Source organism: Mesorhizobium sp. M2D.F.Ca.ET.226.01.1.1, assembly GCF_004022705.2.
Lineage (GTDB): Bacteria > Pseudomonadota > Alphaproteobacteria > Rhizobiales > Rhizobiaceae > Mesorhizobium.
Genome location: NZ_RZOY02000018.1, coordinates 1 through 86,587, shown reverse-complemented (window position 1 = coordinate 86,587; position 86,587 = coordinate 1). Strand labels below are relative to the sequence as shown.

Annotated in this window: 79 protein-coding genes, 1 tRNA gene, 1 pseudogene and 1 riboswitch; of the genes and pseudogenes, 38 read left to right on the top strand and 43 right to left on the bottom strand. The window is 63.9% G+C overall.

Annotated elements, in window-relative coordinates:
• Window positions 1-155: 155 nt before the first annotated feature.
• A complete protein-coding gene (apaG, locus tag EN869_RS30605) occupies window positions 156-548 on the bottom strand; it encodes a Co2+/Mg2+ efflux protein ApaG (protein ID WP_127230191.1) in 393 nt (130 codons plus the stop codon).
• Window positions 549-768: 220 nt separating this feature from the next.
• On the opposite strand from apaG, the gene EN869_RS30600 reads away from it, so the two are divergent.
• A complete protein-coding gene (locus tag EN869_RS30600) occupies window positions 769-1,914 on the top strand; it encodes a ceramide glucosyltransferase (RefSeq protein WP_127230192.1) in 1,146 nt (381 codons plus the stop codon).
• Window positions 1,915-2,052: 138 nt separating this feature from the next.
• Here the strand turns inward: EN869_RS30600 and EN869_RS30595 are convergent, their stop codons facing one another.
• Window positions 2,053-3,243, bottom strand: coding sequence for an O-succinylhomoserine sulfhydrylase (locus EN869_RS30595; RefSeq protein ID WP_127230193.1), 1,191 nt, complete (start codon window positions 3,241-3,243; stop codon window positions 2,053-2,055).
• Window positions 3,244-3,299: 56 nt separating this feature from the next.
• A riboswitch (SAM riboswitch) is annotated at window positions 3,300-3,377 on the bottom strand.
• A gap of 116 nt (window positions 3,378-3,493) precedes the next feature.
• On the opposite strand from EN869_RS30595, the gene EN869_RS30590 reads away from it, so the two are divergent.
• On the top strand, window positions 3,494-4,588 hold the full coding sequence (locus EN869_RS30590; protein ID WP_127230194.1) for a 2'-deoxycytidine 5'-triphosphate deaminase: 1,095 nt from the start codon (window positions 3,494-3,496) through the stop codon (window positions 4,586-4,588).
• A 27-nt stretch (window positions 4,589-4,615) separates the two neighbouring features.
• Here EN869_RS30590 and EN869_RS30585 read toward each other — a convergent pair whose 3' ends face one another.
• From EN869_RS30585 to chvE, 5 genes are all read right to left on the bottom strand, one after another.
• Entirely contained in the window at window positions 4,616-4,945 is a 330-nt protein-coding gene (locus EN869_RS30585) for a hypothetical protein (RefSeq protein ID WP_127230195.1), read from the bottom strand.
• A 149-nt stretch (window positions 4,946-5,094) separates the two neighbouring features.
• Window positions 5,095-6,090 carry an AraD1 family protein gene (araD1, locus tag EN869_RS30580; RefSeq protein WP_127230196.1) on the bottom strand — a complete coding sequence of 332 codons (996 nt, stop codon included), beginning with the start codon at window positions 6,088-6,090 and terminating at the stop codon, window positions 5,095-5,097.
• A 203-nt stretch (window positions 6,091-6,293) separates the two neighbouring features.
• The gene (gene mmsB, locus EN869_RS30575) at window positions 6,294-7,586 is read right to left on the bottom strand and encodes a multiple monosaccharide ABC transporter permease (protein ID WP_127230197.1); all 1,293 of its coding nucleotides are present in this window, start codon (window positions 7,584-7,586) and stop codon (window positions 6,294-6,296) included.
• Entirely contained in the window at window positions 7,583-9,118 is a 1,536-nt protein-coding gene (gene mmsA / locus EN869_RS30570) for a multiple monosaccharide ABC transporter ATP-binding protein (RefSeq protein ID WP_127230198.1), read from the bottom strand. Before mmsA ends, mmsB begins: the two co-directional genes overlap by 4 nt.
• Before the next feature lie 188 nt (window positions 9,119-9,306).
• Entirely contained in the window at window positions 9,307-10,377 is a 1,071-nt protein-coding gene (gene chvE / locus EN869_RS30565) for a multiple monosaccharide ABC transporter substrate-binding protein (RefSeq protein ID WP_040985857.1), read from the bottom strand.
• 291 nt (window positions 10,378-10,668) lie between these two features.
• Between chvE and EN869_RS30560 the strand changes: the two genes are divergently transcribed.
• Together EN869_RS30560 and EN869_RS30555 are read left to right on the top strand one after the other, a co-directional pair.
• Complete coding sequence (locus EN869_RS30560) at window positions 10,669-11,658, top strand: LysR family transcriptional regulator (RefSeq protein WP_127230199.1); 990 nt, start codon at window positions 10,669-10,671, stop codon at window positions 11,656-11,658.
• Window positions 11,659-11,763: 105 nt separating this feature from the next.
• Window positions 11,764-12,102, top strand: coding sequence for a protamine-2 (modular protein) (locus EN869_RS30555; RefSeq protein ID WP_127230200.1), 339 nt, complete (start codon window positions 11,764-11,766; stop codon window positions 12,100-12,102).
• A 91-nt stretch (window positions 12,103-12,193) separates the two neighbouring features.
• Here the strand turns inward: EN869_RS30555 and EN869_RS30550 are convergent, their stop codons facing one another.
• Both EN869_RS30550 and EN869_RS30545 read right to left on the bottom strand, forming a co-directional pair.
• A complete protein-coding gene (locus EN869_RS30550) occupies window positions 12,194-12,673 on the bottom strand; it encodes a CatB-related O-acetyltransferase (RefSeq protein ID WP_167498531.1) in 480 nt (159 codons plus the stop codon).
• 153 nt (window positions 12,674-12,826) lie between these two features.
• Window positions 12,827-13,711 (bottom strand): hypothetical protein, encoded by an 885-nt coding sequence (locus tag EN869_RS30545; RefSeq protein WP_127230202.1) that lies wholly within the window; start codon window positions 13,709-13,711, stop codon window positions 12,827-12,829.
• 773 nt (window positions 13,712-14,484) lie between these two features.
• On the opposite strand from EN869_RS30545, the gene EN869_RS30535 reads away from it, so the two are divergent.
• Complete coding sequence (locus tag EN869_RS30535; RefSeq protein WP_127230203.1) at window positions 14,485-14,940, top strand: hypothetical protein; 456 nt, start codon at window positions 14,485-14,487, stop codon at window positions 14,938-14,940.
• A gap of 13 nt (window positions 14,941-14,953) precedes the next feature.
• On the opposite strand, the gene EN869_RS30530 is transcribed toward EN869_RS30535, so the two are convergent.
• Window positions 14,954-15,027: transfer RNA gene (locus tag EN869_RS30530), tRNA-Gly, on the bottom strand.
• 183 nt (window positions 15,028-15,210) lie between these two features.
• Between EN869_RS30530 and EN869_RS30525 the strand changes: the two genes are divergently transcribed.
• From EN869_RS30525 to EN869_RS30515, 3 genes are all read left to right on the top strand, one after another.
• Complete coding sequence (locus tag EN869_RS30525; RefSeq protein WP_127230204.1) at window positions 15,211-16,209, top strand: hypothetical protein; 999 nt, start codon at window positions 15,211-15,213, stop codon at window positions 16,207-16,209.
• Window positions 16,206-17,048 (top strand): galactosyltransferase Lgt5, encoded by an 843-nt coding sequence (locus EN869_RS30520; RefSeq protein ID WP_127230205.1) that lies wholly within the window; start codon window positions 16,206-16,208, stop codon window positions 17,046-17,048. Before EN869_RS30525 ends, EN869_RS30520 begins: the two co-directional genes overlap by 4 nt.
• A gap of 64 nt (window positions 17,049-17,112) precedes the next feature.
• Complete coding sequence (locus EN869_RS30515) at window positions 17,113-17,382, top strand: DUF6460 domain-containing protein (protein ID WP_245489649.1); 270 nt, start codon at window positions 17,113-17,115, stop codon at window positions 17,380-17,382.
• 56 nt (window positions 17,383-17,438) lie between these two features.
• On the opposite strand, the gene EN869_RS30510 is transcribed toward EN869_RS30515, so the two are convergent.
• Entirely contained in the window at window positions 17,439-18,350 is a 912-nt protein-coding gene (locus EN869_RS30510) for a histone deacetylase (RefSeq protein WP_127230206.1), read from the bottom strand.
• 139 nt (window positions 18,351-18,489) lie between these two features.
• On the opposite strand from EN869_RS30510, the gene EN869_RS30505 reads away from it, so the two are divergent.
• Window positions 18,490-19,824, top strand: coding sequence for an MATE family efflux transporter (locus tag EN869_RS30505; RefSeq protein WP_245489648.1), 1,335 nt, complete (start codon window positions 18,490-18,492; stop codon window positions 19,822-19,824).
• On the opposite strand, the gene EN869_RS30500 is transcribed toward EN869_RS30505, so the two are convergent.
• Both EN869_RS30500 and EN869_RS30495 read right to left on the bottom strand, forming a co-directional pair.
• The gene (locus tag EN869_RS30500) at window positions 19,817-20,896 is read right to left on the bottom strand and encodes a quinone-dependent dihydroorotate dehydrogenase (protein ID WP_127230208.1); all 1,080 of its coding nucleotides are present in this window, start codon (window positions 20,894-20,896) and stop codon (window positions 19,817-19,819) included. The genes EN869_RS30505 and EN869_RS30500 overlap by 8 nt on opposite strands.
• Window positions 20,893-21,240 (bottom strand): DUF952 domain-containing protein, encoded by a 348-nt coding sequence (locus EN869_RS30495; protein ID WP_127230209.1) that lies wholly within the window; start codon window positions 21,238-21,240, stop codon window positions 20,893-20,895. Before EN869_RS30495 ends, EN869_RS30500 begins: the two co-directional genes overlap by 4 nt.
• A gap of 111 nt (window positions 21,241-21,351) precedes the next feature.
• Between EN869_RS30495 and EN869_RS30490 the strand changes: the two genes are divergently transcribed.
• Both EN869_RS30490 and EN869_RS30485 read left to right on the top strand, forming a co-directional pair.
• Entirely contained in the window at window positions 21,352-21,777 is a 426-nt protein-coding gene (locus EN869_RS30490) for a hypothetical protein (protein ID WP_127230210.1), read from the top strand.
• A 186-nt stretch (window positions 21,778-21,963) separates the two neighbouring features.
• Window positions 21,964-22,623, top strand: a complete 660-nt coding sequence (locus EN869_RS30485; protein ID WP_127230261.1) for a response regulator transcription factor — start codon at window positions 21,964-21,966, stop codon at window positions 22,621-22,623.
• 47 nt (window positions 22,624-22,670) lie between these two features.
• Here the strand turns inward: EN869_RS30485 and EN869_RS30480 are convergent, their stop codons facing one another.
• Together EN869_RS30480 and EN869_RS30475 are read right to left on the bottom strand one after the other, a co-directional pair.
• Window positions 22,671-23,930 (bottom strand): MFS transporter, encoded by a 1,260-nt coding sequence (locus EN869_RS30480; RefSeq protein ID WP_127230211.1) that lies wholly within the window; start codon window positions 23,928-23,930, stop codon window positions 22,671-22,673.
• Between the two features lie 121 nt (window positions 23,931-24,051).
• Entirely contained in the window at window positions 24,052-24,708 is a 657-nt protein-coding gene (locus EN869_RS30475) for an O-methyltransferase (protein WP_127230212.1), read from the bottom strand.
• An 84-nt stretch (window positions 24,709-24,792) separates the two neighbouring features.
• On the opposite strand from EN869_RS30475, the gene EN869_RS30470 reads away from it, so the two are divergent.
• Window positions 24,793-25,428, top strand: coding sequence for a TetR family transcriptional regulator (locus tag EN869_RS30470; RefSeq protein ID WP_127230213.1), 636 nt, complete (start codon window positions 24,793-24,795; stop codon window positions 25,426-25,428).
• Between the two features lie 15 nt (window positions 25,429-25,443).
• On the opposite strand, the gene EN869_RS30465 is transcribed toward EN869_RS30470, so the two are convergent.
• Entirely contained in the window at window positions 25,444-28,929 is a 3,486-nt protein-coding gene (locus tag EN869_RS30465) for a PAS domain-containing hybrid sensor histidine kinase/response regulator (protein ID WP_127230262.1), read from the bottom strand.
• Between the two features lie 241 nt (window positions 28,930-29,170).
• Here EN869_RS30465 and mscL point away from each other — a divergent pair, with 241 nt between their 5' ends.
• Both mscL and EN869_RS30455 read left to right on the top strand, forming a co-directional pair.
• A complete protein-coding gene (gene mscL / locus EN869_RS30460; RefSeq protein ID WP_127230214.1) occupies window positions 29,171-29,590 on the top strand; it encodes a large conductance mechanosensitive channel protein MscL in 420 nt (139 codons plus the stop codon).
• A 110-nt stretch (window positions 29,591-29,700) separates the two neighbouring features.
• Window positions 29,701-30,867 carry a pyridoxal phosphate-dependent aminotransferase gene (locus EN869_RS30455; protein ID WP_127230215.1) on the top strand — a complete coding sequence of 389 codons (1,167 nt, stop codon included), beginning with the start codon at window positions 29,701-29,703 and terminating at the stop codon, window positions 30,865-30,867.
• A gap of 157 nt (window positions 30,868-31,024) precedes the next feature.
• Here the strand turns inward: EN869_RS30455 and hemA are convergent, their stop codons facing one another.
• Entirely contained in the window at window positions 31,025-32,302 is a 1,278-nt protein-coding gene (gene hemA / locus EN869_RS30450) for a 5-aminolevulinate synthase (protein WP_127230216.1), read from the bottom strand.
• A 337-nt stretch (window positions 32,303-32,639) separates the two neighbouring features.
• Between hemA and galE the strand changes: the two genes are divergently transcribed.
• The gene (gene galE, locus EN869_RS30445) at window positions 32,640-33,635 is read left to right on the top strand and encodes a UDP-glucose 4-epimerase GalE (protein WP_127230217.1); all 996 of its coding nucleotides are present in this window, start codon (window positions 32,640-32,642) and stop codon (window positions 33,633-33,635) included.
• 102 nt (window positions 33,636-33,737) lie between these two features.
• Window positions 33,738-34,994: a D-amino acid dehydrogenase gene (locus tag EN869_RS30440; protein ID WP_127230218.1), complete on the top strand. Its 1,257-nt coding sequence runs from the start codon at window positions 33,738-33,740 to the stop codon at window positions 34,992-34,994.
• Window positions 34,995-35,004: 10 nt separating this feature from the next.
• On the opposite strand, the gene EN869_RS30435 is transcribed toward EN869_RS30440, so the two are convergent.
• From EN869_RS30435 to EN869_RS30405, 7 genes are all read right to left on the bottom strand, one after another.
• A complete protein-coding gene (locus tag EN869_RS30435) occupies window positions 35,005-36,369 on the bottom strand; it encodes an FGGY-family carbohydrate kinase (RefSeq protein ID WP_127230219.1) in 1,365 nt (454 codons plus the stop codon).
• A complete protein-coding gene (gene rhaM / locus EN869_RS30430; protein ID WP_189341279.1) occupies window positions 36,366-36,680 on the bottom strand; it encodes an L-rhamnose mutarotase in 315 nt (104 codons plus the stop codon). Before rhaM ends, EN869_RS30435 begins: the two co-directional genes overlap by 4 nt.
• Window positions 36,680-37,681 carry an ABC transporter permease gene (locus EN869_RS30425; RefSeq protein ID WP_127230221.1) on the bottom strand — a complete coding sequence of 334 codons (1,002 nt, stop codon included), beginning with the start codon at window positions 37,679-37,681 and terminating at the stop codon, window positions 36,680-36,682. The genes rhaM and EN869_RS30425 overlap by 1 nt, the downstream gene beginning before the upstream one ends.
• Window positions 37,678-38,655, bottom strand: a complete 978-nt coding sequence (locus EN869_RS30420) for an ABC transporter permease (RefSeq protein WP_127230222.1) — start codon at window positions 38,653-38,655, stop codon at window positions 37,678-37,680. The genes EN869_RS30425 and EN869_RS30420 overlap by 4 nt, the downstream gene beginning before the upstream one ends.
• Window positions 38,652-40,193 carry a sugar ABC transporter ATP-binding protein gene (locus EN869_RS30415; protein WP_127230223.1) on the bottom strand — a complete coding sequence of 514 codons (1,542 nt, stop codon included), beginning with the start codon at window positions 40,191-40,193 and terminating at the stop codon, window positions 38,652-38,654. The genes EN869_RS30420 and EN869_RS30415 overlap by 4 nt, the downstream gene beginning before the upstream one ends.
• Window positions 40,194-40,377: 184 nt before the next feature.
• On the bottom strand, window positions 40,378-41,373 hold the full coding sequence (gene rhaS / locus EN869_RS30410; protein WP_124996133.1) for a rhamnose ABC transporter substrate-binding protein: 996 nt from the start codon (window positions 41,371-41,373) through the stop codon (window positions 40,378-40,380).
• 55 nt (window positions 41,374-41,428) lie between these two features.
• Window positions 41,429-42,238 carry a DeoR/GlpR family DNA-binding transcription regulator gene (locus tag EN869_RS30405; protein ID WP_127230224.1) on the bottom strand — a complete coding sequence of 270 codons (810 nt, stop codon included), beginning with the start codon at window positions 42,236-42,238 and terminating at the stop codon, window positions 41,429-41,431.
• 189 nt (window positions 42,239-42,427) lie between these two features.
• On the opposite strand from EN869_RS30405, the gene EN869_RS30400 reads away from it, so the two are divergent.
• The 3 genes from EN869_RS30400 to ggt all read left to right on the top strand — a co-directional run bounded on the left by EN869_RS30400 (window position 42,428) and on the right by ggt (window position 47,754).
• A complete protein-coding gene (locus EN869_RS30400; RefSeq protein WP_127230225.1) occupies window positions 42,428-44,530 on the top strand; it encodes a bifunctional rhamnulose-1-phosphate aldolase/short-chain dehydrogenase in 2,103 nt (700 codons plus the stop codon).
• A gap of 93 nt (window positions 44,531-44,623) precedes the next feature.
• Window positions 44,624-45,916 carry an L-rhamnose catabolism isomerase gene (gene rhaI, locus EN869_RS30395; protein WP_127230226.1) on the top strand — a complete coding sequence of 431 codons (1,293 nt, stop codon included), beginning with the start codon at window positions 44,624-44,626 and terminating at the stop codon, window positions 45,914-45,916.
• Between the two features lie 98 nt (window positions 45,917-46,014).
• On the top strand, window positions 46,015-47,754 hold the full coding sequence (ggt, locus tag EN869_RS30390) for a gamma-glutamyltransferase (protein WP_127230227.1): 1,740 nt from the start codon (window positions 46,015-46,017) through the stop codon (window positions 47,752-47,754).
• Here ggt and EN869_RS30385 read toward each other — a convergent pair.
• From EN869_RS30385 to EN869_RS30375, 3 genes are all read right to left on the bottom strand, one after another.
• Window positions 47,751-48,098, bottom strand: a complete 348-nt coding sequence (locus EN869_RS30385) for a hypothetical protein (RefSeq protein ID WP_167498532.1) — start codon at window positions 48,096-48,098, stop codon at window positions 47,751-47,753. The two genes, ggt and EN869_RS30385, sit on opposite strands and share 4 nt — an antisense overlap.
• A gap of 158 nt (window positions 48,099-48,256) precedes the next feature.
• A complete protein-coding gene (locus EN869_RS30380) occupies window positions 48,257-49,612 on the bottom strand; it encodes a sigma-54 dependent transcriptional regulator (RefSeq protein ID WP_127230228.1) in 1,356 nt (451 codons plus the stop codon).
• Window positions 49,609-51,474, bottom strand: coding sequence for an ATP-binding protein (locus EN869_RS30375; RefSeq protein WP_127230229.1), 1,866 nt, complete (start codon window positions 51,472-51,474; stop codon window positions 49,609-49,611). Before EN869_RS30375 ends, EN869_RS30380 begins: the two co-directional genes overlap by 4 nt.
• Window positions 51,475-51,713: 239 nt before the next feature.
• Here EN869_RS30375 and EN869_RS30370 point away from each other — a divergent pair, with 239 nt between their 5' ends.
• Both EN869_RS30370 and EN869_RS30365 read left to right on the top strand, forming a co-directional pair.
• Window positions 51,714-53,051, top strand: a complete 1,338-nt coding sequence (locus tag EN869_RS30370) for a dicarboxylate/amino acid:cation symporter (RefSeq protein ID WP_127230230.1) — start codon at window positions 51,714-51,716, stop codon at window positions 53,049-53,051.
• A 135-nt stretch (window positions 53,052-53,186) separates the two neighbouring features.
• The gene (locus EN869_RS30365) at window positions 53,187-53,768 is read left to right on the top strand and encodes a histidine phosphatase family protein (RefSeq protein ID WP_127230231.1); all 582 of its coding nucleotides are present in this window, start codon (window positions 53,187-53,189) and stop codon (window positions 53,766-53,768) included.
• Between the two features lie 169 nt (window positions 53,769-53,937).
• On the opposite strand, the gene EN869_RS30360 is transcribed toward EN869_RS30365, so the two are convergent.
• The 3 genes from EN869_RS30360 to EN869_RS30350 all read right to left on the bottom strand — a co-directional run bounded on the left by EN869_RS30360 (window position 53,938) and on the right by EN869_RS30350 (window position 57,068).
• Window positions 53,938-54,702 carry a pseudouridine synthase gene (locus tag EN869_RS30360; RefSeq protein ID WP_127230232.1) on the bottom strand — a complete coding sequence of 255 codons (765 nt, stop codon included), beginning with the start codon at window positions 54,700-54,702 and terminating at the stop codon, window positions 53,938-53,940.
• Between the two features lie 88 nt (window positions 54,703-54,790).
• Complete coding sequence (locus EN869_RS30355; RefSeq protein ID WP_245489647.1) at window positions 54,791-55,333, bottom strand: hypothetical protein; 543 nt, start codon at window positions 55,331-55,333, stop codon at window positions 54,791-54,793.
• 31 nt (window positions 55,334-55,364) lie between these two features.
• Complete coding sequence (locus EN869_RS30350) at window positions 55,365-57,068, bottom strand: BTAD domain-containing putative transcriptional regulator (RefSeq protein WP_127230233.1); 1,704 nt, start codon at window positions 57,066-57,068, stop codon at window positions 55,365-55,367.
• Window positions 57,069-57,184: 116 nt separating this feature from the next.
• On the opposite strand from EN869_RS30350, the gene EN869_RS30345 reads away from it, so the two are divergent.
• Both EN869_RS30345 and EN869_RS30340 read left to right on the top strand, forming a co-directional pair.
• Entirely contained in the window at window positions 57,185-57,850 is a 666-nt protein-coding gene (locus tag EN869_RS30345; RefSeq protein ID WP_127230234.1) for a peroxiredoxin, read from the top strand.
• A gap of 137 nt (window positions 57,851-57,987) precedes the next feature.
• Window positions 57,988-59,130: an FAD/NAD(P)-binding oxidoreductase gene (locus EN869_RS30340; RefSeq protein ID WP_127230235.1), complete on the top strand. Its 1,143-nt coding sequence runs from the start codon at window positions 57,988-57,990 to the stop codon at window positions 59,128-59,130.
• Between the two features lie 7 nt (window positions 59,131-59,137).
• Here the strand turns inward: EN869_RS30340 and EN869_RS30335 are convergent, their stop codons facing one another.
• Window positions 59,138-59,578, bottom strand: coding sequence for a hypothetical protein (locus tag EN869_RS30335; RefSeq protein WP_127230265.1), 441 nt, complete (start codon window positions 59,576-59,578; stop codon window positions 59,138-59,140).
• Between the two features lie 401 nt (window positions 59,579-59,979).
• On the opposite strand from EN869_RS30335, the gene EN869_RS30330 reads away from it, so the two are divergent.
• Entirely contained in the window at window positions 59,980-60,999 is a 1,020-nt protein-coding gene (locus EN869_RS30330; RefSeq protein WP_127230236.1) for an NAD-dependent epimerase, read from the top strand.
• A 27-nt stretch (window positions 61,000-61,026) separates the two neighbouring features.
• On the opposite strand, the gene EN869_RS30325 is transcribed toward EN869_RS30330, so the two are convergent.
• Window positions 61,027-62,334, bottom strand: coding sequence for an MFS transporter (locus tag EN869_RS30325; protein WP_127230237.1), 1,308 nt, complete (start codon window positions 62,332-62,334; stop codon window positions 61,027-61,029).
• Window positions 62,335-62,618: 284 nt separating this feature from the next.
• Between EN869_RS30325 and cyoA the strand changes: the two genes are divergently transcribed.
• The 7 genes from cyoA to EN869_RS30290 are packed head-to-tail and all read left to right on the top strand — an operon-like array spanning window position 62,619 to window position 69,490.
• Window positions 62,619-63,800 (top strand): ubiquinol oxidase subunit II, encoded by a 1,182-nt coding sequence (cyoA, locus tag EN869_RS30320; RefSeq protein WP_127230238.1) that lies wholly within the window; start codon window positions 62,619-62,621, stop codon window positions 63,798-63,800.
• A 10-nt stretch (window positions 63,801-63,810) separates the two neighbouring features.
• Complete coding sequence (cyoB, locus tag EN869_RS30315) at window positions 63,811-65,808, top strand: cytochrome o ubiquinol oxidase subunit I (protein WP_127230239.1); 1,998 nt, start codon at window positions 63,811-63,813, stop codon at window positions 65,806-65,808.
• A 9-nt stretch (window positions 65,809-65,817) separates the two neighbouring features.
• Window positions 65,818-66,444: a cytochrome o ubiquinol oxidase subunit III gene (gene cyoC / locus EN869_RS30310; protein ID WP_167498534.1), complete on the top strand. Its 627-nt coding sequence runs from the start codon at window positions 65,818-65,820 to the stop codon at window positions 66,442-66,444.
• A complete protein-coding gene (cyoD, locus tag EN869_RS30305) occupies window positions 66,441-66,815 on the top strand; it encodes a cytochrome o ubiquinol oxidase subunit IV (RefSeq protein WP_127230240.1) in 375 nt (124 codons plus the stop codon). Before cyoC ends, cyoD begins: the two co-directional genes overlap by 4 nt.
• Before the next feature lie 44 nt (window positions 66,816-66,859).
• The gene (locus EN869_RS30300) at window positions 66,860-67,618 is read left to right on the top strand and encodes an SURF1 family protein (protein ID WP_245489651.1); all 759 of its coding nucleotides are present in this window, start codon (window positions 66,860-66,862) and stop codon (window positions 67,616-67,618) included.
• Entirely contained in the window at window positions 67,615-68,967 is a 1,353-nt protein-coding gene (locus tag EN869_RS30295) for an ATP-binding protein (protein WP_127230242.1), read from the top strand. Before EN869_RS30300 ends, EN869_RS30295 begins: the two co-directional genes overlap by 4 nt.
• Complete coding sequence (locus tag EN869_RS30290) at window positions 68,957-69,490, top strand: response regulator transcription factor (RefSeq protein ID WP_167498535.1); 534 nt, start codon at window positions 68,957-68,959, stop codon at window positions 69,488-69,490. Before EN869_RS30295 ends, EN869_RS30290 begins: the two co-directional genes overlap by 11 nt.
• 11 nt (window positions 69,491-69,501) lie before the next feature.
• On the opposite strand, the gene doeB is transcribed toward EN869_RS30290, so the two are convergent.
• The 10 genes from doeB to EN869_RS30240 all read right to left on the bottom strand — a co-directional run bounded on the left by doeB (window position 69,502) and on the right by EN869_RS30240 (window position 79,389).
• The gene (gene doeB, locus EN869_RS30285; protein ID WP_127230244.1) at window positions 69,502-70,503 is read right to left on the bottom strand and encodes a N(2)-acetyl-L-2,4-diaminobutanoate deacetylase DoeB; all 1,002 of its coding nucleotides are present in this window, start codon (window positions 70,501-70,503) and stop codon (window positions 69,502-69,504) included.
• Between the two features lie 5 nt (window positions 70,504-70,508).
• Window positions 70,509-71,687 (bottom strand): ectoine hydrolase DoeA, encoded by a 1,179-nt coding sequence (gene doeA, locus EN869_RS30280; RefSeq protein WP_127230245.1) that lies wholly within the window; start codon window positions 71,685-71,687, stop codon window positions 70,509-70,511.
• 94 nt (window positions 71,688-71,781) lie between these two features.
• A complete protein-coding gene (locus tag EN869_RS30275) occupies window positions 71,782-72,774 on the bottom strand; it encodes a cyclodeaminase (RefSeq protein ID WP_127230246.1) in 993 nt (330 codons plus the stop codon).
• Complete coding sequence (gene eutB / locus EN869_RS30270) at window positions 72,771-73,760, bottom strand: hydroxyectoine utilization dehydratase EutB (RefSeq protein ID WP_167507121.1); 990 nt, start codon at window positions 73,758-73,760, stop codon at window positions 72,771-72,773. Before eutB ends, EN869_RS30275 begins: the two co-directional genes overlap by 4 nt.
• 5 nt (window positions 73,761-73,765) lie before the next feature.
• Window positions 73,766-74,542 carry an ectoine utilization protein EutA gene (gene eutA / locus EN869_RS30265; RefSeq protein ID WP_127230266.1) on the bottom strand — a complete coding sequence of 259 codons (777 nt, stop codon included), beginning with the start codon at window positions 74,540-74,542 and terminating at the stop codon, window positions 73,766-73,768.
• A gap of 5 nt (window positions 74,543-74,547) precedes the next feature.
• Complete coding sequence (gene ehuD / locus EN869_RS30260) at window positions 74,548-75,207, bottom strand: ectoine/hydroxyectoine ABC transporter permease subunit EhuD (protein WP_127230248.1); 660 nt, start codon at window positions 75,205-75,207, stop codon at window positions 74,548-74,550.
• On the bottom strand, window positions 75,207-75,866 hold the full coding sequence (gene ehuC, locus EN869_RS30255; protein WP_127230249.1) for an ectoine/hydroxyectoine ABC transporter permease subunit EhuC: 660 nt from the start codon (window positions 75,864-75,866) through the stop codon (window positions 75,207-75,209). The genes ehuD and ehuC overlap by 1 nt, the downstream gene beginning before the upstream one ends.
• A gap of 289 nt (window positions 75,867-76,155) precedes the next feature.
• Complete coding sequence (gene ehuB, locus EN869_RS30250; protein WP_127230250.1) at window positions 76,156-77,007, bottom strand: ectoine/hydroxyectoine ABC transporter substrate-binding protein EhuB; 852 nt, start codon at window positions 77,005-77,007, stop codon at window positions 76,156-76,158.
• A gap of 74 nt (window positions 77,008-77,081) precedes the next feature.
• Window positions 77,082-77,867 carry an ectoine/hydroxyectoine ABC transporter ATP-binding protein EhuA gene (gene ehuA, locus EN869_RS30245; RefSeq protein ID WP_127230251.1) on the bottom strand — a complete coding sequence of 262 codons (786 nt, stop codon included), beginning with the start codon at window positions 77,865-77,867 and terminating at the stop codon, window positions 77,082-77,084.
• Between the two features lie 136 nt (window positions 77,868-78,003).
• Window positions 78,004-79,389, bottom strand: a complete 1,386-nt coding sequence (locus EN869_RS30240) for a PLP-dependent aminotransferase family protein (RefSeq protein WP_127230252.1) — start codon at window positions 79,387-79,389, stop codon at window positions 78,004-78,006.
• Between the two features lie 82 nt (window positions 79,390-79,471).
• Here EN869_RS30240 and EN869_RS30235 point away from each other — a divergent pair, with 82 nt between their 5' ends.
• The 5 genes from EN869_RS30235 to EN869_RS30215 all read left to right on the top strand — a co-directional run bounded on the left by EN869_RS30235 (window position 79,472) and on the right by EN869_RS30215 (window position 84,875).
• On the top strand, window positions 79,472-79,963 hold the full coding sequence (locus EN869_RS30235; RefSeq protein ID WP_127230253.1) for an Lrp/AsnC family transcriptional regulator: 492 nt from the start codon (window positions 79,472-79,474) through the stop codon (window positions 79,961-79,963).
• Between the two features lie 306 nt (window positions 79,964-80,269).
• Complete coding sequence (locus tag EN869_RS30230) at window positions 80,270-81,763, top strand: NAD-dependent succinate-semialdehyde dehydrogenase (protein WP_127230254.1); 1,494 nt, start codon at window positions 80,270-80,272, stop codon at window positions 81,761-81,763.
• Window positions 81,764-81,797: 34 nt separating this feature from the next.
• Window positions 81,798-83,177: an aspartate aminotransferase family protein gene (locus EN869_RS30225; RefSeq protein WP_127230255.1), complete on the top strand. Its 1,380-nt coding sequence runs from the start codon at window positions 81,798-81,800 to the stop codon at window positions 83,175-83,177.
• A 22-nt stretch (window positions 83,178-83,199) separates the two neighbouring features.
• Window positions 83,200-84,300 carry an alcohol dehydrogenase family protein gene (locus EN869_RS30220; protein WP_127230256.1) on the top strand — a complete coding sequence of 367 codons (1,101 nt, stop codon included), beginning with the start codon at window positions 83,200-83,202 and terminating at the stop codon, window positions 84,298-84,300.
• Between the two features lie 203 nt (window positions 84,301-84,503).
• Entirely contained in the window at window positions 84,504-84,875 is a 372-nt protein-coding gene (locus tag EN869_RS30215; RefSeq protein ID WP_127230257.1) for a hypothetical protein, read from the top strand.
• Window positions 84,876-84,947: 72 nt separating this feature from the next.
• Here EN869_RS30215 and EN869_RS30210 read toward each other — a convergent pair whose 3' ends face one another.
• Window positions 84,948-85,754, bottom strand: a complete 807-nt coding sequence (locus tag EN869_RS30210; RefSeq protein ID WP_127230258.1) for a hypothetical protein — start codon at window positions 85,752-85,754, stop codon at window positions 84,948-84,950.
• Between EN869_RS30210 and EN869_RS30205 the strand changes: the two genes are divergently transcribed.
• Together EN869_RS30205 and EN869_RS30200 are read left to right on the top strand one after the other, a co-directional pair.
• Window positions 85,753-86,010 carry a hypothetical protein gene (locus EN869_RS30205; RefSeq protein ID WP_127230259.1) on the top strand — a complete coding sequence of 86 codons (258 nt, stop codon included), beginning with the start codon at window positions 85,753-85,755 and terminating at the stop codon, window positions 86,008-86,010. The two genes, EN869_RS30210 and EN869_RS30205, sit on opposite strands and share 2 nt — an antisense overlap.
• 204 nt (window positions 86,011-86,214) lie before the next feature.
• A pseudogene (locus tag EN869_RS30200) lies at window positions 86,215-86,587 on the top strand (glutamine--fructose-6-phosphate aminotransferase); the annotation flags it as partial.

Sequence of the window (86,587 nt, the reverse complement as noted above, 5' to 3'; positions counted from 1 at the left end):
CCCGCATCGCCAGAAACATCCTTCAGGCCGCAGATGCTGACAAAGTTCCAATCAGCCACCGCATCAAGAAATGCGCCTGGAATGACGACTATCTCATCCAGGCCCTAACCCATATGCGATAGCCCTGGTAAAACGGGGGAGAAAGAGCCAATCGCCTAATTCACCGTCCTCTTCGTCCCCGGCATATCCAGCGAGAAAGCCGGAATGGCGATATCGAACGTCTCGCCGCGCCCATTCCGCATCGTGTAATGCCCGACCATGATGCCCGACGGCGTCGAGAGCGGGCAGCCTGATGTGTATTGATAGCTGTCGCCGGGATTGAGTTCGGGCTGGTCGCCGACGACGCCCGCCCCGCGCACCTCCTCGACCCGGCCCCGGCCGTCGGTGATGTGCCAATAGCGCGACAAAAGCTGCACGAATTCGTCGGAGCGGTTGTCGATCGTTACCTGATAGCCCCAGACAAAGCGGTTCTCCGACGGATCGGATCGGTCCTCCAGATAGAAGGGCCTGACCAGCACTTCGATGTTACGCGTCACGGCGCGATACATGAGCCACTCCGGTTGCCACCGCGGGACACTTGCCACGCTTCACTCTTAGTAGGCGAAGCGCCAGCCATCCTGCCAGACTTTAAGCGCAGGTGCCGAAAAACAATGTCATTTAAGTGACACATGACAATGTTGGTGTGCGCAAACCGTGCCGGGCGACTCGGGGCGCTCTGTCGACTGATGAAACGGCCGCATGCGGCCTTTCCGGAGTGATCGGATATCGATGGAACTGACTATCGCAGCCGCGCTCACTTCGTCAGCCCTTCTCCTTTCCAATCTCGCCAGCATCCTGCTGGCCGCATCGCGGCTGAAACGGCGGCGTGTCATTGCGCCGCCCGCCGGCGCGCCGTCGCCGGTCACGATCATCGTGCCGTCGCGCGGCGTCGAGCCGTTCACGCAAGAGACCTTGCAGCGCGCTTTCTTGCTCGACTGGCCGCGCTATGAGCTGATCTTCTGCGTCGCGCAAGCCGAGGATCCGGTGGTCAAGCTGATCAGCGCGGCGATCGCGCGCCATCCGAAGGTTGCGGCGCGGCTGCTGGTCGGCGAGGATCGCGTCAGCGCCAATCCCAAGCTCAACAACTGCGTCAAGGGCTGGCAGGCGGCGCGGCACGATTGGGTCATCCTCGCCGATTCCAACGTGCTGATGCCGCGGGATTATGTCCAGCAGCTGATGGCGGCATGGCGCCCGGACACCGGCCTTGTCTGCTCGACGCCGATCGGCTCGCGGCCGGACGGCTTTTGGGCCGAGGTCGAATGCGGCTTCCTCAACTCGCTGCAGGCGCGCTGGCAATATGCCGGCGAGGCGCTCGGCCTCGGCTTTGCCCAGGGCAAGAGCATGCTGTGGAACAAGCCGATGCTGGACGCCAATGGCGGCATTGAGGCGCTTGGCGCCGAGAGTGCCGAGGACGCGGCCGCCACCAAGCTGGTCAACAGCCTGGGCTTGCGCGTCAATCTCGTCGCCTCGCCCTTCGAGCAGCCGCTCGGCCAGCGCACATTCGCCGAGATCTGGGCGCGCCAGACGCGCTGGGCGCGGCTGCGCCGGGTCACCTTCCCGCTGTTCTTCGCGCCGGAGATCCTGACCGGCGCCGCCGTGCCGCTGCTGCTGGCGCTGCTTGCCGCAGCAAGCGTCGGTGCCAGCCTGCCCAGCACGGCCTTGTGCGTGCTGGCGATCGCCTATCTACCGGAATGCCTGCTGGCCTGGGCCAAGGGCTGGTACTTGTCGCCGCGCAGTATCACCGCCATGATCGTGCGCGACGCGATGCTGCCCGCCATCTGGGCGCGCGGCTGGTTCGGCGGCGCCGTCGACTGGCGCGGCAATGCCATGACCATCCGCGCCAAGGCGATGACCGAACTGGAAGAACCTGCCTAATGCATGTCGCCCAGAAATGCGCAGCGGTTCTGGGACAACGACTTGCATCAAGCAAAGACTTAAAGCGCCTCGCCCTGAATTCGTTTCAGCGCCACGCGCTGTAAGGCCCCTCCCGGCGCGGTGGCGCCGCGACAGGTCCTATGTGGCTGCCTTCAGCGCCTGCTCGATATCCTCCAGCAGATCGTCGGTGTCCTCCAGGCCGACAGAGAGCCTCAGCGTGCCGGGGCCGATCCCGAGCTCGGCCCGCGCCTCTTCGCTCAGGTTCTTGTGCGTCGTCGTCGCCGGATGGGTGATCAGGCTCTTGGCGTCACCGAGATTGTTGGAGATCAGCACGATGTCGAGCGCGTTCTGGAAGGCGAAAGCCGCTTGCTTGCCGCCCTTGACGTCGAGGCAGATCAATGTCGAGCCGCCCGACATCTGCTTCTTGACGACATCGGCCTGCGGATGGTCGGAGCGGCCCGGATAGATGAGACGCGCGATCTCCGGCCGTCCGGCGAGGAAGTCGGCGATCTTGCCGGCGCTCTCGGTCTGCTGGCGCACGCGCAGCGGCAGCGTTTCCAGGCCTTTCAGCAGCGTCCAGGCGTTGAAGGGCGACAGGCTGGGACCGGTGTGGCGGAAATAGTCGTGCAGGTTCTCGTCGATCCATTTCTTGTCGGACAGGATGACGCCGCCCAGGCAACGGCCCTGGCCGTCAATGTGCTTGGTCGCCGAATAGACGACGATATGCGCACCGAGCTGCAGCGGCTTCTGCTGCAGCGGTGTGGCAAAGACATTGTCGACGATCAGCCTGGCGCCGATTGAATTGGCGAGCTTGGCGACCGCGGCGATATCGACCACTTCCAGCGTCGGATTGGTCGGGCTCTCCAGGAAGAACAGCTTGGTGTTCGGCCTGACCGCCTTTTCCCAGTTGGCGATGTCGGTGCCGTCCACCAGCGTCGCCTGGATGCCATAGCGCGGCGCCAGCGTCTCGACCACCCAGCGGCAGGAGCCGAACAAGGCGCGTGCCGCAACGATATGGTCGCCTGCCTTGACGCTGCACAGCAATGCCGCGGAGACAGCCGCCATGCCCGAGGCGGTGGCGCGGGCATCCTCGGCGCCTTCCAGCGCGCACATGCGCTTTTCGAACATGTCGACGGTCGGGTTTGCGTAGCGCGAATAGATGAAGCCCGGCTCCTCGCCCTTGAAGCGGGCCTCGGCGGCCTGCGCCGTCTCGTAGACATAGCCCTGCGTGAGATACATCGCCTCGGCGGTCTCGCCGAAGCCGGAACGCAATGTCCCGCCATGCACGAGTGCCGTCTGAGGTTTCCAGTTGCGCTTCTTGGTGCTCATAGCCCTGCTTCCAGACACAAAAAAACCGGCCGCGAAGTCGCAACCGGTCCATATAGCCTTGCGGCTCGACGGTCCTTTAGCGACTTGTTTAACGTGGCTGCAAGCCGACCGGCCAAATCACCACGGGATAACGACCCTTTAAATGAGCGCCGCGCTTGCGTCAATTGCCGGCTTCATTAAGACGTTTGTACCAGCCGGGCGGCAAGAGCCTGCTTAGATATTCGCCCGGCCTTGCGAACGGAGCCAGCCTTTGCGGCAGACAGGCATTCTTCCGGATCAGGACATCGCGGCGCTGTTTGCGGCCAACGCGCTGAAGTCGCCGCGCGCGCTCGACGCCGACCAGATCCAGCCGGCCAGCCTCGATCTCAGGCTCGGCGACAAGGCCTATCGCGTGCGCGCCTCCTTCCTGCCGGGGCCCGATCATCTGGTCGCCGACAAGCTCGACCGGCTGAAGCTGCACGAGGTCAATCTCGCCGAGGGCGCGGTCCTGGAGACGGGCTGCGTCTACATCGTGCCGCTGCTCGAAAGCCTGGCGCTGCCGTCGAACGTATCCGCTTCCGCCAATCCGAAGAGCTCGACCGGTCGCCTGGACATCTTCACCCGCGTCATGACCGATCGCGGCCACGAGTTCGACAAGATCGCCGCCGGCTATCGGGGACCGCTCTATCTCGAAGTCAGCCCGCGCACCTTCCCGATCGTCGTGCGCGCCGGCTCGCGGCTGTCGCAGATCCGTTTCCGCACCGGCAATGCGGTGCTGTCGGAGAGCGAACTGCGCGACCTTCACCGCGCCGAGATGCTGGTCGCCACCGAGCCGCCCAACATTTCCGGCGGCGGCATTGCGCTCTCCATCGACCTCGACGGCGACAAGGACGGGCTTGTCGGCTATCGCGGCAAGCACCACACAGGTCTTGTCGACGTCGACAAGCGCGCCGCGCAGGATGTCGTCGATTTCTGGGAGCCGATCTACAAGAGCGGCGCCGGCGAGCTGGTGCTCGATCCAGACGAGTTCTACATCCTGGTCTCGCGCGAGGCGGTGCATGTACCGCCGCTCTACGCCGCCGAGATGACGCCCTTCGATCCGCTGGTCGGGGAGTTCCGCGTCCACTATGCCGGCTTCTTCGATCCGGGCTTCGGCCACTCCGCTGCCGGCGGCACCGGCAGCCGCGCGGTGCTCGAAGTGCGCAGCCACGAGGTGCCTTTCATCCTCGACCACGGCCAGATCGTCGGCCGCCTTGTCTACGAGCACATGCTGAAGCGGCCGCAGGCGCTCTACGGCACCGATCTCGGATCGAACTACCAGGCGCAGGGCCTGAAGCTCTCCAAGCATTTCCGCGCCGCGCGCTGATCGCGACTCAATTTTGGGTGTCGCAGGTCAGCCGCGAAACAGAAATTCTTTCGCCGCGCCCAGGCAGGCGTGAAAATGGCCGATGTAGAGCAGTTCGCGCACAGTCAGGCGCTTTCTGCCCCAAAATCCTGAGGTCTGCTTCATCTCATCGAGCGGAGAGTTCGAGCCCGCCCCTGCTGGAAACAGCTGCTTGTCGAGGCATCCGAGAACATAGGCTCGCGCGGAGTCGATGCCGCAGGCCTTGGCCTTGTCGTTCAACCTTTCAGCGCGCAGCGCGGACGTCATACGATCCGTATTGCGCATCAGAAAGCCCACTTGCGGTTTGGAGTAACCGGCGGCGAGAAGCCGGCTCGTCATCGCGGACCGGCCTGGCTGTAGGACTTCGGGCTGCATTTTGGGGCGCTGTGAGCCGTGGAGGACGTGCAGGCGAGGGCAAGCATTAGGCCCATCAACACCGTGCCGATCCGCTTCCGGTCCATACCGTCTCCCGGGCCCTTGGCGCTATCTCACAGCGCCTTCACCGCCACCTTCACCGGCTTTTCGATCTCCAGCGGATTGCGCAGCGGCAGGCCGAAATCCTGCGCCTCGATCTCGAACGTATCGCCGGCCTCGGTCCTGATGCCGTCGGCGAAGGACAGTGTCGCGGTGCCGAACATATGCACGTGAACGTCGCCCGGCTGGCGGAAGGCCGAATATTTGAAGTGATGATGCTCGAGATTGGCGATGGTGTGCGACATGTTCGCTTCGCCCGACAGGAACGGCTTCTCCCACAAGAGCTTGCCATCGCGCCAGATGCGTGACGCGCCGCGGATGTCGGCCGGCAGGTCGCCGATCAGGATTTCGGGACCGAAGGAAGCATTGCGCAGCTTGGAATGGGCGAGGAACAGATAGTTCACCCGCTCCGTAACGTGATCGGAAAACTCGTTCGACAGCGTGAAGCCGACGCGGAACGGCGCGCCGTCATCGCCGATCACATAGATGCCGGCGATCTCCGGCTCCTCACCGCCGTCCTGCGCGAAGGCCGGCGACATCAGCGGCGCGCCTGGCGCCACCGCCATCGTGCCGTTGCCCTTGTAGAACCATTCCGGCTGGACGCCGACCTGGCCCTTGGCCGGCTTGCCGCCTTCGAGACCCATGCGGAACATCTTCATGGAATCAGTGAGTTCCTCCTCGCCACCCTCGCTGAGCTTCTTGTGCATGGAATCGCGCGTCGCCGCGGAGCCGAGATGCGTCAGGCCGGTGCCGGTGAGATGCAGATGCGCGGGATCCGGATGGTTGATTGGCGACACCAGCCGGCCCCTCTTGTAGGCCGCATCGAGATCGACGGTCTCGCCATAGCCCTTGCGTTCGATCAGCGCTTCGAGACCTGTGCCTGTCCGCGCGGCCTCCATCGCCAGCGAATAGACGCTGCGCGCGCTGTTGATGATCCTGGTCTTGCCGCCGCCGTTGCGAGCGACGACGCGGATCGTCTCGGCGTCGTCGAGGATTTGGGAGATCAGCATGTTTGAATCCTCTCTCATCTTGCCTGGCTGCCCGCGGGCAAACCCTTACCGGCGCAGCGCGAAGCAATCCGCGCCACGGTTGAAATCCTTCGTCCGGATTGCGCTCGCGAGCCTGGTCCCTGCGTGGGACTTCTTGGCGCCGACGGGTTGCCGGCAGTTTCGCGATCTAGAACCCGTATGCCTCCTGAACTTTGTTCCGGCCCTTAAGCCTTGTTCTTGTTGTAGACGTCGAAGATGACGGCGCCGAGCAGCACCAGGCCCTTGACCACCTGCTGCCAATCGACATTGACGCCCATGATCGACATGCCGTTGTTCATCACGCCCATGATGAAGCCGCCGACAACGGCGCCGATCACTTGTCCGACGCCGCCCATTGCCGAGGCGCCACCGATGAAGACGGCCGCGATGACGTCGAGCTCTGAGCCGAGGCCCGCCGCCGGCACGGCCTGGCCAAGGCGCGCCGCGATGATCAGGCCGCCGAGCGCCGAAAGCACGCCCATGTTGATGAAGACGAGCAGCGTCAGCCTTTCGGTGTTGATGCCCGACAGCTGCGCGGCCTTGGCGTTGCCGCCCATGGCATAGATGCGGCGGCCGATGGTCATGCGCTTGGTGACGAAGACGAACAGCGAGATGAGCACACCCATCACCAGAAGCACGACCGGCAGGCCTCGGTAGCTCGCGAACTGGAAGACCAGGAACAGCGCCAGCGCGCTGCCGACCAGCGTCTTGACGACGAACAGCGGAAAAGGCTCGGCCTCATAACCATGCGCCTCGCGCTTGCGCCGCGTCCTGAAGCCGAAATAGGCGTAGGCGAGCACCGCGATCAGGCCGAGCACGATCGTCGTCATGTGCAGCGTGAGCCCGCTGCCGACGATGGTCTTGCCGGCGGCATTGACCGTCGGAGGGATCAGCGTCAGCGGACCGATGACGTCCGGGATGAAGCCCGAGCTCAGCGCCTTGAAGCTGTCGGGAAGCGGGCCGACCGAGGAGCCGCCGCCGAGCAGCGCCTGGCAGATGCCGCGGAAGATCAGCATGCCGGCCAGCGTCACGATGAAGCTCGGTATCCGGTGATAGGCGATCCAGTAGCCTTGCGCGGCGCCGATCAGCGCGCCGACGATGAGGCAGACGATCGAGACGACCAGCGGATTCGAGAATATCCCGAGCGGCCAGATCACCATCATCATCGCCGCCAGCGCGCCGATGAAGCCCGCGACCGACCCGACGCTGAGGTCGATATAGCCAGCGACGATCACCAGGAGCATACCGAGCGCCATCACGATGATGAACGAGTTCTGCTGCACCAGGTTGGAAAGGTTCACCGGTTTGAACAGCGTTCCCGACGTCGTGTACTGGAAGAACAGCATGATGACGATCAGCGCGATGATCAGGCCGTATTCGCGCAAGTTCGTCGTCAACGCCGAGACGGCGATGCGCGGACCTTGCTTGACGTCTTCGGCTGTGCCGCTTTGCGGCGCAGGAGCGCTTTCTGTGCTCATGATGCTTTTTTTCCTTCTCCGCGAACGATGGCGCGCATGATTTTTTCCTGGCTGGCGTCGCTTGCTGCCATTTCGCCGACGATACGCCCTTCGTTCATGACATAGATGCGGTCGGTGATGCCGAGCAGTTCAGGCATTTCCGACGAGATGACGATGATCGCTTTGCCCTCGGCGGCGAGGCGGGCGATGATCGTATAGATTTCGTATTTGGCGCCGACGTCGATACCGCGCGTCGGCTCGTCGAGGATCAGAACTTCCGGATCGGCGAACAGCCATTTCGACAGCACCACCTTCTGCTGGTTGCCGCCCGAGAGGTTGCCGGTCAGCTGATAGACGCTGGAGGCGCGGATGTTGGTCTTCTTGCGATAGTCGTTGGCGACGCTCATCTCGCGCATGTCGTCGATGACGCCGCGGCTGGAAACCCCGGAAAGGTTGGCCAAAGTCACATTGTGCTTGATGTGGTCGATGAGGTTGAGGCCGTACGTCTTGCGGTCCTCGGTGACATAGGCAATCCGGTTCTCCACTGCCTTGCTCACCGATGAGAGGTCGAGCGGCTTGCCCCTGAGCAGAACCTCGCCGGTGATGTGCCGGCCATAGGAGCGGCCGAACAGGCTCATCGCGAATTCGGTGCGGCCGGCGCCCATCAGCCCGGCGATGCCCACCACCTCGCCCTTGCGCACATTGAGGCTGACGTTCTTGATCACCTGCCGCTCGGCATGGATAGGATGGTAGACCGACCAGTCCTTGACCTCCAAGATGACCTCGCCGATCTGCGGTTCGCGCGGCGGATAGCGGTCGTCGAGCGAGCGGCCGACCATCGAGGTGATGATGCGGTCCTCCGAGATGTCTTTCCTGGGCAAGGTCTCGATGGTGCGCCCGTCGCGGATCACCGTCACCTTGTCGGCGACCCGGTTCACTTCGTTGAGCTTGTGCGAGATCAGGATCGAAGTCATGCCCTGGCGCTTGAACTCGAGCAGAAGGTCGAGCAGCGCCTGGCTGTCCTTTTCCGAGAGCGACGCGGTCGGCTCGTCGAGGATCAGAAGCTTCACTTCCTTGCTCAGCGCCTTGGCGATCTCGACCAGCTGCTGCTTGCCGACGCCGATATTGGTGATCAGCGTCTTGGGATCTTCCTTCAGGCCGACCTTGTCGAGCAGGCCCTTGGTGCGCTTCTCGTTGGCGTTCCAGTCGATGACGCCATAGGTGGCGTGCTCATTGCCGAGGAAGATGTTTTCCGCAATCGACAGCATCGGCACCAGGGCAAGCTCCTGGTGGATGATGACGATGCCGATATGCTCGCTGTCATGGATGCCCTTGAAATGGCATTCCTGGCCGCGAAAGACGATCTGGCCTTCATAGGTGCCGGACGGATAGACGCCCGACAGCACCTTCATCAGCGTCGACTTGCCGGCGCCGTTCTCGCCCACGATGGCGTGGATCTCGCCTTCCTCGACGCTGAGGTTGACGTTCGACAGCGCCTTCACGCCGGGGAACGTCTTGGTGATGTCGCGCATCTCCAAAATCGTCGAGGTCATCAGGAATTCCGCTCCCTGGCGCAGGCCTTCCGGTTCTCGAAAGTGTCATGCGCGAAATTATCATACTGCAGTCTGGTCCGCGCCGCGACGGCGCATGGCGCTGCAGAGCCGGCAAAAAACAATACCGGCGTCACTTGTGAACGAAAAGGGGCCCTGCGTCGGGCAGGACCCCTCGTTTTCAAGCCGGATTACTTCAGCTCTTCGGCCTTGATGTAGCCGGAGTCGACGACCAGTTTCTGGTAGTTCGACTTGTCGACCTCAACCGGCGTCAGCAGGATCGAGGGAACGACCTTGACGTCGTTGTTGTAGGTCTTGGTGTCGAGGCCCTCAGGCTTGCCGCCTGAGAGGACCTTGTCGACCAGCTCCACGGTCGACTTGGCCAGCTCGCGAGTGTCCTTGAACACCGTCGAATACTGCTCGCCCGAGATGATCAGCTTGACTGAAGCGGTCTCGGCATCCTGACCGGTCACGATCGGCCAGGGCTGAGCGTCCGTGCCGTAGCCGACGGCGCGAAGCGAGGCGGTGATGCCGCGCGACAGGCCGTCATAGGGCGACAGAACGCCGTCGACGCGGCTGCCGTCCGAGTAGTTGGCCGAAAGCAGGTTGTCCATGCGTGCCTGGGCGGTGGCCGCGAGCCAGCGCAGCGTGCCGACTTTGTCCATGCCCATCTGGCCGGACTTGATCTTGATCGAGCCGTCATCGATCAGCGGCTGCAGGACCGACATCGCGCCGTTGTAGAAGAAGAAAGCGTTGTTGTCGTCCGGCGAGCCGCCGAACAGCTCGACGTTCCACGGCTTGGTGTTCGGGAAGCGCTCCTTGAGGCCCTTGACCAGCGAGTTCGCCTGGATCACGCCGACGCCGAAATTGTCGAAGGTGGTGTAGTAGTCGACATTGGGGGTCTTCTTGATCAGGCGGTCATAGGCGACGACGACGACGCCGGCATCATTGGCCTTCTGCAGCGCGTCGGCCATGGTGGTGCCGTCGATCGAGGCGATGATCAGCGCCTTCGGGCCCTTGGTGATTTCATTTTCCAGCTGGCTGAGCTGGTTCGGGATGTCGTCCTGCGCGTATTGCAGGTCGACGGTGTAGCCGAGCTTCTCGAGCTGGGACTTGACGGCATCGCCGTCGTTGATCCAGCGCTGCGAGGTCTTGGTCGGCATCAGCACACCGATGAGGCCCTTGTCGGCCGCATGCGCCGAATAGCTCATGGCGGCAATGCCAAGGGCCGCCACGGCGGCCAGCGTCTTGATGATCTTCACGATTACTCTCCCTGGTTGATGGTCGCGACCTCGGGGCTTCGCGGGCCGCGCAGCCGAACAGATGCGCTGGCGCGCCTCTGTCGGCTTTATCGATCTCCGGTATCCTCCCAATCGGCCCCGCGACGCAGTTTCAATCGATACGAATTCGCTCGTTACCGACCCCTACGCCTCGGAACGCGCGAAGGGTGGGTCCCTTTGACATAACTGTCAAATGCGATCTTTGCTGGTTGCTATATCGAAACTGGTATGGCTTAAACGGCAGACAGAAACCTGGTGGAGATGCTTCGATCGATGGCGGCATTGCGCGATCCTGATGCGATTGCAGTGGGTTACGAGAAATTGCCGGGAGATGGCGAGACGCTGCTGCGCAGCGGCCTGAGCCTCCGCCACATGCGCATGATCGCCGCTCTAGACGATCACGGACGGGTGAGCGCCGCCGCCCAGGTCATGAACATCTCGCAGCCGGCCGCATCGCGCATGATCGCCGAGATGGAGGCGGTGCTCGACGTTAGGTTGTGCGAGCGGCTGCCGCGTGGCGTGACGCTGACTCCTTACGGCCAGGCGCTCGCCCGCCGCGCCCGCTCGATCCTGCTCGAGATGCGGGAGGCCGATCGTGAGATTTCTGAGCTCAAGGCAGGCAAGGGCGGGTCGGTGTTCCTTGGCGCGGTGACAGCGCCGGCAATCGAGCTCGCGGTGCCGGCGATTCGCGAGATACGCCGCATCTATCCGCGCATCGAGATCACCATGCAGGTCGAAACCTCGAACGTGCTCGCCCGCGAGTTGATCGCGTCGCGCCACGACTTCATCATCGCCCGCATCCCCGACGACCTCAATCCGCGGCTCTTCGAATCGCGCGTCATCGGCGTCGAGAAAGCCTGCCTCATCGTGCGCCGCGGCCATCCGCTGGCGAGCGGCAAGACGGTGCGGCTGGAGCAGACGGCGAGCTATGACTGGGTTTTCCAGTCCGGCGGCTCGCCGCTGCGCCAGGCGATGGAAAGCAACTTTCTCAACCGTGACATCGCGCTGCCCGACCGCATCCTAAACACCTCTTCGCTGCTCCTCACCTTGGTGATGGTGGCGCAGTCCGACGCCATCGCGCCGGTGTCGATCCAGGTCGCCAAGTTCATTCAAGGCGGCGATGGCCTGGCCGGCGCCATCGATGTCGTGCAGACCGAGTTCGACATCGAGGTCCGGCCTTACAGCCTGATCACGGTCAAGAATCGCGTGCTCTCGCCGGCCGCGAAAATGCTGCATGACTTCATTTTGCGCGAAGTGGGATAATGGAACGAGAATGCTACTTGTACGTTCAAGCCGATCGGTCGCTCGCTGAAGCCCGTTGCGGGTGAGGGAAGGGCCGCCGATGCTCAACAGCTCGGGAGGTTTTTGATGGAACGTCGGCTATTTCTGACTGGAATACTTGGCATTGCGGGGGCGGCGGCACTTGCGAGCCTGGCCGGACCCGGCAAGGCGGTGGCCGGTGTTCCCGCTGGTAACGGGATCCTGGACGAACTCGACAAGCCGGACAACGCGGTCTTCGAAGGCGACGATCCGGCCGAAGTGGAGCTGGTCTCCCACCGGCGTCACTACTACGGAGATTGGCGCTGGCGCCATCGCCGGCGTCGCCGCCGGCGCGGCTGGAGACATGTCTGCCGCCGCTACTGGCGTCACGGCAGCTGGCGCCGCCGCTGCTGGCGCGAGCGCTATTGGATCAATATCTGGCTGTAGTTCAGACGCTAGCCTAAAAGGATGGGTCTTGCACGATCATGCAGGACCCATCCTTGGCGGTTATCCGCTGTCGCCTGGAGCTGTCGATTGGTTATGCCGCCCGATACTTCGAGACGAATTCCGTGACAGAGGCGTGGAAATCAGGCATCGCCGCCTCGATTTGATCGTCGCTCCAGTCCCACCAGCGGATGGCCAGAAGTCCTTCTATCACTTTTGGCTCAAATCTATGCCGTATCACCTTAGCAGGGTTGCCTGCGATCACGGCATACGGCTCGACATTCTTGGAAACCACGGCGCCGGCGCCAACGACTGCGCCGTCACCTACCTTTACGCCTGACAAGATAATCGCGCGCGAACCGATCCATACGTCATTGCCTACAGTGATCGGCCCCTTTGCGATGTCCCGTGTAGGTGGTCCGAACCGGTCAGAATCTGGAAAAGGGTAGCTGGACACCAAAGACATCGGGTGCTCGCCGGCAGCGATAAAAAGTACGCCAGCAGCGATCGAGCAATAATTTCCAATGCTGACCGGTGCCTCAGCGGTCGCCTGGAAAATGTTTCCGAAGTCCACGCCGTAGGTCTTCCGACCTATAGTGACATGCCTGCCAGGGTACGGTTTTCGCAAACCCAGTCTTGTCCGAAGTTCTCTAAACATCGCCATGGCGTGTCGATAACGTGAACCGATCGACCGGTACAGCTATCCTGACCGCCTGGAGCAGCCGAATTATGCGGGCAGTGCCATCAAACTATCCAGGACCCTGCGTCGTTTGAGTTCAATCAACTGCTGGCGGCGCGCTGGCGCCAGGTCAATGTCGGTCGTGAAGCGGCTTTCATGAAGCCAACCGTCAATTCGCTCGAATATTGCCTCGTCCATCGCTACCCCGGCAGCGACTGCGATTCGTTCATAGTCAGCCGCGCACAGATCCTCCTTGCTGAGTGCACGATACAGGCAGCGCCAATTCAGGCCGCCAGTATCAAATCCATCAAGCCAATCTCGACCGAAGTTGAGCCGATCCGTCCGCAATCGTTCCAAGTTGAAAAAGGCGAAGCCGGGCCATAGGTACCAGCGCTCCTCCGGCGCGGTTCGAACCAACCCCGCGACTGTCGCTTGATCGAGCATGCGGAAAGGATCCGTCTTCGCGGTCGGGAAAATATCGTGATCCAGGAAGCCGACCATGGAAGGCCGGTTCGCGAGAACGATGTTCTTCCATGCCCAGTTCAGGGCATAGCCGTGCGATTTGCCCCCTTCCTTCTCTCGGCCTACCCAAGGATTGGCCGGCACTGCCACGAAAGCAACATCGGCCGCCGCGCAGATGTTGCGAATCGCATCCCTCGCCATCAACTTGGTTGAGTTGTCTGCAATGATATGGATGACCTCAGGCACGTTTCTAGCAATCAGCCTGGTCTGCCACTCGATAACTTCGGGATCGTTGAAACTGATCGTGATCAGCACTTTTCGGCCACGGAGACGAGGAAGGGCCACCGGACTGGCGTGCCTGGCGAGGGCTATCCGCTCCCGAACTTGATAGCGCGCATGATTCTTGCGGTCGACCAGCGGCCGAAGTCTTAACCATTCGCGGACTGTGTATTTCGATAGTGCACGCGGCATGCTTTGTCTTTTATCCGTCCGCGACCGACACAACAACCAGAAGCAGTAGTTCAAGCGGCTTAGAATTTCGTCCACACGCGCACGGTGCCTCCCATGCGAACGGAAGCATTGCTGATATCGGACTTAAACCTTTGCGCAGGATGGAGCGGGTAGCGAATCCACGCGTTCAGCGTGGGAGGCTAGCCCTTTCGCCGTAATCTCAACGGGTTTGTTGTGCAGCGCCGGCATGACAGGCCAGTGAAAGGCGATGCTTGCGTTTGGAGTAGGATCCGGCCATTTTGTCAGCATGCCTGACCTTCTGCTCGACGGTTAATTTTTAACGGACAAAAATCGCCTATTGCTACGCGATGGCGGAATATGGCGAATCATCCTTCGCCGCCCAGAACATTAGGGACCTACTCCCCGGCAACCGTGCCGACGTCTACAACTTTGTTGGGAATACCGAAAACCCCGAACGGCTCTCCTCACGCGAACTGCGTGGTTTGTACTTTCGACGTCATGGAGAATAGTTGACAGTCCTCGTGCATCTTTTTGCCTCCCTCTACAGCGAGGAAAACACCAATATCTGTACGCCCTATGAGGTGGTGGTCGGACGCGCTCTTTAGAACGCGGCGATCCTTCTTCGAGGTTCAGGCCTCAGCAGAACCATAAACGCCTCTCGACCCTATCTGACGTCACTCTCCGGTTGCCAGGCGTTCGCGATCCGGTAAGCTGTCGGTTGTTAACCATACCAGTGCTAGCCTGTGCGCGGGGGGACGAACGCGAGGCAGGGAATGCGCAACGATAGGCCGATTTCACGAGTCGGATGGAGGCCGGCCGCCAAGGCGATTGCCTTCCTTGCGGCTGCCTCGGTGGCGGCGCCAGTCAATGCGGAGACGGTGCGCGAAAATCCCGGCGGCCAGATCGTGGCTTTCGCCTTGCACATCGCCGAATTGCGCGCCGCCGAAGAGCAGGTGGAATTTGACGGAACGTGCGACAGTGCCTGCACGCTCTATCTATCACTGCCGCCCGGGCAGCTTTGCATCACGCGGCGTGCCTCTTTCGGCTTTCATCTGCCTTACGGTGTAGGCGCCGAACAGAATGCGGCAGCCGCCCAATATCTGGTCTCGCAATACCCGGATTGGGTGCGGCAGTGGATCGGGGAGCATGGCGGGCTCACCCACACAATCATGCGTATGGGCGCCGACGAAGCCGCGCAACACCTTGCCCTATGCGGGGTGCTGGCTTAGGCGCGGGGCAAGCTGGAGCGGGTAGCGGGAATCGAACCCGCGCGTTCAGCTTGGGAAGCTGACAGGCTACCATTACATCATACCCGCGCGAGCCCTCGTTACCATGAGGTCCCGGCTGCAAGCAATCGGCAAAGCGATTGGACTAACCTTCGGAGCCGGGCGTCATCCGTGCCACCGGACCGAAGCTCTCGCTGTATCGAGCGGCATTGCCCGAACCTCTCGACATGAACTACAAAATGCCGGGGTTTCGCTTGCCGCGAAGGGCACGGCTTGTCAGGCATCGGTGCCCATATCAGCGCCATTTGGGGCATCGTGTTGCGGATCATCTATTTCTATTCCGATACTCATGCTTACGAAAAGGCGATCTATCCCGGCGTCGGCCCGGCTTTCGCTCGGCCGCTCGGCTGGGAAGTCAGGCCGATCAGCGCGCTCGACGGCGGCGACTTCGATCTCGGCGTCGTCGACAACCGTCTGGAAGAGGCGGATGTAGCGCGTCTCGAGCGCCATCTTGCCCTTCCCGCGAGGAGCCGCCCGGCGATCTTCTTTCGGATCAGCGACCCCGACATGCCGGATTCGGCCAATCCCAATGTCCGCTTCATCTTCGACTGCGCCGACCTTCCCGGCGTCCATTATGCCACGACCTATGATCCGGAAGGCCCTTTCCTGGTTTTCACCAGGCGGCTTAACGCGTCCGGCATCGCTCGCCTTCCTTATGCCTATGACTCGTCGCGAGAGGTCGACGCCCCTCTTCCTGGCCGCAGTCGCAGGCTCTTCCTGTCTGGCAACTATTCACGAGAACTCTATCCGATCCGCTACGCCTTGCGTCGCAGGCGGCGCTGGTCTCCGTTGCTGAGATACCTCGTCCACGATCTGAAGCATCCGGGCTATCCTGGACAGGGCAAGCCGCCACGGCACGACATCACCCATGACCGTTTTGTCGCTCTTGCCGCGCGCTTCACGCACTTCTTCCTGTGCGGCGCCCGCTTCAACGTCGAATTGATGAAATATGTCGAATGCGCCTATGCCGGTTCGGTGCCCGTCGGCGTGCCGGCGAACTCCCTCAGCGCGGCCGCAAAGCGATGTTTTCGTCCGCACACCACCCGCCTGCGCGACCTGATAAGCGATCTGCGCGAGCCGATCTCCGGGCTCGAAGGCCGCGCGGCGGCCTATCGCGAAGCCATGCGCGAGTTGCGATCGCCGGCACGGATCGTCAGCGAGTTCGCCGCCCAGGCGGGCGCGATCCTGGCTGGCGGCGGGCGTGCCGCATGACGCCGATGGAACCCGTCGTCAACGCCCTTTGGATCGGCGAGGCGCTTGGCGACCTCCATGCAGCCTGCCTGCGTTCCTTCGTGCTCGGCGGGCACCGGGTGCTTCTCCACTGCTATGACGCCCCGCGCAATGTGCCGAAGGGCGTCGAGATTTTCGACGCATCGCGGCTCATGCCGAGGCAGCGAATCATCACCTATAGATCCAATGGCAGCCCTTCCTTGTTCTCCAACCTCTACCGGTTGAAGATCCTCGAGGCGGGGATGGGCCTCTATGTCGATTGCGATGTCTATTGCCTGAGGCCGGTGCCGCAGGCCGATTACATCTTCGGCTACCAGACCGATACCGAGCTAAACGGCGCCGTGCTCAAACTGCCCGCGGACAGCGACATGCTGCGCGAGGCACTGAGGATGGCGGACGATCCGTATTTCATTGCCCCGTGGCTCAGCGACCGCAAGCGCCGGCGGTACCATTGGCGCAAGATGATGGGTCGGCCGATCCATGTTTCGCAGTACGGATGGGGCATGCTCGGACCCGATGCGATGACCTACTTTGCCGGCAAGGCCGGCGTTATGGGCCATGCGGCGACCATCGACGTCTTCTATCCGGTCCACTACGGCCAGGTCGGCTTGTTCCTCGACCCCGAGCTTTCGATAACGGACATCGTGACCCCGCGCACGCTCTGCATCCATCTCTTCGACAATCTGCTGAGGGACCGGATCGGCGGCCGCCCGATCCCTGCCGGTTCTCCGCTCAGCCAGTTGCTGGAGCACCGCAACCTGCCGGCGGCTGAAGGCGACAGGTCCTGTCCAGGCGAAGCCCCTTGCGTGCCGTCAGCTTGATGGCGGACAGCCGAGTGCGTATTTCTGGTATCGCGCCGCCGAATCGGGCGGCTGGAACCGGAGAATGGCCTTGTCCGCACTGACGCGCTTTCTTGGCGACACGCCACTCAGGGTGTTCCTGAAGCTGCTCGTCGTCTCCTTCCTCGTAGGCCTCGTCATGCACGCATTCGGCTGGTCACCGATCGACGTCTTCTATGGCATTCGCCAGTTCTTCGTCGATTTGTGGAATCTCGGTTTCCACGCCGTCGACCGTTTCGTGGGCTATATCCTGCTCGGCGCCGCGATCGTCGTGCCGGTCTTCATCCTGCTTCGGATCGCCAGCTACAGGAAGTAGTAGGCAGTAGGGCGGTCTTTCCCCATTGCCCTCTGCCTATTCCCTACTGTCTAGATTTAGTAATCCGCGGCGTGTCGGGCGGCCACCTCGAACAAGATGGCGTGGCGTGCGGCCAGCGCCGGCACGTCGGTCGAATAGCCACCGCCGATGACGCCGCACAGCGGCACGCCGCGCCCGCGGAAATGGCTTATGACCATGTCTTCGCGGGCGTTGAGGCCGTCATCGGTCAGCGCCAGCCGGCCGAGCCTGTCCTCGGCATGGACATCCACGCCGGCATTGTAGAAGACAATGTCCCAATGCCTTCGCTCGGACAGCTCCGGCAGGATGGCGGCGAGCCGCTCGAGATAGGCGGCATCGCCGGTGCCGTCCGGCAAGGCGACGTCGAGGTCGGAATCGATCTTGCGCACCGGGTAGTTGCGCTCGCCATGCATGGAAAAGGTGAAGGCGCGAGGCTCGTATTTAAGAATGTCCGCCGTGCCATCGCCTTGATGCACGTCGAGATCGACAATCAACAGGTTTTCGGCGGCGCCTTCGGCCAACAGCACCAGCGCTGCGACGGCGACATCGTTGAAGGTGCAGAAGCCGGCGCCTTGCGCGCGCCTGGCATGATGGCTGCCGCCGGCCGCGTTGCAGGCAATGCCGTGTTTCAGCGCCAGCCGCGCCGCCAGCACGGTACCAGCGCTTGCGAGCTGCGCCCTCAGTGACACGCGCGGACCGACCGGAAAGCCGATCTCGCGCTCAATTCTGTCCGGCACCTGGCAGGCGATAACCTGGTCGACATAGTCGGCCGCGTGCGCCAGTTTCAGCCATGCCGGCGGCGCCGGCTCTGGCATCGAAAGCGCTGCCGGCGCGGCCAACCCGCGCAGGCGCAGGGCCTCCATCAAGAGCGGATATTTGCTCATCGGAAAGCGATGGTTGACGGCGAAGCCGGCATCATAGTCGGGGTGATGGACGATCGGCAGCGGCATGGATCGGGGGGCTGCGCCAGGTTTGGAATTCGGTTGGCAGTCCGGCGGATGTGGTTGCGTGACGCTGGCAAACTGGGGCACATCGGGTTCCCGATCAAGCCGCAATCAGCCAGGCAGCAATCCCTTGGACGCGATTCCCTTGGACATAACGCAAGCCAACGCCAGGTCCTTTGTCGTCACCAACCGCTCGGTGCTGGCGATCGCCGTGCCGATGACGCTTGCCTATCTGACGACGCCGCTGCTCGGCATCGTCGACACGGCGGTGGTCGGCCAGTTCGGCGACGCAGCGCTGCTCGGCGGCCTGGCGGCGGGATCGCTGGTCTTCGACGTCGTTTTCACCACCTTCAACTTCCTGCGCTCCGGCACTACCGGTCTGGTCGCCCAGGCCTTCGGGCGCGGCGATGCGCTGGAAGAGCAGGCGGTGCTCTGGCGCGCCGTGCTGATCGCGATCGTCGCGGGCGTCGTGCTTGCCGCCCTTTCGCCGCTCTTTGCCGTGGCTGGCCAATGGTTCATGGGCGCCGAGCCGCGCGTCAGCGCGGCGATGTCGGTCTATATCCGCATCAGGCTGCTGGCAGCGCCCTTTTCGCTGATCAACTACGCCATCCTGGGCTACGTGCTGGGACGCGGCGAAGGCGGGCTCGGACTGATGCTGCAGGCGGTGCTCAACGGCATCAACATCGTGCTCTGCTTCCTGCTCGGCCTCGAACTCGGCTGGGGTGTCGCCGGCGTCGCCTGGGCGACCGTCACCGGCGAGTTTTTCGCCATGCTGCTCGGCCTTGCCATCGTGCTCAGCCGCTTCCACAAGCTGGAGCGGCCGTCGCGCCGTCGCATCCTCGATCTGCCGGCCTATCGCCACATGCTGTCGCTCAACCGCGACATCATGATCCGCTCCTTCTCGCTGCTGGCTGCCTTCGCGCTGTTCACCAGGCAGGGCGCGCAGTTCGGCACGGTGACGCTCGCCGCCAATGCGGTGCTGATGAACTTCTTCCTCATCGCCGGCTATTTTCTCGACGGCTTCGCCACCGCCGCCGAGCAGCTCGCGGGCCGCGCCATAGGCGCGCAAGCGCCGGCCCCATTCCGGCAGGCCGTGCGGCTGACGCTGATCTGGGGTTTTGGCCTCGCCGGCATCGCCACGCTCATCCTGCTGACGGCTGGCACCGGCCTGGTGGCGCTGGTGACGACCTCGCCGGAAGTCCGCGAAGTCGCCGACACCTATCTGCCCTGGGCCGCCTTCACGGCGCTGAGCGGCGTGCTCGCCTTCCAGATGGACGGCGTCTTCATCGGCGCCACCTGGTCGCGCGACATGCGCAACATGATGCTGCTGTCCTTCCTCGCCTTCAGCGCCGCGCTGATCACGCTGGCACCGGCTTTCGGCAACAATGGGTTGTGGGCGTCGCTGCATGTCTTCCTGCTGGTGCGGGGCTTCAGCCTGTTGACGGTGCTCAGGCTCAGGGTGCGCACCGCCTTCAGCTGACCGGCTTTGCAGCCCAGCGGTCGCAAGCGGAGTCGCGCAGATCTCGGATCGAGCCAAGCCGCTCGCGCTCCGCAAACCGCGCCATGCCGGCAATGAGGCGCCCGGGCAGCGCCGGCCCGGCGTAGATCATGCCGGTGTAAAGCTGGACGAGATCGGCCCCGGCGCGGATTTTCTCCAGTGCCGTCTCGGCGGAATCGACCCCGCCGACGCCCACGATGGCCATCTGCGGGCCTAGCAATCTGCGCATCCGGGCGAGCACCGCGGTCGAACGTTCGAACAACGGTTTTCCCGAGAGACCGCCGGTTTCATTCGCCACGCCACCGCTCCGCAATCCGGCCCGCGCCAGCGTCGTGTTGGAGACGATGACGCCGTCGATCTTTTTCTCGAGGACCTCAGCGGCGATGTCTTCCAGTTCGGCTTCGACAAGGTCCGGCGCGATCTTGAGGAAGACCGGCGGCTGCGCCGGCGCCACCGCACGCGCTGCCATCACCCGCGACAGCAATTCGCCGAGCTGCTCGCGCGCCTGCATGTTGCGCAGGCCGGGCGTGTTGGGCGAGGAGATGTTGACCGTCAGATAGCTGGCATGCGCCGCGAAGCGGGCGACGCCGCGCTCATAGTCGGCGATCCGGTCGGCGCTGTCCTTGTTGGCGCCGATGTTGACGCCGACGATGCCAGGCCGTCCCTTGCGCGCGGCAAGCCGTTTTTCGGCCGCCGCATGGCCTTCATTGTTGAAGCCCAGCCGGTTGATCACCGCTTCGTCCGCCGTCAGCCGGAAGATGCGCGGCTTCGAATTGCCGGGTTGCGGCAGCGGCGTGATGGTGCCCACCTCGACGAAGCCGAAGCCAAGCCCAAGCAGCGCGTCCGGCACTTCGGCGTTCTTGTCGTAGCCGGCCGCCATGCCGAGCGGGTTCGGGAAATCGAGGCCGCAGACATTGACCATGAGCCGCGCGTCGCGCGGCGCAGTCGCGCCGATCGGCAGGCCGCAGCGCAAAGCCGCGATCGACATCCCATGCGCCGTTTCCGGATCGAAGGAGAAAAGCAGCTTTTGGCCGATCCGGTCGAGCACGCTCATTCACCCTCCAGTGTCGGAAAGTCGTGGCCACCGGCGCCGAGCGGCAGCGGCTTTGCCCAGAGAACCGCACCGAGATCCAGCGGGGCGTAGAGATGCGGGAACAGGGCACCGCCGCGCGACACTTCGTATTTCAGCGCATCGCCCAGTTTGCTCCCGTCGATCGCGATCAGCAGCAGGTCCGTCTGGCCGGCGAAATGCTTGGCAGCGGTCTCGCGCGCCTGGGCGGCGGTGGAGAAATGGATGAAGCCGTCGGCAATGTCGATTGGCGCGCCGGTGAAGCGTCCGTTCTTCTCGGCTTCGCGCCAAAGCGCCTCGGGCGCAATCTTGTAGATAATCTGAGACATTCCCGCGCTATAGTCCGAAGCTGAGGCATGGGGAAGAGTTGAGCCGCGTTCTTCCCCATTTCCGGCGCAAAGCTGTGATAACGCTGCGCTTATCGGCTCATGGAGGACAACATGCGTCTTCACCACATCCTGATCCCGGCGGCGCTCTGCTCGCTGGTTGCCGCTTCCGCCTATTCCGAGGAGACTGACCGCTACCGGCTGGAGAAGTCCGCCAACGGCTATGTCCGCATGGACACCCAGACCGGCGCCATGTCGATCTGCGAGGAGCGCTCCGGCCAACTCGTCTGCAAGATGGCGGCCGATGAGCGTGCCGCCTACCAGGACGAGATCGACCGGCTGGACAATTCGGTCAAGGCGCTCGACGCGCGTGTCGCCAAGCTCGAGAATTCGCTCTCCGCACGGCTTGAATCGCAACTGCCGAGCCAGGAGGATTTCAACAAGACGATGGGCTACATGCAGCAGTTCTTCCGGACCTTCAAGGACATCGTCAAGGACATGGACAAGGAAGACGGCGCCAAGCTGAACCAGAAGACCTGAACCCGGGCGCAATTCCAGGAAAAGTGTACCGCGGTTTTCTGTCTGGACTTGCGCAAAATAAGAGCCGGACCGTTGGGAAAACCCCTTCTCGCGGCCTTTGCCGCTTGAAAACGCGCAGCGCCGCCGCATAATCGTTCCGGTCCCCGCAAGAAGCAGACAATGATGATGGGATCGGGGGAGGAATATTTGCCGTCGGGCCACACCTTCGTCATTGCCGACGACCATCCGCTTTTTCGCGGCGCCTTGAAGGAGGCGCTGGCCGGCATCGGCGACGTTGCCGCCATTCATGAGGCCGGCGATTTCGAAAGCGCCAAGGCGCTGGTGCTGGCCAACGAAAATATCGACATGGTGCTGCTTGACCTGTCGATGCCCGGCGCCAGCGGCCTCTCAGGGCTGATCTCGCTGCGCGGCATCCATCCGACGGTGCCGCTGGTGGTGGTGTCGGCGCATGACGATCCCGTCACCATCCGCCGCGCGCTCGATCTCGGCGCCTCCGGCTTCATCTCCAAATCGGCGAGCATGGAAGAAATCCGCGGCGCCGTGCAGGCGGTGCTTGCCGGCGACATCGCCGCACCCGCCGGCATCGAGCTCGGCGTCGAGCGCGACCCCGAAATCTCCGACCTGATCAAGCGCCTGCAGGCGCTGACGCCGCAGCAGACACGCGTGCTCGGCATGCTGGCCGAAGGCCTGCTCAACAAGCAGATCGCCTACGAGCTCGGTGTCTCCGAGGCGACGATCAAGGCGCATGTCTCGGCGGTCCTGCAAAAGCTCGGCGTCGACAGCCGCACCCAGGCGGTCATCCAGTTGTCGAAGATCGGCGGCGATCCGCTGCAGCCGGTGACCTGACTCCTCTGAAGCTGCCGGCCCGCACGACTTGGCCGTGGTGCTGAGGCTCAGCGATAGTTTTCGACGGCCGAGCGCGGCATTGCATCATCCTCGACGGTGTCCACAGGGTTCCGCGCCCGTCCGATCGCGGCGCCAAGGCCAAGCGAAGCGATCGCCACCAGCGGAATGCCGGCGAACCAGGGCAGCCGCGGCGCCAGCGCATAGAGCGCGGTGCCGATTGAAGGCCCGAGCGAGTCCTTGAGGTCGACCGCCACCGACGAGGCCGCCATGTAGGAGGCCCGCCGCGAAGCCGGCGCCAGCGCATTGACGGCGCTCGGCACCAGCGGTCCGACCAGCATCTGCGCCACCGCGCACATGCTGACGGCGGCGACCAGCGAGATCATGGCCGGCGAGGCTGCAAGCAGGGCGAAGGCGGCGATGGTCGAGATGCCGGCGCCTATTGTCAGCCAAAGCGCCGATCGTGCCTCGGCAAGGCGGCTCACCAGCATCTGCAACCCGACCGTCAAGGCGGCCGCGTAGGCAAACAGTGTGCCGACACCAGACGGGGTGAGCGTGCCGGCATCCTGCGCATAGAGCGGGATCACGGCTTCGATCCAGTTGCCGTAGATTTCGAACAGCACGACCCAGACGAGCAGCTTGGCCAGGCGACCGTCGCGGAACGCCGGCAGCAGCGCCGGCAGGCCTTCCTCTTCCTCCGTTTCATCCATGTCGTTTTTGCTGCGCGGGCTGCCACCTGTCTCGGCAAATGCGACGAGCATGACGATGCCGCCAAGGAGCAGCATGCCGCCGCCGGCCAGGAACACGCTGCTCAGCGAAACGGGCGCGAGCAGCGCGCCGCAGGCCGGTCCGAGGATCTGCCCGGCGCTGGAGCTCACCCTTGCCATGCCGAACCAGCGCGGATGCGCGGACGGCTCGGTCACGTCGGCGATAGCGGTCAGGATCGTCGGGTGGAGCACCGACTCGCACATGCCCGTCAAAAGCAGAACGATCGCTGTGGGGACGATGCCATGGACGAAGAACAACGTGATGAAACCGCAGCCGACGCCGAACGAGGACAGGATCAGCACCGGCCGCCGGCCGATCGGGTCGGCGATGCCGCCGATCAGCGGCGCGGCGACGAGCTCGCCGCCGGCATAGCAGGCAAACAAGAGGCCGATCGCGCCGATCGGGATGTTCGCCTCGCCGCTTGCCCAGAGCGGAAAGAAGGGCACCAGCGCGCCGTCGGCGAAACCGGCGCAGAAGAACAGGAACAGGCCGAGCAGAGCCGGGCGCGGCAGCTCGCGCCAGGAGGGCAGAAAAACGGTCATGATGTCACCTACGCGTCAAAGGCTCGGAGGCCCGGGCCCGAAAGCCGGGATTGCGCGTTGGTTGACGTAAACGCCTACGGCCACTCAGACGAGCAGCATGAGTTTGTGTTCGAGAGCGCGCCTAGTTCAGCCGCATCGACAGCTCCACGTCGTCGCCGAACGGCGTCGACATGTAGCCGCTGGCCGGGGCGCGCACCCGTTCCAGATAGTCGGGCGAGAAATCGGCATTATCGGCGATGACCAGCGCGCCGGGCCTGAGCCGGCCCTCGACCACGCTCAATATTTCCGGATAGAGCGCCTTGGCGCCGTCGAGCAGCAGAAGGTCTATCCGGTCGGGCAGGTCCTTGCTCAGCGTTTCCAGCGCGTCGCCCTCGCGGATCTCCACTAGGTCGATGAGGCCGCCTTCCGTCAGGTTGGATTTGGCCCGCATCACCTTGGACGGCTCGAATTCCGTCGTGATCAGGCGACCGCCGCCATTGTCCCTGAGTGCGGCGGCAAGATAGAGCGTCGAGATGCCGAACGATGTGCCGAACTCGACGACGATGCGCGCGCCGGTGCTGCGCGCCAGCATGTAGAGCAGCGTGCCGGTCTCGGGTGAAACAGCAAGCCACAGGTCCTTCAGGCTGCCGTAGAACTGGCGATACTCGGTCTTGCTGTTGATGAGGCGCGCCCGTTCCTCGCGTGAGAACTGCGCGATCGCCGGGCTGGTCGCCGCATCGGCCTCCTTGAACAGGCGGGCGAGCAGCGGAGCCAAAGGGGTTTCGGTCAAGGTTGTCATGCCTGTCTCCGGGCGGGTTCTTGTGTTGCCTCGAAAAATACGAATAATCCTTCAGGTTTCCAATTCGCATTTCCGAGCGCTGCGATGATCCAACGCCCAAGTCCTTCTATTTCCACCCGAAAACAGCCCAAACAGGCGCGCGCCACCGAGCTTGTCGCGGCAATTCTGCAGGCCGCTGCTCAGGTTTTGGCAAGCGAAGGCGCCCAGCGTTTCACCACCACGCGCGTCGCCGAAAAGGCTGGCGTCGCCGTCGGTTCGCTCTACCAGTATTTTCCCAACAAGGCGGCGCTGCTGTTCCGGCTGCAGAGCGACGAATGGCGCCAGACGACCGAGCTCTTGTGCGGCATCCTCGAAGATGTCCAGCTATCGCCGCTCGAGCGGATAAGAACGCTGGTGCATGCCTTCATCCGCTCGGAATGCGAGGAGGCAGCGGTGCGCGGCGCGCTGAACGACGCGGCGCCGCTCTATCGGGATGCTCCGGAGGCGCGGGAGGCGAGGGCGACGGCTAACCGAACCGTCGAGGCCTTCATGCGCGAGACGCTTCCTGACGCGCCGGATTCCGGTCGCGCTCTGGCCGGCGAACTGATCGTGAAGACGCTGAGTACGGTGGGAGCGGATTTCTCGGAAAAGGAACGAACGGCCGATGAAATCGAAGCCTATTCCGATGCGCTCGCCGACATGTTCTGTGCCTATCTCAGAAGCCTCGGGCATCGAGGTTGAGTCGTTCTTTTCGGATCACTCCGCCGCCGGCGCCAGCGGCCTGACCCGCGCCATCATCGAGCGCAGCACGGCCGGCTTCAGCGGCTTGTTGATAACCGGGATGTCGAGCCTGCCCGCGGCCGTGCGGACTTCGCTGGAGCGGTCGGCGGTGACGAGAACGCAAGCCAGATCCTGGCCATGGATGGCGCGCAGCGCGTCGATGGCTTCGAGCCCGGTTTCGCCGTCGAGGTGATAGTCGGCAAGCACAATATCGGGCCTTGGCGCGCCGGATTTCAAAAGGTCCTCCGAGCCCGAAGCCGTCTCGACCCGGCAGCCCCAGCCTTCGAGCAGCAGTCGCATGCCGTCGAGGATCCGCGCGTCATTGTCGATGCACAGCACATTGAGCCCGGCCAGCGTCGAGGCGGAGCGCGCCGGCGCCTTGCCGGCCTCGCGCGGCGGCGCCGCGACCGCCGCGACCGGCAGGAGGACCGAAAAGCGCGTGCCTTTGCCGGGGTTGGAGAAGATGCGGATCTCGAGCCGCAGCACGCGCGCGATGCGGTCGACGATGGAAAGGCCGAGGCCAAGGCCCTCGGCCTCGCGCGCGCCTTCGTCGAGCCGCGTGAATTCGTGGAAGACCGTGTTGAGCTTGTCGCCGGCAATGCCGATGCCGGTGTCGATCACCTGGATCTCGGCCAGCTCGCCGCGCCGCCTCACACCCACCAGGATGCGGCCCTGGCGCGTGTATTTGATCGCGTTGGAAACAAGGTTCTGGATCAGCCGGCGCAACAAATTGCGGTCGGTCATGACGCCGAGGGAAGACGGCATGATCTTAAGGTCGAGCTTCTTTTCGGCGGCAAGCGGGCGAAAATCATTGCCGATCTGGCCGAGCAGCCCACCGAGGCTGAAGGCGGTATCTTCCGGCTTCATGGCGCCGGCGTCGAGCCGCGAGATGTCGAGCACCGCGCCGAGGATGGTCTCTACCGATTCCAGCGAGGATTCGATGTTGACCGCGGCTTTCCCGGCCGGTCCCTTGCCGGCCTTCTCGATCAGCGATGAGCAATAGAGCCGGGCGGCGTTCAGCGGCTGCAGGATGTCGTGGCCGGCGGCGGCGAGGAAGCGCGTCTTGCCGAGATTGGCCTCCTCGGCCAGCATCTGCGCCTGCGCCAGTTCCTCGTTGACGCGGGTGAGCTCGATGGTGCGGGTCTTGACCCGCTGTTCCAGCGATTCATTGGCCCGCTTCAGCGCCAGGTCCTGTTCGACGCGGCCGGAAATGTCGGCATAGGTGGCGACGATGCCGCCGTCCGGCATCGGGTTGGATCGCAGCTCCAGGATGCGGCCGCTGGTCTTCAGCTCCATCTGCCATGGGCCGGCGAAACTGGTCAGCCGGTTGAGCATCGTCACGCGCTGTTCGGCGGGAATGTCGCCGCGCTCGGCAAGATGGCGCAGGATCCGGTCGAGCGACACGCCGACCTGGCCCATCTCGTCCGGCAGGTCGAACAGCAGCCGGTATTGCCGGTTCCAGCAGATCAGCCGGAAATCGCGGTCGAAGACGGTGATGCCTTGCTCCATCTGGTCGAGCGCGATCTGCAGCAAGTCGCGATTGTGCTGCAGTGCTTCGGTGGCGTCGTCGAGCAGTTTGAAGGCATCCTTGGAATCGCGGTCGTTGCGGCGGAAAAGCAGCGACAGGATCAGCCGCGCCGAGGACGAGCCGACCGCGCTTGCCAGCAATTGCTCGGAGAAGCGGATGACGTCCATGCTCGCTTGCTCCTTGCCGTGGAGCGAAACGGCATTGTCCTTCTCGAAGGACTGGAAGGAGCGCTCTGTGCGTTCGACGCCGAGATAGCGCGAGATTGTGTCCTTGAGGTCGTTGACGGTGACGGCGGTGCGGAAGCGTCTGAGGCTCGGCATGGGGTTCGCCTCGCGCGGCACGAAGATCGCCGCCTGGATGCGCTCCAGCGGCAGGGACGCGCGCGAGAGAGAACCCAGCACGAAGAACAGCGCGTTGACCGAAAGGCTCCACAGAACGCCATGGTTCAGCGGCTCGCCGACGGTGCCGAACAGCGCCTGCGGCCTCAGCGCCTCGAAGCCGAACAGGCCGTGGACGACGATGTCAGAGTCCAGACCGGCGAGTGAAGGGAGCAGCAGCGTGTAGCACCAGACAGCGATGCCGGCGACCATGCCAAAGGCTGCGCCCCGGCCATTGGCGCGGCGCCAGATCAGGCCGCCGATCAACGCCGGCGCGAATTGGGCGATCGCGGCAAACGACATCAGTCCGATCGATGACAGCCGGGCGCTGTTGGTGCTCTCGCGGTAGTAGAGGAAAGCGATGAACAGCATGATGAAGATCGACGCGCGTCGCACGTTGAGGATCAGCGTCGACCAGTCCTCGTTCTCCGAAGTGCTGGTCTTGAGCACGCGGCGCACGAACAGCGGGATGACGAGATCGTTGGAGATCATGATCGACAGCGCCACGCTTTCAACGATCACCATGGCGGTCGCGGCCGACAGGCCGCCGATGAAGGCGGCCATGGCGAGCAGATCGTGGCCGCTGAGCAGCGGCAGCGACAGCACGTAAAGGTCGCTGCTGGTCCTTGTGCCGACCAGCGACAGGCCGGCAAAGGCGATCGGCAGCACGAAGAGGTTGATCGCCACCAGATAGAGCGGGAACACCCAGGTCGCAGTGCGCAGCTCCGCCTCGCTGCGGTTCTCGACAATGGTGACGTAGAACTGCCGCGGCAGCATCAATATGGCAAAGCCGCTCAAGCCGGTCAGCACCAGCCAGGTGGCCAAAGAGGTGTTGTAGCTCATCGCCTGGCGCACCTGACCGTTCGCGGCAAGCTTGGCGAACATGTCGCCGGGGCCGCCGAAGATCAGGAACGTCACCATCAGGCCGATGGCGATGAACGCGGCGAGCTTGACCACGGTCTCGACCGCCACCGCCAGCACCAGCCCGTCCTGGTGCTCGGTGGCGTCGGCGTGGCGAGTGCCGAACAGCACCGCGAACAGTGCTAACAGCATCGCCACCACGAGCGAAATGTCGCTGACGAATGGATCGAAAGAGGGCGGCGAGCCGGTATAGTGTTCGACCATCAGGCTGACCGAGCCGGAGATCGCCTTGAGCTGCAGCGCCATATAGGGTACCGCGCCGACCGTCGCGATCATTGTGGCGATGGCCGCAACGGCAAAACTCTTGCCGTAGCGAGCGCCGAGAAGGTCGGCGATCGAGGTGATCTTCTCGCTTTTCGCCAACCGGACCAGGCGGTTGAGCAGCGGGAAGCCGAACACGAAGACCAGCACCGGTCCCGTATAGATGCCAAGGAATTCAAGGCCGCGCTCGGAGGAGAGGCCGACCGAGCCGAAGAAGGTCCAGGAGGTGCAGTAGATGGCGAGGCTGAGCGCGTAGATGAAGGGCCGAGCCCGGCCGAAACCGATCGCCGCGGCGCGCCGGTCGCCGACGCTGGCGATGGCGAAAAGCAGCGTCACATAGGCGATCGCGATGATGACGACGAACCAGCCTTGCACGGTCCGCATTTCCTCCCTGGCCGTTTTTCTCCTCCGGCCGTCATGACGCAATCACAGCTTGGCGCCCAAGTCCATCGCGGCTTTCGGCGCATATGTCTTTGATGACGTTGCGTAAACACAAACCGGTGCTCTGGCCGTTTTTCCAGTTTTGCAACCGGGGGGTTTTGTTATTGTGAGCCCGGCCGGCGCCGAAGGAGATGGATGAGGCGGCAGCGCGGCCGGTCACGGCAAGGAGGGACGAATGCTGAAAGAATTCCAGGAATTCATCTCCAAGGGCAATGTGATGGACTTGGCCGTCGGCGTCATCATCGGCGCCGCGTTCGGAAAAATCGTCGATTCACTCGTCAACGACATCATCATGCCCTTCATCGGGGCGCTCGGAGGGGTCGACTTTTCCAACTATTTCATTGGCTTGTCGCACAATGTGACTGCCACCAATCTGGCCGATGCGCGTAAGCAAGGGGCGGTCTTTGCCTATGGCAACTTCATTACCGTGGCGCTGAACTTCCTGATCCTTGCCTTCATCATCTTCCTGATGGTCAAGGCGGTGAACAATCTGCGCAAGCGGCTTGAGCGCGAGAAGCCTGCCGCTCCTGCCGCGCCGCCGCCGGCCGATGTGCAGCTTCTGACCGAAATCCGCGACCTGCTTGCCAAGCGATAACGCGGCGCGAGCCTCTCTGGAGCAAAACCCCGGCCATTCGCGGCCGGGGTTTTCTGTTTGCGGTTGTCGTAAAAGAGGCTAGCAGTCGCGGAAAACCGGACGGAATTTGCATGACACTGATCCAGACCTTGCGCCCTGAGGCCTTGGCCGCGCCCGAGAGCGGCATTGTCGCCGTCGTCAATCACGGCCGCCTGCGTGAAGGCCTGATTCCGCTCTGGGCCGGCGAGGGCGACCTGCCGACGCCTTCCTTCATCAGCGATGCCGCCGCCAAAGGCTTGGCCGATGGCGAAACCTTCTACACCTGGCAGAAGGGCATACCCCCGCTCAGACAGGCGCTTGCCCGCTACTACGCCAGGCATTTCGGCAAGACCTTCGCCGAGGAGGAGTTCATCGTCACCGGCTCCGGCATGCACGCCATCCAACTGGCCATCGACGCCATTGCCGGCAGCGGCGACGAGGTGATCTACCTTTCGCCGGCCTGGCCGAATTTCGCAGCCGCCGCCGGCGTGGCGGGCGCCGTGCCGGTTCCGGTCGTGCTCGACCAGTCCGGCAATGGCTGGTCCTGCGATGTCGACAAGATCGCCTCGGCGATCACGCCGCGCACGAAGCTGCTGTTCATCAACACGCCGTCAAACCCGACCGGCTGGACCGCCGACAGGGAGACTCTTCAAGCGATCCTCGATCTTGCCCGCGCAAAAGGCCTGTGGATCATCGCCGACGAGATCTATTCGCTGTTCCACTACGGGCGCGGCCGCGCGCCGTCCTTCCTCGACATTGCCTCGCCCGAAGACCGCATCCTCTTCGTCAACAGTTTTTCCAAGAATTGGGCGATGACCGGATGGCGCGTCGGCTGGATCAAGACCCATCCGGCCTTGCAGCAGGTGTTCGAAAACCTGATCCAGTACTCGACCTCTGGCGTCGCGCAGTTCATGCAGCGCGGCGCCGTCGCCGCCCTCGACGAAGGCGACGCCTTCATCGCGAGCCAGGTCGAGCGCGCGCATGCCGCCCGAGACCTCGTCTGCGATATATTGGGTGCCACCGGCAAGGCGCGTTTCACCGTGCCGCAGGGTGCTTTCTATCTGTTCTTCAAGGTCGACGGCATCACCGATTCCCGCACTGCTGCCTTCGACATCGTCGACAACGCCAATGTCGGCCTGGCGCCGGGCACCGCCTTCGGCCCCGGCGGCGAAGCCTTCCTCAGGCTATGCTTCCACCGCCGCCTCGATCAGCTCGAGGAAGCGGCGCGTCGCCTGGCGAAATGGATCAAGACGGTGTAGCCGAGCCCAGTCGACGAAGTCCGGATTGAAACTCGCTCCGACGAGTCAGCTGGCGCGGGTTTCGAGAACCGGAGCGCAGCGGACATTCAGGTCCGTGGGCACCGGAAGCGGAGAAACCTGCGTCAGATGGCCTTCGAAGTAGAGTTTAAAACGGGCTTCAGCCGCCTGACTTCGGCACCAGGAGGGGAACAATCCGGTCGCTCTTCGCCACGGCTGGCCGTCCGGCGGAACCGTAGGAAATGCCCAGCGCATCCCAGGTCTCGACCAGCGCATCCTGCAATTCGGCGATCAGCGCATCCGAGTGGAACGGCGTCGGCGTGATGCGCAGCCGCTCGGTGCCGCGCGGCACCGTTGGATAATTGATCGGCTGGATATAGATGCCGTGCACGCCGAGCAGGCGGTCGCTCGCCATCTTGCAAAGCTCGGGGTCGCCGACCAGCACCGGCACGATGTGGGTGGCCGATTCCATCACCGGCAGCCCGGCCGCGGCCAGCACCTGCTTGGTGCGCGCCGCCTGGCGCTGCTGCGCGTCGCGCTCGGCCCGCGAACGCTTGAGATGCCGGATCGAGGTGGTGGCGGCGGCCGCGATCGCTGGCGGCAGCGCGGTGGTGAAGATGAAGCCCGGCGCATAGGAGCGCACGGCGTCGATCACGGCACTCGTGCCGGTGATGTAGCCGCCCAGCGTGCCGAAGGCCTTGGCGAGGGTGCCTTCGATGATGTCGATGCGGTCGGCAAGGCCTTCGCGCTCGGTGATGCCGCCGCCGCGCGGTCCGTACATGCCCACGGCATGGACCTCGTCGATATAGGTCATGGCGTTGTAGCGCTCGGCGAGCTCGACGATCTGCTTGATCGGCGCGATGTCGCCGTCCATCGAATAGACGCTTTCGAACACGATCAGCTTGGCGCGCTCGCGCCCTGCCGCCTGCAGCAGGCTTTCCAGATGCGCGACGTCGTTGTGGCGGAAAATCTTCTTCTCCGCGCCCGAGCGGCGCACGCCTTCGATCATCGAGGCGTGGTTTAGTTCGTCCGACAGCACCAGGCAGTTGGGCAGGAGCCGGGCAATGGTCGAGATCGAGGCTTCGTTGGAGACGAAGCCGGAGGTGAAGACCAGCGCTGCTTCCTTGTCGTGCAGGTCGGCGAGCTCATGCTCCAGCTCGACCAGCGGGTTCGAGGTGCCGGAAATGTTGCGGGTACCGCCGGCGCCCGAACCCATCTTGCCGGCGGCGCTCTGAAAGGCGGCGATGACATCGCCGTTCTGGCCCATGCCGAGATAGTCATTGGAACACCAGACGGTGATTTCCTGGGCGCGGCCGTTGGAACGCCAGATAGCGCGCGGAAACTTGCCCACGATGCGCTCGAGGTCGGCGAAAACGCGGTAGCGACGCTCGGCATGGAGCTGGTCGATCGCATCTTCGAAGAACCGCTGATAGTTCATGTCGACTTCCCAATTTTGAGCCGGATCATAGTGACTGCCCCATGCCGCGTCCACCGGACCCAACCGGTCAAAATGCCACGCCCTTGCCCTGTTCCTAACGACGCCGGATCGTGGCCTATTTCCCGGGGTGTGAACGAGCTTTGTTTCAGTACGATGCCTCGGGCGGGAGGAACTGTTACGGACTTAACATACGGGGGGAGGATAGTGCATGTCGCCCAAAAGTGCGCAGCGGTTTTGGGAGGACGACATGCATGAAACAATACAGGCTTGCGGCGGGGTTTCCAGCAAGGTGGCTGTTGAGACAGTTTCCGATAAATCTTGATCAGCGAGGTAGATGATGACGGTTTTGGTGACGGGTGGTGCCGGTTATATCGGCAGCCACATGGTTTGGGAGCTTTTGGACGCCGGCGAGAGCGTCATGGTGCTCGACCGGCTTTCCACCGGTTTCGAATGGGCGGTGGCCCCGGAAGCAAAGCTCGTTGTCGGCGACGTCGCCGACCGTGACCTGGTCGGCCGAATCATCCGCGAAAACAAGGTCGACGCCATCATCCACTTCGCCGGCTCGATCGTGGTGCCGGAATCTGTCGCCGACCCGCTCGGCTACTACGAAAACAACACCTGCAAGACCCGAACGCTGATCGAAACCGCGGTCCGCGAAGGCGTGCCGCACTTCATCTTTTCCTCCACCGCCGCCGTCTATGGCGGCGCCGGGCTGGAGCCGGTGCGCGAGGATGCGCGCCTGGCGCCGGAATCGCCCTATGGCCTCTCCAAGCTGATGAGCGAATGGATGCTGCGCGACGCCGCGCTGGCGCATGACATCCGCTATACGGCGCTGCGCTATTTCAACGTCGCCGGCGCCGACCCGAAGGGCCGCACCGGGCAGTCGACGCCCGGCGCCACGCATCTCATCAAGGTCGCCTGCGAGACCGCGCTCGGCAAGCGCCCTTTCATGCAGGTTTTCGGCACTGACTATCCGACGCCGGACGGCACCTGCATGCGCGATTATATTCATGTCAGCGATCTCGCGGCGGCGCACCGGCTGGCGCTGCAGCGGCTGCGCGCCGGCGGCACGAGCCTCGTCGCCAATTGCGGTTACAGCCACGGCTATTCGGTGCTGGAGGTGATCGACAGCGTGCGCCGCGCCTTCGGCCATGATTTCGATGTCCGCATGGGCGACCGCCGGCCGGGCGACGCCGCGGCCGTGGTCGCCAATTCCGAGCTTGCCCGCAAGGAGCTCGGCTGGACGCCGCAGCGCGACGATCTCGACCTGATCGTCAACGACGCGCTGGCCTGGGAACGTATCCTGACGACCAAGAACTCCGTTCGAAACTGATCTGTTGGGCCAAGGACTCGTCCGGCGCTTTTAGAAGCGGTATTGAGCCTCATGCGGCGCTGCGCGCGGGCGCGCCGCCGCCATGATGCTTGAGGGGACGGCATGAAAATACTGGTTCTCGGCGCCGGCGTGGTTGGCACGGCGGCCGCCTACTATCTGGCCAAGGACGGTCACGAGGTGACCGTGATCGAGCGCCACGAGGCGGCGGCGCGCGGCACCAGCCAGTCGAATGCCGGCCTGGTGTCGCCCGGCGACGCCACCGCCTGGGCTTCGCCCGCCGCGCTGAAAACCTTCCTGCGCGCGCTGTGGAACCACGATCTCGGCATCAAGGTCAGGCTGCGCCTCGACCCCTATTTCTATCTCTGGAGCCTGCGCTTCCTGCGCGAATGCACCGTGAAGCGGCTGCGCGCCAACACCGACATCAAGCTGAGATTGGCGCTCCATTCCCGCGCGTGCATCAATGAACTGTCGGAGGCGACAGGCATCGACTATGACGAGCGCAAGAAGGGCATTCTCTACTTCTTCCGCTCGCAGAAGAGCCTCGACACCGGCACCGACAACTATCGCTATCTCGCAGAGCACGGCCTGCCGATCGAGATCGTCGGCCGGGAGCGCCTGGTCGAGCTGGAGCCGGGCCTTGCCGGCGTCAAGGAAAAGATCGCCGGCGGCATCTATTCGCCGATCGACCAGACCGGCGATTCCAAACAGTTCACCGACAACCTTGCCGCCTATGCCGCCGAAAAACTCGGCGTGAAGTTCCTGTTCGGCACGACGGTCGAGGGCCTCGACATCGAAGGCGATCGGGTGCGCGCGGTCATGACCTCGGCCGGTCCCGTTACCGACGACGCCGTCGTCATCTCCATGGGGCCGGAAAGCGGCCTGCTTGGCCGCCGCTACGGCATCGACCTGCCGGTCTATCCGGTGAAGGGCTACACAGCGACGATTCCGCTGGAGGATGAGAGCAAGGGGCCGACCATGGGCGGCGCCGACGAGGACCGGCTGATCGGCTATTCGAGGCTCGGTAATCGCCTGCGCATGTCCTCGACGGCCGAGTTCACTGGCTTCGACCGCAGCTTCAAGCCGCGCGACTTCAGGACCATCCTGGAAACCGGCAAGGATCTTTTCCCCGGCGCTTTCGACGAGAAGAAGGCGGTGCTGTGGGCGGGCCTGCGGCCGATGATGCCGAATTCGGTACCGGTGATCGGCCAGGCGAAATACCGCAACCTCTACCTCGACACCGGCCACGGCCATGTCGGCTGGACCATGGCCTGCGGCTCCGGGCAGTTCCTGGCCGATGTCGTCGCCGGCAGAAAGCCGCAGATCGACCCGAGAGGATTGCTTTACGGGACGGGGCGCTGAGCCGGTTTGCTTACGCGGTGGCGTTCTTCCGCCACACTTGCCTGTAGGCTTGCCAGGCCGGATCGGCCGGTGGCTGAGTTCGCTCCCCCTTGCTCATTGCCAGTGCGCCGTCCGACGCCAGCAGGGCGGCGCCGATGCTGGTTCCGGTCGATGTCTCCGAGGCGACAACCGGCCGCTCCGTCGCCGCCGCCAGCATATTGATGAAAAGCGGGTTGCGCGCGAAGGGCCCTTCGACCGTCGTCGGTCCGTCGCCGCCGATCAACTCCAGGCAGGTCGCGGTCATCAGCGCCAGATAGAACGAAATTGTGGCGAAGCGCTGCCCGGGGCTCAAGTCTTCGGCATTGACCCACCGAGCGTCGCGATGCGGAAAGGGTCCGGAGCCCCGCTGCGTCGAAGGCAGAAGCAACACCTGCCGCGCCAGCACCGCCGCAACATCGTCATCGAGCCATTCCTGCGGCCGACCGTCGGTGAGCATGGAGAATTCACGTCCGCCCATGAAGCGCGCCGACGGCACCGGGTCGCCGAGCGCGTTGACGTTGACCAGCGTGTCGCGCGCAGGGTCGAGTTCCACCTTCCTGCCGCCGACCGCCATCGACACCACCCAAGTGCCGGTCGAAACGACTGAGAAGGGCGGCTGCTCTGAAACCAGATGCGGCAGCAGCGAGGCGTTGGAATCGTGCAGGCCGCAGAACACCGGCGTTTGCGGGTCGAGCCCGGTGCGTCGCGCAAACACCGGCAGGATCGGACCGAGCCGGTCTTTTGCCGGCCGCACCGGCGCCATCAACGGGCGCCAGCCCATTCTGTCGACCAGCGATGAATAGTCGGACGTCCAGGGGTTCCACAGATCGGTGTGGCAGCCGAGCGACGTCACCTCGTTGACGGCAATGCCGGTCAGCCGCAGCGCCCAATATTGCGGGTACATCAGCATCGCCGTCGCCTTGGCGAATTCCGCCGGGAAGCGCCTCTGCTGCCAGAAGAACTGCGCGCCGAGATTGAGGCCGACCGGCAGCCGCGGCGTACCGGTCTCGGCGAAGGGCGGGCGGACGGCGTCATATTCTTGCGCCAGCCGGTCGGGGCCGTCGAATTCATAATCGAGCACCGGCAGCGCCAGTTCGCCCGATTGATCGACCAGCGCGCCCGTCGCGCCATGCGTGGTGATCGAGATCGCATCGATGCGCCGTTCGTGGTTGAGATCGGCGAGGCTGTTCAGGATGAACGTCCACAGCGCTTCGACATCGTGATGCGGGTAGGGGGCGTGCCGCACCGGTGCGTTGGCCATTCGGCGCAGCGCCACTTCCTGCATCGTGTCGAGATCGACCAGCGCCACCTTGGCATTGGTCTTGCCGATGTCGATGACGGCGACGTCGCGGATCATGCCATATGGAACATTGTTTCCAGCGGCACCGCCACCGGCTCGTTGTCGGCTTTCGTCTCCATCACGTCGGCCATATGCGCCCACCAGCGCTGCATCACCGGGTGCTTGGGCAGGTCGGCCATGCCGTGATCGTCACGCCGCCACAGCACGCCGAACAGGATGTCGGTCTCCTCGTCGAGATGGATCGAATAATCGGAAACGCCGGCCTCTCTCAGCAGAGCCACCAGCTCGGGCCAGATCTTGTCATGGCGGCGCTTGTACTCGGCCTTCATGCCCGGATTGAGTTTCATCTTGAAGGCGTATTTTTCCATCAGGCGAAGCGTCCCTCGCGCAGCCGCCGCCAGAGGATCGGCAGTGCGATGACGACGATCAGCAACAGGCCGATGAAGATCGACATGACGATGCCCGGCACGTTGAGCAGACCGAGGCCGAACGTCACCAGCCCCATGATGAAGGCGGCAAGCACGACGCCGAGGATGCTGCCGGCACCGCCGAGGATCGACACACCCCCAAGCACCACCATGGTGATCGCCTCGAGCTCATAGCCTTGCGCGATCGACGGCCTGGTCGAGCCGAGCCGCGACGTGATCAGCACGGAAGCGATGCCCGACATCAGCCCGGTCAGGCAGAACAGGATGAATTTTATACGATCGACCCGCACGCCGGAAAACTGGCAGGCGACCGGATTGTTGCCGATGGCGAAGACGCGCCGTCCGAAGCTCGTGCGGTGCAGCACAAACCAGTAGATCGAAGCCGTGAGGAGGAACAGCGCCAGCTCGAATGAGAAGACCCACCAGACGTAACCCTGTCCGAAGAAGGCGAAGCTCTCCGGATAGCCCTTATAGGCATGGTCGCCGAGGATGATGAAGGCGATGCCGCGAAACAGGCTCATCGTGCCGATGGTGACGACGATGGACGGCAGGCCGAGCCGCGTGACCAGCAGCCCGTTAAAGGCGCCGCAGGCGAGGCCGACGGCTATGCCGATCGCGACCAGCACCGGCGTGCCGGCGCCGGCCTGCACGGCCATACCCATCATCGTCGAGGCCAAAGCCACGATTGCGGCAACCGAGAGGTCAATCTCGCCGGAGATGATCAGCAGCGCCATCGCAAGCGCGATCAGCCCCTTTTCCGTAAAGTTGAAGGTCAGGTCCGACAGCGACCACGGATCGAGGAAGTAAGGCGACGCGAAGCTGTTGACCGCGAAAATGACGACCGCGATGACGACCAGCAGCGCCTCCCAGGAGAAGATCGCCGAGGAGAGCGGCTTGTCGAGCCGGTCGGGGATGTGGCGCGGGGCAGGGGTGTCGGTCATGCCGCTTCCGCCTTTCTGAGGATGATGCGGCCCTGCCGGCGCTCGCCGCGCGCGTTGAGCACCACGGCCAGGATGATGGCGCTGCCCGAGATCGCCATTTGCCAGAAGGGCGAGATGTTGATGACCGGCAGCGCGTTGGAGATGATGCCAAGGAACAGCGCGCCAAGCACCGCGCCGCCGACCGAGCCGATGCCGCCGGCGATCGAGATGCCGCCGATGACGCAGGCGGCGATGATGTTGAGCTCATAGCCGTTCGCGACCTCGACCGAGGCGATCACATAGCGCGAGATCCAGAGATAGCCGGCGAGCCCGCCGATCATGCCGGAAATGCAGAAGACGATGAATTTTGTCCGTCCGACATCGATGCCGGCATAGACCGAGGCAGTCGGATTGACGCCGATCGCGTAGATCGAGCGTCCAAGCGCGGTCCGCGTCATAACCAGGAAGAACAGCGCGATCACGATGATTGCGATCCAGGACAGCACGGGCAGGCCGAGGAAGGCGGCGCGCTGGAAATTGATGAAGTCGGGACTCATCTGGTCGGCATTGACCCAGGCGCCGCCGGAGACGACGAAGGTGGCGCCGCGATAGATGGTGAGCGTGCCGAGCGTCACCACGATCGAGGGGATGTTGAGCCGCCACACCAGGAAGCCGTTGATGGCGCCAAGCACCAGTCCGACGGCGAGAGCGATGACGATCAGTACCGGGATCGGGATCGCCGGATGCGCGGCGTTGAGCATCGCCACCACCATGCCGGTGAAGCATAGGTTGGACGCCATCGACAGATCGATCGAGCGCGTCAGGATCACCACCATCTGGCCCAGCGCCAGGATCATCAGGATCGAGGTGTCGTTGAACACCTGGCGCAGATTGGCGGGGTCTGCGAAGCCGGGGAAGCGCGTCGAGATCAGGCCGATCAGAACGACGATACCGGCGAGCAGCCAGATCTCGCGATATTTGAGGAAATTCTTCATGCCGCGATCCCCGCTGCCGTTCGAACCAGCGTTTCGGCGTCGAGCCCCTTATTGTCGTAGGTCGCGGCGATCCGGCCTTCGCGCATGACCACGACACGGTCCGACATGCCGAGGATCTCTGGCAATTCCGACGACACCATGATCACCGATAGCCCTTGCGCGACCAGCTCCGCCATGAAACCGTGCACGGCAGCCTTGGAGCCGATGTCGATGCCTTTGGTAGGCTCGTCGAGGATGATCACCTTGGGTGTCGTGGCCAGCCATTTGGCGATGACCACCTTCTGCTGGTTGCCGCCGGAAAGCGTGCCGACATCCTGGCTGAGCGAGGAGGCGCGCAGATCGAGCCGCTCGGTGTAGGAACGGGCGAGCGAGAACTCTTCCGCGAGCTTGAGCATGCCGGATTTCGAGGTGCGCGCCAGCGAAGGCAGCGACACGTTCTGGAAGATCGGCAGGCCGATCACGACGCCCTGCTTGCCGCGTTCCTCCGGCACATAGACGATGCCGGCCTCGATCGAATCCGCCGCCGATTTCGGCGCGATCGTCTTGCCGTCCAGCGAAATGGCACCTCGGCTGGTGCGGGTAATGCCGGCGATCGCCTGCATCACCTCGCTGCGCCCGGCCCCGACCAGCCCGTAGAAGCCGAGGATCTCGCCCTTGCGCAATTCGAAGCCGATGTCGTCGAACTCGGTCGGATGCGACAGGCCGGAAACCGAAAGCACCGGTGCGCCGATCTTCGGCTCGCGCTGCGGAAAGATGTGGTCGACATTGCGCCCGACCATCATGCGCACGATCTCGTTCTGGCCAGTGTCCTTCAACAGGCCTTCACCCACCATCTCGCCGTCGCGGAAGACGGTGTAGCGGTCGGCGATGCGGTAGATCTCGTCGAACTTGTGGCTGATGAACAGCACCGCCTTTCCGTCGCTCTTCAGGAACTCGATCAGCAGGAAAAGCTCCTCGATCTCCTTCATCGAAAGGGCCGCCGTCGGCTCGTCCATGATGACGATTCGCGCATCGATCGACATCGCGCGTGCGACGGCCACCAGATGCTTGTTGGCGATGCCGAGATCCTTCAGCCGCGCGTCGGCATCGATATGGCCAGCGCGCATCGTCTCCAGCACCTCGCGCGCATTGTTGCGCATGGTGCGCCAGTCGATGGTGCCGAAGCGGGTGCGCGGCGCGTGGCCGAGGAAGATGTTTTCGGCCACCGACAGATCGTCGAACAGCACGGTTTCCTGGTGGATGGCGGTGATGCCGTGGCCGAAGGCGGCATGCGCGCTTGGCAGCGCCGTGGCCTGGCCGTCGATGCCGATCTCGCCGCAATCGGGCTGGTAGATGCCGGTCATGATCTTGACCAGCGTCGACTTGCCGGCACCGTTCTCGCCGATCAGCGCGGTCACTTGTCCCGGATATAGCGACAGGCTGACATTGTGCAGGGCGCGGACACCGGGAAAGCTTTTGGAGATACCGGACAGCGTCAGGCGCGGAGTCGGTGTCGGTGGCCGCTCCTTTATCGTGCCGTCATGGGCCGTCGTGTCCATAGTCGTATCAAGCCCGATCATCTATTTCGTGTGGACTTCCCTCACCCGACCTCCGCTTCGCTCGGTCGACCTCTCCCCCGTGGGGAGAGGGAATTGCCGAGCTTGGCGCCTGGCTCTTCTCCCCACCGGAGAGAAGGTGGCCGCGAAGCGGCCGGATGAGGGGGCGGCGCCCTTGGTTTCCAGATCAATAGATCTTGGAGAACTTCTCGATGTTGGTCTTGTCGAACTGGAAGGGCGGAGCCATCGCAGCCGAGTTGGTGTCGTCGAGCGTCACCTTGCCGACACGGCCGATCGACAGCGTGGCGCCGGGCTTGGCCTCTTCCTTCTTCACCGCCAGGTCATGGGCGAGATAGATCGCCGAATAGCCGAGGTCGATCGGGTTCCACAGCGCGACAGCCTGCGAAGCGCCGTTGTCGATGAACTTCTTGAACTCCGACGGAAGCGCGAGACCAGTGACATTGACCTTGCCGATCAGGTTCTCGTCGGTGACGACCTGCGCTGCGGCGACGACGCCGACGGTGGTCGGCGCGATGATCGCCTTGAGATTCGGATAGGACTTGAGCAGGCCCTTGGCCTCGTCGGTGCTCTTGGCCGAGTCGTCATCGCCATAGACGGTGGCGACCAGCTTGATCTTCGGGAACTTCTCCGGCAGCACCTTCTTGGCCGCCTCGATCCAGGCGTTCTGGTTGGTCGCGGTCGAGGAGGCCGAGAGGATCGCGACGTCGCCGCCTTCCGGCAGGTAGTCGGCGGCGAGCTTGATGATGGTCTCGCCGATCAGGTTGGTGTCCGACGGGTTGAGGTGAAGCTGGCGGCCTTCCTTGGCGACGCCGGAGTCCCACGAGATCACGGTGATGCCGCGATCCATCGCCTTCTTCAGCACCGGCACCAGCGCGTCGGCGTCATTGGCCGAAACGGCAATGGCGTTGACCTTCTGCGCGATCAGCGAATTGATCACCTCGATCTGCGCCTCAGCGGTGGCCTTGGTCGGGCCGGTGTAGATGACGTCGACATCGCCCAGTTCCTTGGCCGCTTCCTCGGCGCCCTTGTTGGCGGCGTCGAAGAAGCCGTTGCCGAGCGACTTCACGACCAGCGCGATCTTGACGTTCTCGGCATAGGCGGCATTCACGAACATGGCGGCGGAAAAGGCCGCCGTAACCAGCAGTTTCTTCAAAAAGCTCATCGAATATCCTCCCTTGAGCGTTGCATTCCATCGCCGCTGCGGGCGTGAGTTTCCCTCAGGCCTGCAGTGAAGATTCTTCCTTGTCGCTTGACTGCTTGCGGGCGACGATCAGCGCCACGCCCGCCGTTTCCAGCATCTTGGCCTCCCGGTCCTCGATGCCGTCGTCGGTGATCACGGTCGCGATGCGCGACAGCCCGCACAGGATCAGGCTGGAGCGCATGCGGAATTTCGAGGAATCGACCAGCACCACCAGCTCGTCGGCCTGGTCGATCAGCTTCTGCTCGGCCTGGATCAGCAGCGGATCGCCCTCCATCAGCCCGAGCGGCCCCAGGCCTTGCGCGCCCATGAACATGCGCCGCGCATAGAAGTTGCGCGTAACGTCATTGTCGAAGGGCGAAAGGATGATGTTCTGCTCGCGGTAGATCGTGCCGCCCGACAGCATCACCGTGTTCTTCGAGTGCTTGAGCAGATGCTCGGCGATCGGGAACGAGTTGGTGAAGATCGGCATGCGCCGTCCGGTCAGGAAATGCACCATCTGGAAGGTGGTGGTGCCGCCATTGATGATGATCGGCTCGCCGTCCGCGCAAAGGTTCACCGCTTCCCGCGCGATCGCCCGCTTCTGGGCCGCGTTCAGCGTCTCGTTGACGGAGAAAGGCCGGCCGGCAAGGCCGATGAACTGCGGCGGCGAGATCGCCTCGGCGCCGCCGCGCACCCGGCGCAGGCGCTTTTGGATGTGCAGCGCCGCGATGTCGCGTCGGATCGTCGCCTCGGAGGAGTCCGTCAGCTCGACCATTTCCTGCACCGTCACCACAGGCTTTTCCTGGACGGCGGACAGAATGATCCTGTGGCGTTCTTTCTCGTGCATGGTTCCTCCCTGCCCAAGCATCAGGCCTTAGAAAACGCGCAGTGTCAATCATTTCCGATCATATATTTTCATTGTGCAGTGCAATATGATCGATGTTGATCGTTTGTGATTGACAAGTGGGGCGCTTGCGTAGACATTCCCCAGCGAGAAAAGAGGGGTGCGGCACTCGCGCTCCAAGGGAGGATACCTATGCTCGACAAGCGCTCCGGCTCGCGCCTCGCCAATCTGTGGGACGATGCAAAAGCCGAAGGTATGAGCGGTCCCGAGCTTCTGGTCTATCGCTCGAACACGCTGGGATCCGACAAGCGCGTCACCAACTATGGCGGCGGCAACACCTCGTCCAAGGTCTGGCAGAAGGACCCGCTGACCGGCGAGGATGTCGAGGTTCTGTGGGTCAAGGGCTCGGGCGGCGACAGCGCCTCGATCAAGCTTGACGGTTTCGCCACCCTCTACATGAACAAGCTGCGCGCGCTCAAAGGCCTCTATCGCGGCGTCGAGCACGAGGATGAGATGGTGGGCTATCTGCCTCACTGCACCTTCAACCTCAATCCGCGCGCGGCCTCGATCGACACGCCGCTTCATGCGTACGTGCCGAAGGCCTGCGTGGATCACATGCATCCCGACGCCATCATTGCGGTCGCCGCCGCCAAGGATTCCAAGGCGATCACCAAGGAGATCTTCGGCGACGCGATCGGCTGGCTGCCGTGGAAGCGGCCGGGGTTCGAGCTCGGCCTATGGCTGGAGAAATTCTGCCTGGAAAATCCGGACGCCAAGGGTGTCGTGCTTGAAAGCCATGGCCTGTTCACCTGGGGCGACACCCCGAAGGAATGCTACGAAACGACGATCTCAGTCATCAACCAGGCAATCGAGTGGTTCGAGCGCCGGTCGGAAGGCGTGGCTATTTTCGGCGGCGAGGCGGTGAAGTCGCTCGATGCTTCGGCACGCCGCGCCATTGCCGCAAAGCTGATGCCGCGCATTCGCGGCCTGATCTCCGAAAAGAGCCACAAGCTCGGTCATTTCGACGACCAGCCGGCCGTGCTCGAATTCGTCAATTCCAAGGACCTGCGGGCGCTGGCGGCGCTCGGCACCTCATGTCCGGATCATTTCCTGCGCACCAAGATCCGGCCGCTGGTGATCGAGTTCGATCCGGCTAAGCCCGATATCGACGCCGTCATCGCGCGGCTGGCCGACGACATCGCCGAATACCGCGTCGGTTACCAGGCTTACTACGACGCCTGCAAGCATCCGGACTCGCCAGCCATTCGCGACCCCAATGCCGTGGTCTACCTGATGCCCGGCGTCGGCATGTTCACCTTCGCCGGCGACAAGGCGACGGCGCGCATCTCCGGCGAATTCTACGTCAACGCCATCAATGTCATGCGCGGTGCTTCGACGGTCTCGTCCTATGTCGGCCTGCCGGCGCAGGAAGCTTTCGACATCGAATATTGGCAACTCGAGGAAGCCAAGCTGCAGCGCCTGCCGAAGCCGAAGGCGCTGGCCGGCCAGATCGCGCTGGTCACCGGCGGCGCCGGCGGCATCGGCCGCGCCACCGCCAACCGGCTGCTGCGCGAGGGCGCCTGCGTGGTGCTGGCCGACATCGATGAAGCGGCGCTCGCCAGCGCCAACGACGAGCTCTCGAAAGCCTTCGGCAAGGACTTCGTCCGCCCGGTGCGCATCGACGTGACCTCGGAGGATCAGGTGCTTTCCGGCTTCGCCGAAACGTCCGTCGAATTCGGCGGCATCGACATACTCGTCTCGAACGCGGGCCTGGCGTCCTCGGCGCCGATCGAGGAGACGACACTGGCGCTCTGGAACAAGAACATGGACATCCTGTCCACCGGATATTTTCTCGTCTCGCGCGAGGCCTTCCGCCTGTTTCGCGCGCAGAAGATCGGCGGCAACGTCGTCTTCGTCGCCTCCAAGAACGGCCTCGCCGCTTCGCCGAATGCGTCCGCCTATTGCACCGCCAAGGCAGCCGAGATCCACCTTGCCCGCTGCCTGGCGCTCGAAGGAGCTGAGGCGCAGATCAGGGTCAACGTCGTCAATCCGGACGCCGTGCTGCGCGGCTCAAAAATCTGGACCGGCGAGTGGAAGGAGCAGCGCGCCGCCGCCTACAAGATGTCGACCGACGATCTCGAGGAGCACTACCGTTCGCGCTCGATGCTGAAGCGCTCGGTATTCCCGGAAGACATCGCCGAGGCGATCTACTTCTTCGCCTCCGACATGTCGGCCAAGTCGACCGGCAACATCGTCAATGTCGACGCCGGCAACGCGCAAAGTTTTACGCGCTAGGCCTTTCCTTCTCCCCGTCACTATACGGGGAGAAGGTGACGGCAGGCGGATGAGGGGCAGCGCCAGCCGAACGCATTCTTGGGAGGAATTGCAGTGTCCGAAACGATCATCTCGGCTAACGTTGTCGAAAAGCATAACGCCGCCCGCCAAGCCGACCTCGAGCGCGACTACGCCTCGCTCGGCGACCGCCTCGACCGCCGCGGCATTGCCATCGATGCCATCCGCGACAAGGTCGAGAAATTCGGCGTGGCGATCCCGTCCTGGGGCGTCGGCACCGGCGGCACGCGCTTTGCCCGGTTCCCCGGTCCCGGCGAGCCGCGCGATATCTTCGACAAGATCGAGGACTGCGCTGTCATCAGCCAGCTGACGCAGGCGACGCCCACTGTCTCGCTGCACATCCCTTGGGACAAGGCCGATCCGAACCGGCTGAAGCAGGCGGCCTCGCGCTTCGGCCTCGGCTTCGACGCGATGAACTCCAACACCTTCTCCGACGCGAAGGACCAGAAGCTTTCCTACAAATTCGGCTCGCTCTCCCATGCCGATGCCGGCACGCGCCGCCAAGCGGTCGAGCACAATCTCGAATGCATCGAGATCGGCAAGACGCTGGGCTCCAAGGCGCTGACGGTGTGGATTGGCGACGGCTCCAACTTCCCCGGCCAGGTCAATTTCGCCAAAGCCTTCGAGCGTTATCTCGACGCCATGCGCGACATCTATGCCGGCCTGCCGGACGACTGGCGGCTGTTCACCGAGCACAAGATGTATGAACCGGCCTTCTATTCCACCGTCGTGCAGGACTGGGGCACCAACTACATCATCGCCAGGGAGCTCGGCGACAAGGCCTTCTGCCTGGTCGATCTCGGGCATCACGCGCCCAACGTCAACATCGAGATGATCGTGTCGCGGCTGATCCAGTTCGGCAAGCTCGGCGGGTTTCACTTCAACGATTCGAAATATGGCGATGACGACCTCGATGCCGGCTCCATCGACCCCTACCGGCTCTTCCTGGTCTTCAACGAGCTGGTCGACGCCGAGCTTTCAGGGGCGAAAGGCTTCAACCCCGCTCATATGCTCGACCAGAGCCACAACGTGACGGATCCGATCGAAAGCCTGATGCTGTCGGCGGTCGAGGTGCAGCGCGCCTACGCGCAGGCGCTGCTGGTCGACCGCAAGGCGCTGGAAGGTTTCCAGGAGGCCAACGACGCGCTGATGGCGACGCAGACGTTGAAAAGTGCCTACCGCACCGATGTCGAGCCGATCCTCGCAACGGCCCGGCTGAGGACCGGCGGCGCCATCGATCCGGTCGCGGCCTATCGCGAAGCCGGCTACCGGGCCAAGGTGGCGGCGGAACGGCCGGCAGTTGCGGGTGGTGGCGGCGGGATTGTTTGACAGACAGATATCCGCATTGATGTGGTCCAGCGCCATTGGCGGTGGACAGGTCTGCCGGCACGGTCTTTCCTAAGCGTCCCAACGCTAGGAGCACCGCCATGCCCTTGACCCGCCGGACGCTGATTGGCGTCGCCCTTTCGCTCGCACTCTCGCTCACGCCGTCCGCCGCCGTCTTCGCCGCATCGCCCGCTCCCGCCAAGGGCGAGCATGGCATGGTGGTGACAGCCCAGCATCTCGCCACCGAAGTCGGTGTCGACGTGCTGAAGAAAGGCGGCAACGCCGTCGATGCCGCGGTCGCCGTCGGCTACGCGCTCGCCGTCGTCTACCCCAATGCCGGTAATATCGGCGGCGGCGGCTTCATGACTGTGCGCATGAAGGATGGCCGCACGACCTTCATCGATTTCCGCGAGCGCGCGCCGCTCGCCGCGACGAAAACCATGTATCTCGACAAGGACGGCAATCCGATGAAGGGCGCCAGCCTCGACGGCTATCTCGCGGTCGGGGTGCCGGGCTCGGTCGCCGGTTTCGAAATGGCGCGCGAGAAATACGGCACGCAGTCGCGGCAGGATTTGATGGCGCCGGCGATCGCCTATGCCAGGGACGGCTTCGTGCTCAACCAAGGCGACGCCGCCTCTTTCGCCGGCAGCGCCGACCGACTGGCAAAGGATCCGGCGGCAGCCGCGATCTTCCTGAAAAAGGACGGCAAGCCCTACGGCATCGGCGAGAAGCTTGTTCAGCCGGATCTCGCCGCCTCGCTCTCAGCCATTTCCGAGAAAGGGCCTGACGCCTTCTATAAGGGCGCCATCGCCGATGAAATCGTCAAGGCAAGCGGCGCGAAAGGCGGTATCCTGGCCAAGGGCGATTTCGAGCAATATGCGGTGCGCGAGCTTAAGCCGGTAACCTGCGACTACCGCGGCTACGAGATCATCTCCTCGCCGCCGCCAAGCTCGGGCGGCGTCATCATCTGCGAAATACTCAACGTGCTCGAAGGCTACCCGCTGTCCTATCTCGGCTCGGGTTCCGCAGAGACGGTCCATGTCATGGTGGAAGCCATGCGGCATGCCTATGTCGACCGCAATTCGGCGCTGGGCGACCCGGATTTCGTCGACAATCCCGTCTCAAAACTGCTCGACAAGAACTATGCCAAGAACATTCGCGACAAGATCGACCCGTTCCGCGCCGGCGTCTCGAAGGACCTGATGCCGAAGGGTTTTGGCGAGTCGAAGGAAACCACCCATTATTCGATCATCGACAATGACGGCAATGCGGTGGCGGTCACTTATACACTGAACGGCTCGTTCGGTGCCGGCGTCGTCGCCGACGGCACCGGCATCCTGCTCAACAACGAGATGGACGATTTCACCCAGAAGCCCGGCGTACCAAACCTTTACGGGCTGGTCCAGGGCGAAGCCAACGCCATCCAGCCGAAGAAGACGCCCTTATCCTCGATGAGCCCGACGATTGTCACCAGGGATGGCAAGCCGTTCATGGTCATCGGCAGTCCGGGCGGCTCGCGCATCATCACCATCACCCTGGAGGCGATCGTCAACGTCATCGACCACCGCATGAACATCCAGCAGGCAATCGACGCGCCGCGCATCCATCACCAATGGCTGCCGGACACGATCTATGTCGAGCCGTTCGGCCTTTCGCCGGACACCGAGAGGCTGCTTGCCGGCATGGGCTATCATCTCGACCTCAGCGACCAGACCTGGGGCCAGGCGGCGGGCATCCTGGTCGGCGGCAAGAGCCTCGGCGAGATCGAAAAGGGCGGCGGCGCGCGCTACAACGGCGCCATCGACAGCCGCGCCGCTGCGGGTGAGGCGCTGGGGTATTAAACCACCAATGTGATCGTCGAGGCGATCAGCATGACGGCGGCAATGGCGACGAACAGCGCGTAGATGCGCGGCCGGTCGAGCAGCAGCGCATTGCCGGAAATCCAGGCCGACGTGGCGCCGCCGAGCGCGAACAGGAAGCCGTTGCGGTGGCCGAAGGACATGGAAGCGGCCATCAGGCCGCCGATGATGAGCGCGCCGAACACGATGATGACAGCCACCGCGTATTTCTCGAAATCATTGCCGCTGCCCATCGCCGGCCCCATCGCATTGAGATTGGGCAGGTCGTCGGGGTCGAAAGGGTTGGTCGAGCCGTATTCGTCTTGACCGAGGGATTCGCGCATCATTCGTTCTCCGCTGAGCGGCAACAAATCATCAACGCCTGCCAAGCGCAACCCGGCAACGGCGCCACGTCGACGCGTTCGCCGCCCGGCTGATGCCAGCGTGCCACGGTTTCCGGCAAGACGAAACGCTTAGCCCTGCGCAGAGGTTCCACGGCCTTGATCTATCTGGAAAAATCGCTGCGCACGATGCCGTGCCGCTGCAGCTTGTCGTAGAAAGTCTTGCGCGGAATGCCGAGCGCCTCGATGGTGCGGCGGACGTCGCCGTCATTGCGACCAAGTGTCTCGCGGATGATCTCGGCCTCGTAGCGATCGAGCCGTTCCGGCAAGGGCGCGGATGCGTCGTTTGGCGCTGCCGCGAGGGAAGGCGCTTCGGCAATCTCCTCCAGTCCGAGCACGAAGCGCTCGGCAAAATGGGCGAGCTCGCGCACATTGCCCGGCCAGTCATGCTCCCTGAGATGGCGCTGGACCGCCCCTGATGTCGCCGGCACGGCGCGCCGGAAACGAGCCGCCGCGCGCTCGGCGAAGTAGCCAAACAATAAAGGCACGTCGTCCCGCCTTTCGCGCAGCGGCGGGATCGAAAGCGTCACGACATTGAGCCGGTAATAGAGGTCCTCGCGGAAATTGCCGCGCTGGCTCGCATCGCCGAGATCGACCTTGGCCGCGGCGACGACCCTGAGGTCGACCGGCCGCACCTCATTGGTGCCGAGCGGGGTCACTTCGCGCATTTCGAGCACGCGCAGCATCTGCACCTGCGTCGAGGCCGGCATGCTTTCGATCTCGTCGAGGAACAGCGTGCCGCCGCTCGAATGCTCGATGCGGCCGACGCGCTTCTTCTGCGCGCCGGTAAAGGCGCCCGCCTCATGGCCGAACAGTTCGCTTTCGATGACCGTCTCCGGCAGCGTGCCGCAATTGAGCGCGACGAAATTGCCCTTGGCGCGCCGGCTCCAGCGATGCAGCAGGCCGGCCACCACTTCCTTGCCCGAGCCGGTCTCGCCGGTCACCAGCACGTCTACATCGGTGTCGGCGATCTGCCGCAGCGTGCGGCGCAGCCGCTCCATCGCCGGCGTCTGGCCAATCAGCGGCAGCCCTTCCTGCGCCTGCTCGGCCGCCTCGCGCAAGGCGCGGTTTTCCATTACCAGCCGGCGTTTCTCGGCGGCGCGGGCGACGCTTTGCGCCAGCCGCTCAGCGGCGAAAGGCTTGGTGATGAAGTCGTAGGCGCCGTCCTTGATCGCCTTGACGGCCATCGCGATATCGCCATGCCCCGTGACCAGGATGACGGGGATATCGGGGTCGAGTTGCAAGACGCGGTCGAAAAGCTGCAGCCCGTCGATCTCCGGCATGCGGATGTCCGACACCACCACGCCGGCGAAACTTTTGTCCAGCGCCGCCAGCGCCTCCTTCGCCACCGCGTGGGCCGACACGGCAAAGCCGGCGAGCTCCAGCGTCTGCCTTGTCGCTTTGAGCAGGTCGCTGTCGTCATCGATCAGGATCACTGGTGCGGGATCGTCGTTGCTCATGCTGCGCCGGCTTTCGACAGATGAATGGTGAAGCGTGTGCCCTGGCCGCTGCTAGAAACTTCAATGCGGCCGCCATAGTCGGCGACGATGTCCTTTGAGATGACGAGGCCGAGGCCGAGGCCTTTCTCCTTGGATGTGTTGAAGGGTGTGAAAAGCGACTTCAGAATAGCTGGCGGGATGCCCGCGCCGTTGTCGGAAACGACCAGCGCCACGTCTTCGGCCGTTTCGGCGGCGCTGACTTCGACCCGCGCATCGTCGCGGCCTTCGAGCGCCTCCAGCGCGTTCTGGAACAGATTGATCAGCACCTGTTCCAGGCGCAGCCGGTTGCCCATCACCTTCAGCGCCGGCGGCGGCAGCGTGATGGCGAGTGCGTCCAGCCTGCCGGCGAAGCGGCTCCTGAGCAGCACGACGGCGCCCTCGATCACGCTACGCAATTCTACCGGCTCGGCGGCGGTGCGGCCCTTGCGGGCGAAGGCTTTCAGCTCCTCGGTGATCGAGCCGATGCGCTCGGTAAGTGCCGCGATCGCGCCAAGATTCTCCTCGGCTGACGAGTTCTGCTTGCGCTCCAGGAAGACACGCGCATTGTCGGCATAGGCGCGGATCGTCGCCACCGGCTGGTTGATCTCATGTGCGACGCCGGCGGCGACCTGGCCAAGGGTGGCAAGGCGGTTGGCCTGCACCAGGTCCTGCTGCATCACCTGCAGCTTTGCCTCCGTGCTTCGGTGATCGGCGATCTCGGCCTGCAGCCGATCGCGCGCCAGGCTGAGATCCTGCGTACGCTCGACGACGCGGCGCTCGAGCTCGGTGCGCGCCGCCTGTTCCGCCGCTATCTGCATCTGGCCGGAGTGCCGGCGCCACAACAGATAGGCGGCCAAAGCGATGAGAGGTACGAGAACGCCAAGCACTAAAAGCCGCATCTCGCGCTGCGCCGCGGCGATCGGTGCTTCCGCGGGAACCAGATAGTCGAGGCGCCAGGGTGTCGAGGGCACAGCCGTCGAAAGCCGCAGATACTCCGCGTCGCTGCCGCCTGGCGTGATGGCATGGACAAGCGCGACATCGGCGGAAAGCGCTTCCGGCTTGGTGATCGGTAAGGGCACCAGTGGCGCGTCGCCGAATTGCTGGCTGGCGCGGATCTCGGCAAGCACCGGCCGGCTGAGCGGCTCCGTCGTCAGGAAACGCCAGGAGGGCACACTGGTGATCAGCACCACGCCATGCGCGTCGCTGACATAGGCCGGGCGGTTCGCCTCATGCCAGTCCGCCTCGAGCTGGTCGAACTCCATCTTGACCACGACGACGCCGAGCGGCCCCGAAACGCCATCCACGCGACGCGAGATATAAAGGCCCGGGCGTTTGGAGACATTGCCGAGCGCGAAATATTCGGCGGTGCCGGACTGCATCGCATTCGAGAAATAGGCGCGGAAACTGTAATCGCTGCCGACGAAGCTCACCGGCTCGCGCCAATTGCTGGAGGCGATTGCCAGGCCATCCGTGCCGGTGACGTAGAGCACCGAGGCCTTGGTGCCGGAGACCAGCCCTTCGAGCTTGCGGTTCAAGACATCGATCGCGGCAGGGCTTCGCTGCGTCAGCGCGTCATTGACCTGCTGATCCTCCGATAGGAGCAGCGGCAGCGCGCGCGGATTTTCCAGCACGGCGCGCAGCAGCGCCACTTTGAGATTTGCGTCCGTGCGGCCTTGCGTGGCCAGAGCCTCGATCTCGGTCGAACGGCCATAGAGCCCGGCGCCATAAAGCGCTGCCGCGATGATCGACAGCGCCACGGTTGCGAACAGCAACCAGGCACGCCGCGCCCGTCCGGCAAGCAGTTCGGGCGTCGCGGCGAGGGCAGCGGCAGGGCGTTGCAGCATGCCGCATTTGTGCATGATTTCGCACAAAGCGCAATTCGGCCTATGCGGATTGCCGCACGGATGCCGTTCAGGGTGCGCGCTGAAAAATCAAAAAAACCAGCAAAATCAACGAAGCGAAACGCCGGGCGCAATCTGGCACGCCCATTGCAAACACATCTGCAGCAGCCGCGAGGCTGTGGAGGTCAAACAGCCCCCTGGGAGGTCGAGGGTTCTCGATCGGGGGCCGAACGGAGGATATCATGCAGACAGCAATCGCTGCCGCCGAACCGCGCGGCAAGGTTCCCTTTTACCGGCATCTCTATGTGCAGGTCCTGGTGGCGATCGCCGCCGGCATCCTGCTTGGACATTTCTATCCCGATCTGGGCGCCTCGCTGAAGCCGCTTGGCGACGCCTTCATCAAGCTGGTCAAGATGGTCATCGCGCCGGTGATCTTCCTCACCGTGGCGACCGGCATTGCCGGCGTTTCCGACCTGCACAAGGTTGGCCGCGTCGCCGGCAAGGCGATGATCTACTTCCTGGTCTTCTCGACCCTGGCGCTGATCGTCGGCCTCGTTGTGTCGAACGTCATCCAGCCCGGCGCCGGCATGCACATCAACCCGGCGACGCTCGATCCGTCGAAGGTGGCAACCTTCACCGAGAAGGCGCATGATACGACCATCGTCGGCTTCCTGATGAATATCATCCCCGACACCATCACCGGCGCGTTCGCGCAAGGCGACATCCTGCAGGTGCTGTTCTTCTCGGTGCTGTTCGGCGTGGCGCTGGCTCTCGTCGGCGAGCGTGGCCGTCCGGTGGTCGATTTCCTGCAGGCGCTGACCGCGCCGATCTTTCGTCTCGTCGCCATCCTGATGAAGGCAGCTCCCATCGGCGCTTTCGGCGCCATGGCCTTCACCGTCGGCAAATACGGCATTGGCACGATCGCCAACCTGGCCTTCCTGATCGGCACTTTCTATCTGACGTCGCTGCTCTTCGTGCTGGTCGTGCTGGGCGCAGTCGCATGGTACAACGGCTTCTCCATCCTGGCGCTGATCCGCTACATCAAGGAAGAGCTGCTGCTGGTGCTCGGCACCTCGTCGTCCGAGGCGGCGCTCCCCGGCCTGATGGCCAAGATGGAGCGCGCCGGCTGCAACCGCTCGGTGGTCGGCCTGGTCATCCCGACCGGCTATTCCTTCAACCTCGACGGCACCAACATCTATATGACGCTTGCCGCCCTGTTCATCGCCCAGGCGACCGACACGCCGCTCACCTTCGGCGACCAGATCCTGCTCCTGCTTGTCGCGATGCTGAGCTCCAAGGGTGCCGCCGGCATCACCGGCGCCGGCTTCATCACGCTGGCCGCAACGCTCTCGGTCGTGCCGACCGTTCCGGTCGCCGGCATGGCGCTGATCCTCGGTGTCGACCGCTTCATGTCGGAGTGCCGCGCGCTGACCAACTTCGTAGGCAACGCGGTCGCGACCATCGTGGTGGCGCGCTGGGAAGGCGAGCTCGACCAGACCAAGTTCGCCGCTGCCATGGCAGGCCAACTGTCGGAAGAGGCGGACCTTGCGCTGTCCGGCGGCCTGCTGCCCGCGGAGTGACAGGCACCGTCAGGCATCCCTCCCGAGCCTGTGCAGGCCGCGGTTTAGCCGCGGCCTGTTCTTTTTGCCGGCCGCCGAATAGGGTGACGCCGCCGGCTCTCCCACCGGTGCAACTTTCAGCCTCGAGGGCCGTCGATGAGCAGTGCGTTTCCCGAAATCTACCTGGTCCGCCATGGCGAGACGGAGTGGAGCGCCTCGGGCAGGCATACCGGCCGCACCGACATCCCGCTGACCGCGAGAGGCGAAGAGGCCGCGCGGGGCGTGGCCGATCGGCTCAAGGGGCTGACCTTTCAGGCGGTCTGGTCGAGCCCGTCGCAGCGCGCCTTCGACACCTGCCGGCTCGCCGGCTTCGGCGAGCGCGCCGTCAAGAAGCCGGACCTGCAGGAATGGGATTATGGCGCCTATGAAGGCGTGACGACCAAGGAAATCCTCGCCGAGCGGCCCGGCTGGAACGTGTTTCGCGACGGCTGTCCGGGCGGCGAGATGGCCGCCGATGTCGGCGCCAGGGCCGATACCGTCATCGCCGGACTCCGTGCCGTTGCCGGCAATATGCTGATTTTTTCCAGCGCGCATTTCCTGCGCGTCTTCGCGGCGCGCTGGGTCGGCCTGCCGCCGCAAGGCGGCGAGCATTTCGTCCTCGACACGGCGAGCCTCAGCGTCCTCGGTTACGAACACGACCTGACGGAACCGGTCATCCGGCGGTGGAATCAGAGGTAGCGAGCGCTACTCCCCCTCATCCGGCCGCTTCGCGGCCACCTTCTCCCCGACGGGGAGAAGAGGGGCTCAGCGCTGACGGTCTCCTCTCCCCCCGCGGAGAGGTCGGATTGCCCCGAATTGCTCTTCGCAATTCGGCTGGCAATCCGGGTGAGGGGTAGTGCGTGGCGCGTCAAGTCGCCAGAGTCGCCAGCTCTTGGTCCGTCAAATGCCGCGCCTGACCCTTGGCAAGCTCGCCGAGCTGAAGGCCACCGATCGCCACCCTGACCAGTCTCAGCACCTCGATATCAAAGGCGCCGAGCAATCTGCGGATCTGCCGGTTGCGGCCCTCGTCGAGCACGATCTCCAGCCAGGCGGTGCGGCCGCCGCTGCGCAAGAGCGTGATTGAGCTTGCGGCGAGCAATTCGCTGTCCACGTCCGCGCCTTGGCGAAAGCGCCCCAGCATCGCGTCGTCTGGCACAGCCGCGATCTGCACATGGTAGGTCTTGGCGACGTGCGAGGCGGGGTCGAGCAGACCGTTCGCCCAGCGCGTGTCGTTGGTCATCAACAGCAGGCCTTCGCTCGCCTTGTCGAGCCGGCCGACCGGCGAGACGAAAGGCAGGTCTAGCCCTTCCAGGCAGTCATAGACCGTGCCGCGGCCCTCAGGATCATCGCGCGTGGTGACCAGCCCACGCGGCTTGTTGAGCATGAGATAGACCTTGCGCTCGGCGGCGATGCGCTCGCCGTCGACCGTGATGCGGTCGCGCTCGGGATCGACCCAAAGCGAAGGGTCGCGCGCCACCTTGCCTGCCACGCTCACGCGCCCCTCGGCGATCAAAAGCTCAGCCTGCTTGCGCGAGCAGAGCCCGAGCTTCGACAGCGCCCGGTTGAGGCTGACCTTCCCGGCGGCGGATCGCCGCAACGGCTTAGAAGGCTGTGGAAGGGGCTTGCTTGTCATTTGCCGACAGATGCCATGCGGCGCGACGCATGCGCAACCTTCGGGTGAAGTGAGATGGATTTTTGGAGACCGGTCCGCGCCGCGAAGATCATTGATCCTTCGGCGCGCTCAGCCGTCGATAGGGGACGCCGTCGAATGTTGCCGCCACGAAGCTCTTGACCGACATCTTGCGCTTGCGCCCGTCGCTGCAGGCATAGACCGGCCAGCCGGCTTCGCTGCATTCGCTGGCCACGCAGATGCGGGCGAGGCAGTTTCCCGTGGTCAGCCGGAAGCCACCCTTGCCCGCAAAGCCCTGCAGCAGGCTGCCGTCCGCTGCCCGCCATGTCCGTTGCTGGAATTCAGGCCGCAGCTGAAGAGGTTCGAGCGGTGCGGCGAGATTGGCCGTGCCGGTCACACCGGTGAGCAACAGACGATAGCGCGCCATGCCGGTCGTATAGGCGGTCAGGAGATCGGACTCGCCCAAATAGGTCGTTGCCAGGTCGGAGCGGTCGAATAGATGGGACAGGCGCGTGCCCGCCGCTGTCGGGCTCATCAAGGCAACCAGGGCGACCAAGGCCAGGTTAGCGCGCACCATCTCGATTTCCAGCAGCCATGCATATCCGGGCTGCCAGCGCCCCCGGCTGCCTTCCATACCATCCCGCCGATTGGTCTCTGGCGCAAGCTCAGCCGTGATTTCCCATTCGCGCCAGGCATCGGGCCTGGTCGCGCGGCCGGCCGAGTTCCTCGTAGCGGCTGGCGGCCTCTTCGAAGGCGGCGAGAGCGCGCACTTCCTTATCCTGTGCCCGCCGCTGCACGCCACGCGCCTCCCAAAGGGCTGCAGCCCAAGGGCCGCCTTGCCACATGCCGGCGATACGCTCGGCGTCGTTCAGGCGGCGGTCGACCTGTTCCAGCTCGCCGGCTTCGGCAAGCGCGATCGCCGAAGCGGTGCGCAGCGCCATCGAGCATGGCTGGCAGGCGCCCGGCGTCAACAACCTGTCGCCGGCGAGGATCTCTTCGGCCACCATCTTCGGCGTCGATGCCGCCCGCACGGCCAGCGCCTGCATGCGCATGATGAGATGCGGCGAGAGCCAAGAGCGTTCGGCATCGGCGAGGCCGCGCTGGATCAGCCGGCTGGCGCGCCATTTCTGGCCGCGCTCCAGGGCGATCTCGGCCAGCCGCTCGATCGCCAGCACGCGGCCGGCGACTGCGTCCGCTGCAAGCAGCAGCCGCTCTGCTTCGGTAAGGAACTGCTCGGCCCTGTCGAGTTCGCCCGAAAAGAGCGAAGCCTCGCCCAGAAGCAGGCAGGCGAGGCCGCGTCCGGCGTTCGATTCCGCTTCCTCGGCAACGGCGAGCAATTCCTGGGCCAGTCCCGCTACTTCGGCATGACCTTTGGCGCTGCACAGACAGAACTCGGACAGGCACAGATGCCCATCGAAGACATGTTGCACAAAGGCCGGCTTGGCGCGGACCCATTCGATGAATTCGGACCGGAACAGTTGCGGCCACCGGGATTGCATCATCGATGCGATGCCCAGCAGCGCACTCGCCTCGCCGACCTCGCGCGGCAGGTCGGCTCCCAGCGCCAGATCGCGTGTCTGCCGGGCGATCTCGCTTGCCTTGTCGAACTCGCCGCTCTGCAGATGCACCAGGCCCCAGGCCAGCGAGGTGCGGATGCGTTCCGAGGGGTTGACTGTCTCCGCGCCGGAAAGCGCCAGCGCCTTCTCGTAGAGCGCGATGGTCGCGGCGCTCGGCCCGACGCCGAGCTCGGCATGCAGATTGTCGCGAAGCTGGTTGAATTGGCGGATCGCCTCGACCCGGTTGCCGGCGCCGAGTGCCGCCTGCATCAGCGCGCATTGCGCCTGCTCGTCGGCCGGGTCGAGCGCGATCAGCCGCTGCCAGAGACCGCCGGCGCGCAACAGGTCGCTGTAGCGTTGCTGCAGCTGCGCGCGAGGAGCGTCGAGCCATTCGACGAAAATATCGTCCGGTAAAAGCCTGCCGCCATAGAGGTCGGCGGCGCGTTCGAAAGCACTCTTTTCGCCACCCCGCAGTGCTGTCTTGGCGGCGGCCTCGAAGCCTTCGATATCGATCTCGAGCTCGGCATCGGGCGCAAGCGCGATGACGTCGTTGCTGATCGCGATGAGGTCGTGAGCACCGAGCGCGCGGCGCGCGAAATGCACGGCCTTGCGCAGGTTGGCGCCTGCCGCCTCCGGATCGGCGTCCGGCCAGAAAGTCTCCATCGCCTGCTCGCGATGCAAGCTATGCGCGGGCTTCAGCGCGAGCAGCTTGACCAGCGCCGCGGCGCGGTCGCGCCGCCAATCGGCCGCAGGGATCGGCCGGTCATCGACGCTGACGGCGAAGCGACCGAGCAGATGGATCGAAACCCGCATTGAAGCACCATCAGCAAGATCCGTCTCCAGGCAGGGAACGCTGGGGAACGCTGGCGGAACATAGATTTCCTAATTTAGCGCCGCAATCGAATTCCAACCGGAAAGGAACGCAACAAATGTCACTCCGTATCGCAGACATCGCCCCCGACTTCACGGCCGACACCACGGAAGGTCCGATCTCCTTCCATGAATGGCTGGGCAAGGATTGGGGCATCCTTTTCTCGCATCCCAAGGACTACACGCCGGTCTGCACGACCGAGCTCGGCTATATGGCCCGTCTCAAGCCAGAGTTCGACAAGCGCGGCGTCAAGGTCATCGGCCTCTCCGTCGATCCTGTCGACAGGCATGCCGGCTGGGCGAAGGACATCGCCGAAACGCAGGGTATGGCGCCGAACTTTCCGATGATCGGCGACCCGACTCTCGCCATCTCGCAGCTCTACGACATGCTGCCCGCCTCGGCCGGCAACAGCGCCGATGGCCGCACCGCCGCCGACAACCAGACGGTGCGCAATGTCTACGTCATCGGCCCCGACAAGAAGATCAAGCTCGTTATTTCCTACCCGATGACGACGGGCCGCAACTTCGACGAGGTGCTGCGCGTGGTGGACTCCCTGCAGCTGACGGCGAAGCATCGCTTGGCGACGCCGGTCAATTGGAAGCCGGGTGACGACGTCATCATCGCGGGTTCGGTGTCGAATGATGAGGCTAGGCAGCTTTATCCGCAGGGCTGGAAGGAACCGAAGCCCTACATCCGCATCGTGCCGCAGCCTGTGCTGACCTGACAGGTCTGACCAGGGCCCAGGAGGGCAGGGCATCGGCGGCGAGGGAGCGTGGGAGACACGCGCTCGCCGCCACCGGGAAGGCAACGAACGAGTTCAACCCGGCGCCTCGGCATGGCGCCAAGACGTGGGGAACCAAGATGAGCACCGCAAAGAAACCATCCATCGTCGTTTTAGGTGCGGGCTTTGGCGGCCTGGAACTGACGACGCTGCTGTCCGAGGCGATGGGCGACGCCCTCGACGTCACGCTCATCGACAAGAGCGAAGCCTTCATCTTCGGCTTTTCGAAGCTCGAAGTGATGTTCGGCCTGAAGGCGTCGGAGGCAGTGCGCTTGCCATACAGCCGCTACGCCAAGCCCGGCGTGCGCCTGCTGAAGCGCACCGTCACCGCGATCGATCCGGAACGGCGGCGAGTCACCACCGATAATGGCGTCTTCGATGCCGACTACCTGATCGTGGCGCTCGGCGCCGAATATGATTTCGACGCCACGCCCGGGCTGTCGGGAACCAACGAGTTCTATTCGGTTGCCGGCGCGGAGCGGCTGCGTGACGTTTTGCCCACCTTCACGAAGGGAAGGGCGATGGTCGGCGTCTGCGGCGCGCCCTACAAATGCCCGCCGGCGCCGAGCGAATGCGTGCTGATGCTGCACGACTACATGACGCGGCAGGGTGTGCGCGAGGCCTGCGAGATATCGCTGGTGCTGCCGCTCGGCAGCCCGGTCCCGCCTTCGCCCGACACCTCGCGGGCACTGCTCGCGGCCTTCGCCGAGCGTGGCATCAAGTTCATCCCGAGCCGCCGGGTCGCCTCCGTCGACAATGCCCGCAACGTGGCTGTTCTCGACGACGGCAGCGAAATGCCGTTCGAGCTTTTCCTTGGCGTTCCCAAGCATCGTGTGCCGCCGGTGGTACTGGAAAGCGGCATGTCGGAGAACGGCTGGATCCCGGTCAATCCGCGCACGCTCGAAACCAAATATGAGAATGTCTATGCGGTCGGCGACGGTGCCAACACCGGGACACCCAAGGCCGGCGTGTTCGCTGAAGGCGCGGCACGGGCGGTCGCCACCGCGCTCATCGCAAAAATGCGCCAAAGCGGCAGCGGCACGCTCTATGACGGCTTCGGCACCTGCTACATCGAATTCGGCGGCGGCCGCATCGGCAAGGTCGAGGTCGATTTCTTTTCAGGCCCCGCGCCAACCGGCAACTACTACGAGCCTTCGGTGGCGCTGCGTGCGGACAAGGAGATGTTCGGCTCGAGCCGGCGGTCGCGTTGGTTCGGCTTGTGAGCCGCCGTCAGCCGTTGGCGGCCGGCGGCAGTTCGAACAAGGTGGCGCCGTTCTCCCGGCCCAAGTCGATATAGCCGATCACGCGGAACCATCTCGCGACGTCGGGCCGCTGCAGCCAACTGCGCGAATGTATAGGAAGGTTGCCGGCAAGCGCCTGGACGTGGCGGATGTGCCGCTTGCAGAAGCGGACGGTCGCGGCGTTGAAGAAATCCTCCTGGGCGGCGAACAGCGTATCGGCGGCGTCGGCGTTCTCGTGCCAGGCGATGATCGCCATGGTCCTGTCGTCTTGCACGAGCGCATGCGCCCGGCCTTCCTTCAGGTTCATCATCAGATTGTCATAGGCGCTTTTTCTGTCCTTGCCGGCTGCCACATAGTCGTCCGACATTCGCTTGGACAGGCCGTGGAAGACATCTTCGAGGTCTCCGACCGTCGCTGCGCGTGCTCTCATTTCTCCTCCTGAAAGCCCGGTAGCAGTTTGCCCCAATGAAGGAAGATCACCAAGAAATGGAAATCCGCAATATGACAAATTCGAGCAATTCCATTCCACGAAAGTCCACTCGACCCCGTGCCCGGCTCGTATGTAAGCGTCGGCTCTGAGATCGAACTTGCGCTTCGGCATATCGGTGGCATCCCCGACTTGCAGGCCGCATTGCTCTCAATGGTCGGCAATCATCGACCGGATAGGGACCACCTACGAGGCCTGTGTTGCGGCGACGCAGGACGGGGTATCGTTGAATTCGCCGACGGCCTGCCATACAAGGCGCAAGGTCTCGGCCACCTGAACGCGGCTGTGGGCTGCCGGCGAGCAATCGGTCCGTGAGTGGTCAGGCCGCAACGTTGGGGGATGGATTGACGTCGAGCAGGCCCATACTGATCACCGGCGCGGCCGGCTTCATCGGTTTTCACCTCTGCCACAGGCTGCTTGCTGACGGCTGGCAGGTGGTCGGCCTCGATTCCATGAACGAGTATTACGACGTTGCCCTGAAGCAGGCGCGGCTCGACCGGCTGACGGCGTTCACGAACTTTCGTTTTGAGCATGTCGATCTCGCCGACCGCGATGGCATCTCGGCGGTCTTTGCGGCGGCCGCGCCGGAGATCGTCGTCAATCTCGCCGCGCAGGCAGGTGTCCGCTATTCGCTGATCAACCCGCACGCCTATGCACAGAGCAATCTCAACGGCTTCCTCAACATCCTGGAAGGGTGCCGGCAGGCCTCGGTCGGCCATCTCGTCTATGCGTCGTCGAGCTCGATCTATGGCGGCAGCCTGCGCATGCCCTTCTCGGTGCATGATTCCGCCGACCATCCGCTGAGCCTCTATGCCGCCAGCAAGAAGGCAAACGAGCTGATGGCTCACACCTACAGCCATCTCTTCGGCCTGCCGACGACGGGTCTGCGTTTCTTCACCGTCTATGGTCCGTGGGGACGGCCAGACATGGCCTTGTTCATCTTCACCAAGGCCATCCTCGCCGGCCAGCCGATCGATGTTTTCAACCATGGCAACATGCAGCGGGACTTCACCTATATCGACGACATCGTCGAGGGGGTGGTCCGCATCATGTGGCACCCCGCGACGCCAAACCCCGATTGGACGAGCGCCGCGCCCGATCCCGCGACAAGCAATGCGCCCTACCGGATCCACAATATCGGCGACAGCTCGCCGGTGCAGCTGAGCCGGCTGATCGACGTGCTGGAAGACGCGCTCGGGCGCAAGGCAATCCGCAACCTGATGCCGATCCAGCCGGGCGACGTGCCGGCGACCTACGCCGACGTCACCTCGCTCGAAGAGGTGACCGGCTTCAAGCCCGAGATTCCGATCGAGATCGGCATCCCTCGCTTCGTGCAATGGTATCGGGATTTCTACCAGGTCTGATTGGACGCCCGCGATTGCGCTCGTCTGCTAGCTCCTGGAGGCCTGCCTGTCGATCCACAGCGCGATCAGCGTGCAGGCGGCGCCCGACAGCAGATAGGCGCCGGCGGCGATGAGGCCGAAAGTGCCGGCCAGCAGCAGCGCGGCGAGCGGCGCGAAGCCGGCGCCGAACATCCAGGCGAGGTCCGACGTCACTGCCGAGCCGGTATAGCGGTGCTGGCGCGAGAAGCTCGATGCGACGACGCCCGAGGATTGCCCGAAGCTCAAGCCGAGCAGGATGAAGCCCAGCACCATGAACACGGTCTCGCCGACGGTACCGCCATTGAGGAGTTGCGGGGCAAAGCCGCTGAATGCGGCGATGGCGACGGCGCCGCCGCCGAGCAGGGCGCGGCGTCCGACGCGATCCGCCAGCGGACCCGATGCGACGATCGCCGCGATGCCGAACAGCGCGCTCACCGCCTCGATCAGCAGGAAGCGCTCCGGCCCCTCATTGGTGAACAGGAACACCCATGACAGCGGAAACACCGTCACCATATGAAACAGCGCGAAGCTCGCCAGCGGCGCGAAAGCGCCGACGATGACATTGCGCCCTTCCGTGCTGATCATGTCCCTGATGCGCGTCGGCTGCAGGTCGCCGCTCTCATAGAGCTTTGAGAATTCGGGCGTGACGACGATGCGCAGCCGTGCAAACAGCGCCACGACATTGATGGCGAAGGCGACGAAGAAGGGATAGCGCCAGCCCCAGCTGAAAAAGTCGTCGGCCGAAAGATTGGCGACGAAGAAGGCAAACAGCGAGCTCGCCACGATGAGCCCGATCGGCGCGCCGAGCTGCGGGATCATGGCATAGATGCCGCGCCGGTTCTGCGGCGCGTTCAACGCCAGCAGCGAGGGCAGCCCGTCCCAGGTGCCGCCAAGCGCCAGGCCCTGCAGGAAGCGGGTTAGCGCCAGCAGCCAGGCGGCGACCGCGCCGACATCTTCATAGGAGGGTAGGAACGCCATCGCGACAGTCGAGGTGCCGAGCAGGAACAGCGCTATCGTCAGCTTGGCGCCGCGGCCATAGGCGCGGTCGATCGCCATGAAGAGAACGGTGCCCAACGGGCGCGCGATGAAGGCCAGCGCGAAGATGGCGAAGGAATAGAGCGTCCCGGCCAGCGGATCATGCATCGGAAAGACGAGCTTGGGGAACACGATCACCGAAGCGATCGCATAGACGAAGAAGTCGAAGAACTCCGACGTCCTGCCGATGATCACGCCGACCGCGATATCGCCGGCGCTGACCTGGCCGTGATGCGAGCCGATCAGCCTGCTGTCCGTTTCGGCAGTCGAAGTTTCAGCCATCTTGTCCGTCGCCACCGAGCTCGGGTTCAGGATGCGATTGCCGTCATCACGATGCGATTTTTCGTCATCACGATGCGGCTTATCGTCATCATGATGCGATCATCGTCATCCGGATGCGGTTGTCGTCATCCTATTATGCGTGCACAGTTTCGCGAAAGCCATGGTAGCTGGGCATTGGACAAATTGTCCAATGTCGCCGCCGTGCCGGCGGCAGTAGCCGTTCGCCGACATCGCGTTGTAACTTGCAAAGAGCCTGTTGCGGCGAAATCCGAGGGCAACGTCTGATGAAACGATCCGGAGCCTTGCTTCTGCTTCCCCTGGCCGTGCTGCTGAGCGGCTGCGACTTCGTCGTGCTGTCGCCGGCGGGCGACGTGGCGGCGCAGCAGCGCGACCTGCTCGTCGTTTCGACCCTGTTGATGCTGCTCATCATCGTGCCGGTCATGGCGCTGACCGTGCTGTTTGCCTGGCGCTACCGCCAATCCAGCACCACAGCGACCTATACGCCCGACTGGGACCACTCGACCAAGCTGGAGCTGGTGATCTGGGCAGCGCCCCTGCTCGTCATCATCTGCCTGGGCGCGCTCACCTGGCTCGGCACCCATCTGCTCGACCCCTACCGGCGCATCGACCGCATCGAGGCCGGACAGCCGGTCACCCAGAACCATAAGCCGCTCAAGGTCGAGGTCGTCGCGCTCGACTGGAAATGGCTCTTCATCTATCCGGATTACGGCATCGCCGCCGTCAACGAACTGGCGGCGCCGGTCAACCAGCCGATCGACTTCCGCATCACTTCGTCGACGGTGATGAACTCCTTCTACATTCCCGCACTCGCCGGGCAGATCTACGCCATGCCTGCCATGGAGACCAAGCTGCACGCCGTCATCAACCGTCCGGGCACCTATGCCGGCTTCTCGGCCAATTACAGCGGCGCCGGCTTCTCCGGCATGCGCTTTGCATTCCACGGCCTCTCCGACCAGGCCTTCGCCGACTGGGTGGCGCAGGCCAAGGGCGCGCAGGACACGCTGAGCCGCGAGACCTATCTCGAGCTCGAGCGTCCGAGCGAGAACGAGCCGGTCCGCCGCTATGCCTCGGTTGATCCCGACCTCTACGGCGCCATCCTCAATCTGTGCGTCGAACGCGGCAAGATGTGCATGAACGAGATGATGTCGATCGACGCCAAGGGCGGCCTTGGGCTCGCCGGCGTGCGCAACACCTTGCCGCTGCAATATGACAAGCTTGCCCGGCGCGGGGCTGTGTTCGGCAACGATCCGTCCTATGTCGCAAGCATCTGCACGGCGGAAGAGGCGGCCGCCGCGTCGCGCGCGGCCCACGATGCCGATCAGAAATATTGGCCGGTCCGCGATCTTTCCCCGCTGCGCGGAGCGGGGCTGCTCAGCCCGGGAACGGGCAGCCGCCGTGCCGACGCCGGGACGCCGTCGCTTGGCCTACTGCGCTTGGAATTGTGAGGAATGGCGGATGCCTGAGACGCTGACCAAATTCATCTTCGGCCGCCTCACCTTGGAGTCGCTGCCGCTGCACGAGCCGATCGTCGTTGGCACCTTCATCGTGGTGGCGCTCGGCGGCCTCGCGGTTCTAGCCGCTATCACCTATTTCAAGCTGTGGGGTTATCTCTGGCGCGAGTGGTTCACCAGCGTCGACCATAAGAAGATCGGCGTCATGTACATGGCGCTCGGCCTCGTCATGCTTTTGCGCGGCTTCTCCGACGCCATCATGATGCGCCTGCAGCAGGCGATCGCCTTCAACGGTTCGGAAGGCTATCTCAACGCCCATCACTACGACCAGATCTTCACGGCGCACGGCGTGATCATGATCTTCTTCGTGGCGATGCCTTTCGTCACCGGGCTGATGAACTTCGTCGTGCCGCTGCAGATCGGCGCGCGCGACGTCTCCTTCCCCTTCCTCAACAATTTCAGCTTCTGGATGACGGTGGGCGGCGCCATCCTGGTCATGGCCTCGCTATTCGTCGGTGAGTTCGCCCGCACCGGCTGGCTGGCCTATCCGCCGCTCTCGGGCATCAACTACAGTCCCGATGTCGGCGTCGACTACTACATCTGGGCGCTGCAGGTCGCCGGCGTCGGCACGACCTTATCCGGCATCAACCTCATCTGCACCATCATCAAGATGCGCGCCCCCGGCATGACGATGATGCGCATGCCCGTCTTCACCTGGACCTCGCTCTGCACCAACATCCTGATCGTCGCCTCATTCCCGGTGCTGACGGCGGTGCTGACGCTTCTGGCGCTCGACCGCTATGTCGGCACCAACTTCTTCACCAACGACTTCGGCGGCAACCCGATGATGTATGTGAACCTCATCTGGATATGGGGTCACCCGGAGGTCTACATCCTCATCCTGCCGCTGTTCGGCGTCTTCTCCGAGGTCACCTCGACCTTCTCCGGCAAGCGCCTGTTCGGCTACACCTCGATGGTCTACGCCACGGTGGTCATCACCATCCTGTCCTATCTGGTCTGGCTGCACCACTTCTTCACCATGGGGTCCGGCGCCAGCGTCAACTCCTTCTTCGGCATCACAACGATGATCATCTCGATCCCGACCGGGGCGAAGATGTTCAACTGGCTCTTCACCATGTATCGCGGCCGCATCCGCTTCGAACTGCCGATGATGTGGACGGTGGCCTTCATGCTTACCTTTGTCGTCGGCGGCATGACCGGCGTGCTGCTTGCCGTGCCGCCTGCCGACTTCGTGCTGCACAACAGCCTGTTCCTGATCGCGCATTTCCACAACGTCATCATCGGCGGCGTGCTCTTCGGCCTGTTCGCCGGCATCGCCTATTGGTGGCCCAAGGCCTTCGGCTTCAGGCTCGATCCGTTCTGGGGCAAGGTCTCGTTCTGGTGCTGGGTGCTCGGCTTCTGGTTCGCCTTCATGCCGCTCTACATCCTCGGCCTGATGGGCGTGACGCGCCGCATGCGCGTGTTCGACGACCCCTCGCTGCAGATATGGTTCGTCATCGCCGCTTTCGGCGCGGTGCTGATCGCTGCCGGCATCGCCGCCTTTCTGGTGCAGATCTTCGTCTCCATCCGCAGGCGCGAAGCGCTGGCCGATCACACCGGCGATCCGTGGGACGGCCGCACGCTCGAATGGTCGACCTCCTCGCCGCCGCCGGCCTACAACTTCGCCTTCACCCCCATCATCCGCGACAACGACGCCTGGTGGGACATGAAGAAGGCCGGCTACCGGCGCCCGCTCTCTGGCTTCAAGCCGATCCATATGCCGAAGAACACCGGCACCGGGGTCATCCTGGCGGTCTTCAGCGTCGCGCTCGGCTTCGGCCTGATCTGGTACATGTGGTGGCTGGCGGCGCTGAGCTTTGTCTGCCTGATCGCCACCGCGATCGGTCACACCTTCAACTATCATCGCGACTTCGACATCCCGGCGGCCGAAGTCGCGCAAACGGAGGAGGCGAGGACGACGCTCCTCGCCGCCCAGGGCTAGGGTTTGAGCATGGCATCGACGGCAATCACGGCCGATACCGCAGCGGTCTTCCACCTGGAAGAGGAGCATGCGCACGCCGAAGGCGGCAGCACCATGCTCGGCTTCTGGCTCTATCTGATGAGCGACTGCCTGATCTTCGCCATGCTGTTCGCGGCCTTTGGCGTGCTCGGCGGCAATTACGCGGCGGGTCCGGCGCCGAAGGACCTGTTCGATCTCGGCCTGGTGGCTGTCAACACCACCATGCTGCTCTTGTCCTCGATCACCTATGGCTTTGCCATGCTGACCATGGACAAGGGCCGCGTCGGCGCGACGCAAGGCTGGCTTGCCGTGACGATGCTGTTCGGCCTGGCCTTCCTGTCGATCGAGCTCTCCGAATTCGCGCATATGATCCATGAGGGAGCGACGCCGCAGCGCAGCGCCTTCCTGTCATCCTTCTTTACCCTGGTCGGCACGCACGGCCTGCACGTCACCTTCGGTATCGTCTGGATGGTGACGCTGATGGTGCAGGTCGCGCGACACGGCCTCATCGAGGCCAACCGCCGCCGGCTGATGTGCCTCTCGATGTTCTGGCACTTCCTCGACGTCGTCTGGATCGGCGTCTTCACCTTCGTCTATCTGATGGGAACGTTGCGATGAGCGCTCATGATCATGCCGGTCACGACCACGCGCATGGCGGCGCCGCGCACGGGTCGCTGAGGGGCTATCTGATCGGTTTCTTCCTGTCGGTAATCCTCACCGCGATTCCGTTCTGGCTGGTGATGGACGGCGTCATCGACAACAAGCAGGCCACGGCCGTCATCGTCATGGCCTTCGCGGTGGTGCAGATCATTGTCCACATGATCTTCTTCCTGCACATGAACCCCGCCTCGGAAGGCGGATGGTCGATGCTGGCGCTCATCTTCACGGTGATCCTTGTCGTCATCGTGCTGAGCGGCTCGCTCTGGGTGATGTACCACCTCAACGCCAACATGATGCCGGCCGTCCACGAGATGCGGCAGATGCCATGAACCATGTGTCAGGCGCGGGGAGGACCGACGTCGGGGCACAGCACATGACCGACCGGGCCGGCATTCGCGACGCGCCGTCAAGGGGCGCCGCGTCGCGGGTGCTCCTGGTCTTGCTTGGTTTTCTCGGCGTTCTGATGTTTCTCGGGCTCGGCGTTTGGCAGCTGGAAAGACGGGTCTGGAAGCTGGACCTGATCGCCCGCGTCGACCAGCGCATCCATGCGCCGGTTGCAGATGCGCCCGGTCCAGCGAACTGGGGCGATATCAACGCTGCCTCCTCCGAGTACCGCCACGTAAGGCTGGTGGGCCGATTTCAAGCTGGCGCCAACACGCTGGTGCAGGCGGTGACCGAGCTTGGCGGCGGCTATTGGGTGCTGACGCCGATGCGCAGCGACGGCGGGTTCACGGTCCTGGTCAATCGCGGCTTCGTTCCGCAGGAGCGCAAGGCCGAATTTGAACAAGAGAGCGGCGGCCCGAGGCCGCCTACGGTGGTCGATGGGCTGTTGCGTATCAGCGAGCCCGGCGGCGGGTTCCTGCGCAGCAACGATCCGGCCGCCAATCGCTGGTATTCGCGCGACGTCGCGGCCATAGCCAAGGCGCGCGGCCTGGCGGATGTCGCGCCATATTTCATCGATGCCGGGGTGTCCGGCCCTGAGAGTTGGCCGCGCGGCGGGCTCACCGTGGTCACCTTCCGCAACAGTCATCTGGTCTATGCTTTGACCTGGTTTGCCCTGGCGGTGATGCTGGCGATGGCGCTTGCCAGGCAGGTCTTCGCCGGAGGTCGGAACCGGGACGCGGCGAAATGAGCATCTCGATCGCGCGGCTTCGTCACGCCAAGTCGTTCCCGACGGCTTCGCCATCCGGCCAGGGCGGTACGGCCTCGAATTCCGACGCGACGAACAGGAAGAACCTGCTGCTGCTTATCCACCTGCGCTGGCTGGCGGTTGCCGGGCAGGTGCTGACCATCCTGGTCACGCAATACTGGTTCGCCATTCCGATGCCGCTGGCCGAGATGGCCGGCGTGGTGCTGTTCCTCGTCGGGTTGAACATCTTCAGCCTGCTGGCGCTGCGCGGCAATCGCCGCATTAGCAACGCGCAGCTCTTCGTGGCGCTGATCTTCGATATGGTGGCGCTGACCACGCAGCTTTACCTGAGCGGCGGCGCCTCGAACCCGTTCGTGTCGCTCTATCTGCTTCAGATCACGCTCGGCGCGGCGCTGCTGGCGCCGTGGTCGACATGGATCCTTGTGGTCGCCGCTTCGGCCTGCTTCGTCTTCCTCATCTTCGTCTTCCAGCCGATCGCGATCCCGCATCATGGCGGCAGCGATCTTCTGGCGTTGCATCTGCGCGGCATGTTCATCTGCTTCGTGCTGGCGGCCGGTCTGATCGTCATCTTCATGACGCGCATCAACCGCAACCTGCGCGAACGCGATGCCTATCTCGCCGACCTGCGCCAGCGTTCGGCCGAGGAGGACCACATCGTGCGCATGGGACTGCTCGCCTCAGGTGCCGCTCATGAACTGGGCACGCCGCTCTCGACCATATCGGTCATCCTGTCCGACTGGCGCCAGATGCAGGGCGTCAAGCGCAACCGTGAGCTTTCCGAGGACGTGGCCGAAATGCAGGCGCAGATCGAGCGCTGCAAAAGCATCGTCACTGGCATCCTCATGTCCTCCGGCCAGGCGCGGGGCGAGGGCACGATCCGCACCACGATCCGCCACTTCCTCGACGATCTCGTCCAGGAGTGGCGTGTCAGCCGCCAGCCTTTCAAGCTCGACTACAGCAACGGTTTCGAGCCGGACGAGCCGATCGTGTCCGACACGGCGCTGAGACAGGTGATCTTCAACGTGCTCGACAATGCCCTGGAAGCATCGCACGATTGGGTGGGCATCACTGCCGAGCGGCAGGATGACAAGCTGGTGTTCACCGTCAGGGATCGCGGACCGGGTTTCGACAAGGATATTCTGGCCGGGCTCGGCCAGCCCTATATGTCGAGCAAGGGGCGCCCGGGCGGCGGCCTGGGCCTCTTCCTGGTGTTCAACGTGGTGCGCAAGCTCGGGGGCGACGTCTCGGCGCGCAACACGAGCGAGGGCGCCTGCGTTACCCTTTCGCTGCCGCTGGCGGCGCTGACCGATGGAGGCGACCGTGAAGCCTGATCGATCCCTGTTCGTCGTCGAGGACGACGCGACTTTCGCGCGCACGCTCAAACGCTCGTTTGAGAAGCGCGACTACGACGTCGTGGTCTGCCACGATCGCGAGGCGCTGCTGGTCGCTCTGGAAACGGCCGTTCCGACCTACGCCGTCGTCGATCTCAAGCTCGGAGCGGGATCGGGGCTCGAATGCGTCAAGTTGCTCAGCGCCCGCAATCCGTTGATGCGCATCGTCGTGCTGACGGGATTTGCCAGCATCGCCACGGCGGTCGAGGCGATCAAGCTCGGCGCCTGCCATTATCTGGCCAAGCCCGCCAACACCGACGACATCGAAGCCGCCTTCGGCCGAGACGAGGGCGACACCTCGGTGCCGCTCACCAGCCGCCCCACCTCGATCAAGAATCTCGAATGGGAGCGCATCCACGAAACCCTGGTCGAGACCGGCTTCAACATCTCCGAAACCGCGCGCCGCCTCGGCCTGCACCGGCGCACCCTTGCTCGCAAGCTTGAGAAGCGCGTGGTGCAGTAAGCGGGCAGCAATTACGGAACGGCCACGCCCAGCACCGAGACGCAATCGCCCGCCTTGACCAGGCCCGGAAAGTGACGCGCGGCGAGCAGTCCCGACATCCTGGCCTTGATCTCTTGCGGCGACTGGCCGGTGCGGCCGAGCGGATGGATGCGCGCGACGACCTGGCCTTCCCTTACTGGTTCGCCGAGATCTATCATGGTCTCGATCATGCCGTCGTCCTCGGCGAAGGCGAAGCAGTCGCTCGACGGCATGTCCAGCCACTGAGTTCTGCCCTTCTCGACCGCACCAGAGACAATGCCGGCATGCCGAAGCACATTAAGGATGCCGCGTCGGGCAATCCGCACGGTTTCGGCGCGAGAGGTCCCGCCGCCGCCGAGCTCGGTGGTGACGAAGACCTTGCCCATCTCCTCGGCCGCCGTGTCATACATGCCAACCGCGTCGATCTCGGTCATGCGCATCGAGAAAGGCGCCGAGAACGCCTCCACGGCGGCGAAGGCCTTTTTCTCCTGCTCCTTGTCCGGGAGCGTATGAGCGGCGCAGAAGGGCACGAAATCCAGCGTTTTTCCGCCGGAGTGGAAGTCGAAGACGATATCCGCGCGCGGCAGCAACTCGCGCTGGAAATAGTCTGCGATCTTCTCCGTCACCGTGCCGTCGGGCCGGCCGGGGAAGGAGCGGTTCATGTTGCCCTTGTCGATCGGCGAGGTGCGCGTGCCGGCGCGGAAGGCCGGATAGTTCATCGCCGGCACGATGATGACCGTGCCGGAGACGTTTTTCGGATCGAGCGTGCGGGCGAGTTCATAGAGCGCCAGCGGGCCCTCATACTCGTCGCCGTGATTGCCGCCGGTGAGCAGCGCCGTCGAGCCCTTGCCGTTGCGTACGACGCAGACCGGGATCATCACCGATCCCCAGGCGGAATCGTCACGGCTGTAGGGTAGGCGCAAGAAGCCATGCTGGACGCCGTCGCGCTCGAAGTCGACGGTCGGCGCGATCGGCGACGGACGCAAAGCTGACATCGGCCTCAGTCCTTCACGAAGAGCTTGCGCGGCACATTGGCCAGGCATTCGACGCCGGTGTCGGTGATCAGGATCGACTCGGTGATCTCCAGTCCCATCGTTTCCAGCCACAGCCCGGTCATGAAATGGAAGGTCATGCCGGGCTTGAGCTCGGTGCGGTCGCCGGGGCGCAGGCTCATCGTGCGCTCGCCCCAGTCCGGCGGATAGGAGATGCCGATCGGGTAGCCGGTGCGGTTGTCCTTGACGATTCCGTATTTCTTCAGGACGGCGAAGAAGGCGTTGGCGATGTCCTCGCAAGTGTTGCCAGGCTTCGCCGCGGCAAGGCCGGCCTCCATGCCTTCCAGCGTTGCCTTCTCGGCATCGAGAAAGGCCTGCGTCGGCTTGCCGAGGAAGACGGTGCGCGACAGCGGACAATGGTAGCGGTTGTAGCAGCCGGCGATCTCGAAGAACGTGCCTTCGTTCACCTTCATCGGCCTGTCGTCCCAGGTGAGATGCGGCGCCGAGGCGTCCGCCCCCGAAGGCAGCAGCGGCACGATCGCGGGATAGTCGCCGCCGATGCCGTCGACGCCGCGCGTGCCGGCATCGTAGATCTCGGCGACGAGATCGCATTTGCGCATGCCGACCTCTATTCTGTCGAGGATGCGCTGATGCATGGCCTCGACGATGCGGGCGGCGTTGCGCATATAGTCGATCTCGGTCGCGCTTTTCACCGCGCGCTGCCAGTTCACCAACGCGGTGGCGTCGACGAAGCGGGCATTGGGCAAATGCTTCTGGAGAGCTGCGAAGGCGGCGGCAGAGAACCAGTAATTGTCCATCTCGACGCCGATGCTGAGCTTGTCCCAGCCGCGCTCGGCCAGCACGCTGGCGAGGTAATCCATCGGATGGCGCTCGGTCGACTGCACGTAGTGGTCGGCGTAGCCGATGATGTTGTCATGCGCGAGATAGGCGGTGCGCTTGGCGCCGTTGGCGTCCTGGCCGCGGCCATACCAGACCGGCTCACCCGAAGGCGGCACGATCACCGCCTGATGCACATAGAAGGACCAGCCGTCATACCCCGTCAGCCAGGCCATGTTGGAGGGATCGCTGACGATCAATAGATCGACTCCCTTGACCTCCATGGCCTTGCGCGTCTTGGCGAGGCGATCGGCAAATTCGCTCCGCGAGAATTTCAGGTTTGGCTGCATTTTGTTGTCCTCGTTTGTTGGGCCGATTTCAGTTTGAGCGTGATCTTTTCGGAAAACCGGTTCGCACTTTTCCGGATCACGCTCTGGCCAGGTATCAGCTTTCGAAAATCGCCCCGGCGTTCGCCGCCCGCGCACGGTCGCGCGCGAGCGTTGCGATCGCGGTGTCCTGCACGCCGGTGCCGGTGAGGTCGGCGATGGTGATGTCGCTCGCCGAGCGTCGTCCGTGTTTCTTGCCGGCGATGATCTCGCCGAGCTCAGTGACTTCCGCGTCTGGGGCCATCACGCCCGCATCGAGCGCGTGGTGAAGCTCGCCCAGGCGCCGCGTCTGCTTGGCGCTGTCGGCGACATAGAGATCGGCCATGCGCAGGATCGCCGGCGCGATCTCGTTCTTGTGCTCGGCGTCCGAACCCATGGCGGTGATGTGTTGTCCGGCCGAGACGAAGCCGGGCTTGATCAGCGGTTCGGTCGCGGGCGTGGTGGTGACGATGATGTCGGCGCCGGCTGCCGCGTTCGCCGCATCCGGCTCGGCCCGCACCAGAATGCCCAGCTTGTCGCGCAGGCGGGCGGCTGTCGCCTTGGCCTTGGCGGCGTCGCGCGCCCAGATGCGGGCTTCCTCGATCGGCCGCACGAGGCGTAGCGCTTCGAGCTGCAGCCCGGCCTGCAAACCCGCGCCGAAGATCGCCGCCACCCTTGAGTCTTCGCGCGACAGATGCTTGGCCGCGACCGCCCCGGCGGCGGCGGTTCGCACATCGGTCAGATAGCCATTGTCGAGCAGCAGCGCCTCGACCACCCCGGTCTTGGCCGACAGCAGCACCATCATGCCGCCACCGCTCGGCAGGCCGAGCTTCGGATTGTCGAAGAAGCCTGAGCTTATCTTTACGGCAAAGCCGTCTATGCCGGGAACGTAGGCGGACTTCACGTCGACCTCGCCGCGATGCTCGTGAATGTCGAGCCGCAAAATTGGCGGCATCGCCACCGGCAGCGTGGCCAGGGCGCGAAAGGCGTTTTCGACGCAGGCGACGGCGTCGAGATCGAGCGTCACGATCTTGCGCAGTTCGGCGTCGGTGAGAATTGTCATCCGGCTCATGCGGCGCGCTCCGTTGCTGTGGCCGCCTCGCCGCAGACAATGCGCCGATGCAAAGCCATGTCGATGTTGCGGCCAGAGAGGATGAGGACAGTTGGGCCATTCGTCGAGGCCTTAGCCGCAAGCAGCGCGCCGATGCCGACTGCGCCCGCGCCTTCGACGATCTCGCGCTCTTCCTCGTAGGCATGGCGGATGCCGGCCGCGATCTCGTCCTCGGCAAGCAGGATGACGTCGTCGAGCAGGTCCCGGCACATGCCGAAGGTCAGCCGGTTATCGAGGCCGATGCCGCCGCCAAGCGAGTCCGCCAGCGTCGGCAGTTCCTCGACCTGCACCGGCCTGCCGGCATCGAGGCTGGCTTTCATCGCCGCGCCCCGCGCCATCGAGACACCGATGACTTTGGTGCCCGGGCTCACACCCTTGACGGCCGCAGCCACGCCGGATGCGAGCCCGCCGCCGGAGAGCGGCACCAGCACGCTTGCTGCGTCCGGAACCTGCTCCATGATCTCCAGTCCGAGCGTGCCTTGCCCGGCGACGATGTCGGGATGGTCGAAGGGCGGCAGCATGACCAGCCCCTCTTCGGCCACCAGCCTGTCGACTTCCTGCTGGGCGTCGTCCTGGCTGTTGCCGACGATGCGCACATCGGCGCCGAGGCGGCGGATGGCGTCGAGCTTGTTCCCGGGCACCAGCCTCGACATGCAGATCACCGCGCGCATGCCTTCGAGCTTGGCCGCATGCGCCAGCGCACGGCCGTGATTGCCGGTCGATGCAGCGACAACGCCGCGCGATTTTTCTTCCGGGCTCAAGGCGGCGACGGCGTTGGAGGCGCCGCGCAGCTTGAAAGCGCCGGTGGTCTGGTGGTGCTCCAGCTTGAGGTGAACAGGGTGGCCCGCGCGCTCCGACAGGCTTTGCGACAGCACACAGGGTGTCCGCTCGACCTTGCCGGCAATGCGTTCGCGCGCGGCGCGAATATGCTGAAGCGTAATTAGCATTTCGATCACGTGCCAAGCGGCTTGGTCCACAAGCGGCCGAACTCCGGTCGTGGCGTCTCGTCGCCGCAGAGCCGCAGGCAGTTCCAGGCGCTGGCCTGGTTGCTGGTGACGACGGGACGTCCGATCGCCTCTTCCATGCCGGGGACGGCGAGGGCGGCGCGCAGCGCGGTGCATGAGACGAACAGCGCATCGGCCTGCGGATGCGTGACCTTGCGCGCCATCTCAACGAGGGACGCCGGCTTGATGCGCGCCATCTCGCGATCGTCCTCGAAGCCGAGGCAAGTGAAACTCTGGATGTCGAAGCCATGCGCTGCGAAATAGGCGGCCATCGGCCGGCTGGTCTCGACGGTGTAGGGGGTCAGGATGCTGATGCGCTTAACCCCGAAGGCGTTCAGCCCGCGCATACCGGCCATCGGCGGGGTGACCACCGGCACGCCGGGCTTGGCTACCTGGATCGCTTGTTCGATCTCCGCGTCGCCGATCACCACCGAAGCAGACGTGCAGGAATAGCAGACGGCATCGAGCGGCTCGCCCGGCAGGATCAGCGCCGCGCCCGCCGAAAGCGAAGGCTGCATCTTGCGCAAATTCTCCGGTGTCGTCGGGTTGGCATAAGGGATGCGCGCGACATAGACGCCGATCCGCTCGCTCGCCACCATGCGGCGGAAATCCACCTCGCTTGTGTGGTCGGTGGCCAGGGCGATCAGCCCGACGCGCTTTTCCACCGGACGCGCGTCAAGTGCCCGGGGTGCCGTTTCGAGGCGGATTTCGGGCAGTGCTTTCATGACTTTCATCTTTCGATCCTGCCGTAGCGATGCTCCAGCCAGCGCAGCAGCACGACGGAGCAGAGGCTGATGACGAGGAAGAAGGCGCCGACCAGCGTCATTGGCTCGATGTAGCGGTAGTAGGTGTTGGCGACGCTCTTGGCCTGGTTCATCAGTTCCAGCACGGTGATCGCCGAAAGCAGCGGCGTCTCCTTGAACATGGCGATGAAATAGTTGGCCAAGGCCGGGATCATCGGCGGGATCGCCTGCGGCAGGATGATATGCGTCCAGGTGTGGCGTCCATTGAGATTGCAGGCCTTGGCCGCCTCCCACTGGCCGCGCGGCACATTGTCGATGCCGGCGCGGTAGACCTCGGCCGTGTAGGTGCCGTAGTGCAGGCCAAGCCCGATGACGCCCGCCACCAGCGGCGGCAAAAGGATGCCGATGTCGGGCAGCACGTAGAAGATGAAATAGAGCTGCACCAGCAGCGGCGTGCCGCGGATGAATTCGGCGAACCAGCCGACGCTGCGTGCGACGATCCGGTTCTCCGAGCGCCGCGCCAGCGCGATCCCAAGTCCCACGATCGCCGCCAGGACCGAGCCGAGAATGGTCGCCAGGATGGTGATCTTCACACCCTGGATGAGCGTCGGCATGATCTCCCGGACGAAGTTCCAATCCCAGTCCATCAGACCCTCACTCCGTCAAGGCCGCGCGCCATGCGCCGCTCCAGCGTGCGCACGCCCCAGGAGATGATCAGCGCGAGCGCGAAATAGATGATGAGCACGGACAGGAACGGCATCAGCGTGCTGCCGGTCTGCGAGCGCACCACCTGCGCCTGGAAGGTGAGATCGGCGAGCGAGATCAGCGACACGACCGACGTCGCCTTGAGCAACTCGATGGCGTTGTTGCCGAAAGTCGGCAGCATGACGAGCAGCGCCTGCGGCAGGATGACGTGGCGCATGCCTTGCCAGCGGCCGAGATTGAGCGCCGTGCAGGCTTCATATTGCTCGCGGCCGACCGACAGGATGGCGCCGCGCACCACTTCCGCCGCATAGGCGCCGACATTCAGGCCCAGCGCCAGCACGCCGGCCTGCAGCGGCGTCAGCGACAGGCCGGCGAAAGGCAGCACGAAATAGGCCCAGAACAGCTGCACGAAGATCGAGGTGCCGCGGAAGAATTCGATATAGGTTGTGGCGATCGCCCGCACGATAATGAAGCGCGACACGCGGCCCATGCCGGCAAGGAAGGCCATGATCAGCGCAAGCACCGACCCCATCAGCGTCAGCTCGATGGTGACAAGCGCTCCCTGCAATATCAGGCCGAGATAGCCGGACCACTGGGTCATGAAACTAGAAGTGTCCTTACGTTTGCCGTTAAGCGAGGCGGCCGCGACAGCCCCTTCTCCCCGTTCAAGGAGAGAAGATGCCGGTTCACCCTCCGTAGCTGCAGCGCAGCTGCTGCGAAGACGGGCAGGCAGATGAGGGGCAGAGCCAGCCTGTCAGAACTCGGCGCCGCCCCTCATCCGTCACTTGTCTGTGCATGTCGTTGTCCCAAAACCGCTGCGCACTTTTGGGCGACATGCATCAGGTGACACCTTCTCCCCGTGAACGGGGAGAAGGGAGAAGAAGTAGTACCTACTTCGCCGCGCAGAGCTTCTCGCGCGTCGTCGACATCGCCGCCTTGGCCGAGAAGCCGTAGGGCTCGATGATCTTGGCGAACTCGCCGGACTTCTTCATCTTGGCGAGCTCGACGTCATAGGCATCGCGCAGCGCCTCGTCGCCCTTCTTGAAGGCGGCGCCGTCGCAATAGACCGGCGCGCCCTGCACAGGCGCAATGACTTCGAGGTTCGGGTCGTTGGCCTTCTTGACCAGGTCGTTGATCGACAGCACCGGGAGCGAATAGGCGTCGATGCGGCCGTCCTGCACCATCTTCAGGCCGCTCTGGCCGTCCGGCACGACGATGACGCGGTCGCGCGGCACGCCGGCATTGAGAGCCAGCTTTTCCTCGGTGCCGCCGCCGGGCGCGCCGACTGTGGAGGAGCTGTCCTTGGCAATGTCCGCATAGCTCTTGAAGCCCTTCGGATTGCCCTTCTTCACCAGCATCGCCTCGGCATCGCAAAGCACCGGCTCGGAATAGGCGACCGCCGCGCAGCGCTCCGGCTTCATGAACAGGCCGGCGGTGACGACGTCGAACCGTCCAGCCTGCAGGCCGGGGATCATGGCGCCGTACTCGGAGATCGAGGCGACGATGTCGTTGACGCCAAGGCGCTTGAAGATCTCTCGCGCCACGTCGGGCGCCGCGCCCGAGACCTTGCCGTCGGCGGCCACCGCCGTATAGGGCGGCTCATTGGCAATGGCGACGCGGGCAAAACCCTGCTGCTTCAGCTGTTCCAGCTTTGCATCGTCGGCCGAACGCGCACCGGAGGCGAGTAGCATCGTGCTCACTGCGAGGCCGGCGACGCCAGCCAGAATGCCAAGTTTCTTCATCGTTCCCAACTCCTTGTTTCTGTTCTTGGTTTGCTCGGTTCGGGACGGCCTTTGGCCACCCGTTTGCATTACGGTCAGACGCGATGTCCGGCCGCGATGATCTTCTTCAGGAAGGTCTGCGTGCGTTCCTGTTTGGGATGGCGGAAAATCTCGTCTGGCTTGCCTTCCTCGACGATCCTGCCGCGGTCGAAGAACAGCACGCGGTCGGCAAAGTCGTGGGCGAAGCCCATCTCATGGGTGACCAGAAGCATTGTCATGTCGGTCTCGGCGGCGAGCTTGCGCATGACGTTGAGCACCTCCTCGACCAGCTCAGGATCGAGCGCCGAGGTGACTTCGTCGAACAGCATGATCTTCGGTGAGAGCGCCAGCGCTCTTGCGATCGCCACGCGCTGCTTCTGGCCGCCGGAAAGCTGCGCCGGCATCGCTTTCGCCTTGTCGGCGAGGCCGACCATGTCGAGCAGTTCCATCGCCCGCTTCTCGGCGGCGGCTCGCGCGACGCCCTTGGTCAGCATCGGCGCCAGGGTGACGTTGTCCATGACGCATTTGTGCGGAAAGAGATTGAAGAGCTGGAAGACCATGCCGATCTTCTGGCGCATCCTGGCCAGGTGCCGCTCGTCGGCCGGCAGCAGCTGGCCGTTGCGCTCCATGTGGTAGAGCTGCTCGCCCTCGACCTGGATGTGGCCGCCGTCGATCTTCTCCAAGGTCATCAGGATGCGCAGGATGGTCGTCTTGCCGGAACCGGACGGGCCGATCAGCGCCAGCTTCTCGCCCGGCATGACCTGCATCGACAGGCCGTCCAGCACCTTGAAGGCGCCGAAGCTCTTGGAAATCGCATCAACCTTGATGATGGGCGCGGGCAATCCATGTCCCCGTTCTGGAGAAGCCTATGCCCTTAACGATGCGAAACGCGTCAAATCATGTCAATTAGGAAAATAATATCATGACAATATTTCCGGCGCGGCACAATTCCAGGGCAATTTGCGCTCAGCTTGTGCATCAGATCGCGAGCAGGAGATGCTCCGGATCGCCGAGCAGCAGCTTGGCGACAACGCTTAAGCCCGCCCGCAGTTCCCCTTCGGTGGTCGATCCGAGCGAGATGCGCACCGCGGGGTGCCACGGCGTGTCGGCGATGCGGAACGAGGTGCCCGGCGCGATCGCCACGCCGCGCAGCCGCGCCTGCGAAACAAAACTCTCCTCGGCGCGGTCGCCCGGCAGCTCCAGCCACAGATGCAGCCCGTCGCGGTGCACGCGATAGTCGACGCCCGCCAACATTTCGGCGGCGATTTCCTGGCGCCGCCGCAATGCCGCACGCTGCCAGTTGACCAGTTCCATCGCCGTCCCGTCGGTGACCCACCGCGTCGCGATCTCCGCCACCAACGGCGTCGCCATCCAGTTCGAGACGAGATGACGGTTGGCGACGGCGGCGACATAGCGGTCCGGCACCGCGAGATAGCCTATGCGCAGCCCCGGCACGGTGATCTTGGTGAAGGAGGTGACGTAGAGCGTGCGCTCGGGTGCGAAGGCGGCAACGGCAGCGGGCCGGCCTTCGACCAGCGGCCCGAGCACGTCATTCTCGATGATGGCGATGTCGTGCTTGCGGGCAACCGCGGCGATCTGCTCGCGGCGGGTGGCGTCCATCAAGGTCGCTGTCGGGTTGATCACGGAAGGCTGGACGAAGACGGCACGGATGTCCGAGAGGCGGCAGGCCTCGTCGAGCGCCTCGGGGATCAGCCCGTTGCCGTCGATCGGCAGGCCTTCGAGATTGAAGCCGAGATAGCGGGCGAGCGGCACTAGCGTGTGGTGTCCGATCGCTTCGGTGGCGACGGTCGAGCCGGGCGGCGCCACGCTCATCAGCGCCACCGTCATGCCGGCGGTGGCGCCGTTTGTGAGGCTGATGTTCTGCGGCGATGCTTCGAGCCCGCAAAGCTTCAGCCACTCGACAGCCACCGCGCGGTGGCGCGGGAAAACCATGTTGGGGCGGAACGACAGGGCCGAGCTCGACGGCAGGTTTTCCGCCAGCCAACCCAGCGCCTGCTTCAATTTCTCCAGATGCATCGGCTCGCAGACCGGCTTCAGGATCGAGAGGTCGATAACCTCGCCAAGCCGCTCCGGGATGTAGGGCGGCTCCGGCTCGCGGCGCTGCGTCTGCACGAAGCTGCCGCGGCCGACTTCGCCGGAAATCAGCCCGCGGCGGATCAACTCCTCATAGGCGCGGCTGACCGTCTGCACAGAAAGTTTCAAATCGTCCGCGAGGCGGCGATGCGTCGGCAGCCGCGCGCCATTGGCCAGCCGTCCGTCATGGATCGCGCGCGCGAACTGATCGGCCAGCGAGAGATAGGCCGGGCGGCGAATGAGAGCAGGATCTGGTTGCCATAATGTCATGACTTATTAGAGATCGAAATCAGTGCAATTGACAATCGAAATAATGCATCGTCATGGTGTCCTGACGAAAGGCGGAGCCCGCATGGCGGCAGCGAAACTCGACCCCATCGACCTCAGGATCCTGGACGCTATCCAGCGCGACGGGCGCATCACCAAGCTGGCGCTTGCCGAGAAGGTCGGCCTGTCGCCGACGCCGTGCTGGATGCGGCTGCGCAAGCTGGAGAAGGCTGGCATCGTCTCCGGCTATCACGCCGCGATCGTCATACGCGCCATCGCGCCGGTGGCGACGGTGCTGATGGAAGTGACCCTCGCCAACCACCGCCAGGCTGACTTCGACCGTTTCGAGCGGGTGGTGCGCGATGTGCCGGAGATCGTCGCCTGCTGGTCGGTGGGCGGCGGCGTCGACTATGTGCTGAAGGTCATGGCACGCGACATCGATGCCTATCAGCGGCTGGTCGACAGCCTGCTCGAACGCGAGATCGGCATCGACCGCTACTTCACCTACATCGTCACCAAGACGGTCAAGGACGAGACCGTGCTGCCGGTGGCCGATCTGCTGCCGGAGCAAGGGTGAGGGCTCAGCGCAGCCCCTCATCCGGCCGCTTCTCGGCCACCTTCTCCCCGAGGGGAGAAGGGATTGGGCGCCGGCGCTCGCCCTCTCTCCCCTCGGGGAGAGGTCGGATTGCCCCGAATTGCCCTTCGCAATTCGGTTGGCAAATCCGGGTGAGGGGAACCCTGCCTCAGCCCGCATGTAGACAGATCGTCTGCGGTAGGCGACCAACAGAGACAATCTCTCTACATCGGCCCGTCGAAACAGCCTCTTTGTCTCGACCACGCGGCTAGTCTCTCCATATCGCCTCGACACCGGGAGACCTGACTGATGTCCGCGCATTTTGCCCGCACCAATCACCATGAAGCGCTCGACCGCCTCGCCGATCGCCGGCTGTTGCGCGCTCTCGCCTATGTCGACGGCCACTGGACGGCGAGCGATGCGGCGGCAAGTTTCGAAGTCACCGATCCGGCGACCGGGGCCACCGTCGCCTTCGTGGCCGCGCTCGATGCTGCGCAGACGACGAAGGCGATCAATGCCGCGTCACGTGCGTTTCTCGCCTGGCGGGCGCTGCTACCGCAGGAGCGCTCGAAAACCTTAAGAAAATGGTTCGGTCTGATCGTCGCCGCGAAGGACGATCTGGCGCTGCTGATGACGCTGGAACAAGGCAAGTCGCTGAAGGAATCGCTGGGCGAGATCGACTACGCCGCTTCCTTCGTCGAATGGTATGCCGAGGAAGCGAAACGCCTCAACGCCGAGAGCGTCACCAGCCATCTGCCGAACGCCGAGATGAGCGTGCGCCGCGAACCGATCGGTGTCGTCGGCGTCGTCACGCCCTGGAACTTTCCGTCGGCCATGCTCACCCGCAAGGCGGCGGCAGCTTTGGCTGCCGGCTGCACGGTGGTGGCGCATCCGTCTTCCGAAACGCCGCTGTCGGCTTTGGCGTTGGCCGAACTCGGCGAGCGTGCCGGGCTGCCGGCCGGTGTCTTCAACGTCATCACCGGCGATGCGCGCACCATCGTCGGTGCGATGTGCGCCGATGCCCGCGTGCGCGCCATGAGCTTCACCGGCTCGACCGAAGTTGGCCGGCTGATCGCCGCGCAGAGCGCGCCGACGATGAAGCGGCTGGTCATGGAACTCGGCGGACACGCGCCGCTCATCGTCTTCGACGATGGCGACATCGACAAGGCGGTGACCATCGCGCTCGACGCCAAATTCGCCACGTCCGGTCAGGATTGCCTCGCCGCGAACCGCATCTATGTGCAGCGCCCGGTCTACGATCGCTTTTGCGCCGCCTTCGCCCACCGCATCGAGCGGCTCCGTGTCGGCAACGGGCTGTCCGCGGATGCCGAGATCGGGCCGCTGATGCATGAGCGCGCGGTCAAGAAGGTGGAGGAACAGGTGGCCGATGCGCTCGCTCTCGGCGCGAGCTGCCTGACCGGCGGCAAGCGCCACGCGGCCGGGCCGCTGTTCTACCAGCCGACCCTGCTCGTCGACGTGCCGGACGAAGCGCTGATCATGCATGAGGAAACCTTCGGTCCCGTCGCTGCGGTCACGCCGTTCGACGACGAGGCGGAAGTCGTCGCCCGCGCCAATGCCACCGAGTACGGCCTCGTCGCCTATGTCGTCACCGAGAACGGCGCCCGGCAGGCGCGCATGGGCCGCGCCCTGGACTACGGCATGGTCGCGATCAACCGGGTCAAGATCACCGGCGCGCCGATCCCGTTCGGCGGCGTCAAGCAGTCCGGCATCGGCCGCGAAGGTTCGCGCCACGGCCTCGAAGCCTACACCGATCTCAAATACCTTTGCCTGGACGTCGCCTGAGCGCGCCGGCTGGATCCCAATCAGGAGAAAAAAGATGCTCGAACAATCCAACGAACTCTCGGCCTGGGACCGCGACCACTTCTTCCACCCCTCGACGCATATGGGCACGCATGCGCGCGGTGAATCCCCCGCGCGCATCATGGCCGGCGGCGAGGGCGTCACCGTCTGGGACAACACCGGCAGGAAGAGCATCGACGCCTTTGCCGGCCTCTATTGCGTCAATGTCGGCTATGGCCGGCAGAAGATCGCCGACGCGATTGCCGAGCAGGCCAAGAACCTCGCCTACTATCACGCCTATGTCGGCCACGGCACCGAGGCCTCGATCACGCTTGCCAAGATGATCATCGACCGCGCGCCGAAGGGCATGAGCCGAGTCTATTTCGGCCTCTCGGGTTCCGATGCCAACGAGACCAACATCAAGCTGATCTGGTACTACAACAACGTCCTGGGACGGCCGGAAAAGAAGAAGATCATCTCGCGCTGGCGCGGCTATCACGGCTCCGGCGTGATGACCGGGTCGCTGACCGGGCTCGAGCTGTTCCACAACGCCTTCGACCTGCCGCGCGCGCCGATCCTGCACACCGAGGCGCCGTACTATTTCCGCCGCGCCGACCCGTCGATGAGCGAGGAGCAGTTCTCGCAATATTGCGCCGACAAGCTCGAGGAAATGATCCTCGCCGAAGGCCCGGATACGGTGGCGGCCTTCATCGGCGAGCCGATCCTCGGCACCGGCGGCATCGTGCCGCCGCCTTCCGGCTACTGGCAGAAGATCCAGGCTGTGCTGAACAAATATGACGTGCTGCTTGTCGCCGACGAGGTGGTGACCGGCTTCGGCCGTCTCGGCACCATGTTCGGCTCCGACCATTACGGCATCAAGCCGGACCTGATCACCATCGCCAAGGGCCTGACCTCGGCCTATGCGCCGCTGTCGGGCGTCATCGTCGCCGACAAGGTCTGGCAGGTACTGGTCAAGGGCTCGGACAAGCTCGGCTCGCTCGGCCATGGCTGGACCTATTCGGCACATCCGATCTGCGTTGCCGCCGGCGTCGCCAATCTCGACCTGATCGACGAGATGGACCTAGTGCGAAACGCCGGCGAGACCGGCGCTTACTTTCGCGCCGAGCTTGCCAAGGCCGTCGGCGGCCACAGGAATGTCGGCGAGGTGCGCGGCGACGGCATGCTGGCCGCGGTCGAGTTCGTCAAGGACCGCGACGACCGCGTCTTCTTCGATCCGGCGCTGAAGGTCGGGCCGCAGATCGCCACGGCGCTTGCCGCCAGCGGCGTCATCGGTCGCGCCATGCCGCAGGGCGACATTCTCGGCTTCGCGCCGCCGCTCTGCCTGACGCGTGAGGGAGCCGAGATTATCGTCGAAAAGACCGCCGACGCTGTGAACAGCGTCCTCGCCAGCATCTGAGAAGCGACATCCGAGAAGCGACATGAATGCCATGACCAGAACTATCCCGGCCACCATGGCCGCCGTGCAGCTTACCGGCCATGGCGGCCTGGAGAAGCTCGTCTACCGCACCGATGTGAAAGTGCCCGCACCTGCCGCCGGCGAAGTGCTGGTCAAGGTCAGCGCCTGCGGCATGAACAACACCGATGTCTGGGTACGCCAGGGTGCCTATGGCACGGAGGAAGACGCGGCCGCCGTGTCGACCTGGCGCCGGCAGGGCAACACGCTGACCTTCCCGCGCATCCAGGGCACCGACACAGTGGGCACCATCGTCGCCGTCGGCGACGGAGTGCCAACGAACCGCATCGGCGAGCGTGTCATGGTCGACTTCTCGATCTACAACCGCGACAACGATTCGCTGGCCGACATCGACTATATGGGCCATGGCCGCGACGGCGGCTATGCCGAATACCAGGCGCTGCCGGCCGAGAACGCGCATGTCGTCGACACCGAGCTCAGCGATGTCGAGCTCGCCACGTTCTGCTGCGCCTATCTCACCGGCGAGCAGATGCTGGAGCGCGCCGACCTGAAGGCCGGCGAGCGCGCCCTGGTCACCGGCGCCTCCGGCGGCGTCGGCTCCGGCATCGTGCAGCTCGCGAGGGCGCGCGGCGCCATCCCCTATGCCATCGCCGGGAAGGGCAAGGAGCAGGCCGTGCTCGACATCGGCGCCGAGAAGGTGATCACGCGCGGCGTGGCCGACCTGCCGGCCGCCGTCAACGAAGCGACCGGGGGCAAGCCCATCGACGTGGTGGCCGACCTCGTCGGGGGCGCGATCTTCAACGACCTGTTGCGCATCCTGCGGCCCGAGGGCCGCTACACGACTGCCGGAGCAATCGCCGGCCCGGTCGTGCAGCTCGACCTGCGCACCATGTATCTGAAGCAGCTGCAGCTCCACGGTTCGAGCCAGGGCACGCGCGCCGATTTCCGCCGCATCGTGCGCTACATCGAAGAAAAGAAGATCAGGCCGCTGGTCGGCGGCGTCTACAAACTGTCGGATTTCCACCGTGCCCAGACCGACTTCATGGGCAAGAACTTCGTCGGCAAGCTGGTGGTGGTGCCGGACGCGATGTGGAGCGGCGCCTGACCCTCGAAGCGGCCGACTATGGGAGATGCCATGTGGATGATCCGAGTCTCGCAGCGCGGCCTGTCGCGCTGAACATCACTCTTGACCAAGTTATCGCATCGCATCGAACGGCATCAGATGATGCGAAAAAATCGTGACTTATCCCTCGCTTGAATGAAACATTTGTCGCCGATACCCCGTATGCAAAGGATAAGGGGTGAAATATGCTGCACGAAGCCCAGGGGGATTGCGCGTTGAATCTGAGCGAAGACGAAGCGCGGCTTGCTGAACGCTACCGTCTTCTTTGCGTACAACAAGATTCCCCTTCTAGATGCGGCACAGTAGCTTTCGTTGCCGCGTTTGCAGGCGGAGTTTTTATAGTTTCCGCGGTATTCTTTGGCGGCGGAGAAGAAGGCGACCCTCTCTTCATATTCGGCATTGGCGTTTGTTGTCTTGTAGCTGGCGGTGTCCTTTGGTTCCAAGAGCGCCAAGCCGAGAAGCGTCGCTGGGAAGAAAAGAAGTCAATTATCCTTAAGTTTCGCAGCCGAGGGCTCGGTATACAGCTGAACGGCCAGGTGCATCGCCTGATGGGTTAGGCGTTGACGGCTTATGCGCAGGACCTGCGCCCCGCATAATTCGGTGCCGGCCGTTGATGATTACGGCCGTTGCTACTGCGATGTGTTGTGCGCCTTGAACGCCAAACGAAGTTTGAAGGCCTCAGGGCTGGTGCTGCCCAGCTTGGTGTCTCCGTTTTGCGAACCCCACGCATAGGCAAAGTCGAATACAGGAGCGGGCGAGTAGGTGGCCCAGCGCGCGAATATCTGGTTCGCCTGGTCCGGTGTCGGCAGCACATAGACGTCCGCAGCCGCTCTGGTGCGCGTCTTCCAACTGCCGCCGCCGAAGGCCTGGAAAACAGGCACAATCCTGTCGAGAGGGATGCCTGCGGCAACGGCCGCCTCGACCGTTCGATCGATGAAGTCCAAATCAAACACCCTGCCGCGCACCGGATATGGATCCAGGCCGAAAAGATCAATCCCGGTGTTGGCGGGAGTAAAGGTATTCATGAAGGTGGGGGCTTCGAAAGAGCCCATGTCCATCAAAGTAATAAATGTAACTGCGTCGGGGACATTGGCTCTGATCCACTCGGCTTCGGCCTTCAGGGCCTCCGGACTCACTGCCGGTGAATGATACTTGCCGGTGATGTCCGGCTCATCGCAGAGGCGAAAACCGAACAGCCGGGGATTGCCGATAAATGGCTTCACCCTGGCGATGAAGCCTGGTGTCACTCCGCTAGATTCATTTAGCCATATCAGCCCCTTCATCCCTGCCGGCAAGGCATTGAGTTGCTCTATGGACTGCACATCGGCGAGGTCGAAGCCCGCGGCCGCGATTGCAACGCCCGGGCCGCCGGAGGTGTAGTGAAGCGTTTTGCTATGCCCCTCCGCGAACGGCGCCGATTGGCCGCAGATCACCATGATAAGCAATGCCGATATGCACGGATTGCTCACGCGCGTGAGCTTTGCTGACGAAGTTGTTGGCGCGACGGGTTCCGAGGTGATGGGCAGCGCGGCTCGAGACGCTGCGCCATACCCGCAGGCTAAGCTCGTCGGCACGCTTCAACTATCCACCGATTGGCACCACGTCCTCCTTTTTAGCCTGTACGGAAAATTCGGCTTCATCTGTTTGATCGATGAGCCAGGTTCGGGGCGAACTGGTGCCAAGTCCGTATAGTTGGCGGCATCCATGCGGCCGAACCTCTGACGGCGTGATCTTCGGATGTCATCGTCTCGCGAGCAAAGTTGTGGTCCGGCACGATAGTCCGGCGGCGGTTTAAGCGACACTCCTTCGAATGAACGATCAGCTGCTGGTCAAGCGGGAATAATATCGTCGCAGCGATGTCCAGGCCGACATTCTGCTGAAAAGAAGGGCAAAGCCATGTGCGGTATCGTTGGAATCGTTGGCCGAAGCCAAGTCGCTCCGCTTATTGTCGATGCATTGAGGCGGCTTGAATATCGCGGCTACGACTCAGCCGGTGTCGCCACCATCGAGAAGGGCGAGCTGGGCCGCCGCCGCGCCGAAGGCAAGCTCATCAACCTCGAACGGCGGCTGAAGGACGAGCCGCTCGACGGCACGATCGGCATCGGCCACACGCGCTGGGCCACCCATGGCGTGCCGGACGAGACCAACGCGCATCCGCATTTTTCCGACGGCGTCGCCATCGTCCACAACGGCATCATCGAGAATTTCGCGGAGCTGCGCGACGAACTCACCCGCGACGGCTACTCCTTCGCCTCGCAGACCGACACCG

Bases quoted from the DNA above. Each gene is read 5' to 3' on its own strand.
- apaG (WP_127230191.1), bottom strand. From the start codon at position 548: ATGTATCGCGCCGTGACGCGTAACATCGAAGTGCTGGTCAGGCCCTTC.
- EN869_RS30600 (WP_127230192.1), top strand. From the start codon at position 769: ATGGAACTGACTATCGCAGCCGCGCTCACTTCGTCAGCCCTTCTCCTT.
- EN869_RS30595 (WP_127230193.1), bottom strand. From the start codon at position 3,243: ATGAGCACCAAGAAGCGCAACTGGAAACCTCAGACGGCACTCGTGCAT.
- EN869_RS30585 (WP_127230195.1), bottom strand. From the start codon at position 4,945: ATGACGAGCCGGCTTCTCGCCGCCGGTTACTCCAAACCGCAAGTGGGC.
- araD1 (WP_127230196.1), bottom strand. From the start codon at position 6,090: ATGCTGATCTCCCAAATCCTCGACGACGCCGAGACGATCCGCGTCGTC.
- mmsB (WP_127230197.1), bottom strand. From the start codon at position 7,586: ATGAGCACAGAAAGCGCTCCTGCGCCGCAAAGCGGCACAGCCGAAGAC.
- mmsA (WP_127230198.1), bottom strand. From the start codon at position 9,118: ATGACCTCGACGATTTTGGAGATGCGCGACATCACCAAGACGTTCCCC.
- EN869_RS30560 (WP_127230199.1), top strand. From the start codon at position 10,669: ATGGCGGCATTGCGCGATCCTGATGCGATTGCAGTGGGTTACGAGAAA.
- EN869_RS30555 (WP_127230200.1), top strand. From the start codon at position 11,764: ATGGAACGTCGGCTATTTCTGACTGGAATACTTGGCATTGCGGGGGCG.
- EN869_RS30545 (WP_127230202.1), bottom strand. From the start codon at position 13,711: ATGCCGCGTGCACTATCGAAATACACAGTCCGCGAATGGTTAAGACTT.
- EN869_RS30535 (WP_127230203.1), top strand. From the start codon at position 14,485: ATGCGCAACGATAGGCCGATTTCACGAGTCGGATGGAGGCCGGCCGCC.
- EN869_RS30520 (WP_127230205.1), top strand. From the start codon at position 16,206: ATGACGCCGATGGAACCCGTCGTCAACGCCCTTTGGATCGGCGAGGCG.
- EN869_RS30515 (WP_245489649.1), top strand. From the start codon at position 17,113: ATGGCCTTGTCCGCACTGACGCGCTTTCTTGGCGACACGCCACTCAGG.
- EN869_RS30510 (WP_127230206.1), bottom strand. From the start codon at position 18,350: ATGCCGCTGCCGATCGTCCATCACCCCGACTATGATGCCGGCTTCGCC.
- EN869_RS30500 (WP_127230208.1), bottom strand. From the start codon at position 20,896: ATGAGCGTGCTCGACCGGATCGGCCAAAAGCTGCTTTTCTCCTTCGAT.
- EN869_RS30495 (WP_127230209.1), bottom strand. From the start codon at position 21,240: ATGTCTCAGATTATCTACAAGATTGCGCCCGAGGCGCTTTGGCGCGAA.
- EN869_RS30490 (WP_127230210.1), top strand. From the start codon at position 21,352: ATGCGTCTTCACCACATCCTGATCCCGGCGGCGCTCTGCTCGCTGGTT.
- EN869_RS30480 (WP_127230211.1), bottom strand. From the start codon at position 23,930: ATGACCGTTTTTCTGCCCTCCTGGCGCGAGCTGCCGCGCCCGGCTCTG.
- EN869_RS30475 (WP_127230212.1), bottom strand. From the start codon at position 24,708: ATGACAACCTTGACCGAAACCCCTTTGGCTCCGCTGCTCGCCCGCCTG.
- EN869_RS30470 (WP_127230213.1), top strand. From the start codon at position 24,793: ATGATCCAACGCCCAAGTCCTTCTATTTCCACCCGAAAACAGCCCAAA.
- mscL (WP_127230214.1), top strand. From the start codon at position 29,171: ATGCTGAAAGAATTCCAGGAATTCATCTCCAAGGGCAATGTGATGGAC.
- EN869_RS30455 (WP_127230215.1), top strand. From the start codon at position 29,701: ATGACACTGATCCAGACCTTGCGCCCTGAGGCCTTGGCCGCGCCCGAG.
- hemA (WP_127230216.1), bottom strand. From the start codon at position 32,302: ATGAACTATCAGCGGTTCTTCGAAGATGCGATCGACCAGCTCCATGCC.
- galE (WP_127230217.1), top strand. From the start codon at position 32,640: ATGACGGTTTTGGTGACGGGTGGTGCCGGTTATATCGGCAGCCACATG.
- EN869_RS30440 (WP_127230218.1), top strand. From the start codon at position 33,738: ATGAAAATACTGGTTCTCGGCGCCGGCGTGGTTGGCACGGCGGCCGCC.
- EN869_RS30435 (WP_127230219.1), bottom strand. From the start codon at position 36,369: ATGATCCGCGACGTCGCCGTCATCGACATCGGCAAGACCAATGCCAAG.
- rhaM (WP_189341279.1), bottom strand. From the start codon at position 36,680: ATGGAAAAATACGCCTTCAAGATGAAACTCAATCCGGGCATGAAGGCC.
- EN869_RS30425 (WP_127230221.1), bottom strand. From the start codon at position 37,681: ATGACCGACACCCCTGCCCCGCGCCACATCCCCGACCGGCTCGACAAG.
- EN869_RS30420 (WP_127230222.1), bottom strand. From the start codon at position 38,655: ATGAAGAATTTCCTCAAATATCGCGAGATCTGGCTGCTCGCCGGTATC.
- EN869_RS30415 (WP_127230223.1), bottom strand. From the start codon at position 40,193: ATGGACACGACGGCCCATGACGGCACGATAAAGGAGCGGCCACCGACA.
- rhaS (WP_124996133.1), bottom strand. From the start codon at position 41,373: ATGAGCTTTTTGAAGAAACTGCTGGTTACGGCGGCCTTTTCCGCCGCC.
- EN869_RS30405 (WP_127230224.1), bottom strand. From the start codon at position 42,238: ATGCACGAGAAAGAACGCCACAGGATCATTCTGTCCGCCGTCCAGGAA.
- EN869_RS30400 (WP_127230225.1), top strand. From the start codon at position 42,428: ATGCTCGACAAGCGCTCCGGCTCGCGCCTCGCCAATCTGTGGGACGAT.
- ggt (WP_127230227.1), top strand. From the start codon at position 46,015: ATGCCCTTGACCCGCCGGACGCTGATTGGCGTCGCCCTTTCGCTCGCA.
- EN869_RS30385 (WP_167498532.1), bottom strand. From the start codon at position 48,098: ATGATGCGCGAATCCCTCGGTCAAGACGAATACGGCTCGACCAACCCT.
- EN869_RS30380 (WP_127230228.1), bottom strand. From the start codon at position 49,612: ATGAGCAACGACGATCCCGCACCAGTGATCCTGATCGATGACGACAGC.
- EN869_RS30375 (WP_127230229.1), bottom strand. From the start codon at position 51,474: ATGCTGCAACGCCCTGCCGCTGCCCTCGCCGCGACGCCCGAACTGCTT.
- EN869_RS30370 (WP_127230230.1), top strand. From the start codon at position 51,714: ATGCAGACAGCAATCGCTGCCGCCGAACCGCGCGGCAAGGTTCCCTTT.
- EN869_RS30365 (WP_127230231.1), top strand. From the start codon at position 53,187: ATGAGCAGTGCGTTTCCCGAAATCTACCTGGTCCGCCATGGCGAGACG.
- EN869_RS30360 (WP_127230232.1), bottom strand. From the start codon at position 54,702: ATGACAAGCAAGCCCCTTCCACAGCCTTCTAAGCCGTTGCGGCGATCC.
- EN869_RS30355 (WP_245489647.1), bottom strand. From the start codon at position 55,333: ATGGAAGGCAGCCGGGGGCGCTGGCAGCCCGGATATGCATGGCTGCTG.
- EN869_RS30350 (WP_127230233.1), bottom strand. From the start codon at position 57,068: ATGCGGGTTTCGATCCATCTGCTCGGTCGCTTCGCCGTCAGCGTCGAT.
- EN869_RS30345 (WP_127230234.1), top strand. From the start codon at position 57,185: ATGTCACTCCGTATCGCAGACATCGCCCCCGACTTCACGGCCGACACC.
- EN869_RS30340 (WP_127230235.1), top strand. From the start codon at position 57,988: ATGAGCACCGCAAAGAAACCATCCATCGTCGTTTTAGGTGCGGGCTTT.
- EN869_RS30335 (WP_127230265.1), bottom strand. From the start codon at position 59,578: ATGAGAGCACGCGCAGCGACGGTCGGAGACCTCGAAGATGTCTTCCAC.
- EN869_RS30325 (WP_127230237.1), bottom strand. From the start codon at position 62,334: ATGGCTGAAACTTCGACTGCCGAAACGGACAGCAGGCTGATCGGCTCG.
- cyoA (WP_127230238.1), top strand. From the start codon at position 62,619: ATGAAACGATCCGGAGCCTTGCTTCTGCTTCCCCTGGCCGTGCTGCTG.
- cyoB (WP_127230239.1), top strand. From the start codon at position 63,811: ATGCCTGAGACGCTGACCAAATTCATCTTCGGCCGCCTCACCTTGGAG.
- cyoC (WP_167498534.1), top strand. From the start codon at position 65,818: ATGGCATCGACGGCAATCACGGCCGATACCGCAGCGGTCTTCCACCTG.
- cyoD (WP_127230240.1), top strand. From the start codon at position 66,441: ATGAGCGCTCATGATCATGCCGGTCACGACCACGCGCATGGCGGCGCC.
- EN869_RS30300 (WP_245489651.1), top strand. From the start codon at position 66,860: ATGACCGACCGGGCCGGCATTCGCGACGCGCCGTCAAGGGGCGCCGCG.
- EN869_RS30295 (WP_127230242.1), top strand. From the start codon at position 67,615: ATGAGCATCTCGATCGCGCGGCTTCGTCACGCCAAGTCGTTCCCGACG.
- doeB (WP_127230244.1), bottom strand. From the start codon at position 70,503: ATGTCAGCTTTGCGTCCGTCGCCGATCGCGCCGACCGTCGACTTCGAG.
- doeA (WP_127230245.1), bottom strand. From the start codon at position 71,687: ATGCAGCCAAACCTGAAATTCTCGCGGAGCGAATTTGCCGATCGCCTC.
- EN869_RS30275 (WP_127230246.1), bottom strand. From the start codon at position 72,774: ATGAGCCGGATGACAATTCTCACCGACGCCGAACTGCGCAAGATCGTG.
- eutB (WP_167507121.1), bottom strand. From the start codon at position 73,760: ATGCTAATTACGCTTCAGCATATTCGCGCCGCGCGCGAACGCATTGCC.
- eutA (WP_127230266.1), bottom strand. From the start codon at position 74,542: ATGAAAGCACTGCCCGAAATCCGCCTCGAAACGGCACCCCGGGCACTT.
- ehuD (WP_127230248.1), bottom strand. From the start codon at position 75,207: ATGGACTGGGATTGGAACTTCGTCCGGGAGATCATGCCGACGCTCATC.
- ehuC (WP_127230249.1), bottom strand. From the start codon at position 75,866: ATGACCCAGTGGTCCGGCTATCTCGGCCTGATATTGCAGGGAGCGCTT.
- ehuB (WP_127230250.1), bottom strand. From the start codon at position 77,007: ATGAAGAAACTTGGCATTCTGGCTGGCGTCGCCGGCCTCGCAGTGAGC.
- EN869_RS30240 (WP_127230252.1), bottom strand. From the start codon at position 79,389: ATGACATTATGGCAACCAGATCCTGCTCTCATTCGCCGCCCGGCCTAT.
- EN869_RS30235 (WP_127230253.1), top strand. From the start codon at position 79,472: ATGGCGGCAGCGAAACTCGACCCCATCGACCTCAGGATCCTGGACGCT.
- EN869_RS30230 (WP_127230254.1), top strand. From the start codon at position 80,270: ATGTCCGCGCATTTTGCCCGCACCAATCACCATGAAGCGCTCGACCGC.
- EN869_RS30225 (WP_127230255.1), top strand. From the start codon at position 81,798: ATGCTCGAACAATCCAACGAACTCTCGGCCTGGGACCGCGACCACTTC.
- EN869_RS30220 (WP_127230256.1), top strand. From the start codon at position 83,200: ATGAATGCCATGACCAGAACTATCCCGGCCACCATGGCCGCCGTGCAG.
- EN869_RS30215 (WP_127230257.1), top strand. From the start codon at position 84,504: ATGCTGCACGAAGCCCAGGGGGATTGCGCGTTGAATCTGAGCGAAGAC.
- EN869_RS30205 (WP_127230259.1), top strand. From the start codon at position 85,753: ATGATAAGCAATGCCGATATGCACGGATTGCTCACGCGCGTGAGCTTT.
- EN869_RS30210 (WP_127230258.1), bottom strand. From the start codon at position 85,754: ATGGTGATCTGCGGCCAATCGGCGCCGTTCGCGGAGGGGCATAGCAAA.